This window comes from Halomonas sp. DP8Y7-1, assembly GCF_019801685.1.
GTDB classification, from domain to species: domain Bacteria; phylum Pseudomonadota; class Gammaproteobacteria; order Pseudomonadales; family Halomonadaceae; genus Halomonas; species Halomonas litopenaei_A.
In genome coordinates this window covers 401,022-505,217 of record NZ_JAHVIN010000014.1, presented here as the reverse complement: position 1 = coordinate 505,217, position 104,196 = coordinate 401,022, and the positions used below count along the sequence as shown (strand labels likewise).

General features: G+C 62.0%; 90 protein-coding genes, 2 tRNA genes and 1 other RNA gene (1 of these 93 cut by a window edge). 42 read left to right on the top strand and 51 right to left on the bottom strand.

The window, feature by feature from the left end; translation table 11 throughout:
* Positions 1-630: 630 nt before the first annotated feature.
* The 5 genes from KUV41_RS19165 to KUV41_RS19145 form a co-directional block, all read right to left on the bottom strand.
* Positions 631-3,501 (bottom strand): FAD-binding and (Fe-S)-binding domain-containing protein, encoded by a 2,871-nt coding sequence (locus tag KUV41_RS19165; protein ID WP_261396111.1) that lies wholly within the window; start codon positions 3,499-3,501, stop codon positions 631-633.
* A gap of 161 nt (positions 3,502-3,662) precedes the next feature.
* Entirely contained in the window at positions 3,663-5,756 is a 2,094-nt protein-coding gene (locus KUV41_RS19160) for a hypothetical protein (RefSeq protein WP_206942554.1), read from the bottom strand.
* A 149-nt stretch (positions 5,757-5,905) separates the two neighbouring features.
* Positions 5,906-6,562 (bottom strand): lactate utilization protein C, encoded by a 657-nt coding sequence (locus tag KUV41_RS19155; protein ID WP_222162123.1) that lies wholly within the window; start codon positions 6,560-6,562, stop codon positions 5,906-5,908.
* The gene (locus tag KUV41_RS19150; RefSeq protein WP_222487002.1) at positions 6,559-7,989 is read right to left on the bottom strand and encodes a LutB/LldF family L-lactate oxidation iron-sulfur protein; all 1,431 of its coding nucleotides are present in this window, start codon (positions 7,987-7,989) and stop codon (positions 6,559-6,561) included. The genes KUV41_RS19155 and KUV41_RS19150 overlap by 4 nt, the downstream gene beginning before the upstream one ends.
* A complete protein-coding gene (locus KUV41_RS19145; RefSeq protein ID WP_222238039.1) occupies positions 7,986-8,741 on the bottom strand; it encodes a (Fe-S)-binding protein in 756 nt (251 codons plus the stop codon). The genes KUV41_RS19150 and KUV41_RS19145 overlap by 4 nt, the downstream gene beginning before the upstream one ends.
* Positions 8,742-9,151: 410 nt before the next feature.
* On the opposite strand from KUV41_RS19145, the gene KUV41_RS19140 reads away from it, so the two are divergent.
* The 3 genes from KUV41_RS19140 to KUV41_RS19130 are packed head-to-tail and all read left to right on the top strand — an operon-like array spanning position 9,152 to position 13,235.
* Positions 9,152-9,928 carry a GntR family transcriptional regulator gene (locus tag KUV41_RS19140; RefSeq protein ID WP_206942550.1) on the top strand — a complete coding sequence of 259 codons (777 nt, stop codon included), beginning with the start codon at positions 9,152-9,154 and terminating at the stop codon, positions 9,926-9,928.
* A gap of 3 nt (positions 9,929-9,931) precedes the next feature.
* Positions 9,932-11,854 carry an ATP-binding protein gene (locus KUV41_RS19135; protein ID WP_224851885.1) on the top strand — a complete coding sequence of 641 codons (1,923 nt, stop codon included), beginning with the start codon at positions 9,932-9,934 and terminating at the stop codon, positions 11,852-11,854.
* Entirely contained in the window at positions 11,847-13,235 is a 1,389-nt protein-coding gene (locus KUV41_RS19130) for a sigma-54-dependent transcriptional regulator (RefSeq protein ID WP_206942549.1), read from the top strand. The genes KUV41_RS19135 and KUV41_RS19130 overlap by 8 nt, the downstream gene beginning before the upstream one ends.
* Here the strand turns inward: KUV41_RS19130 and KUV41_RS19125 are convergent.
* The 3 genes from KUV41_RS19125 to KUV41_RS19115 all read right to left on the bottom strand — a co-directional run bounded on the left by KUV41_RS19125 (position 13,199) and on the right by KUV41_RS19115 (position 16,049).
* Entirely contained in the window at positions 13,199-13,882 is a 684-nt protein-coding gene (locus KUV41_RS19125; protein ID WP_206942548.1) for a metal-dependent hydrolase, read from the bottom strand. The genes KUV41_RS19130 and KUV41_RS19125 overlap by 37 nt on opposite strands.
* Before the next feature lie 154 nt (positions 13,883-14,036).
* Positions 14,037-14,642 (bottom strand): gamma carbonic anhydrase family protein, encoded by a 606-nt coding sequence (locus tag KUV41_RS19120; protein WP_224851886.1) that lies wholly within the window; start codon positions 14,640-14,642, stop codon positions 14,037-14,039.
* Positions 14,643-14,708: 66 nt separating this feature from the next.
* A complete protein-coding gene (locus KUV41_RS19115) occupies positions 14,709-16,049 on the bottom strand; it encodes a sodium-dependent transporter (protein ID WP_222487001.1) in 1,341 nt (446 codons plus the stop codon).
* 109 nt (positions 16,050-16,158) lie between these two features.
* Here KUV41_RS19115 and prlC point away from each other — a divergent pair, with 109 nt between their 5' ends.
* From prlC to KUV41_RS19095, 4 genes are all read left to right on the top strand, one after another.
* Positions 16,159-18,207 carry an oligopeptidase A gene (prlC, locus tag KUV41_RS19110; protein ID WP_222162124.1) on the top strand — a complete coding sequence of 683 codons (2,049 nt, stop codon included), beginning with the start codon at positions 16,159-16,161 and terminating at the stop codon, positions 18,205-18,207.
* 60 nt (positions 18,208-18,267) lie between these two features.
* The gene (locus KUV41_RS19105) at positions 18,268-18,516 is read left to right on the top strand and encodes a YheV family putative zinc ribbon protein (protein ID WP_206942541.1); all 249 of its coding nucleotides are present in this window, start codon (positions 18,268-18,270) and stop codon (positions 18,514-18,516) included.
* 393 nt (positions 18,517-18,909) lie between these two features.
* Entirely contained in the window at positions 18,910-19,902 is a 993-nt protein-coding gene (locus KUV41_RS19100; protein WP_206942540.1) for a TAXI family TRAP transporter solute-binding subunit, read from the top strand.
* 72 nt (positions 19,903-19,974) lie between these two features.
* Positions 19,975-22,161 (top strand): TRAP transporter permease, encoded by a 2,187-nt coding sequence (locus KUV41_RS19095; RefSeq protein WP_206942539.1) that lies wholly within the window; start codon positions 19,975-19,977, stop codon positions 22,159-22,161.
* 210 nt (positions 22,162-22,371) lie between these two features.
* Here the strand turns inward: KUV41_RS19095 and metF are convergent, their stop codons facing one another.
* On the bottom strand, positions 22,372-23,217 hold the full coding sequence (gene metF / locus KUV41_RS19090) for a methylenetetrahydrofolate reductase [NAD(P)H] (RefSeq protein ID WP_206942538.1): 846 nt from the start codon (positions 23,215-23,217) through the stop codon (positions 22,372-22,374).
* Between the two features lie 260 nt (positions 23,218-23,477).
* Between metF and KUV41_RS19085 the strand changes: the two genes are divergently transcribed.
* Entirely contained in the window at positions 23,478-24,413 is a 936-nt protein-coding gene (locus tag KUV41_RS19085) for an AEC family transporter (RefSeq protein ID WP_222162125.1), read from the top strand.
* Here KUV41_RS19085 and KUV41_RS19080 read toward each other — a convergent pair.
* The gene (locus KUV41_RS19080) at positions 24,410-25,075 is read right to left on the bottom strand and encodes a glutathione S-transferase family protein (protein WP_222487000.1); all 666 of its coding nucleotides are present in this window, start codon (positions 25,073-25,075) and stop codon (positions 24,410-24,412) included. The two genes, KUV41_RS19085 and KUV41_RS19080, sit on opposite strands and share 4 nt — an antisense overlap.
* Positions 25,076-25,212: 137 nt before the next feature.
* Between KUV41_RS19080 and KUV41_RS19075 the strand changes: the two genes are divergently transcribed.
* Positions 25,213-25,797 carry a TetR/AcrR family transcriptional regulator gene (locus tag KUV41_RS19075; RefSeq protein WP_222238035.1) on the top strand — a complete coding sequence of 195 codons (585 nt, stop codon included), beginning with the start codon at positions 25,213-25,215 and terminating at the stop codon, positions 25,795-25,797.
* A 100-nt stretch (positions 25,798-25,897) separates the two neighbouring features.
* On the opposite strand, the gene KUV41_RS19070 is transcribed toward KUV41_RS19075, so the two are convergent.
* From KUV41_RS19070 to metK, 5 genes are all read right to left on the bottom strand, one after another.
* Complete coding sequence (locus KUV41_RS19070; protein WP_222162128.1) at positions 25,898-26,701, bottom strand: UDP-2,3-diacylglucosamine diphosphatase; 804 nt, start codon at positions 26,699-26,701, stop codon at positions 25,898-25,900.
* A gap of 89 nt (positions 26,702-26,790) precedes the next feature.
* Positions 26,791-28,788: an NAD-dependent DNA ligase LigB gene (gene ligB, locus KUV41_RS19065; RefSeq protein WP_222486999.1), complete on the bottom strand. Its 1,998-nt coding sequence runs from the start codon at positions 28,786-28,788 to the stop codon at positions 26,791-26,793.
* Positions 28,789-29,039: 251 nt separating this feature from the next.
* Complete coding sequence (locus KUV41_RS19600) at positions 29,040-29,162, bottom strand: hypothetical protein (protein ID WP_261315831.1); 123 nt, start codon at positions 29,160-29,162, stop codon at positions 29,040-29,042.
* Positions 29,159-29,380 (bottom strand): hypothetical protein, encoded by a 222-nt coding sequence (locus KUV41_RS19060; protein WP_206942530.1) that lies wholly within the window; start codon positions 29,378-29,380, stop codon positions 29,159-29,161. Before KUV41_RS19060 ends, KUV41_RS19600 begins: the two co-directional genes overlap by 4 nt.
* A gap of 593 nt (positions 29,381-29,973) precedes the next feature.
* Positions 29,974-31,194, bottom strand: coding sequence for a methionine adenosyltransferase (metK, locus tag KUV41_RS19055; protein ID WP_222238033.1), 1,221 nt, complete (start codon positions 31,192-31,194; stop codon positions 29,974-29,976).
* Positions 31,195-31,562: 368 nt separating this feature from the next.
* Between metK and tkt the strand changes: the two genes are divergently transcribed.
* Positions 31,563-33,554, top strand: coding sequence for a transketolase (tkt, locus tag KUV41_RS19050; protein ID WP_206942526.1), 1,992 nt, complete (start codon positions 31,563-31,565; stop codon positions 33,552-33,554).
* A gap of 236 nt (positions 33,555-33,790) precedes the next feature.
* Here the strand turns inward: tkt and KUV41_RS19045 are convergent, their stop codons facing one another.
* On the bottom strand, positions 33,791-34,843 hold the full coding sequence (locus KUV41_RS19045; RefSeq protein WP_206942525.1) for a class I fructose-bisphosphate aldolase: 1,053 nt from the start codon (positions 34,841-34,843) through the stop codon (positions 33,791-33,793).
* 177 nt (positions 34,844-35,020) lie between these two features.
* Between KUV41_RS19045 and KUV41_RS19040 the strand changes: the two genes are divergently transcribed.
* The 5 genes from KUV41_RS19040 (at position 35,021) to fba (ending at position 39,643) form a co-directional block, all read left to right on the top strand.
* Positions 35,021-35,410: a CidA/LrgA family protein gene (locus tag KUV41_RS19040; RefSeq protein ID WP_222486998.1), complete on the top strand. Its 390-nt coding sequence runs from the start codon at positions 35,021-35,023 to the stop codon at positions 35,408-35,410.
* A complete protein-coding gene (locus tag KUV41_RS19035; RefSeq protein ID WP_222486997.1) occupies positions 35,407-36,123 on the top strand; it encodes an LrgB family protein in 717 nt (238 codons plus the stop codon). Before KUV41_RS19040 ends, KUV41_RS19035 begins: the two co-directional genes overlap by 4 nt.
* Positions 36,124-36,237: 114 nt before the next feature.
* Complete coding sequence (locus tag KUV41_RS19030; protein WP_206942519.1) at positions 36,238-37,263, top strand: type I glyceraldehyde-3-phosphate dehydrogenase; 1,026 nt, start codon at positions 36,238-36,240, stop codon at positions 37,261-37,263.
* A gap of 70 nt (positions 37,264-37,333) precedes the next feature.
* Positions 37,334-38,512 (top strand): phosphoglycerate kinase, encoded by a 1,179-nt coding sequence (locus KUV41_RS19025; RefSeq protein ID WP_222486996.1) that lies wholly within the window; start codon positions 37,334-37,336, stop codon positions 38,510-38,512.
* A gap of 66 nt (positions 38,513-38,578) precedes the next feature.
* Positions 38,579-39,643, top strand: coding sequence for a class II fructose-bisphosphate aldolase (gene fba, locus KUV41_RS19020; protein WP_206942515.1), 1,065 nt, complete (start codon positions 38,579-38,581; stop codon positions 39,641-39,643).
* Between the two features lie 148 nt (positions 39,644-39,791).
* Here fba and KUV41_RS19015 read toward each other — a convergent pair whose 3' ends face one another.
* On the bottom strand, positions 39,792-40,877 hold the full coding sequence (locus KUV41_RS19015; RefSeq protein WP_222486995.1) for a hypothetical protein: 1,086 nt from the start codon (positions 40,875-40,877) through the stop codon (positions 39,792-39,794).
* Positions 40,878-41,489: 612 nt separating this feature from the next.
* The gene (locus KUV41_RS19010; RefSeq protein WP_222162134.1) at positions 41,490-41,771 is read right to left on the bottom strand and encodes a DUF4235 domain-containing protein; all 282 of its coding nucleotides are present in this window, start codon (positions 41,769-41,771) and stop codon (positions 41,490-41,492) included.
* A 282-nt stretch (positions 41,772-42,053) separates the two neighbouring features.
* Here KUV41_RS19010 and KUV41_RS19005 point away from each other — a divergent pair, with 282 nt between their 5' ends.
* From KUV41_RS19005 to KUV41_RS18965, 9 genes are all read left to right on the top strand, one after another.
* Positions 42,054-42,746, top strand: coding sequence for an HAD family hydrolase (locus tag KUV41_RS19005; protein WP_206942510.1), 693 nt, complete (start codon positions 42,054-42,056; stop codon positions 42,744-42,746).
* A gap of 380 nt (positions 42,747-43,126) precedes the next feature.
* Positions 43,127-44,173 carry a LacI family DNA-binding transcriptional regulator gene (locus KUV41_RS19000; RefSeq protein WP_222484444.1) on the top strand — a complete coding sequence of 349 codons (1,047 nt, stop codon included), beginning with the start codon at positions 43,127-43,129 and terminating at the stop codon, positions 44,171-44,173.
* On the top strand, positions 44,170-45,141 hold the full coding sequence (locus tag KUV41_RS18995) for a sugar kinase (protein ID WP_222486994.1): 972 nt from the start codon (positions 44,170-44,172) through the stop codon (positions 45,139-45,141). Before KUV41_RS19000 ends, KUV41_RS18995 begins: the two co-directional genes overlap by 4 nt.
* A 117-nt stretch (positions 45,142-45,258) precedes the next feature.
* A complete protein-coding gene (locus tag KUV41_RS18990; protein ID WP_222486993.1) occupies positions 45,259-46,239 on the top strand; it encodes a 2-hydroxyacid dehydrogenase in 981 nt (326 codons plus the stop codon).
* An 87-nt stretch (positions 46,240-46,326) separates the two neighbouring features.
* The gene (locus KUV41_RS18985; protein ID WP_222486992.1) at positions 46,327-47,340 is read left to right on the top strand and encodes a TRAP transporter substrate-binding protein; all 1,014 of its coding nucleotides are present in this window, start codon (positions 46,327-46,329) and stop codon (positions 47,338-47,340) included.
* A 57-nt stretch (positions 47,341-47,397) separates the two neighbouring features.
* Positions 47,398-48,003, top strand: a complete 606-nt coding sequence (locus KUV41_RS18980; RefSeq protein WP_206942505.1) for a TRAP transporter small permease — start codon at positions 47,398-47,400, stop codon at positions 48,001-48,003.
* Positions 48,000-49,307 (top strand): TRAP transporter large permease, encoded by a 1,308-nt coding sequence (locus tag KUV41_RS18975; protein WP_222486991.1) that lies wholly within the window; start codon positions 48,000-48,002, stop codon positions 49,305-49,307. The genes KUV41_RS18980 and KUV41_RS18975 overlap by 4 nt, the downstream gene beginning before the upstream one ends.
* 52 nt (positions 49,308-49,359) lie before the next feature.
* Positions 49,360-50,040 (top strand): HAD-IA family hydrolase, encoded by a 681-nt coding sequence (locus KUV41_RS18970; RefSeq protein WP_222486990.1) that lies wholly within the window; start codon positions 49,360-49,362, stop codon positions 50,038-50,040.
* Positions 50,041-50,249: 209 nt separating this feature from the next.
* The gene (locus KUV41_RS18965; protein ID WP_206942501.1) at positions 50,250-51,425 is read left to right on the top strand and encodes an acetyl-CoA C-acetyltransferase; all 1,176 of its coding nucleotides are present in this window, start codon (positions 50,250-50,252) and stop codon (positions 51,423-51,425) included.
* 88 nt (positions 51,426-51,513) lie between these two features.
* On the opposite strand, the gene KUV41_RS18960 is transcribed toward KUV41_RS18965, so the two are convergent.
* The 18 genes from KUV41_RS18960 to rlmE all read right to left on the bottom strand — a co-directional run bounded on the left by KUV41_RS18960 (position 51,514) and on the right by rlmE (position 70,489).
* Positions 51,514-53,013 carry a sodium:solute symporter gene (locus tag KUV41_RS18960; protein ID WP_222486989.1) on the bottom strand — a complete coding sequence of 500 codons (1,500 nt, stop codon included), beginning with the start codon at positions 53,011-53,013 and terminating at the stop codon, positions 51,514-51,516.
* Entirely contained in the window at positions 53,003-53,242 is a 240-nt protein-coding gene (locus tag KUV41_RS18955; protein WP_206942497.1) for a hypothetical protein, read from the bottom strand. The genes KUV41_RS18960 and KUV41_RS18955 overlap by 11 nt, the downstream gene beginning before the upstream one ends.
* A gap of 63 nt (positions 53,243-53,305) precedes the next feature.
* Complete coding sequence (locus KUV41_RS18950) at positions 53,306-54,514, bottom strand: MFS transporter (RefSeq protein WP_224851887.1); 1,209 nt, start codon at positions 54,512-54,514, stop codon at positions 53,306-53,308.
* Between the two features lie 101 nt (positions 54,515-54,615).
* On the bottom strand, positions 54,616-56,748 hold the full coding sequence (gene pnp, locus KUV41_RS18945) for a polyribonucleotide nucleotidyltransferase (protein WP_222484430.1): 2,133 nt from the start codon (positions 56,746-56,748) through the stop codon (positions 54,616-54,618).
* A 203-nt stretch (positions 56,749-56,951) separates the two neighbouring features.
* Positions 56,952-57,221, bottom strand: coding sequence for a 30S ribosomal protein S15 (rpsO, locus tag KUV41_RS18940; protein ID WP_206942494.1), 270 nt, complete (start codon positions 57,219-57,221; stop codon positions 56,952-56,954).
* A 90-nt stretch (positions 57,222-57,311) separates the two neighbouring features.
* Complete coding sequence (gene truB, locus KUV41_RS18935; RefSeq protein WP_222486988.1) at positions 57,312-58,274, bottom strand: tRNA pseudouridine(55) synthase TruB; 963 nt, start codon at positions 58,272-58,274, stop codon at positions 57,312-57,314.
* Positions 58,274-58,690 carry a 30S ribosome-binding factor RbfA gene (gene rbfA / locus KUV41_RS18930; protein ID WP_206942492.1) on the bottom strand — a complete coding sequence of 139 codons (417 nt, stop codon included), beginning with the start codon at positions 58,688-58,690 and terminating at the stop codon, positions 58,274-58,276. The genes truB and rbfA overlap by 1 nt, the downstream gene beginning before the upstream one ends.
* A gap of 21 nt (positions 58,691-58,711) precedes the next feature.
* Positions 58,712-61,249: a translation initiation factor IF-2 gene (infB, locus tag KUV41_RS18925; protein WP_206942491.1), complete on the bottom strand. Its 2,538-nt coding sequence runs from the start codon at positions 61,247-61,249 to the stop codon at positions 58,712-58,714.
* A gap of 27 nt (positions 61,250-61,276) precedes the next feature.
* A complete protein-coding gene (nusA, locus tag KUV41_RS18920; RefSeq protein WP_206942490.1) occupies positions 61,277-62,770 on the bottom strand; it encodes a transcription termination factor NusA in 1,494 nt (497 codons plus the stop codon).
* A gap of 87 nt (positions 62,771-62,857) precedes the next feature.
* Entirely contained in the window at positions 62,858-63,319 is a 462-nt protein-coding gene (rimP, locus tag KUV41_RS18915) for a ribosome maturation factor RimP (protein ID WP_206942489.1), read from the bottom strand.
* Between the two features lie 210 nt (positions 63,320-63,529).
* Positions 63,530-63,606, bottom strand: a tRNA-Met gene (locus KUV41_RS18910).
* Positions 63,607-63,737: 131 nt separating this feature from the next.
* Positions 63,738-63,824, bottom strand: a tRNA-Leu gene (locus tag KUV41_RS18905).
* 16 nt (positions 63,825-63,840) lie between these two features.
* Positions 63,841-64,275, bottom strand: coding sequence for a preprotein translocase subunit SecG (secG, locus tag KUV41_RS18900; RefSeq protein WP_206942488.1), 435 nt, complete (start codon positions 64,273-64,275; stop codon positions 63,841-63,843).
* Between the two features lie 4 nt (positions 64,276-64,279).
* Positions 64,280-65,026 (bottom strand): triose-phosphate isomerase, encoded by a 747-nt coding sequence (gene tpiA, locus KUV41_RS18895; RefSeq protein ID WP_206942486.1) that lies wholly within the window; start codon positions 65,024-65,026, stop codon positions 64,280-64,282.
* Positions 65,027-65,178: 152 nt separating this feature from the next.
* A complete protein-coding gene (glmM, locus tag KUV41_RS18890; protein WP_206942485.1) occupies positions 65,179-66,528 on the bottom strand; it encodes a phosphoglucosamine mutase in 1,350 nt (449 codons plus the stop codon).
* Complete coding sequence (folP, locus tag KUV41_RS18885; RefSeq protein WP_222162494.1) at positions 66,521-67,315, bottom strand: dihydropteroate synthase; 795 nt, start codon at positions 67,313-67,315, stop codon at positions 66,521-66,523. The genes glmM and folP overlap by 8 nt, the downstream gene beginning before the upstream one ends.
* Before the next feature lie 196 nt (positions 67,316-67,511).
* Positions 67,512-69,503, bottom strand: a complete 1,992-nt coding sequence (gene ftsH, locus KUV41_RS18880; protein ID WP_222162144.1) for an ATP-dependent zinc metalloprotease FtsH — start codon at positions 69,501-69,503, stop codon at positions 67,512-67,514.
* A gap of 317 nt (positions 69,504-69,820) precedes the next feature.
* Positions 69,821-70,489, bottom strand: coding sequence for a 23S rRNA (uridine(2552)-2'-O)-methyltransferase RlmE (rlmE, locus tag KUV41_RS18875; protein WP_206942483.1), 669 nt, complete (start codon positions 70,487-70,489; stop codon positions 69,821-69,823).
* Between the two features lie 327 nt (positions 70,490-70,816).
* On the opposite strand from rlmE, the gene yhbY reads away from it, so the two are divergent.
* Positions 70,817-71,143, top strand: a complete 327-nt coding sequence (gene yhbY, locus KUV41_RS18870; RefSeq protein ID WP_206942611.1) for a ribosome assembly RNA-binding protein YhbY — start codon at positions 70,817-70,819, stop codon at positions 71,141-71,143.
* A gap of 137 nt (positions 71,144-71,280) precedes the next feature.
* Here yhbY and greA read toward each other — a convergent pair whose 3' ends face one another.
* The 4 genes from greA to dapB form a co-directional block, all read right to left on the bottom strand.
* Complete coding sequence (greA, locus tag KUV41_RS18865) at positions 71,281-71,757, bottom strand: transcription elongation factor GreA (protein ID WP_206942482.1); 477 nt, start codon at positions 71,755-71,757, stop codon at positions 71,281-71,283.
* Positions 71,754-74,984: a carbamoyl-phosphate synthase large subunit gene (carB, locus tag KUV41_RS18860; RefSeq protein WP_222238022.1), complete on the bottom strand. Its 3,231-nt coding sequence runs from the start codon at positions 74,982-74,984 to the stop codon at positions 71,754-71,756. Before carB ends, greA begins: the two co-directional genes overlap by 4 nt.
* 51 nt (positions 74,985-75,035) lie before the next feature.
* Positions 75,036-76,181: a glutamine-hydrolyzing carbamoyl-phosphate synthase small subunit gene (gene carA / locus KUV41_RS18855; protein ID WP_222486987.1), complete on the bottom strand. Its 1,146-nt coding sequence runs from the start codon at positions 76,179-76,181 to the stop codon at positions 75,036-75,038.
* A gap of 381 nt (positions 76,182-76,562) precedes the next feature.
* Complete coding sequence (dapB, locus tag KUV41_RS18850; protein ID WP_206942468.1) at positions 76,563-77,381, bottom strand: 4-hydroxy-tetrahydrodipicolinate reductase; 819 nt, start codon at positions 77,379-77,381, stop codon at positions 76,563-76,565.
* A 99-nt stretch (positions 77,382-77,480) separates the two neighbouring features.
* Between dapB and KUV41_RS18845 the strand changes: the two genes are divergently transcribed.
* On the top strand, positions 77,481-78,587 hold the full coding sequence (locus tag KUV41_RS18845; protein WP_222486986.1) for an esterase-like activity of phytase family protein: 1,107 nt from the start codon (positions 77,481-77,483) through the stop codon (positions 78,585-78,587).
* On the opposite strand, the gene KUV41_RS18840 is transcribed toward KUV41_RS18845, so the two are convergent.
* The 3 genes from KUV41_RS18840 to KUV41_RS18830 form a co-directional block, all read right to left on the bottom strand.
* Positions 78,556-79,314, bottom strand: a complete 759-nt coding sequence (locus KUV41_RS18840; protein ID WP_222486985.1) for a class I SAM-dependent methyltransferase — start codon at positions 79,312-79,314, stop codon at positions 78,556-78,558. The two genes, KUV41_RS18845 and KUV41_RS18840, sit on opposite strands and share 32 nt — an antisense overlap.
* Positions 79,315-79,559: 245 nt before the next feature.
* Entirely contained in the window at positions 79,560-80,534 is a 975-nt protein-coding gene (locus KUV41_RS18835; RefSeq protein ID WP_261396108.1) for a DMT family transporter, read from the bottom strand.
* The gene (locus KUV41_RS18830) at positions 80,531-80,956 is read right to left on the bottom strand and encodes a MarR family winged helix-turn-helix transcriptional regulator (RefSeq protein WP_222486984.1); all 426 of its coding nucleotides are present in this window, start codon (positions 80,954-80,956) and stop codon (positions 80,531-80,533) included. The genes KUV41_RS18835 and KUV41_RS18830 overlap by 4 nt, the downstream gene beginning before the upstream one ends.
* Positions 80,957-81,306: 350 nt before the next feature.
* Between KUV41_RS18830 and corA the strand changes: the two genes are divergently transcribed.
* Positions 81,307-82,272: a magnesium/cobalt transporter CorA gene (gene corA, locus KUV41_RS18825; protein ID WP_222162150.1), complete on the top strand. Its 966-nt coding sequence runs from the start codon at positions 81,307-81,309 to the stop codon at positions 82,270-82,272.
* A 4-nt stretch (positions 82,273-82,276) separates the two neighbouring features.
* On the opposite strand, the gene KUV41_RS18820 is transcribed toward corA, so the two are convergent.
* The gene (locus KUV41_RS18820; protein WP_206942460.1) at positions 82,277-82,549 is read right to left on the bottom strand and encodes a DUF2218 domain-containing protein; all 273 of its coding nucleotides are present in this window, start codon (positions 82,547-82,549) and stop codon (positions 82,277-82,279) included.
* 184 nt (positions 82,550-82,733) lie between these two features.
* Between KUV41_RS18820 and KUV41_RS18815 the strand changes: the two genes are divergently transcribed.
* The 3 genes from KUV41_RS18815 to KUV41_RS18805 are packed head-to-tail and all read left to right on the top strand — an operon-like array spanning position 82,734 to position 85,646.
* Positions 82,734-83,846, top strand: coding sequence for an ABC transporter substrate-binding protein (locus tag KUV41_RS18815; protein ID WP_409995813.1), 1,113 nt, complete (start codon positions 82,734-82,736; stop codon positions 83,844-83,846).
* Entirely contained in the window at positions 83,836-84,903 is a 1,068-nt protein-coding gene (locus tag KUV41_RS18810; RefSeq protein ID WP_206942458.1) for a FecCD family ABC transporter permease, read from the top strand. Before KUV41_RS18815 ends, KUV41_RS18810 begins: the two co-directional genes overlap by 11 nt.
* Positions 84,897-85,646 (top strand): ABC transporter ATP-binding protein, encoded by a 750-nt coding sequence (locus KUV41_RS18805; RefSeq protein WP_222238014.1) that lies wholly within the window; start codon positions 84,897-84,899, stop codon positions 85,644-85,646. The genes KUV41_RS18810 and KUV41_RS18805 overlap by 7 nt, the downstream gene beginning before the upstream one ends.
* Positions 85,647-85,672: 26 nt before the next feature.
* Here KUV41_RS18805 and KUV41_RS18800 read toward each other — a convergent pair whose 3' ends face one another.
* The 4 genes from KUV41_RS18800 to grpE form a co-directional block, all read right to left on the bottom strand.
* Positions 85,673-86,584, bottom strand: a complete 912-nt coding sequence (locus tag KUV41_RS18800) for a DMT family transporter (protein WP_206942454.1) — start codon at positions 86,582-86,584, stop codon at positions 85,673-85,675.
* A 205-nt stretch (positions 86,585-86,789) separates the two neighbouring features.
* Positions 86,790-87,926 carry a molecular chaperone DnaJ gene (dnaJ, locus tag KUV41_RS18795; RefSeq protein WP_206942452.1) on the bottom strand — a complete coding sequence of 379 codons (1,137 nt, stop codon included), beginning with the start codon at positions 87,924-87,926 and terminating at the stop codon, positions 86,790-86,792.
* Between the two features lie 90 nt (positions 87,927-88,016).
* Positions 88,017-89,948 carry a molecular chaperone DnaK gene (gene dnaK, locus KUV41_RS18790; RefSeq protein ID WP_206942450.1) on the bottom strand — a complete coding sequence of 644 codons (1,932 nt, stop codon included), beginning with the start codon at positions 89,946-89,948 and terminating at the stop codon, positions 88,017-88,019.
* Positions 89,949-90,099: 151 nt separating this feature from the next.
* On the bottom strand, positions 90,100-90,744 hold the full coding sequence (grpE, locus tag KUV41_RS18785; protein ID WP_222486983.1) for a nucleotide exchange factor GrpE: 645 nt from the start codon (positions 90,742-90,744) through the stop codon (positions 90,100-90,102).
* 380 nt (positions 90,745-91,124) lie between these two features.
* On the opposite strand from grpE, the gene recN reads away from it, so the two are divergent.
* Complete coding sequence (gene recN / locus KUV41_RS18780; protein ID WP_222486982.1) at positions 91,125-92,798, top strand: DNA repair protein RecN; 1,674 nt, start codon at positions 91,125-91,127, stop codon at positions 92,796-92,798.
* Positions 92,799-92,907: 109 nt separating this feature from the next.
* On the opposite strand, the gene fur is transcribed toward recN, so the two are convergent.
* A complete protein-coding gene (fur, locus tag KUV41_RS18775) occupies positions 92,908-93,354 on the bottom strand; it encodes a ferric iron uptake transcriptional regulator (RefSeq protein WP_206942445.1) in 447 nt (148 codons plus the stop codon).
* A 33-nt stretch (positions 93,355-93,387) separates the two neighbouring features.
* On the opposite strand from fur, the gene KUV41_RS18770 reads away from it, so the two are divergent.
* Positions 93,388-93,882, top strand: a complete 495-nt coding sequence (locus KUV41_RS18770) for an outer membrane protein assembly factor BamE (protein ID WP_308126691.1) — start codon at positions 93,388-93,390, stop codon at positions 93,880-93,882.
* Positions 93,883-93,938: 56 nt separating this feature from the next.
* On the opposite strand, the gene KUV41_RS18765 is transcribed toward KUV41_RS18770, so the two are convergent.
* Entirely contained in the window at positions 93,939-94,262 is a 324-nt protein-coding gene (locus tag KUV41_RS18765; protein ID WP_222162153.1) for an RnfH family protein, read from the bottom strand.
* On the bottom strand, positions 94,252-94,686 hold the full coding sequence (locus tag KUV41_RS18760) for a type II toxin-antitoxin system RatA family toxin (RefSeq protein ID WP_206942443.1): 435 nt from the start codon (positions 94,684-94,686) through the stop codon (positions 94,252-94,254). The genes KUV41_RS18765 and KUV41_RS18760 overlap by 11 nt, the downstream gene beginning before the upstream one ends.
* Positions 94,687-94,934: 248 nt before the next feature.
* Here KUV41_RS18760 and smpB point away from each other — a divergent pair, with 248 nt between their 5' ends.
* From smpB to KUV41_RS18710, 10 genes are all read left to right on the top strand, one after another.
* Complete coding sequence (smpB, locus tag KUV41_RS18755) at positions 94,935-95,426, top strand: SsrA-binding protein SmpB (protein WP_206942442.1); 492 nt, start codon at positions 94,935-94,937, stop codon at positions 95,424-95,426.
* Positions 95,427-95,480: 54 nt separating this feature from the next.
* Positions 95,481-95,860: a transfer-messenger RNA gene (ssrA, locus tag KUV41_RS18750) on the top strand.
* Positions 95,861-96,175: 315 nt separating this feature from the next.
* On the top strand, positions 96,176-96,508 hold the full coding sequence (locus tag KUV41_RS18745; RefSeq protein ID WP_206942404.1) for a gamma-glutamylcyclotransferase: 333 nt from the start codon (positions 96,176-96,178) through the stop codon (positions 96,506-96,508).
* A gap of 195 nt (positions 96,509-96,703) precedes the next feature.
* Positions 96,704-97,378 (top strand): response regulator transcription factor, encoded by a 675-nt coding sequence (locus KUV41_RS18740; protein ID WP_206942402.1) that lies wholly within the window; start codon positions 96,704-96,706, stop codon positions 97,376-97,378.
* Positions 97,375-98,766: an ATP-binding protein gene (locus KUV41_RS18735; RefSeq protein WP_222486981.1), complete on the top strand. Its 1,392-nt coding sequence runs from the start codon at positions 97,375-97,377 to the stop codon at positions 98,764-98,766. The genes KUV41_RS18740 and KUV41_RS18735 overlap by 4 nt, the downstream gene beginning before the upstream one ends.
* Positions 98,767-99,013: 247 nt before the next feature.
* Positions 99,014-101,527 (top strand): EAL domain-containing protein, encoded by a 2,514-nt coding sequence (locus KUV41_RS18730; RefSeq protein ID WP_222486980.1) that lies wholly within the window; start codon positions 99,014-99,016, stop codon positions 101,525-101,527.
* Positions 101,528-101,620: 93 nt separating this feature from the next.
* Positions 101,621-102,067: a manganese-binding transcriptional regulator MntR gene (gene mntR / locus KUV41_RS18725; protein WP_206942395.1), complete on the top strand. Its 447-nt coding sequence runs from the start codon at positions 101,621-101,623 to the stop codon at positions 102,065-102,067.
* 197 nt (positions 102,068-102,264) lie between these two features.
* Positions 102,265-103,278 carry a metal ABC transporter solute-binding protein, Zn/Mn family gene (locus KUV41_RS18720; protein ID WP_222486979.1) on the top strand — a complete coding sequence of 338 codons (1,014 nt, stop codon included), beginning with the start codon at positions 102,265-102,267 and terminating at the stop codon, positions 103,276-103,278.
* A 54-nt stretch (positions 103,279-103,332) separates the two neighbouring features.
* Positions 103,333-104,139, top strand: coding sequence for a metal ABC transporter ATP-binding protein (locus KUV41_RS18715; protein ID WP_206942391.1), 807 nt, complete (start codon positions 103,333-103,335; stop codon positions 104,137-104,139).
* A protein-coding gene (locus tag KUV41_RS18710) for a metal ABC transporter permease (RefSeq protein ID WP_222486978.1) crosses the window boundary here: on the top strand, positions 104,136-104,196 show its 5' end (the start). It continues 1,088 nt past the right edge of the window; only the first 61 of its 1,149 coding nucleotides appear in the window; it begins with the start codon at positions 104,136-104,138; its stop codon lies off the right edge, out of view. The genes KUV41_RS18715 and KUV41_RS18710 overlap by 4 nt, the downstream gene beginning before the upstream one ends.

Below are 104,196 nucleotides of genomic sequence, written 5' to 3'. Positions count from 1 at the left end.
AACGTCTCGTTTGACGAGTCGCTTGCCTTGATATTTCAGTGACATTGTCACTGACTCATCGGCAAGCGCCCACATGAATTACCTGATCAATTTTTAAAGAGCGTGCTCTTGACTCTAGTGAGCTCAATGAGCGTCTCGCTATTGCCGAGCGCTTTGCTCAGCGCCCTGCGAGGAAGGCGTATTCTACAGAATCGAAGCGTTTCGTCAAGCGCTTTCTTTTGCGTCCTGCAAGCGATGCTCGTAGACTTCAAAAGAGAGCGAAACGTGCCTCAGCGCATCCAACGATGCCCTGTCGGCGACCCCGATCAAGTGGCGAGCATTTTACCGATTTCTCGTTGCTCGTCAAGCAGTGATTTTTTCGAGAAGCTTCAGAAAGCCTTTTCAAATCAACTACTTTTACCACTCTTCACCGCCTGTGACGTTTGCTCGTCGCCGGCAGCGGATGCGTACTTTACGGATCTCGAGGCAGCTTGGCAATAGCCTGAATCAAAAAAGTTCATCGCCCTGTCTCTTCTTTGTCACACACCCGGTCATACGCTCCTGCACACGCGCTCTATCTACACTCCGTTGGCGACTTCTATCGGGGCGCCAAGCCGCACCTCTACCCATAAAGGCGCGCGCAGAAGTGTGCTATGAGTTGACGCCCCTCGGCTGGCTGGCACGATCAAGCAGCTCCAGGATTGAGTGGTACGTCAGGCCTGAGTGCTCGGTCATCCCCATTTCACAGGTTCGCGAATTGGAGACACCAAATTCGCAGCCCACCACTTGCCCCGCAAGGTCCTGCAGGGACGATGCGGTCAGCTCTGGCACCCGTAAACCCTTGTCGCCCGCAAAACCACAGCAGCTGATGCCCTCTGGAACGACAACGTCCTTGGCACATGCACGAGCCAGCGCGATAAACGCCTCAGTCAGGCCTTTGCGATGACTGGAGCAGGTCACATGAACGGCGACCTTGCTTTCCACCGGGGCGATGTCCAGGCGAGGCAGCAGATAGTCATGGGCAAACGCGACCGGCTCCTGAATCTTCAAACGCGCATCAAGGTGCTGCTCCACCTGCTGACTGCAAGGGCTGGTATCAAAGAGGATCGGCACCCTGCCGTTATGGCTTGCTGCCAAGAGCTCTCGGTTCAACTCCCTCGCCTTATGGGTGGCCTCATTTGCCATTCCCTTCGAGGAAAAGGGCATGCCACAGCACAGATGACCCGGCATTTCAGGAATGATCACGTCATAGCCGGCCTTGTCCAGCAGCGCCAGCACCACTTCCATTACCGCCCGCGCGCTGCTGTCGCGCTTGTCTGCGCCGAAGACTCGCGTAGCACAGGAGGGAAAGTACACCACTGGGTCGCGCCCCTCGCCCACCTGGGCCACGGATGACAACACGCGAATGGGGGCGGCCGCGGGAATCGACGGAATCCACTGGGGAATCCTCTTGTTGCTGACCTGGTGCAAGCCCTGGCTTGCCGTCGCCATCAGCCTGTCGCCGATCACCGCCCTTGCGACGCTTGCCCCTCGCAGGCCACTTCGTGCGACTCGGGTCACACCGGAAAAATGCCGTCCGATGCGTCTCGCCAACTGCTGCTTGCCGACATGCCGCTCTTCACGCATGGCAAGCACCAGCTCGCCGGTATTGATGCCGACGGGACAGCGGGTACCACACATACCATCTGCCGCACAGGACGTATCGATGTCATAAAGTGCTGTCCGACCAAAAGCTTCCGACCGCTCCCTGTCTGCATCGGTGGGTTGCTCAAGGTTGGCCAGCCTGGCCCGCTCACGCGTCAACACGATGCGCTGGCGGGGTGTCAGCGTCAGTTCCCGGGAGGGACACACCGCTTCGCAGAAGCCACATTCGATGCAGCGATCGACGATGGCGTCAGCCTCGGGTAGAGGCTTCAAGTTCTCGAGGTGCAAGGTTGGGTTTCGGGTCAGCATGACCTCGGGATTCAAAAGATGGTCCGCATCGAACAGCGCCTTGATCTGCCACATCAGGTCATACGCTTCCTTGCCCCACTCCAATTCGACAAAGGGGGCCATGTTGCGCCCTGTGCCATGCTCCGCCTTCAGGGAGCCACCGAACTCAACCGCTACCAGCTGGGCGACGTCAGCCATCAAGGCCTGATAACGCTCTTTTTCGCCCGCGCGCTCGAAGCCCTGTGGAAAAACAAAATGCAGGTTGCCCTCAAGCGCGTGACCAAACAGCAGGGCATCGTCATAGCCATGCCGCTTGAACGCGGCGGTCAGCGCGGCAACGCCCTCCTCCAGCCGCTCGATCGGAAAGGCAACGTCTTCGATGATCACCGTCGTCCCCAGGTCGCGAACGGCACCCACCGCCGGGAACAACCCCTTGCGCACTTTCCAGTAGAGGGCGTAGCTGACGGGATCTTCAGTGAAGGTGACAGGCTCCAGCGTCATGATGCCCTCAAGGGCATGATTGACGTCATCGATACGCGCAGCCAAGGTGTCGCCATCCTGCTCACGAACATCCACCAGCAGCGCGGTGGCACCTGACGGCAGATCACGAAGGTGCTCGGGCATCCCTGGCTGTCGCTCCACCGCGCGGAGTCCGGCACGATCCATCAGCTCTACTGCTGCTACCCCCGTACCCTTGAGCGCGATGGTCGCACGACAGGCACTTCCCAGGTCGGGGAAGAAGATCATGGCCGCTGCACGACGGGGTGGTTCTGGCACGGTGTGATACGTAATGCGCGTGATACAACCGAGAGTCCCTTCAGACCCGATCATCAGGTGGGCCAGGATGTCGACGCCATCACGGTAATCCAGCAGACTGTTCAGCGCGTAGCCGGTGGTATTCTTGAGCCGGTACTTGTGGCGAATACGCCTTGCCAGTTCGACATCGGTACGCACGCCGGCGGCCAGCCGCTCCAACCCGTCCAGCAGCACCGCGTGACTCTTGCGGAACGCCTCGACACTGGCCGTATCAGCGGTATCGAGCACAGCACCATCCAGCAGCACCACGCGGATACTGTCGAGCGTCATATAGGTATTCTGAGCGGTGCCGCAACACATGCCGGATGCGTTATTCGCCGCGATACCGCCGATCATGCAGCTGGCAATGGACGCAGGGTCAGGGCCGATCTTGCGATCGAAGGGCGCCAGCAACTCGTTGGCCCTGGCACCAATGACAGCGGGCTGCAGGTCGATGCGAGCCCCATTGTCGAGCACCTCGGCACCCCGCCAACCACGGCCGAGCTGAATCAATACACCGTCGGTGATGGCTTGCCCGGACAATGACGTGCCGGCCGCGCGAAAGGTCATCGGCCAGTGCCCCTCGCGGCAGGCCTCAATCACAGAGCGCAGCTCCTGCTCGGTCTGCGGCCGCACCACCAGGCTTGGCACCAACCGATAAAAGCTGGCATCCGTCCCATAGGCCAGGCGTCGCAATGGGTCGGTGACCAGGCGCGCTTCCGGCAGATGCTGCTTCAATCGCTCGACCAGCGAGTCCATGGAGATGCTGGGGGGTGTGGTGGAAATGGCCGTCATGATGCTCTCCCTGTCCGATGGCTAGTATTGCAGCTGTTCAGATACAAAAACGCCACTCCTGAGAGTGGCGTTTGGCGCTTCGGGGTTAGTCAGCAGGCCTGTGTCGCGCAGAGGCGCAGCCCCGCCCTCCACAAGTAGGCCTGCTATCCTGGCACCGGTTATCAGGGCCTGACATCGACGCGAACAATGCCGCCATTGCCACCGTAGCCGGTGACCGAGACCTGGTACTCACCAGGCTCCAGCGTGGTCTCGATCAATGACCCGAGGTCGGTGCTGCCGCTGTCGTCATCCTGAAAGAAGACGCCATTACCCTCGAGCTCCAGCAGGGTATCCACGGCCTCCGACTGGGTCTCGACGCTGACCACACCAGCCTCCTCGACGACCAGGGTATAGGTCAGCTCGCCATTGACCTCAAGCTGGCCATACACCGTTTCGCCAGTGCGAATCTCACCACCGGTGCGGAAATCGCCGCTGAACGGCTGCTGTGTCAGCCTCAGTGAATAACTGCCGCTGCCACTGAAACTTTGCGCGTTCACCTGATACGTACCCGGCTCCAGTACGGCATGAATGCGCGAATTGGTGCCAGAACCGCCATCGTCGTCACTGGTGTCGACACTTCCTCCGCTCAAGCCCAGCAAGGCATCGAAAGCACTGGAGTTCAGTTCCAGCGTCACTTCAGCCGCCTCATCAAGCGTAAAGGTGTAGCCATTGCTGCCGCTGCTTCCCAGCATGCCTCGCACCGTCTCGCCTGACTGCAGTTCGCCGCTGTTTCGCAACTCACCGTCAAAGGCATTGACGCTGGACTCGAGCAGGAAGGTCCCGGCTGACGAACCCGAGTAGCTGCTGACTTCGACCCGGTAGCTGCCCGGCTCCAGCACGGTATCGATGCGGGAGTTGGTGCCACCACCGCCGTCATCATCGCTCAAGGCTACCCCGTTGCCCTCCAGATAGAGCTGGGTATCAAACGCCGAGGACGACACTCCGATCGATACTTCGGAGGCCTGTTCGATGGTCAGGGTGTAGGTATTGGGCTGCATACCACCCGCCATGCCCTGCACGGATTCGCCAGGCACGAGCTCGCCCTCGTTCTTCAACTCGCCATCAAACGGCGTCGTGTCGAGCTCAAGTGCATAGGCTCCGGACTCTCCGCCATAGCCAGTGACCACCACGCGGTAGTCGCCTGGCATGAGAACGCTTTCAAGCAGGGAATTGGTGCCGCTGCCAGTGTCATCGACATCGATATTGGTCTGGCCGCCGCGCACCTGCAGAACCGTATCGAAGTCATCTGAGCTGAGCGACAGAGTGACGTTGGTGGGCTCTGCAATAGAAAGCTCGTAGGTGTTGCTGGAAGAGGCGTCATCCAGCGTGCCGGTAATGCTGTCACCAGAACGCAGCGGACCGCTGTTGCGCTCGCCACGCGACAGGTCAGCCTGTTCCATCGTCAGACGATAGCCGCCGCCCACGCTGACGAAGTCATCTTCACAGGCAACATCCACCCGCTCCTTCACCGGCTGACCGGGCACCAGACGCACCTCATAATCGCCAGGCGTCAGGAAGGCCTCCAGCGTCTGCTGGTCATCGCCACAGCGGGCTGCCTTGTGGGATGCTTCGTTGCCTTCGAGTACCAGCGCGGCACTGGACGCGCCGGCCAGCGTCAGAGTGACCTGACGGGTGTCGTCCAGGCTGATGGGGTAACTGGCCGTCTCTTCGCCCAGAACGCCGACGACAGCCTCTCCATCCGTCAGCGACTCGGCGCCCTGTTGCTGGGAAGGTGTCAATGCGTAGGGGCCAAAGCCGGACATGTCGGTGCTGTTGACGACCACCAGCGAGCAACCTTCTGACGGCCCCAGCAGCAGCGATGCCGGCGCCTGCTCCGAGCTTTCCGCCCCGCCCTGCCAACGGCCACGTTCGTCATAGACCGAGAGCGTGGCGGCGAACGGCGAATCCAGCTGATATAGCTCACCCGCACCTTCGCTGCCGCAGACCCAGTGGCTTCCAAAGCGCGACCCGTTGTTGAGGTTGACGCCACTTTGCGATGTCAGCTCGCCTTCGATCGGTTCGCCGGCCGCACTTTCCGGTGCCTCGATAAAGCGGCCCTGGGCAGATGAGCTGGCCTGGCCATCATTCGCGGACTCTCCGTCCGCTCCTTCCTGACAGCCCGCCAGCAACACTGCCAGCGACAATCCGCCGACCAGCACCACTGGGGAAAAGGAAAGGAATATCGGGCGCTTTTCGCCCAGCGGTTGTTTCGACATGCCTGCCTCCATGTAACGGGTTGCACTCCGTGCACCGACAACTATGCGATATCGGAAGCACAACACTATAGCCAACTTATATGACAAACGTCAGGGTCATCCGCGCAGGCCGACTCGGTAGTGTCGTACTTTCTTCGCGTATCGGTGCGTCAACCGTCGCGCAGAATAACTACCAACTCGCGAGGGCCGTGCACCCCGTAGGCCAGGGTCTGCTCGATGTCCGCCGTCTTGCTGGGACCAGAAATCAACAGAGCGTTGGTCGGCATGCCACTCGCCCACCCTTGATGAGTGATGACATCGAACAGCGTATCCTCGATGGCGTCGACATCCAGCACCGCAATATGCAGAGGTGGCACGAGGCTCAGCAGGCGCGGCTCGTCCGCGTCGGGCCATAGCCACAGGCTGCCCGTCTCAGCAATCCCGCCACGGGTTGACGTCAGCCCCGCGTCGACATGCTGAAACAGCTCCTCCTGCCAGGCCTCGATGTCGCGATCGGCATCGATCAGCTCCACCTGGTGGCTTGCCAGGGCATCGCGCGCGGCCAGGGCCACCGGATGCTGTCGCCCCAGCGCCAGCCGGCGAATCTGCTTTTCTGCCAGCACACCTGCAAGCGCATCGGTCCAATCCGCCGTGTTGCAGCGGACCACCTCGCCATGCACCGAGGTAATCCAGCGAGTGAACCGCTCCGCCCGCTCTTCACGGGACCAGCCCCGTCCTGTCACGACAGCGAAGTCACTTTCCGGCGCCACCAGAGCGCTGCCTTGGCGATCTCGCAGGCGAGCCAGGATACTGTCTCTTGCACTCATGAATCCTGCTCCTTGCGGTGACGCTTGATCAGCGTATGAAGCGACGACTTTGCTGGTTTGGGAGCCGTGCGGTACTCCGTCCATGGCCCCAGGTGAGACGGTGCCAGCCCCCTGAAACTACCGGCGATCAGACTGGCGCCGCGCCAGGCATTGGGATGCGTCGCCAGCCACTGCCAGCTTTTCCATGCGGCCACTTCCTTGCGCGACCGTTTGACGCCGGCTCCCGGCACATTACCGACTCCGTCACCGACCGCTTCACGACGCAACCGCACCAGCAGGTCGGGAATGGGGATCTTGACCGGGCAGACCTCACCACAGGCACCGCACAAACTCGATGCCGACGGCAGGTCCTTGGTGGCTTCCAGCCCCATCAGGTGAGGCATGAGGATGGCGCCAATCGGCCCTGGGTAGGTGGTGCCATAGGTATGCCCACCGACCCGAGTGTAGACCGGGCAGTGGTTCATGCAGGCCCCACAGCGGATGCAGCGCAACGTATCCAGCAGCTCGTCATCTTGATAGATCCGCGAACGTCCGTTGTCCACCAACACAAGGTGCACTTCCTTGGGCCCATCGTGCTCACCCGCCTTGCGCGGTGAACTGATCATGTTGAAGTAGGTGGTGACATGCTGACCGGTCGCCGAGCGGGTCAGTAATGCGTACAGCGGGGCAACATCCGCGAGATGCTCCACCACCTTTTCGATACCTGTCACCGCAATATGCACGGGCGGCGCCGTCGTCGTCATACGGCCATTGCCTTCGTTTTCCACGAGACACAACGTGCCTGTCTCGGCGACCGCAAAATTGACCCCGGATACCCCGACATCTGCCGCCATGAATCGCTCGCGCAGCTGGGCACGTGCCGCGGCCGTCATGGCATCGACATCCCGGGTGCGTTCCGTCCCGGTGCGGTCATGCATGATGTCGGAGATTTCATCGGTATTCAGGTGAATCGCCGGCATGATGATGTGCGAGGGCGTCTGCTCGTTGAGCTGGACCAGGTACTCTCCCAAATCGGATTCCAGCGCCTCGATACCGGCCTGCTCGAGGTGAGCATTGAGGTGCATTTCCTCGGACACCATGGACTTGCCCTTGATCACCGAAGAGGCGCCATGCTGCTGGCAGATCTCCGTGATCATTGCGCAGGCCTGCTCGCCATTCTCTGCCCAATGCACGCGAATACCGTTGGCTTCGCAGTTCGCCTCCAACTGCTCCAGCAGGTCCGGCAGCTTGGATAGGGCACGCAGGCGAATATTGGCGCCAAGCTGGCGCAAGGTCTCCAGATCCCAATCTGAAAACGCCTCGCGCCGCTTGCCCATCAGTCCATCCATGGCCTTGCGGAAATTGGCACGGATCTGTGGGTTCTCCAGCGCCGCATGGGCCTGCTGATGAAACGCTTGAGGGGTGAACGTCTGTACCGGCTGGTTCATGAGGTCCTCCGCCACAGATAGGAAGCGATATGCTCACCCTTGAGCGAGCTGTCGCGATGAGCCAGGCGGCCACCGATGTTCATCAAGCAGCCGCAGTCCGAGGTGACGAAGTGATCCGCGCCTGCGGCCTCCAGCGCACGACTCTTGTCCTCGACCATGGCGCCGGACACCTCTGGGTGGCGCACCGCAAAGGTTCCACCAAATCCACAGCACTCGCTGGCTCGTTCCTGCTCTACCAACTCGACATGCCCCAGGCGCTGCAACAGAGCCGGCCCGGTGTCAGCCAGGCCCATTTCACGCCGCGCACTGCAAGAGGTATGCATCGCCACCTTTTCCGGGGCGCCCCTGTCGTCAAGCGTCAGGTGACAGACGTGCACCAGGAACTCGGTCAACTCGAAGACCCGGCTCGCCAACTCTCTAGCCTTCGCCTCGTCCTCGGTTCCCGCAAACAGGTCCGGGTAGTGCGTTCGCATCATGCCGCCACAGGAGCCGGACGGCACGATGATGGGCCAGGGCCCGGGAAACAGGTCGAGTTGAGCCCGCGCCACTTCACGAGCCTCACTGTGATACCCCGAGGTATAGGCCGGCTGACCGCAGCACGTCTGGTCCTGGGGGTAGATGACCTCGATGCCTTCTCGCTCCAGCAGTCGCAGGCTATCCAGCCCGGCCTCGGGATACAGCATGTCGATCAGGCAGGTCCCAAACAAGTAAACCTTGTCGGGTCGAGGAGGGTATAACTTGACGGCGGTCATGGTGGGGTCCTCAGGGTCAGGCACGGCAGGCGCTGTCGTTTATTGTTCCCCGCCCTAGCTTGACCCATGCTCCATAGCCAACAGAGAGCTGCCGAAAAGGCCTATCAAGTCAGGTACGGACGCTGGTGGCACAAGGCCTACCCCGCGAATTGGATAAATTGGTAAAACCAATTGACAACGCCGAATAAAGGCACAGTAGAGTCGCGCCACTACAGTGTCAAACCTGTTGCCGGCTTTTGCCCAGCAATCCCTCTATACTTTGGTATTACAGGAAATTAACGGCGCCACAAGCTATTGAATTGCTAGCAAGTATCCACAGACTGTATGACGTCTCATCATGCTCATTTTTTGGTAATACCAATTTCTAAGCGGTACACTCTGGACACATCTCACAGACCAGTGACGCCCACATGGCTTACCAACCCGTGCGCCAGCCACGCCTGGCCGACGTGATTACCGAACGACTCGAGGCGCTGATTCTTGAAGGCAGCCTGACACCAGGCCAGCGACTGCCTCCCGAGCGCGAGCTGGCTGAGCGCTTTGGCGTATCGCGTCCGTCTCTGCGAGAGGCCATCCAGAAACTGGCTGCCAGGGGGCTGCTGGTAAGTCGACAGGGTGGTGGCACCTACATCACGGAATCCTTGAACAGCGGCTACAGTGATCCGCTGCTGGAAATGTTGTCGCGACACGGTGAGTTCCACCTGGATCTTCTGGAATTCCGTGATGCCATGGAAGGCCTGTCCGCCTACTATGCGGCGCTGCGCTCCACACCCACGGACAAGGCACTGTTGATCCAACGCTTCGAGGAACTCGAGGTCGCCTTTCTCGGCGAGGACCCCAAGGGCGAAGCCAAGGCGGACGCTGCCTTTCACCTGGCGATCGCCGAATCCGCCCATAATGTCCTGCTGCTGCACACGATCCGCGGCATCTTCCACCTGCTGGAGCGCAGCATCGTGGACAACCTGGCCCACCTGTTCGAGAAGCCCGAGTCGCGCCCGCGGCTCATGACCCAGCACCGGGCGTTGCTCGACGCCATTCTCGAGGGCCGCGCAGAAGATGCCCAGGCACGCTCCCACGAACACCTGGTCTATGTCGAGGAAGGCCTGCTCGAGATGGAACGCGCCGAAACGCGGGCGCAGCGAGCGCTCAGACGGGCCCAGGTAATGCCTCCGAGACGGTCACTCTAGGCGATGATGAGCGGGCATAAGACACGCCACCGGCGTCCGCTGACCCTGGCCCTGCTGGCCGCGCTCATCCTCGGCCTGGCGCTGGTCATCTGGCAAAGTGCGGATATCGCCAGGGAGCGCGCCCTGACCACCCTGCAACGAGATGCGCAAACCGAATTGAGGCTATCGGCCACCGGCCTCACCGGCTACCTGTCCCGCCATGAATATCTGCCAGAACTTCTCGCCACGCGGGAGACGGTCAAGCGCTACCTGAGTGCACCCGACGACCAGAACGCCATGCCGCTCAACCGGTTGTTCAATCGCTTCAGAAGTACCACCGGGGTGTCGGACATTTACCTGCTCGATGCCGAAGGCACAACGCTGGCGGCCAGCAACTGGCACCGCGAAGATACCTTCATCGGCGAAAACTACCGCTTTCGCCCCTACTACCAGGATGCCATTGCCGGACACTACGGCCGCTTCCACGGCCTCGGCGTAGTCTCCATGGATCGTGGCTACTACTTTTCGGCCCCGGTCTGGCTGGATGACACCGCACCGGACGCGACCCCCGCCGGCGTCATGGTGGTCAAGATTCGCGTCGACGCGCTGGAAGCCAGCTGGCAAGGCCCAAACTCCAGCCTGCTGGTGGTCGATCAGAACGGTATCGTGTTCATGTCCAGCCAGCCGGAACTGAGACTGACGTCGCTCGATCCTCTCAGCCCCGAGCGCCTTGACCAGCTGCGCTCATCACGTCGCTACGCCGACGAGCCGCTGACCGCCAGCCACCTGTTCACCCACGACCAGCTGGACCAAGGGGCACGCCTGGTGGGCTTTACCCAAGGCCCGCTGGCCGACCAACGGTATCTGAGCGTTACCCGCGACTTTGCGACGCTTGGCTGGCAGATGCATATTCTCAAGCCCATGGGCCCGGTCAATGACGCTCAGTGGCAAGCCATGCTGATGGGCGGGGGGCTGTATGGCTTGCTGGCCTTGGCCTGCGGCGTTGGCTGGCAACGGCACCGACTTCGTCGCGAGCGCGAGGCCTTTGCTGAACGGGAACGCACCACCCTGGCCAAGGCCAGAGATGAACTGGAGCGCAACGTCGCCAGCCGCACCCAGGATCTGGTCGCCAGCAACCAGCGTCTGTCCGCGGAAATCGATGAGCGCCGGCGCACCGAAGCCACCCTGCGACAGACCCGCGACGAGCTGATCCAGGCGGCCAAGCTGGCCGTTCTCGGTCAGCTGGCTGCCGGTATCAATCATGAGCTGAACCAACCGCTGGCCGCGATTCGCGCCTACGCGGAGAATGCCCGAGGCTTTCTCGCCCGGGAACGTCTGGACACGGTCGACACCAATCTGGGCGAGATCATTGAACTCACTGGGCGCATGGCCGACATCAGCGCCCAGCTGCGCCAATTCTCGCGCAAGAGCGGGGAGCCACCGAGCCCAGTGTCCACCCGTGCCTGCATTGACTATGCGCTGCGGCTGTTCAAGACACGTCTGGACGAGCAGCATGTCGACGTCGTGTTCGACCTTCCCGACGAAGCGCCATGGGTGCTGGCTGACCTGGTCCGGCTGGAACAGGTGCTGGTCAACCTGATCGGCAATGCGCTGCAAGCCATGGCCCACGTCGCCGAGCCAAAGCTTGTCCTCGGTGTCGCGGCCACCGAGGACAGCATTACCATCAGAGTGGATGACAACGGCCCCGGCATTCCGGAACCACAACGACGCCAGGTCTTCGAACCCTTCTACACCACCAAGGCACCCGGTGCCGGACTTGGCTTGGGGCTGTCCATCTCTGCCCGAATCATTGATGATCTGGGGGGACGGCTGGCCGCCAGCGTCTCGCCACTCGGCGGTGCACGCTTTACCATCGACCTTCCGCGGGCCGCCAGCACACCGGCTCCCGGTTCCATGCCCTACCAAGAGAAGCCGCCCCATGTCTGACGCGCCCCCCGTGATGATCATCGATGACGAGGAGCACCTGAGGGTCACCCTTGGCCAGACCCTGGAGCTGGCGGGTTACCACCCCGAGCCCTTCGCCAGTGCCGAACAGGCCCTGGCCACGTTAAACAAGGACTTCTCTGGCGTGGTGATCAGCGACATTCGCATGCCTGGCATGGACGGGATGGCCCTGCTCAAGGAAATTCGCCAGCGTGATCCCGACCTTCCCGTGGTGCTGATTACCGGCCATGGCGACGTGTCCACCGCAGTGGAAGCCATGCGCGAGGGGGCCTGGGACTTTCTCGAAAAGCCCTTCCCCAGTGAACGCCTGAGTGAGGTGGTTCGGCGCGGCATCGACAAGCGCCGGTTGAGCCTGGAGAACCGGTATCTCAAGGCGGAGCTGGAGGCCCAGCAGACGGCTCCCGGCCCCCGCCTGGTCGGGCGCACGCCGGCCATCAAACGGCTATCGTCCATGGTGCAACGCATCAGCCAAGTGGAAGCCGATGTGCTGTTGTTCGGCGAGACAGGCGCCGGCAAGGACCTGGTGGCAAGGGCGATCCATGAACGCAGCGCCCGGGGCGGCAGGCCCTTCGTCGCCATCAACTGCGGCGCTGTGCCGGAAAGCACCATCGAGTCGGAGCTGTTCGGACACGAGAAAGGCGCCTTTACCGGCGCCGTGGAAAGGCGTATTGGCAAGTTCGAGCACGCCGAGGGGGGCACTGTCTTCCTCGATGAAATCGAATCGATGCCGCTGGCACTCCAGGTAAAGTTGCTGCGGGTGCTGCAGGAACGGCAGGTGGAGCGGCTTGGCAGCAACACGCCTGTGGCGCTGGATATCCGGGTCATTGCCGCGACCAAGATCGACCTGAGAGAAGCCGCCGAAGCAGGCGAATTCCGGGAAGACCTCTACTACCGCCTCAATGTCGTCACGCTGTCGATCCCGCCCCTGCGGGAGCGACGCGAAGACATTCCCCTGCTGTTTCAGCACTTCGCGGCGGTCGCGGCCAGCCGCAGCGGCATGGAAGCGCCTCCCCTGGACGCGCCTGGAGTCTCGGTGCTGCTGGCCCACGACTGGCCCGGCAACGCCCGCGAGCTGCGCAACCTGGCGGAGCGCTACGTGCTGCTCGGCAGTACTTGCGACTATCGCCTCGACGCCTTGATGGAAGGCGTCGGCAGTGACGGCGGCGAGCTTCCCCTGCCCCGCCAAGTCGAACTCTTCGAAAAGCAGCTGTTGAGTCAATCGCTGGCACGACATCATGGCCGGATCAACGACGTGTGTGAGCATCTGGGACTGCCGCGCAAGACGCTGTACGACAAGCTCAAGAAACATGAGCTCAAGCCGGATGACTATCGCCAGCGCGATGACACCAGTGCGACGCCCTGATCGAGCAATCCCTGCAAGACATCCCAGGAAGGCAGCCAAGGCGCAAGACTCAAGGTGACGCACAGCATCGCCACGGAATTGCCAGGGTCGCCCCAGTCGAACGGCTTGAAAGCGGTGCCGAAGGAACGTTTCAGGCGCGCCCCATCCAGGTCCACGCTGTACAGCTCGTCGAGCAACAGGTGGATGGCAAACCCCATGGTCAGCGCGGCCCCGTGGGCCCAGGCCATGGCATCAGGCGGGGCAAACAAGCGATGACTGATGGCACTCGTGGCCAACCCGCACATCGACGCTGCCAGCAGTGAATGCCACAGGCCACGATGAACCGTGAAGCGGGCGAATATCGCCCCCGCCAGATAGCGCACCGCCAGATAGATACCTCCGCAGACCAACAGCAGGGTGCCGTCGCTCAGCCGCTCCTGCAGCATCACCGCCCCGGCCACCACCGCAGGCACCGCCAGCAGGTTGAAGACCAACCGGATGGCCTTGGAACTGTCCGAGTCGATATCCGGCAAAATCCCACCCAGGGTGGTCAGCGCCAAAATCGGCAGGCTATCGAGCGCCGACCATAGCCCCGCCTGCCAGCCTCCATGGGCCAGCACCGCGCCGCCGGCGGCGGCCACGCTGAGGTGGGTGCGGAAGTTGGCCATGCCGGGAAGGCTCCTCGAAAAACATACAGCACTGGATAAATGACCAGATTATCGCCCGGCAGTTCAATAGAAACAATTGGTTGGAATGAACATGAGCATAAAAAAACGCTGCCTTGGCAGCGTTTTCTGATGTGCTCTCGTTGCGGCACCGACGTTAACCGGCTGCATTTTTCTCAAGATACTGATCCTTGAGCTTCACGTAGTTTCCGGCGGTATAGGGGAAGAAGGCCCGCTCACTGTCCTTCAAGGGGCGCAATGCCTTGGCCGGGTTGCCGGCATAGACGTATCCGCTTTCCAGCCGCTTGCCGGGCGGCACCACGGCGCCGGCGGCGATGATCACCTCATCCTCGACCACCGCCCCGTCCATCACGATGGCCCCCATGCCAACCAGGATCCGATTACCCAAGGTGCAGCCATGCAGCACGGCCTTGTGGCCGATGGTGACCTCATCACCGATGGTCAAGGGCCAGCCCCCCGCATTGAAATCGCTGGCATGGGTGATGTGCAGTACGCTGCCATCCTGCACGCTGGTGCGGGAGCCGATGCGGATGCGGTGCATGTCACCACGAATCACCGCCATCGGCCACACCGAGCAGTCATCTCCCAACACCACGTCACCCAGCACCATGCACTGGGGGTCGACGTAGACCCGCGCCCCCAGCACCGGCGCCTTGCCCTGCCAGGAGCGGATCACCGGAAAACCGGGAGCGGGCGACGACACGGGGGAGCCAGACGCTGCGTTGTCGTTACTATCGGTCATGCTCGGCACTCCTTATCAGCTATTCGAGAAGCGTGGCTGGTACAAGGGCAGCACGGTCAGCGGCGGCTACAGCAGGCTGCTGAACAGCACCACCAGCACCAGCGGAATCGAGACCCAGCGAACGACCGCGCGCCACACGCGAAAGCCGTTGGGACCAGCATCCAGCGCCCGCAGCGCCTCGCGCTCAGGCATTACCCACACGGCAAAGATGGCGATCAAGAGGCCGCCGAGGGGCAGGAAGATCTCGGGCGGGATGGTGCTGACCACGCCAAAGAAGTTCATGCTGCCAATCACGTGGACGTCACTCAAGGTAGAAAACGACAGCACACATAATAGCCCCACCAACCACACGCAGATGCCCACCGCCAATGCCGCCAGACGACGACTGAGACCCCATCCCACCAGGGTCGATACCATCGGTTCGGCCAGGTTGATCGACGACGTCCAGGTCGCCAGCAACAGCAACAGGAAGAACAACCCAAGCCAGAAGGCACCGCCAGGCAGATCCGCAAAGGCCACCGGCAGTGTGACAAAGACCAGGCCAGGGCCTTCGCCAGGATCCATGCCCTGGGTGAACACCACCGAGAAGATGGCGATACCGGCCAGCAGCGCGACCAGCACGTCCAGCACCGCCACTGCACCGGCGGCACCGGGCAGGCTTTGATGGTCAGGCATGTAAGCGCCGTAGGCCATCAAGGCACAGGCACCCACCGCCAGGGTGAAGAAGGCATGGCCCATGGCATGGACGAAGACCATCGGCGTCAGCGCCGAAAAATCCGGTGTGAACAGCCATGCCATGGCGGGACCAAAACCGTCCATGGTCACGGCGTGGCCAGCCAGCACGATCAACAACAGATACAGCGCAGGCATCAGCAGGTTGTTGAGGCGTTCGAGCCCCTTGGCCACTCCCGCGGCCACCACCACCATGGTCATGACCAAAAACAGGGTGTGGTTGAACGTCATGCGCAAGGGGTCTGCGAGAAAGGCGTCGAAGCCAGCGCCGATCTCCGGGCCACTCTTGCCGGCAAAGCCGCCGCTGAAGGCGTTGACCATGAAATCGATGGACCAGCCGGACACCACCGAGTAGAACGACAGAATACAGAAGACGGTAAAGGCCCCGAACAGACCAAGCCACTTCCAGTGAGTCGAGGTGCCACGCTGGCGTGCCAGCTCCGCCAACGACTGCATCGGGCTCCTGCGTCCGGCCCGGCCGATCATGATCTCGGCCATCATCACGGGAAGGCCCAGCACCACCACAAACCCCACATACAGCAAGAGGAAGGCAGCTCCCCCGTTTTCGCCGGTGATATAGGGGAAGCGCCATATGTTGCCGAGGCCCACGGCGGCCCCGGTCACGGCCAGGATAAAGGCGCGGCGCGAACTCCAGCGTTCCAGCGTCTGGTTCATGGTCTTTCGGTGTCCACATCGAGAAAAACGAAGGGCGCAAGACTAGCACATTGAAACAGGCGACAGTCGCCCGCATTTACTGAACCATTGTCGAATTCGAGAGGTGCACATGTCCCGCAACCCGCTGCTTGAACGCCACACCCTGCCGCCCTTCGGTGAGATTCGCCCTGAGCATGTCGCCCCGGCGGTCGACACCTTGCTTGAGGAGCTGCGCGACGGTGTCGAAGCACTGGTGGCTGAAGCCGAGCAAGCGACGCCCACCTGGGCCAGCCTGGCGGCGCCACTGGAGGAGTTGAGCGATCGCCTGGCACAGGCCTGGTCGCCGGTCTCCCACCTCAACTCGACCATGAGCACCCCTGAGCTGCGTGAGGCTCACGATGGCTGTCTCGAGAAGCTCTCCGCCTACAGCACCTGGATCAGCCAGCATGAAGGGCTGTTTCGTGCCTGGCAGGCGCTCAAGGATAGTCCAGACTTCGCGACCCTCAGTGACGCCCAGCAACGCGCCGTGAACAACGCACTGCGTGATTTTCGCCTGGCAGGCGTCGACCTGCCGGCCGACAAGAAGCAGCGCTCGGCGGAAATCCGCTCACGCCTCTCGAGCCTGTCCAGCACCTTCTCCAATCAGCTGCTGGATGCTACCCAGGCCTGGTCGCTGGACCTCGAGGACGACAGCCGTCTGGGGGGGCTGCCCCAGAGCGCCCTCGATACACTGGCAGCCAACGCTGAGTCCAAGGGCAAGAAGGGGTATCGCATCACCCTCGACTTCCCCAGTTTCTTCCCGGTGCTTTCCTATGCCGAGGACCGCGAACTGCGCCGCGAGGTATACACCGCCTTCGTTACTCGTGCCTCGGACCAGGGGCCCAATGCCGGCGAATATGACAACGCCCCGATCATGGAAGAAACCCTCGCACTGCGTCGCGAGATGGCCGAACTGATGGGGTTTGCGACCTACGCCGACTACTCACTGGCCACCAAGATGGCCGACAGCCCCAGCCAGGTCGTCGGCTTCCTCGACGACCTGGCCGAGCGCGCGCTGGACCAGGGCCAGCAGGAATTCAGCGAGCTGGATGCCTTCGCCAAGGACACCTTGGGTCTGGAGGCTCTGGCCCCCTGGGACATCGGCTTTGCCAGCGAGAAGCTGCGTGAAGCGCGCTACGCCATTTCCCAGGAGCAGCTGCGTCCCTACTTTCCGGCCCCCAAGGCGGTTCAAGGCCTGTTCAGCGTGGTGGAAAGGCTCTACGGCGTGCAGGTCGAGCGCGACAGCGACGCTCCCACCTATCACCCAGATGTGGGCTTCTACCGGCTGTATGAAAACGGCGCCCCCATCGCCGGCTTCTACCTCGACCTTTATGCTCGCGAGGGCAAGCGAGGCGGAGCCTGGATGGATGAATGCCGTGTCCGCCGTCGCCGCGACGGTGAGCTGCAGCTGCCGGTGGCCTACCTGACCTGCAATTTCACCCGCCCGGTCGGCGACAAGCCGGCACTGCTGACCCACGATGAGGTCACCACGCTGTTCCATGAATTCGGGCATGGTCTCCATCACATGCTGACCCGCCAGGACGTTGCCGATGTTTCCGGCATCAATGGGGTTGCCTGGGACGCCGTCGAGCTGCCTAGCCAATTCATGGAGAATTTCTGCTGGGAGCGTGAGGGGCTTGACCTGATCTCTGGACATGTCGAGACCGGCGAGCCGCTGCCTGACGAGCTGTTCGACAAGCTGATCGCAGCCAAGAATTTCCAGTCCGCCATGGGTCTGCTGCGCCAGGTAGAGCTGTCGCTGTTCGACTTCCGCCTGCATCTGGAACCAGCGGCGCCCAGCGCGGCGGAGATTCAGGCGCTGCTGGATGACGTGCGAGCGAAGGTATCGGTGGTCCCCAGAGTCGACTTCAACCGCTTCCAGAATAGCTTCGGTCACATCTTCGCCGGCGGATACGCGGCAGGTTACTACAGCTACAAGTGGGCAGAAGTGCTGTCCGCCGATGCCTGGAGTGCCTTCGAGGAAGCCGGCACCTTTGACGCCGAGACCGGTGCTCGCTTCCGCCGCGAAATCCTTGAGCAGGGTGGAGCCCGTGACGCCGCGGACCTGTTCAAGGCCTTCCGCGGTCGCGATCCCAGTATCGAACCGCTGCTACGCCACAGTGGTATTCGCGCCGCTTGATACCCGTGACCATCGACGCCTCCGCATCTTGCGGAGGCGTCGCCCTATACGGAGACAACGATGACCGTAAAGAAACGTTTCATCGCCGGCGTGGTCTGCCCACGCTGTGCTGAAATGGACCGCATCCGCGCCTGGGAGCAGAACGGCGTGCGCTACAGAGAATGCGTCAGCTGTGACTTCTTCGAGCAGCTGCCGATCGAAGACGACGTGCTCGAGGAGCTGGCGACACGGGTCAATCAGGAACACGACGCCCCAGCGGCAGAAGAGATTCAGCCAGTGCGCATTCTCGATCCCGGCAAGCGCCACTGACCCGGAAAGCGGTACTGACCCAGAAAGCGGAACTGAAAAGCACTGCAGGATACCCCGTCCCGACCCCTTGCCACCGTCCTGGTAGATCACTACGCCGCCAGGACGTGCCGTGCCTAGGCCAACATGCGGATTTCCGCACACCCACTTCGGCCATCCGTGCGAGATATCGGACATGAGGCGTCACAGCGTTTTCGACTATTGTCTAAATAAAAAATCATAAAAACTTGAATTTATTAGCCTTTTGTTAAAAAGGCACACCCCTTGCGATGTTTATTGCGTTGACCGACTGACGGCCAACTGCCATCTCATTTCGTCATCTCTGACTACGCTTGAGATCGCAGCACCGTCATCACGACCCATAATCACAACGTCCATCGCATTGGGAGACATTGCATGAGCACCTCCACTCGCCTCCTCACCGGCGTCCTCGCCACCACGTTTGCCGGCACCCTGCTGGTCTCCGCTGCTGCTCAGGCAGATCGCGAAGACTGGCCTGAGAGCTTCACCGTTGGCACCGCGAGCCAAGGCGGCACCTACTTCGTCTACGGCTCCGGCTGGGCCAACCTGGTCGCTGACCAGCTCGGTCTGTCCGGTGGCGGCGAAGTCACCGGCGGCCCGACACAGAACCTGGCCCTGGTACACGGTGGCGATGTCGCCTTCGGCCTGACCACCATGGGTCCGGCTTCCGACGCAGTGAACGGCAAGAGCCCGCTGGCCCCTGGCATCCAGATGGACAACGTCTGTGCCCTGTTCCCGATGTACGAGACTCCGTTCTCCATCACCGCCCTGTCCGACAGCGGCATCACCTCAATCTCCGAGATTCCCGACGGCGCCCGTATCGGCTTCGGCCCGGCAGCCTCCACCTCCGACACCTACTTCCCGGCCATTCTGGAAGAGCTGGGCGTCAACTTTGATCGCCGCAACGGAGGCTGGTCTGACCTTGGCGGCCAGCTGCAGGACGGCCTGCTCGACGTGATTGCCTTTGCCGCCGGCATTCCGATCCCTGCGGTCAGCCAGCTCGAAGTGCAGACGGACGTCAACATCATCGAATTCACCGAGGAAGAGCAGCAGCAGATCCTCGAGGCCTTCCCGGTCTCGGCCTTCCAGATCCCGGCCAGCACCTACACGACCCTCGAGGAAGATGCCCGTGCGGTGTCCATGTGGAACTTCGCCATCGCTGGCTGTGACCTGCCGGAAGACTTTGTCTACGAGGTCACCAAGGTAACCATGGAAAACAACGACAAGATGCTGGACGTGCACCGCAGTGCCGCCACCACCATCCCTGACAACATTCAGTACAACACCGTGCTGCCGTTCCACCCCGGCGCCGCGCGCTGGTACGAAGAAAACGGCTACGAGATCGATCCGTCTCTGGTCAAGCAGTAACGCTATTACCCGCCCGCAGCCAGGCTGCGGGCGGGGCACTGGCCGGTCGTTCGTTTCCCAAGGTATCGCTCCATGACTCACACCCCCGATTCTCCCCGCGACGAGCAGGCGACCGACACTCCGGTCGAACCCATCGTCGCCTCGGGCGTCGACGACGAAGCCGTCGAACCCAATCGTCGTCTGTTCGAAGGCGGCAAGTGGTGGCTATTCGGCATTCTGGCCGTGGCCTATACCGTCTTTCACCTGGTCTCCCTCAATATCTATCCCATCGAGACCTGGTCGTTCCGCATTATCCATATCGCCGGCGCCCTGATCCTCGGCTTTGGCCTGTATACCGGCTCCCGCTTCGTTGAGGAGGGCCAGGATGGCGCCCCCCGCTGGGCCAGCATTATTGCTCTGGTCCTGCTGGTGCCAGCCGCCTACGCATTGCTGCAGACGGTGCTGATGCAGCAGACCATGGCAGGCGGCGCCATGCGCATCGATCCTGCCATCGAAAACTGGCACTACGGCGCCCCCCTGATCATCGCCACCCTGGGGGCCATCGCGCTGTCATGGATTCCTCGCCAGGCGCGTCATCAGCTGTTGCTTGCTGACGTGGTGCTGATGGTCTGTGCCGCCGCCGTGGCAGGCTACCTGCTGGTGGTCTTCAACAGTCCGTTGCGCGCCTCGACCGGCACCTCATTTGCCCCCATGGGTATCAGCTGGGCCGCCATCGCCGGTTCGCTGCTGATCCTGGAGCTCACCCGCCGTGTCGCCGGCCTGGCGCTGGTCGTCATCTCGGCGATCTTCCTGGCCTACGTGTTCATGGGCCCCTGGCTGCCGGGCTTCCTCGGCTATCCCGGGCTGTCACTCGGACGTTTCTTCAGCCAGGTCTACACCGATGCTGGCATTCTGGGGCCGACGACCGCCGTGTCATCGACCTATATCATCCTGTTCATCATCTTTGCCGCCTTCCTGCAGGCGTCGAAGGTCGGCGACTACTTCGTCAACTTTGCCTTCGCCGGTGCCGGTCGTGCGCGCGGCGGCCCGGCCAAGGTCTCGATCTTTGCCTCTGGCCTGATGGGCATGATCAACGGCACCAGTGCCGGCAACGTGGTATCCACCGGCTCGCTTACGATTCCGCTGATGAAGAAGGTCGGCTACCCCGCACGAAGTGCCGGCGCCATCGAAGCCGCTGCTTCTACTGGCGGCCAGATCATGCCGCCGATCATGGGTGCAGGGGCCTTTATCATGGCCGAGATCACCGGGATTCCCTATACCGAGATCGCGGTCGCGGCGCTGATTCCTGCCATCCTGTACTTTGCCTCCGTCTACTTCATGGTTGACTTCGAGGCGGCCCGCAAGGGCATGCGTGGCATGCGCAAGGAAGAAATTCCCCAGTTCTCATCGCTGATCAAGCAGGTCTACCTGTTTGCTCCGATCATCATCTTGATCGTGGCCTTGTTCATGGGCTACTCGGTGATCCGTGCCGGCACCCTGGCCACCGCTTCCGCGGCTGTCGTCAGCTGGCTGTCGCCGCACAAGATGGGAATACGCTCCATCCTTCGCGCCTTGAGCCTGGCCGGCACCATGTCGATCCAGATCATCGCGGTGTGTGCCTGCGCCGGCCTCATCGTCGGGGTCATCGCGCTGACCGGTGTGGGTGCTCGCTTCTCCTCCCTGCTGCTTGGATTGGCCGGCGTCAGTCAGCTGCTGGCGCTGTTCTTTGCCATGTGCATCTCGATCCTGCTGGGCATGGGCATGCCCACCACGGCGGCCTATGCGGTGGCTGCATCGGTGGTCGCCCCCGGCCTGATCGATATCGGCATTCAGCCGCTGGTCGCCCACTTCTTCGTGTTCTACTTTGCCGTGGTGTCTGCCATCACGCCGCCCGTGGCCTTGGCTTCCTATGCCGCAGCAGGCATTTCCGGTGACAACGCCATGGGGACCTCGGTGGCCTCGTTCAAGATCGGCCTGGCGGCCTTCATCGTGCCGTTCATGTTCTTCTACAGCCCGGCCATGCTGATGGAAGGCGACTGGGCGCAGATCCTCAGGGTAGGTACCACTGCGACCATCGGTATCGTGCTGCTGGCAGCTACCGTGCAAGCCTGGTTCTTTGGTCCGGTCAAGGCCTGGCAACGCCTGGTGATGCTGGTGGGCGCCCTGTGCCTGATCTACGGCGGCATCGTCACCGACCTGGCGGGTCTTGCCATTGCCATCGGCCTGTTCTTCATGCAGCGCGCCAGCGGCGGTGGCGCCAGAAGTGCCACGACTGGCTGATACACGCGCAGTGCACCGATGTGACGTCAACTAACCCTCGCCCCGCCATCTGGCGGGGCGTTCTTTTGGCCACTCGCGACGGGCCATGAGGCCCACCAACGACGAAGGCCCCGCCAATGGCGAGGCCTTCGTTCTTGTTATCGTGGTGGCCCGCATCGGGCCAAGGGTCCAGCGTTGTTGTTATGTGAGCGCCGAAGGTCAACCCGACAGTCAATGACCGGCGAGATTATCAACGATCTTCAGTGTCGGCTCTGCCTGATTCAGGGTGTAGAAGTGCAGGCCGGGAGCGCCGCCATCCAGCAGCCGCTGTGCCAGGCGCGAGATCACCTCTTCACCAAAGGCCGCGATGGACGCGCTATCGTCACCGTAGGCTTCCAGCTGCTTGCGAATCCAGCGCGGAATTTCCGCCCCGCAGGCGTCAGAAAAACGCGCCAGCTTGGAGTAGTTGGTGATCGGCATGATGCCGGGAATGATCGGCGCTTCCACGCCCAGCTGGCGCGCTCGCTCGACGAAATGGAAATAGGCGTCCGCAGTGAAGAAGTACTGGGTAATCGCCAGGTTCGCTCCGGCGTTCATCTTGCGCGCAAAATTCTGGAGATCAGCCTCGAAGCTCGGGGCCTGAGGATGCGACTCGGGATAGGCGGCCACCGCGATCTCGAAGTGGTCCCCGGTTTCCTGCCGGATGAACTCTACCAGTTCATTGGCATAGCGCAGCTCACCGATCCCCCCCATACCCGAAGGCAGATCACCGCGTAGCGCCACCAGGCTATTGATGCCCTGGGCCTTGTAGTCTGTCAGCAGATCCCGCAGCTGGGCTTTCTCGCTGCCGATGCACGACAGGTGCGGCGCGGTGGTGATACCGCTCTCACGCACGGCATTGACGGTCGCGATGGTACGGTTCTGCGTCGAGCCGCCGGCGCCGTAGGTGACGGAGAAGAACCGCGGGTTACGCTCGGCCAGAAGATCCCTGTTGCGCATCAATTTCTCCCGCCCGGCATCGGTGTTCGGAGGGAAAAATTCAAAGCTGATGCCCAACGGGTGCTCTTGTGCGCTCATAGCCAGTGGTCCTTATCGCGAGTGGCGGATCACCGCCACAGGGTGCCCGATCATGTGATGTCCGCCATTGTGACGACTCCACCGCGTGACCACCAATGAAAGTTTCGCGAGTGAACTTCAATTTCTTTCATATAAAAAAAGAGAAATTGATAACCATAAATTCTAAAGACTCCTGTGGCTGGCGTCATCAATGGTCTACTGACACCCTCACTGCCAACGGGCATCATGTTGGCTTCGCCACTCACTCAAGGATGATGTTCATGGCTGTCGACCCCAGCTCACTGATGGGCCCACTATGGACGCTGCTCGCCTTCGTCGCATTAGGGGTACTGGCGGCCAGGATGTTGAGAGTGGATGCTCGCCCCGTGGCGACACTGCTGGTCTACCTGATCGCCCCGTTGACCTTCTTCAGAGCCCTGGTGCTGGGTGGGCCCACCCCCGCCTACCTGGCGCTGACAGCAGCCTTGTTCGTGATCGCAAGCCTGGTGGCAATGGGAGTCAACCTACTGGGCAAGCGTTGGCTTCCAGATGAAGAGGGATCGGTGCTTGCCTTCTCGGCGGGCACCGGCAATACCGGCTACTTCGGCCTGCCTGTCGCGCTGGTGCTGCTGCCGCCCTCGGGCGTCACGCTGTATCTGTTCTGCGCTCTCGGCGTCACCCTCTACGAGTTCACCGTGGGCTTTTACCTTAGTGCCAGGGGGCGCTTCTCAGTGCGCGACAGCCTGCTCAAGATTGTCCGACTGCCACTGGTCTACGCGTTTCTGGCAGCGCTGCTGGTGGAAGGCGTTGGCATTCACGTACCCGCCGAGGTCACCGATGCCATGGCGGTGTTTCCTGCCACCTACACCCTGCTCGGCATGATGATCATCGGTATGACGCTGGGCCGCGTATCGCCGCGCTCGCTGGACGGTCGTTTCATTGGCGCCTGTGTGGCAGTGCGCTACGCCCTCTGGCCAGTGCTGATGCTGATAGCCGTTGTGCTGCTGCAACTGACCATTGGGCTAACTAGGGATATGGCGCTGGCATTATTGCTGGTCGGCGTCGTGCCCATGGCCGCCAACGTGGTGGTGGTGGCCATGGAGTTGGGTATCGCCCCAGAAAAAGGCGCGCTGGCGGTGCTCATCACCACCCTGGCTGCTCCCCTGGTCATCCCGCTATATCTCAGTGCCATGCTGGCAATGGTGGGACTGAGCTAGCCCGAGGCCCTACCCGGAAAAACGGGTTCTACCAGAACCGCCTGGCCTGAGGGGCGCGCCCTTAGCCGTTCCACGTACGCGCGGACGCGGGGGACCGCCTCGACCAGGGGCCGAGCAGGCGGCGTGGCCACCATGTAATCCAGCATGGGGGCCGCCAGCGCATCCGCCAGAGTGAAGTCATTCCCCGCCAGATAGTCTCTTCCCTCCAGCCGTGCGTCGATAATCCCCAGCATCTTCTGCGCGTCCGGGGTGGCTTCACTCAGTTTGTCTGCACGCACCTGGCCATTGGCGCCCCTGGGGAACACCAGTTCCAGCAAGTAGCGTCTGACGATGGCCTGGTCCACCTGGGTGGCCAATGCACTGCACCACTGGTCCACCACGGCACGCTCCCAGATATCCGTTGGCAGCAGCGCTGGGCCCTCAAAGGCGGCGTCCAGATAACGACAGATGGCAACACTTTCATAGAGGCGCCGCTCGCCATGCAGCAAGACCGGAATCTTGTCGAAGGGGTTGAGTGCAAGCAGCTCGGGCGTGTGCAGCCCCACGGAGATACCATCGGCCTCAAGGCCAACGCTGTGCTCTATGCCCTTCTCATGACACACCAGCATCACGCTACGCACGAAGTTCGAGAACGACGGACCTACTATGTAGACACTTGCCATGCCAACCTCCCCTATCTATCAGACACGGAACCGCCGGCAGTCGCCGACGTCTGCTGTGTGAGTCGTACTCACTCGTCTTGCAGCATGGCCGCTGGCACCATATGTTCAACAACATATTTTGTCGCCGGATACCGCCCATGCCCTGGAGCAACGAACGCAAGCGCGAGACCCGCCATCGCATTCTCGATGCAGCGGCCCGCTGCTTTACCCAACGAGGCTACGATGCCGTCAGCATCGACGAGGTGATGGCCGACGCCGGCCTGACCCGGGGTGCCTTCTACGCCCACTTCGACAGCAAATCATCGCTCTACGCCAATGCCATTCGTCATGCGGCCAGACGTGGGGCCATTGAGCTCGAGCAGCTCGAAAGTCGAGAAGCGCGTATCGATGCCTATCTGAGTCAGTCCCTCGACAAGGACGAGGTGGCCTGTCCGCTGGCCTGTCTAGTCAGCGATGTAGCACAGCGCGACGAGCAGGTACGCTCCACCTACACCGCCCTGCTGGAAGGCTTTCTGGAGCGCTTTCTCGGGACCTCAGAGATGGACAGCGACGCGCGAAAACGCGCGCTCGGTCAGATGATTGCGATGATCGGCAGTCTGGCCATGGCACGCACGGTCAATGACCCACGACTGGCAGAGGAATTGCTGGAGGCCGGCAGAACGCTGGCAAAGGCCAGCGAGCTAACCGGCGGCCGCGGCGCCGCTGTCGGCCAAGAGGCCTGAACAACGAACGCTGAGTCAGGCCGGGCAAGCGAACGGGGGCCTCTCGATGGCGGGTAACAGCCCGCCCTTCTCGGCCCTTCTCAACCCTTCTCAACCCCTCTCAGGCCCCCGCCAGGGCACCCTCGGGGCAGGCACGTGGCATCGCGGGTTCGGCCTCGATCACACGCCCCTCCCAATCGATCAATGCCAAACTGCCATCGGGACGCTCAATGAGAGCCGTGCAGTGCTCTACCCAATCACCGTCATTGCAGTACAGCACGCCATTCTGGGCGCGAAAACCGGCCTTGTGGATATGCCCCCCCACATAGCCATCCAGACCTTCTCGGCTGGCCTGATGGATCGCGGCCTGCTCAAACTGCTGCACGTACCGCTGCGCGGCACCGATACGGCCTTTCACCGCGGCTGCCAGTGACCAGTACGGCAAGCCCAGCAGACTGCGCGCCTTGTTGCACCAACGGTTAAGCGAAAGCACGAACTGATGCATGCCATCACCCAAGGCCATCAACCATGGAGCCAGGCGTACGTGAGTATCAAACTCGTCACCGTGACTGACCAGCAGACGACGCCCGTCGGCGGTTTCGTGGATCGCACGACGCTCGATACGCACCCTATGCATGCGCAAGCCACAGAGTTGGCGCAGCGCAGCGTCATGATTTCCGGGAATATAGATGATCTCGCATCCGCCCTTGGCCAAGCGCAGGATGCGCCCTACCAGCCGCTGCTGTTCGGCAGGCAGCGCAGCGCGTCGATGCATGGCGATCAGATCGATGACATCTCCGACCAGATACAAGCGTTCGGGGCGAACTCGGCGCAGTAACCGCGACAGCAGCGCTGCCTGACAGTCGCGAGTGCCAAGGTGAAGATCGGAAACAAACAGGGTACGGGCGGTCAGTGACGTGGCCATGAGCATCCTCCTGTGACGCCCTAAAGCCTGTCTCTTCTTGGTGACAGCGGCGTGGCGTGGCCGTGACGATCCGATGACCGCAGGGCGCACTACTGCGCCAATGTGCCTGCCACGTCGGTAGCGCCATCATCCACCGGGTGGGACTCAGCGAATCCCGCCACGCCGCCCCCCGCCAGCTGCTGCGTCAACGCTTGCACCTCCGGGTGCATCACAAACCGGCGCCAGCGCGCCGCGCCCACGCTTCCAACCCCTTCACGAGCCAGCCAGTCCCGCTGCGTCATTGCGACCAGCCCGCTCCAGCTATCGCTCTCGTCCAGATCCCCCGTCGCGGGAGCCCCTAGCGCCCGAATCCAGCGGCTGAAGCTGCGATCAGGTGTACGGGAGAAAACGTCAAACAGACGCTGCGCGGTCACTGGCCCGATGCCATCGACCTGGGCCAGCTGCTGTGGCGTCAGCCGTTGCCAGGCGAGCAGGTCATCGATCAACCCCGCCTCCAGCAGTGCCCGCCAGGTACCCTCACCGACGCCATCCAGATCCAGCGCCGCCGCTTCGCTCAACCACTCCAGGCGAGCCAGAAACTGCTGGTAGCAGTCAGGCGTGGGATGCCAGCAGCTGAGAAAGTCATAGTCCGCCGGGTCTGGAAGCGTCAGTGGAGCACGCTGGGGGGCTCGCCAGGCAACGCTCTTCACCTGAGGAATGATCAAACCAGCAAGCTGAATGACGGCCTGGTCCCCAGGGCGCAGGTCCCACTGGCGCCAGCGCTCCAGGCTACCCAGACTGACCTGGCTCAGCGTGCGCCCGTCGATGGTCACCGGCACCAGCCGTGCCACCGGAGTGATCCTTCCACTACGCCCGATCCGGAAGTCGATGCCGGCGACCTCCGCCAGGGCTTCCCGTGGCGGATACTTCCATGCCAATGCCCAGGTTGGCGGCTGGTCCGTCCAGGATGCTGCGCCAGGGCGCCGGCCGCGTTTCACCACCACCCCATCGGTGGCGAACGGCAACGGCGTGTGATGCCAGCGATCGCGCCAGTCGGCAACCTGAGATGGCATGGACACCAGATAGCTGTACTGCGCTACCAGGCCTAGGCCCAGCGCCTCAAGGCCTGCGAGGCGATCTTCCATGTCGTCAGGCCCGGCTGGCCAACCCCAGATGAACACTCCGATACGCTGCCCCTGTTCCTGTGTCAGCGCATCACGCGCCAGCCATCCGGCGATCCGGTTGCGCGCACCGCTGCCACCCTGGGTCCGCTGTACGTGCTGGGACAGTCGCTCGAACAGCTCTCCCTGAAACACCAGGGTGCCGTCATTGGCCCATGCAGACCAGGCGTCAGGTAGGTGCTTGGGGATGGCGTCTATCATGGCAGCGTGGTGAGTCCAGCGACGCCCATCATGGCGGTTGCCACGGCTGACAAGACCCGCCAACTGACCGTCCCGATAGATCAACGTCATCGCGACGCCATCGACCTTGGGCTGTATCCAGATATCTCGTGTACAGCCGCTCGCCCTCGAGGTTGCCAACTCCACCGCGGCGGCAGTCGAGAGAGCGTCAACGGTACCGGCGTCAAACAACGGGTCGCGAGACAATGCCTGGTCCTCGCTGGCAACAGGTCTGGCGCTGGCAGTCGCCGGAGGCTCCGCGCATACTCTATCCAGCCACTGCTCCACCTGGCGGATATCCTCGGCCTTGCGCAAGCCTCCATGAGCCACCGGATGTGCCAGCTGCTGGTCAGACAGCGTCTCATCACCAGACAGCGTCTCGTCAACAGACAACGAGGCGCCTGCCTCTGCAGCGTCGGGAACGGCGAGCGGAAAGCAGACACCTAACTCCTGATAACGCTGCCAGGCCTGGTCGAACACATCGTCACTGACCGGTGAGCTACCATCTTGCCGATAGGCAAGCTCCCAGGCATCGAGCCGCTGCTTTCTCTCGGCAAGTTGCTCGCTGGCAATAGCGTGGGACCACGCGGGACATTCGTCCATGGCAGCCCCGGACAGCGGCCACCACAACAGCAGTAGTATCCATGGGAGCAGAGCGCGCCATCCAGAGATGACGGCGCTGATGACGCTGATATCCTTGCTGCGCATCACTGGCCCTCCGTGGCCACTAACACCAGACCTGCTGGCTCGCACGACAGCTATTGCAGACAGCTATTGCAGACAGCGACTACAAGCCGAGACAGGGCTTAGAGACCGGGATTCGAGACAGGCACTCGCTGGCCTTTGTCACCTGTGGCCTTTACCAGCAGGTCCTGAACGATCGCCCACTATTGCCCCACTATCGCCTCACCAACCGCCCCACCAACCGCCCCACCATCGCCCCCGCGCTACACGCAGACTCAGATGTCGCCGTGCTGGCGGCTCCGAAGGTGCCGGTCACTCCGCTTTACCGCCCACCACGTCAACCCCAGCAGCGGAGACGCAATGGCGATACCCAGCAATATCTGCTGTGCGATCGTCATAGCGAGGCCTCCCCGGCTGGCCGGTGGGTCGGCATGACAACATTGCCGGCAAGCCGCGACAGCCGCTGGGTCGCCAGCACGAATGCTGGAACACTCAAGGCAATCACGATGACGGCCGTGAGCAAGCCCTGCTGCTGCAACAACATCATCATGATGGCGGCGGCGGTCACCAGGAATGTCGCCAAGGCCGCCGCGACTTCAAGCGCCAGCTTGGTCAAGAACAACTCGCGGTACTGCAGATAGGCATCGCCTTCCAGGCAGCCGTCCTGAGGCTCGCGAGATGACCTTGCTGCACATGGCTCTGAACCTGTGTCTGACCATGACGTGACTGATGATGTCATTGTTGGGGGATAGCGCGTATCGACCCTCTGCTGCTCCTGGTATCGGCTCATTTGTTCGATTCCCCTGTCGTATCGCTGTGGGCAACCAGGCAGCACATTTGCCTGACGGGGCCTCTTGGATGGCGGTTCCTCTGTCCTGGAGGACGCTGGCACCTGGCCGGATACTGGTGAGTTTAGTCGGCGGCTGCGAAGGCTACTGTGGACATGCTTGCTAAGGAATAGAACCGGGACCAAATCACACTCTGCCCCCCATCTTGTCGTCACAAAAGGGGAGAAACGCTCACATGAATACGCAAGAAAGTAAGCATCTTCTTCGCAGTCAGTAGCTATTCACCCAACCCTGGAGATATCGCCCCTTGCCGATCGCTGGCAGAGCAAAAAAGACCCGCCCAGCTTGGCTGGGCGGGTCTTGGTATGACGGACACCAGGCGGGAGGCTAGCGTGTCGTCAATCTATCACCAGCGGGCACATTACAGCCCTGCTGCACTCCGCAGCGCATCGGCACGATCCACCTTCTCCCACGGGAAGGCGGTGAAGGTCTCGGTGTGAGTCTCGCCCTCGGTATCGGTCCAGCTATAGCTGGCCTCGAAGGGTTCACGGCCGAAGTGGCCGTAGGCCGCCGTCAGCTGATACATGGGGTGCAGCAGGTCGAGCATGCGGGTAATCGCATTGGGGCGGAGGTCGAAGTGTTCACGCACCAGCTCGACGATACGCTCATCGTCGATACGGCCTGTACCAAAGGTATTGATGGAAACAGAGGTCGGCTCTGCTACCCCGATCGCGTAGGACACCTGAATCTCACAGCGCTCTGCCAGCCCCGCTGCCACGATGTTCTTGGCCACATAGCGGCCTGCATAGGCGGCGCTGCGGTCGACCTTGGACGGGTCCTTGCCGGAGAAGGCGCCGCCACCATGGCGCGCCATGCCACCGTAGGTGTCCACAATGATCTTGCGCCCGGTCAGTCCACAGTCTCCTACCGGACCACCAATCACGAACTTGCCGGTCGGATTGATGTGGTAGCGGGTATTGTCCGACAGCCACTCCGCCGGCAGCACATGTTCGATGATCTCGCGCTGAACCATCTGACGCAGCTGTTCCTGATCGATCTCCGGATCATGCTGGGTCGATAACACTACCGCGTCGACGGCACAGGGCTTGCCCGTATCGTCGTAGCGCATGGTCAGCTGGCTCTTGGCATCTGGACGCAACCAGGGCAGCAAGCCCTGCTTGCGCAGCTCGGCCTGACGCTCGACCAGACGATGGCTGTAATGAATCGGCGCCGGCATGTACGACTCGGTCTCGTTGGTGGCGTAACCGAACATCAGGCCCTGATCGCCAGCCCCCTGATCCTCCGGCTTGTCGCGATCCACGCCTTGGGCGATCTCGACACTCTGCTTGCCGATCAGGTTCATCACCCCGCAGGTTTCCCCGTCGAAGCCTACGTCGGAGGAGGTGTAGCCAATATCCATGATCACCTTGCGCACCAGATCTTCGAGATCGACCCAAGCGGAGGTGGTGATCTCACCGGCCACGATGGCGACACCAGTCTTGACCAGCGTTTCGCAGGCCACGCGGGCATTCTTGTCCCGCGCGATGAGCGCATCGAGCACGGCATCGGAAATCTGGTCAGCAATCTTGTCCGGGTGTCCTTCGGACACGGACTCGGAGGTAAACAGGGAGTATTCGCTCATGGCGTCCTCGACCCTCTGTAGGATAATCGGCAGGCGGGCCTGGCAGGTGGAAACAGAAGCGTCCGCTGGAGCGGGCGCAATGTGCAGATTCCGCGCGGACCTGGCGGAGCAGAATTCTACACGCTCGACCGCTCTGTTCCTAGCGATCCGGCTGCCTGCGGGCCGCCGCTACGGCCAGGGTCAAGGCTGCGTGCATTTGATGGATCGCCCTTTTCCGGCGACAATATGTCCCCGACCGATCTGCGCCGCCCCTTCGCCCTCGCTGTCCGCGGGCTTGACTGGCGGCGCTCAGCCTTGACGCCGCTGCGCCGCCCACACCGGGCACGCCAACGTCAGATTGACACTTTGCCCCAGGCGAGGAGCCCTCAATGCCGTCCCGTTTCGAACTGGCCAACGCCATTCGCGCCCTTTCCATGGATGCTGTCCAGAAAGCCAACTCCGGCCACCCCGGAGCCCCGATGGGCATGGCCGATATCGCTGAGGTACTGTGGAACGACTATCTCGTCCACAACCCCGACGATCCCAAGTGGGCCGATCGCGACCGTTTCGTGTTGTCCAACGGCCACGGCTCCATGCTGCTCTACTCCCTGTTGCACCTGTCCGGCTATGACCTGGGCCTGGAAGAGCTGCAGAACTTCCGTCAACTGCACGCCAAGACCGCCGGCCATCCGGAATACGGCTACGCGCCAGGCGTCGAGACCACCACTGGACCGCTTGGTCAGGGGCTGGCCAACGCGGTGGGCATGGCCATGGCGGAGCGCACGCTCGCGGCGCAATTCAACCGTCCGGGTCATGAGGTCGTCGATCATCACACCTACTGCTTCCTGGGTGACGGCTGCCTGATGGAAGGCATCTCCCACGAGGTCGCGTCCCTCGCCGGAACTCACAAGCTGGGCAAGCTGGTCGCCTTCTACGACGACAACGGTATCTCCATCGACGGTGAGGTCGAAGGCTGGTTCACCGACGATACTGCCAAGCGCTTCGAGGCCTACGGCTGGCACGTGGTGCCCAATGTCGACGGCCACAAGCCCGAGGAAATCAAGGCGGCCATCGAGATGGCCCGCGCCCAGGATGATCGTCCCAGCCTGATCATCTGCAAGACCATCATCGGTTTCGGCTCCCCGAACAAGCAGGGCAAGGAAGAGTGTCACGGCGCTGCGTTGGGCGAGGAAGAAGTCGCCGCAGCCCGCAAGCAGCTTGACTGGCCCCATGCGCCGTTCCACATCCCCGAAGAGGTGTATCAGGGCTGGGATGCCTGCGAGCGCGGCAAGCAGCACCAGGCGGACTGGCAAGCACGCTTCGAACGCTACCAGGAGGCACACCCGGAACTGGCGCGTGAATTCCTGCGGCGTCAGAAGGGCGAGCTGCCTAGCGAACTGAACAGCGAAGCACTGGTTGAGGCGGCACAGCAAAAAGGCGACACCATCGCCTCACGCAAGGCGTCCCTTGGCTGTCTGAACGAGCTTGGCCCGCAGCTGCCAGAATTGCTTGGCGGCAGCGCCGACCTGGCACCGTCCAACCTGACCTTCTGGAAGGGCGCTGAAGCCATCACCCCGGAAGCCCCTGGCGGCAACTACCTGCACTACGGGGTGCGTGAGTTCGGTATGGGCGCCATCATGAACGGCATCGCGCTGCATGGTGGTTTCGTTCCCTACGGTGCCACCTTCCTGATCTTCATGGAATATATGCGCAATGCCGTGCGCATGGCGGCGCTGATGAACCAGCAGGCGATCTTCGTCTACACCCACGACTCCATTGGCCTGGGTGAAGACGGACCGACCCACCAGCCCATCGAGCAGCTGACCAGCCTGCGCACCACCCCCAACCTGTGCACCTGGCGTCCTGCGGATGCGGTCGAGACGGCAGCAGCCTGGGCCCATGCCATCAAGCGCAGCGCCGGCCCCACTGCGCTGGTCCTGTCACGCCAGAACCTGCCCCACCAGGACCGCAGCAAGAGCCAGCTGGCCAATATCCAGCGCGGCGGCTACGTGTTGAAGGACAGTGAAGGCACCCCTGAGCTGATCCTGATCGCCACCGGTTCCGAGCTGACCCTGGCCATGCAAGCCGCCGAGTCACTTGAGGCCGACGGCAAGCAGGTGCGCGTAGTGTCGATGCCGGCCACCGATGTGTTCGACAGCCAGGACGCTGACTACCGAGAGTCGGTCCTGCCGCGCAATGTGCGTGCACGCCTGGCCATCGAGGCGGGACACCGCGACTACTGGACCAAGTATGTGGGCTTGGACGGCGACGTCATCGGCATGTCCAGCTTCGGTGAATCGGCACCTGCCGGCGATCTGTTCAAGCACTTCGGCTTCACCGTGGACAACCTGGTGGCCCGCGCCAAGGCTTTGCTCGACTAGGCCATCAGCGCTTAGCTCAGCCAGTCCGGCTACAGGTTCCACACTCAGCGTGTGGCTGCTGACAGCGCGTACTGGTGGTGAGCGAAAAATGAAAGGGGCACGGCGAACGCCGTGCCCCTTTTTTGTCGAACCGCACCGAGCTGACTCACGGCAGCGAGAGAGACGGGCCTGAGTGGCTGAACAGGCACTCTGACCCGGTCCGCTCGATCCTGATATCAGGTTTGTCCCAGGCGCCGTCAGGCGATTGTCACGTCCGGGGCGAGATAGACGTCCTGAATCGCATTAAGCAGGGCAACGCCCTCGCGCATCGGCTTCTGAAACGCCTTGCGGCCGGATATCAGCCCCATGCCCCCGGCACGCTTGTTGATGACAGCGGTGCGCACGGCCTGGGTCAGGTCCCCCTCCCCGCTCGAAGCGCCCCCAGAGTTGATCAGCCCGGCACGCCCCATGTAGGCGTTGGCCACCTGATAACGGGCCAGGTCGATGGGGTGATCGCTGGTCAACTCGCTGTAGACCTTTTCATGGGTGTTACCAAAGCCGATCTTGCGGTAGCCGTCGTTGTTCTCAGGCAGCTTCTGTTTGACGATATCCGCCTTGAGCGTTGCCGCCAGGTGGACCGCCTGGCTGGTGAGGTCTGAGGCAACGTGATAATCCGTTCCCTCATGCTTGAAGCCCGGGTTACGCAGGTAGGCCCACAGCACGGTGACCATTCCCAGCTCGTGCGCACGCTCAAAGGCGGCACTGATCTCTTCGATCTGACGACGGCTTTCGGGTGAGCCAAAGTAGATCGTCGCACCGACCGCTACGCAGCCCATGTCAAAGGCCTGGTCGACCTCAGCGAACAGCGTCTGGTCGTACAGGGCGGGATAGGTCAGCGTCTCGTTATGGTTGAGCTTGAGCATCATCGGAATGCGATGAGCGTAGCGACGCGCGACCGACGACAGACCACCAAGGGTAGAGGCCACGGCATTGCAGCCCCCTTCAATGGCCAATTCGACAATGTTGGCGGGATCAAAGTAGATGGGGTTGGGCGCAAAGGATGCCCCGGCGGAGTGCTCGATCCCCTGATCCACTGGCAGGATACTCAGATATCCTGTACCGCCCAGCCGGCCGTGATCGAACAGCGTCTGCATGCCCCGCAGCACCGCCGGGGTCCTATCGGAGTCCATCATGACGCGGTCGACAAAGTCGGCACCGGGCAGGTGCAGCTGCTCCTTGGCAATTCCACGACACTCGTGCGTCAACAGATCCTCTGCCTCGGCGCCCAGCCAGCTGGCAATATCACTCATCATGCATCTCCCTGTCGTGCCCGAATCCGTCGGGCGGTCGGTAAAGGTCAACGTCAACAGGGTAGCGGAAGAGCATCACGAACGAGAGCCCCCAAAGCTGACCCGGGTGTCAGTTATCGGCACAATGGCTCATTTCCATTGGCCCCAGTCAGTGACATGACGCACTTGAGGAATGATATGGCGGCGCTCAATACATCGGTTCTACGAGGTTTCCTGTGGCTTTGCCTGTTCTGGCTGGCTGGCGACCTGGCAACAGGCATCGGACAGCTGCCACTATCCCCCGGCGTCGTGGGGTTGATGCTGATGACGGGCTTCCTGCTGGCGCGTGGCAGAATGCACGCCGACATTGCTGCGGCGGCACAACCTTTGATCATGCTGCTGGCGATGCTGATCATGCCCGGCGTGGTCGGCGTCTTCTGGGTCTTCGACCAGCTGGCCGGTTACTGGCTGGCGGTCGGCCTGGCGCTGACGCTGGGTACCCTGCTTAGCGTGGCCAGCACCTTGTGGCTGATGCAGCGTCTGCTTCCCCAAGACACGCCGCCTGCACCCTTCAGGAAAACCCCATGAGCCTGTCCATCACGGATTACCTGAGCATGCCCATGCTGGCAATCGTACTGTCGATTGGCGCTTATCTCGCGGGTATGGCCCTGTTCAAACGCCTGGGCTCGCCGGGATGGTGCCCCCCGGTATTGCTGGCTTCGCTGCTGCTTGCTGCCTTGCTGAAGGGGGGCTCCATCGACTACGCGGACTATCGCGAAGGAGCACAGTGGCTGATGCTACTACTGGGCCCCGCCACCGTCGCCTTGGCCGTGCCGCTCTATCAGCAGATGCACCACGTACGCGCGCTGTGGAAACCACTGCTGGTGTGCTTGCCCATCTCTACGGTGCTGGCCGCCTTCTATGCGCTGGCCATCGCCTGGTCGCTGGGGGCGCCACCGGAGCTTTTGGCCTCGCTGGCCCCCAAGTCAGTGACCGCCCCTATTGCCATGGGGGTGACAGAGCGCCTGGGAGGCTCCGTGTCGATCTTGATGGGGGGCCTGCTGATCACCGGCGTCGCGGCAACGGCCTGTGTCAGCTTGCTGGGCAAGGTGTTCAAGATCAGCGATCAGCGTCTGCTGGGCCTGGCGCTGGGTATCAACGGCCACGCCATCGGCACGGTGCGTGCCTTTGAACTGGGCCCCACCGCTGGCGCCTTTGCATCGCTCGGCATGACCTTGACCGGCGTACTGACGGCCTTGCTGATGCCATTGGCCTGGGAGCTGACAGGGCTTGCTGGCTGAAACGATTCACTGCCTCAGGGTACGCCACAAGCGGCCAGTAGCCGCGACGTGGGGGCCGATTTGAGATAGACTCTCGCGCCTGTGTCCATCCCACTCAGGAGAGTGTCGAGCCCCATGGCCCAGCGTATTGCCATCAATGGCTACGGTCGCATTGGCCAGTGCGTCCTGCGAGCCCTCATCGAGCGCAATGACCCTTCCCTGGAAGTGGTCGCCATCAATGAGCTATCGGGCCTCGATACCATTACCTACCTCACTCGCTACGATACGACCCATGGTCGCTTTCCTGGCAGTGTGGAAAGCCGCGATGGCCACCTGCTGATCAATGGGCACCCCATCCGCGTGCTGTCAGAGGCAGAGCCCGACCGACTGCCCTGGAAAGCGCTGGATATCGACCTGGTGCTGGAGTGCTCAGGCAGCTTCAAGGACCGCGCTACCGCCGAGCGACATCTGGCTGCCGGCGCCCGGCGTCTGCTGTTCTCACAGCCCGCAGAGAGCGATGTCGACGCCACCATCGTCACCGGCATCAATGACAGCGACCTGACTGCCTCCGCCAGGGTGATCTCGGCAGCATCGTGCACCACCAACTGTCTGGTGCCGATCCTGACCATTCTGGATGAAGCCTTGGGCATCGAGCATGGTGTCACGACCACCATTCACTCGGCCATGAACGACCAGCCAGTGATCGATGCCTACCACCAGACCGATCTGCGCCTGACTCGCTCGGCCATGCAGTCTATCGTGCCGGTGGATACCGGCCTGGCGCGGGGGATCAACCGCCTGATGCCGCACCTGGCAGAGCGCTTCGAGTGCCTGCATGTGCGGGTGCCGACCATCAATGTCTCGGCCATGGACCTGTCGATCTGTGTGCAGCGCGATACCTCGGCCCAGGCTGTCAATCGCCTGCTGCAGGAGGCCAGCAACTCCAGGCTTGCTGGCCTGTTGGGGTACACCGAGGAGCCCATGGCGTCCATCGACTTCAACCACGATCCGCGCTCCGGTATCGTAGACGCCACCCAGACGCGGGTGGCCGGTGGTCGCCTGCTGAAGCTGCTGTGCTGGTTCGACAATGAATGGGGCTTCGCCAACCGCATGCTCGACGTGGCCACGCGCCTGAACCAGTTGCCCCGAGCGTTACCATGATGCCTCTTCCCCTGGCCATTCTTTCCTACTCGATGTCTCTCTCAGACCGTTCAGACGAGGATCTGCCGACATGAACGTGCGCAAGATGACCGATCTCGACCTCAAGGGTCAGCGGGTGCTGATTCGTGAAGACCTCAACGTACCCGTCAAGCATGGTCAGGTGACCAGTGATGCCCGACTGCGCGCCAGTCTGCCGACGATCAAGGCCGCCCGGGATGCTGGCGCCAAGGTCCTGCTGATGAGCCACCTGGGGCGCCCCACCGAAGGTGAGCCCGCCGATGAGTTCACGCTTGCACCGGTGGCCGCCTACCTGGGCGACCTGTTGGACTGTCCGGTACGACTGGTCACCGACTATCTGGACCAGGCCCCGGAACTGGAAGACGGCGACGTCGTACTGCTCGAGAACGTGCGCTTTAACAAGGGTGAGAAAAAGGACGACGATGCCCTGGCCCAGCGCTATGCGTCACTCTGCGACGTGTTCGTGATGGATGCATTCGGCACCGCCCACCGCGCCCAGGCATCGACCCACGGCGTCGCACGCTTTGCTCCCACTGCCTGCGCCGGCCCGCTGCTCGCCGCCGAACTCGACGCCCTGGAGAAAGCCCTGGCCACGCCCAGACGGCCGATGACGGCCATTGTCGGTGGCTCCAAGGTTTCCACCAAGCTTGAGGTGCTCAACGCCCTGTCCGAGAAGTGCGATCAACTGATCGTTGGCGGAGGCATCGCCAATACCTTCATCGCAGCGGCGGGACACAACGTCGGCAAGTCGCTGTACGAAGCCGATCTGGTGGGCAAAGCCAAGGCCTTGATGGCCAAGGTCGAGATCCCGCTGCCTACCGATGTGGTCGTGGCGACCGAGTTTTCCGACTCGGCAGAGGCGGTCACCAAGCCAGTCGACCAGGTTGCGGACAATGAAATGATTCTGGACATTGGTCCAGAGAGCGCCGCGCGCCTGGGCGATATGCTGAAAAGCGCCGGCACGATCCTGTGGAACGGCCCTGTGGGCGTGTTCGAGATCGACCAATTCGGCGGTGGCACCGAGGCCCTGTCCCACGCGATTGCCCAGAGCGACGGTTTTTCCATCGCCGGCGGTGGTGACACCCTGGCCGCCATCGACAAGTACGGCATCGCCGACCAGGTGTCCTACATCTCTACCGGTGGCGGCGCTTTCCTTGAGTATGTCGAAGGCAAGGAACTGCCCGCGGTCGCTGCCCTGGAAGCAGCGGCACGTCAGGCCACTGGCGCCTAACCACCCGATTACGTCATGGGCGTGCCTGCGGCACGCCCCTTACCCCTAATAGATTCAGGTATCTCCATGGCACTCGTCAGCATGCGCCAACTGCTGGATCACGCCGCCGAACACGGCTACGGCGTCCCGGCCTTCAACGTCAACAACCTTGAGCAAGTCCGCGCCATCATGGAAGCGGCCGATGCCACCGACTCACCGGTCATCCTGCAGGCCTCCGCAGGGGCGCGTAAATACGCCGGCGCTCCCTTCCTGCGCCACCTGATCCTCGCCGCCGTTGAAGAGTTTCCGCATATCCCGGTGGTCATGCACCAGGATCACGGCACCAGCCCCGCGGTGTGCCAACGCTCCATCCAGCTCGGTTTCTCTTCGGTCATGATGGACGGCTCACTCGGCGAAGATGGCAAGACGCCTACCGACTACGCCTACAACGTCGACGTCACTCGCCGCACGGTCGATATGGCCCATGCCTGTGGCGTGTCCGTGGAAGGCGAGCTGGGTTGCCTGGGCAGCCTGGAAACCGGCATGGCCGGCGAAGAAGACGGTATCGGCGCGGAAGGCAAGCTCAGCCATGACCAACTGCTGACGGATCCGGAAGAAGCGGCTGACTTCGTCAAGTCCACCGGTGTCGATGCCCTGGCAATCGCCATCGGCACCAGCCACGGTGCCTACAAGTTCACTCGCCCGCCGACCGGCGACACGCTGTCGATCCAGCGCATCAAGGAAATCCACGAGCGTATTCCGGACACCCATCTGGTCATGCATGGCTCTTCCAGCGTGCCCCAGGAATGGCTCCAGGTCATCAACGCCCACGGCGGGGCGATTCCCGAGACCTACGGTGTACCGGTTGAGGAAATTGTCGAAGGCATCAAGCACGGTGTGCGCAAGGTCAACATCGATACCGACCTGCGTCTCGCCTCCACGGGTGCCGTGCGCCGCTTCCTGGCTGAAAACCCGGCAGAGTTCGATCCGCGCAAGTTCCTCAAGCTGACCGTGACGGCCATGAAAGATATCTGCATCGCCCGCTATGAGGCCTTCGGCACTGCCGGCAATGCCAGCAAGATCAAGCCGATCAGCCTGGACGACATGTTCGAGCGCTATGCCCGCGGAGAGCTGGACCCCAAGGTGAAGTAACACCACCGCGAGCAGCCCGCTGGATCGATACGCCCTCGCCTCCCAAGGTGGCGAGGGCGTTGTAGTATCGGCTGCGGGGCAGGCGCTGATTCATCAGAGCGCAGACGGTACCTCACTGATCCGCAGCCCACAGCCATCACCCTGTGGCTTAGTCGGTAGCGTCTTCCAGGCGCCGCCTCAACGGAATGTTGCTGTCCGCTCTGTGCGTGGCGAGTGACAGGTCTGCACGAATATCCGCAATGGCGTCCAACACCGGCTCCAGCGCTGTCAGCTGGCGCGGAGCACGCAGTCGGCGCTCCAGAGACCGATAGACCTCATCGGGATCCTCACCCGGTGCATGGCTGGCGGTGAAGGGCGCCAGGGACGGACCATTGGCGGCGACAGGCTCGAACAGACGCGCATAGGGGTCTTCTCCCGACCAGGACAGACACAGCAAGTGATCCCGTGTCACCTGCACATTGAGATCGGGCAGGCTTCGCGCCAGCCGCACCAGCGTATCGATCACATCGCCGGAGAGAAACGCCGCCAGTGCCTCGCTCTCTTCCGTACAGGCGACGAAGTAACGGGCGAAGTCGCCTTCTCCCCACACCTCACCTGTACTGCCATGATGCAGCGGGCGCCATTTCCCCTCTCGCAGGTTGCAAAGATCCACCGCCGCGACATGTTGCAGATCGCAGATCAGACCATTGCGATAGTAGGTGCGGCGGTCCTTGTCCGTACCCTCGTCATAGGCAAACCGGTAAACCCAGTACTCACCCGCAACACGGTCATCGATCGCCTTGCGACAATAGAGCAGCTCGCCATTGTCTGAGTATGTCCGCTGAAAATCGGTGATCTTGCCGCGCAGCGTCGCCAGCATGGCGCCAAGATCCACGTCCGGCTCGGCCAGGCGAAAATCCAGCTCTGCCGCGCGCTGCACCAGCTGACGCAGAAAGGCGGCGACATGTTCGGTGGCATGGAAGTCAAACCCAAGCAGAGCCACCCCGATCACCGCCAGGGGCAATAGCCACGGCCAGGAGAGCCCCCCCGCCAGCGTAATGACAAAGCCCAACGTCCCGAGCAACAAGCACAGCAAGCCTAGCGCCGTCATGCCGGCGGAGGGTCGCGGGTTCAGAGAGATTCCCCGGTCCCGGGCACGGTCCAGCACGTCGATCAGCGCCTCCCGAGACAAGGCCGCCTCGGCAGTGCGTTTTTCGCGGCGCACGAACCGGTATGCCTTCCAAAGCGGCGTCATCGTCGCGGCCCTCGTCTACTCATGTCTTTCTACTCATGTCGATAAATGATCTCGTCCACTCGGGGAAGCGCGCGGTGCCAGCCGTCTAGGTCATGACACGATCTTGACCCTGCGGCGGGTGGCGCATTTGTTCAGGGCAACTCGAAGGCACGCCCTTCTTGTCGGACGCTGGAGCTCTCCGCGAGTGAAACACATCTCATCATTTCCCCTGAGACATAGCTGTGCCCAAGCGATAGACATGGCGCACTACAGCGCAGTGACTAGCGAGGGCTCTCAGGAGGGGAGGCCATTGGCTGACAGGGGCATCGACCCGGGCAAGCGCTACTGAGACAGGAAAATAAGGGCTCACCCGGAACGTCTCCGCGGACAATGCGTTATCCGCCTCCCGGGAGACTTGGGGCTGGGGCTTGGGCTTGGGCTTGGGCTTGGGCTTGGGCTTGGGCTTGGGCTGGGACAGCCGCCATCGCCCAAGGCTTTTGCATGCGCGGCGCGAAAGCGGTGGAGCTGGTGGGCTAGGCCCAGAGGAAGGTCACGTCATGAGGGGCACCGCCAGGCATCATGGAGGTGTCTGGCGCCCTGAGCGCCAGACACACAACCACACCCGCGAAACGTCTACTTGCCGGGTCGAGGCAGACGGTGCCGCGAGCGCCGGCGCTGAGCGAGGGCCTTGTTGCCGGCGCTGCGCCCGACGACCCGCGCTACGCCCACTAGGACTCCCGTGGCAGCGCCCCATAGCAGCGCGTCCCGCCAGCGCACGTCGTCCCGCTCAGGATTATCCGGCGGCTCGGCATCCGCCACCTTGCGATACGTCTTCTCGGCTGCCTGTCTCGACATCAGGCTGGCCCCTACCGCGGCGACGGATCCGACAATGGACCACAGTGTTTCTTCCTTCACATTTACCTCCTTGAACGCTGACGATGCCCGCTTCACTGGCGGGCAAATCAAACGGGTACTCCTTCCCCGAATGTGAGATGTCGAACATCACGCCAAATCAGCATAGCCAAGACCGCCCCCTCCCCTCAAACCGGTCATTCATGCACCGCAATAGTGCACAATGCGCAGCGTGAGAAAACAGTGTTCAAAAATTATGGTTTTCGCCTACGAACACAGGCAGACTCCGCGGAAATCTGCAACACTGTTCGATAACGCTATTGCACGACTCGCGAGGTCGCTCCCATGCCCCGCCCTCTATGCCTTCTATTTGACTGTGACGGCACGCTGGTAGACAGCGAGCCACTACTGGCGGCAGAAATGGCCGTCAGCCTGACTGCAGCCGGCCTTCCCTTCAGGGCCGAAGATTACATGGGCGATTTTCGCGGGGCGCGGTTTCGCAATATCGTCGCGGCGCTCGAGGCTCAGCATGGCCGTGTCGACCCCGACCACCTCGAGTCTCTCGAAGCCAGCATGCGTGCCAACCTCAACCGCCGCCTGGCCACCGACCTGACGCCAATTGCCGGCGCCACCGAAGCGCTGGCGGCGTTATCCCGCTATTCCATGGGCGTGGTCTCGAATGGGCCTGAAAACAAGGTACGCACGTCCCTGGCCACCGTCGGCTTGACGGAGGTCTTTGGCAACCGGCTCTTCAGCGGCTACACCGCGAATTGCTGGAAGCCTGATCCCTGCCTGTATCTTCACGCGGCAAGCATCATGGGCTTCGCCGCCGAGGACTGCGTGGCCATCGACGATGCCATCGTTGGTGTCCAGGCGGCCCTAGCCGCCGGCATGACGGTGATACACCTCAATCGCTTTGCCGATGCAGAGGAGACCCCTGAGGGCGCCCACATGATCACCAGCATGTTTCAACTGCCCACCGTCATCGGCCGCCTCCAGCGCGACCGCAACCGCCACTCGATGATATCCAGCGGCTAAGAAAACACCGCATAAAGGCCTGCGACCACGATTCATTGGGTTGCGCGCTGCTCGAACTTCTCAGCTATACCGCATAGGCTTCGGATCTGCGCGGCGGTCGCCTTGGGCCGCTCGGCTGATGACTTCAGCGCTGCCCTAAGCTCGCTCACTTCTGCTTTTCATGGCCCGGCTTGCTGCCGGGCCTTTTCATTGATGCGCGTCACACCCGACCTTTGTCTAAGCCCTGACGCCTTGCCCGACGCCCGCCTTGACGCCTAAGCTTTGCACCATATGGGAACGTTCCCATTTTGACCCAGAGTGGCGTGACGCCGCCGCCATGGATACCTCTTGAACCCATATCTTTTTCGCGCCATCAACCCCGCCTGAGACTCTGCCAGAGCATGAACCAACGACAACACCGCGCCACGATTCTGGAAGTTGCCCGCGAAGCTGGGGTCTCCAAGACCAGTGTGTCCCGCTACTACAGCGGTGAGCGCGAGCGCCTGTCTACGGCCATGCAGGAGCGTATCGTGGCGGCGGCAACGGCCTTGGGCTATCAACCGAACCCCATGGCCAGAGGACTCAAAGGAGGTCCCTCAGGCTTGATCGGCATGCTGGTTGCCGATATCCACAATCCGTACTCAGTCGCCATCATGCACGGCGTGGAAAAGGCCTGCCGACAGGCCGGGCTGTCGCTCATGCTATGCAACAGCGACAACGACCTTGATCAGGAGCGCCAGCAGCTGGCGTTACTGTCCTCCTATCGTATCGAAGGGCTGGTGGTGAATGCGGCGGGCCGCCACAGCGATGCGCTCGCACAGCTGGCGGCGAGCGGAACTCCGATGGTGCTGCTGGACCGTTCGCTCAAGGGAGTCGATGTCGATGAGGTGGGCCTGGATAACGCCACCGCCATCGATATGGCCATCGACCATTTGGTCGAGCAGGGCTACACCCGCCTGCTGTTTGTGTCTGAGCCCCCAGCTCAGGCGAGCTCACGCCAGGCCCGCCTGGAGCGTTTTGAGACGCAATGTCGTGCACGCGCTGTTGATGCACAGACGCTGGCGCTCGAGCTGAAAGACCACCAGGCGCTGGACGCGGCGCTTGCCCGTCATGTGGATCACCCTCATCCGTCCTGCGCCGTTCTCTGTGCCAACGGCCAGGTCACCCTGGCCGTGGCACGACGGATGAAATACCTCGGCTACCCCCTGGGAGAGATCGGGTTGATGGGTATCGACGAGCTAGAGTGGTGCGACCTGACCGATCCCGGCATCACCACGCTGGAGCAGCCTACCGACCTGATCGGCCAGGCTGCTGTTGACTGTCTGAAGCAGCGCAGCAGCCATCAGGCGACAGCAGCGCGTCGCCACATGTTCGCCCCTACCCTTGTTCCGAGAGGATCGACCCAGCGGCCACTGGCCACCTCTTCATCACCCGAGATTTCATCATGAACCACGATACTCCCGACATTCTTTCCTTCGGCGAGGCCATGGCCCTGTTCGTTGCCGACGTGCCTGGCGATCTGGCCGACGTCGAACGCTTCTCACGCGGCTGCGCGGGGGCCGATACCAACGTCGCCATCGGCCTGTCGAGACTGGGGTTCAACGTCGGCTGGATGAGTCGTGTCGGCAACGACAGCTTTGGTCGCTATCTGCGCTCGACGCTGGAAAAAGAAGGTCTCGACTGCCGCTATCTGACCACCGACCCGGACCATGCCACCGGCCTGGTGTTCAAGGAACGCGCCGAGGGAGGCGCCGACCCGAAGGTCGAGTACCTGCGCAAGAACAGCGCCGCCAGCCAGATGTCGGTGGAGGACGCAGCCCAGATCGACATTCCATCGCTGCGGCACCTCCATGCAACCGGCATCACGCCCGCCGTATCGGCGAGTTGTCTGGCGCTATCGCGCCATCTATTGGGCCAGGCCCGCCAGCACGGGGTCAGCGTATCGTTCGACCCCAACCTCCGCCCCACCCTGTGGGCCAGCGAGCAGCAGATGCGCACGACCCTCAATGAGCTTGCCGCCCATGCCAACTGGGTCTTGCCTGGCCTTGCCGAAGGCAGGTTGTTGACCGGCCAAGACACGGCCCATGACATCGCAGGTTTCTACCTGGACCAGGGTGCCGAGGCGGTGGTGATCAAGCTGGGGCCTGAAGGCAGTTTCTACCGCGGCCGTCTCACAGGTCAGGATGAGGCTTTCACCGCACCCGGCGTGCCGGTCGCCAAGGTGGTGGATACGGTCGGTGCTGGCGACGGCTTCGCGGTAGGTTTCGTCAGCGCCATGCTGGACGGCCTGGACCCCCGTGAGGCGCTCAAGCGCGCCAACCTGATCGGTGCCGCGCAGGTGCAAGTCCTGGGCGACATGGAAGGCTTGCCGAGTCGTGCTCGGCTGGGCCAGCTGGAAGCCGCGCTGCCTGCCTGAGCCGTGGCGTTGCCGCCAGGGACATCCTCGCGGCAACACCCCCACTGGCAGCCACGATCCGACCGCTATCCGACCACGACAGTAACAACAACCGCGACAACGACAAGAGAGTCCCCCATGACCCGACGTATTCTGGTGTTTCGCGAGATCAGCGCCGATCAGCTCGACAGCCTTCGCGCTGACTTCGAGGTCGACTACCTGCCTCACGTGACCCATGCCGATGACCCTGAGTTCATGGAAGCCCTGTCACGGGCCCACGGACTGGTCGGCGCCAGCCTCAAGATCACTCCAGCCCTGCTCGATCAGGCCCCGCAGCTCGAGGCCATCGCCAGTATCTCGGTGGGCTATGACAATTACCCTGTCGAGGAGCTGACCCGTCGCGGCATCTTGCTGTGTAACACGCCGGATGTGCTGACCGAGACCACCGCCGACACCGGCTTCTTGTTGATCATGAGTACCGCCCGGCGCGCCATCGAGCTGGCCGAGCTGATCAAACAAGGCAAGTGGACAGAAAGCATCGGCAAATCTCACTTCGGCACCGACGTGCACGGCAAGACCTTAGGCATGGTCGGCATGGGGCGTATCGGTGCCGCCATCGCCCGTCGCGGTGCGCTGGGCTTCGGCATGAAGATTCTCTACGCCAAGGCCTCGCCCAAGCCGGCACTGGACGCAGAACTGGGTGCACAGCACCGAGAGCTCGATCAATTGCTAGAAGAAGCGGACATCGTCTGTGTCACGGTGCCACTGACCGCAGAAACGGAAAAGCTGATCGGCGCCGCCGAGTTCGCCCGCATGAAGGCCGGAGCGATCTTCGTCAACGTGGCCCGGGGCAAGGTGGTCGATGAAGCCGCCATGATTGCAGCGCTCAAGGACGGCACCCTGCATGCAGCCGGTCTCGACGTATTCGAGAAGGAACCCTTGCCCGCCGACTCCCCGTTGCCGCACATGGCCAACGTGGTGGCGCTACCCCACATTGGCTCCGCCACTCACGAAACCCGCACGGCCATGGCTCAGCGCGCTATCGACAATATTCGCCTGGCGCTCAGCGGCCAACGCCCACTGAGCCCGGTCAATGCAGACGAACTGAACGACGGATAGACGCCGGGCGACAGCTTCGGCAGGTCTCCCGTTTCACCGGCTCCACCTGTAACACCCCAAATGCATACCACAATAATTGAGGTAATCATGACACACGCCCTCGCCCCCTCCCGCCGCACTACCCTGACTCGCCTCGGCCAGAGCCTGTTGGCCGGCGCCACGCTGGTCGCAGGACTGAGTCTTACCGCCCCGGTTCACGCCTACGACCTGCGCTTTGGTCATGGCGGCACGGAAGACACCGCCTATCACCTGGGCGCCACCCGGTTCAAGGAACTGCTGGAAGAGCAGGACGTCGATCTTGGCGTCCAGATCATGGGAAATTCCGTGCTTGGCCACGAGACCGAGATGTTTGAGCAGCTGATGGCTGGCGCCCTGGATATGTCCATCGTCAACCCCGGCTTGATCACCGACTTCTCTGACACGGCCAATGTCTTCTCCATTCCCTTCCTGTATCGCGATCAGGAGCACTGGCAGACCGTCCTGGACGGCGACGTGGGCCGGGAAATCGCCGACCAGATCACCGCCGAAACCGGCGTGAAAGTGCTGGCGTTCTTTGGTGGCGGCAAGCGCCAGATCGTCTCCAGCCGGCCGCTGGACAGTCTCGATGATCTCGATGGCATGAAACTGCGCACCAATCCTACCAAGCCCCTCATCACCGCCTGGTCGGCGCTGGGGACAGACCCGACCGTCATGGCATGGAAAGAGATCTACACCGGTCTGCAACTGGGTGCCATTGATGGCCTGCTCAATGAAGCCGAGTGGATCCACCGCATGCGCTTCCACGAGGTAGCGCCCCATATCGGTCTGTCCGAGCATGACATCACCGTGCGCTTGCTGACCATGTCGGAACTGACCTGGGACCGGCTGGACGATGCCCAGCAGGAAGCGGTCATGGCAGCCGCCAGCCAGGCCGCCAGCTACGCCCGCGGCGTACAGCTCGAACAAGATGCCGAAGCACTCGAGCTGCTGGTGGAAGAAGGGGCCACCCTGCATGAGCTCGACCGCGAGCAGATGCAGCAGATCGTACGTGAACCGCTCGCCGAAGTGATTGACGAAATGGGGCTGAGCGAGCTCCACCAGATGATCGTCAACGCCGAGTAATGATCCTTCAAGCACCGGGGCCTGCCCCGGTGCCCACCGTCTCAAGAGGATGAAGCCATGAGGCTCTTCCTGGATCTTCTTGCGCGCATCAATCGCGCCCTGGAGAAACTGCTGCACTGGGTATTGCTGGCCCTGCTGTTCGGCTTTATCGCCCTGATCATCTATCAAATCGTCAGCCGCAACCTGCCTTTGCTGCCTCGCCTGTACTGGACAGAAGAGTTCAGCCGGTTTGCGTTCCAGTGGATGATCATGCTCGGCACCGCCATTGGCGTGCTGCATGCGGATCACTTCGTGCTGGAAGCCTTTCCGCGAGGTTCCCGCGCCGATCGACTGACCCGCTGGATACGCGATCTTGCCTGTCTTGCCGTCGGCACGATCTTCGTCGTGCACGGCCAGGAGTTCGCCCTCTCGGGTCTTCGTCGCAGCGCCACGGCCTCCGGCATGTCGATGATCTTCGTCTACGCCACCTTCATGGTCTGCGGCGTGTTCATCATGTTGTTCGCCATCGAACGTCTGGTCCGTGCCGCACTCGACGGCCTCGATAGCATGGAAGCTGCCATGAACACTCCGGATCCCGTACAGGAATCCATCGATGCGCAGCAAGGTCACCAGGTGACCTTGGAGACGCCCTCTCAGGACGCTAGTGACGGGAGGCCCTCATGATCTCCATGGATGCACTCTATATCCTGCCGTGGCTGCTGTTCGGCCTGCTTGGCGTACTGATTGTGGTGGGCGTGCCGATTGCCATGGCGCTGGTACTGACGGCGGTCGGCATGGTGATACTCGACCCCCGCCTGACCTACTGGGTCATGTTCCAGCGCATGTACAACGGCATGGACTCCTTCGTGTTGCTCGCCGTGCCGCTGTTTCTGCTGGCTGGCAATCTGATGAACGCTGCGCGTATCACGGATCGCCTGATCACCCTGTGCATGCGCCTGGTGGGTCATGTCAAAGGCGCCCTGGCCCACGTTAATGTCATGGTCAGCATGCTGTTTGCCGGCGTATCGGGTTCGTCTACGGCCGACAGCGCAGGCGTCGGCACCGTGCTGATTCCAGCCATGCAGCGAGAGGGCTACCCCACTCACTTTGCCGTTGCCGTGACGGCAGCATCATCGGTGATGGGCATCATCATTCCCCCGTCGATCAACATGATCGTCTGGGGAGCGCTGACCAACACCTCCATTGCGGGTCTGTTTCTCGGTGGTATCTTGCCAGGGGTGATGATCGGCATCGCACAGCTGCTGATGAACGTCGGCTATGTGCGACGCTACCAGGTGCCCGTGCGTCCCCGCGCCAGCTGGCGACAACTGGCCAGTTCCGGCAAGGACGGGCTGCTGGCTGCCGGCATACCGGTAGTCATCATTGGCGGCATCACGCTGGGTATCGTCACCCCGACAGAGGCCGCCGTGATCGCCGTGCTGTACGCCCTGGCCCTGGGCTTCATCGTCTATCGTGAGCTGAGCTTCCGCCAAGTACTGGATGCGTCCACCGACACGGTGCGGCTGTGCTCGCTGTCGCTCTTCAGCCTCGTCGGCGCGGCCATCTTCGGCTACCTGATCAGCTTCTACCAGATACCTCCCAAGCTGATGCAAGGCGTCAACATCACCGACCCGATCACCTTGCTCATCATCATGACGGTGGTCATGCTGGTCATCGGTACCTTCATGGACTCACTGCCGGCAATGGCCATCATGGCACCGATCTTCCAGCCCCTGGCCATGCAGGCGGGCGTTCATCCCGTGCAGTTCGGCGTCATCGCCGTCATGGCCCTCGGCCTAGGGCTGATCACTCCCCCCTATGGACTGTGCTTGATGATATCCGCCAAGATCGGGGGAATTCCCCTGCTCAAGGCGCTTGGCACGACCATGCTGTACCTGTCGATCATGCTGGCGGTCATTTTGCTGCTGATTGTCTTCCCCGACATCGTGCTGACCATACCCCGTCTGATTGCACCGGATTTTGTCTGACCATCCTGGTGGCGACCGTCGACGCGGTCGCCGCTCCATCTATGAGGAACCCATGTCCCAGACTCAGCCGCCCCTTTGCCTGCTGTTCGATTCCGACGGCACCCTGGTAGACAGCGAGCCGTTGCTGGCGCGTGCCATGGCCGACACCTTTCCGCCCTTTGGCCTGCCGTTTTCCGCAGAACAGTACATGGAGGAATTTCGCGGCGTCCGCTTTCTCGACATTGTGCAGGAGCTGGAAAGCCGTTTCGGCTCGCTGGCTGACGACCAGCGTCAGATCATGGAAGATCGCCTGCGCGCCAACATGGCCGAGCGCATGGAGCAGGAACTCGTGCCGATAGCGGGTATCCCGCAGGCGCTGGACGCCCTGGCCGACCACCCCAAGGCGGTAGCCTCCAACGGCCCTATCGCCAAGATTCGACTGGCCATGGCAACCACCGGACTGGCCCCGCACTTCGGCGATCACCTCTTCAGCGCTTACGAGCTGGGTGTATGGAAGCCGGACCCGGGACTCTACCTAGCCGCTGCAGAGGCCATGGGCGTATCCCCCGAGCACTGCGTCGTCATCGATGATGCCGCCGTCGGTGTCGAAGCGGGCCTCAAGGCAGGAATGCAGGTGATTCACATCAACCACTTCCCGGAAGAAGAAGACACCCCGGAAGGGGCGGTGGGTATTACCCATGCAGACCAGCTGGTCGACACCATCGAGCGCCTCGCCGCCAAGGCCACGATGTAAGTCACCGCGGGGCGGCTCCCCTCACCATACATCCGTATTGGCTTGATGAGAGGAGCCTTGCCTCTATGCGCGATTGGCCACAACGCCTCCAAAACCAGACCCGGTAGCTATACTAAAGTCCCCCGTAGAAACCCGGCATCCGGGGATTGCCGCGCTGCACAAGGCTCCCTATGCTGACGGGACAGCCCCTACAAGTCAGGAGACACTCCATGCAAGAAGTGGTGATCGTTGCTGCACGTCGTACCGCCGTTGGTTCCTTCGGAGGCTCGCTCGCCGGCATTCCCGCCAGCGACCTGGGAGCCGCCGTGATCAAGGACGTGATAGCGCAGACCGGCATCAAGCCGGAAGAGGTCGACGAAGTTCTGTTGGGGCAAGTACTCACCGCGGGAGTAGGCCAGAATCCAGCACGCCAAGCCTCGATCAAGGCAGGCCTGCCCGACGCCGTACCTGCCATGACCATCAACAAGGTCTGCGGTTCCGGCCTCAAGGCGCTGCACCTGGGTGCTCAGGCGATCATGCTGGGTGACGCCGAGGTGATCATCGCCGGTGGCCAGGAGAACATGTCTCTGGCACCCCACGTGCTGCCAAATTCGCGCACCGGCCAGCGCATGGGCGACTGGAAAGCGGTCGACTCCATGGTCAATGACGGCCTGTGGGATGCCTTCAACAACTACCACATGGGCATCACCGCCGAAAACCTGGCAGAAAAATACGGTATCACTCGCGAAGACATGGATGAGTTTGCCGCTGCCTCTCAGCAGAAGGCGGCCGCAGCCATAAAGGAAGGCCGCTTCAAGGGGCAGATCGTTCCTATCGAGATCCCGCAGCGCAAGGGTGACCCGGTCGTCTTTGACACCGACGAGAACCCGCGCGAGGTCACCGCGGAAAAGCTTGGTGGCATGCGCCCCGCCTTCAAGAAAGATGGCACCGTGACCGCTGGCAATGCGTCCTCCATCAACGATGGCGCCGCCGTCGTCATGCTCTGTTCCGCTGCCAAGGCAGAAGCACTCGGATTGACGCCGCTGGCCCGTATCAAGGCCTACGCCAACGCTGGTGTTGACCCCGCCATCATGGGCATCGGACCGGCACCGGCCACTCGCCGCTGTCTGGAAAAGGCCGGCTGGACCCATGAAGAGCTGGATCTTATCGAGTCCAATGAAGCCTTCGCCGCCCAGTCACTTTCCGTCAACAAGGAACTGGGCTGGGACACCTCCAAGATCAACGTCAACGGTGGCGCTATCGCTATCGGTCACCCGATCGGAGCCTCCGGCTGCCGTATCCTGGTCAGCCTGGTCCACGAGATGATCGCCCGTGACGCCAAGAAAGGCCTGGCCACCCTGTGTATCGGCGGTGGTCAGGGCGTGGCGCTCGCCATCGAGCGCTGATCGACAGGTCGACCACAGTGGAAGCACAGCAAAACCCCCGCCAACGGCGGGGGTTTTGCATGTCTGGGTAACACGACATCAGGCGTGATCACGCTTCTGCCCGCACGCCACGCGTCGTCCACCAGGGGGCCGCAAGGCGGAAGAAGCGGTCGACCACCGCCGGGTCGGTGGGCGAGGTCATCAGCGTCACGCCGACGAACACCGGCAGATTGATCATCATCCCCCAGAACCCAGCGTGGATACCCAGCGGATGCGGCCACAGCGTGATGCAGGTCACCGTCACGATAAACCCGGCGAGGATACCCGCGATGACCCCTGGCGCGTTCGCTCTGGGCCAGAAGAACATGCCAATAAATGCCGGTACCACCTGCGAGGCGAACCCCAGACCAATCAGCAGGATCATGACCAGGCTACCTGGCTCAGCAATGGCCAGAGGGGCAATGATCAGAGCCATCAGAGCGACCACCAGGCGCTTCGCCCATTGCCCCGCCCGCTCATCTGACCACCCGGCCCAGGGCGCGATCACATCGCGACTCAGGCTCAGTGCCACGGAATGGATAAAGGGCTCCGAAGACGACATGGAGGCCGCCAGAGTCCCGGCACCCAGCAGACCCACCAGCACCACAGGCAGATGCGTCATTGCATATTCGAGTACCACCGTGTCCGCTCGATCCAGACCAGGAAGGGCAAATACGCCGATAAAGCCCACCGTCACCAACGGCAGGATCACCAGGTAGTAGCTAGGCAGCCAGGTGGCAGCGAGACGCAGGGAACGCGCTGAAGTGGCACTCATCCACTGGGTCCATACCGGCGGCATGAAAGACAGCATGGATACGATGATCGATGTGGTCCAGAAGGCAAAACTCATGTCGCCTCCGGCGCCGGGCAGCGTCAGGTACTCGGGACGCTGTTCAAGGACCTGCTGATAGACATCGGCAAAGTGCCAGCCACCGGTAAAGACATGGGTGGCCCACAGGCCTACTATCCAGGCCACCACGAACATCAGCACCCCCTGAAACACATTGGTGCGGCCGATGGCACGCTGACCACGCAGGGTGAGATACACAGCAATGGCGCCAAGGACGACCACAACCCCCGCCCATACCGGTATCAGGCCGCCACTCATCACGTGCAAAATGTAAGCCGAGCCGACCGTCTGCAGCACCGCATAGGCCAATGACCCCACCGCCATCACCAGCGCAGCGAGAGCACCAAGCGCTCGACTCTGATAGCGATCGGCGATGGCGCTGGCTTGGGTAACGTGGCCAAAGTGGGCGCCAAAGGCCCATACCTTGGGCCCGAAGTACCACGCTACCAGCGCGAGATACCCCAGATAGACCACCACATAGAACACCGGAATGCCCTTGGCATAGGCCCAACCCGGTGCCCCCATGAAGGTGTAGGCACTGACGCTACCGGCGGCAATCAACAGATACAGTGTGACCGGCCCCATGCTGCGGCCTGCGACTCCCCATTCCTCCAGGGTTGACGCCGAGCGGGATCCGCGACGATGCCCACCCAGACCAATCACCATCGCCACCAGAACATAGCCCAATGTCAGACCAAGCGGCAGCCATTCAGTGCTCACCGTCATCCTCTCCTTTCTCTCGAAGCAAACGATTTCCCAGCAGCATCGCCAGCACGCAGCACAGCAAGATCACATAGCTCCAGGCCACGATAGCGGGGACGCCCAGCACCAACTCGGCCCGGTTGATCCATTCGATCACGGGCCACACACCGGCCAGCACGATCACCCCAAAGATCCCCAGCAACAGCCAGCCTCGCCAGGAGGACGGGCGCACGAAGGATGGAAGCATCAGCATTCCTCACGTTCGATACTTGATGAAAAGAAACACGCAAGATTAGGCCGTTGTACGCCCTCACCCGTGGGAGGATCGCTGACGGCCCACCACGCGTGAGGGTGTCGCCAGCACCAGCAAAGCGGCGAGGGAGAACAGGCCACCCGCTGCCAGGAGTACCGACGACAGTCCCCAGCTATCGACCACCCGCCCGCCGGACAGGGCGCCAAGACCAATCGATAGGTTGAAGACGAAGGCCATCATGGCGGTGGCCGCTTCCGGATTGGTCGCCGAGCGCAGTATCCAGGTTTGAAGGCTGACCGAAATGCCACCGAACACAAACCCCCACAGCATCAACAGCGCGCTTGCACCGGTCGCGGTGACGCCAAACCACGGAAAGCCCAGCGCCACCCCAGCCAGCACCAGAGGAATCAATAGCACCGTCAGATACGGCTGGCGGCCCGCCAGCCCACCGGCAATGAAATTGCCCATCAGACCGGCAGCACCGAACAGCAGCAACAGACGCGAGACATCACTCAATGGGATTCCCCCGAGTCGCTGCAAAATGGGGCTGATAAAGGTATAGGCGGCGAAGTGACCGACCACGATCAGGGCAGTTGCGAGTGCACCGATACACACGCCTGGCAGTTTCAGCTGTCCGCCCAGGCTTACCAGACGAACCGGTTTCTGCGCGGGCAAGGACGGCAGCAGCTGCCATAGACAGAGACACACCAGCAGGCTCAGCCCACCCAGGGCGGCAAAGGCAATACGCCAGTCAGTGACACCCCCAAGCCAGGTGCCCGCAGGAACGCCCAACACCGTCGCCGCTGCCACACCACTGAAAATGAATGACATCGCCCTCGGCACATGCTCCAGCGCGACCAGCCTGCCGGCCAAACCACCGGCAATGGCCCAGAAACCGCCGATACAGCAGCCGATGAGCACGCGAGTCGCCAACAGCCCTGCGAAGCTGTCCATCAGCGCGCCGAGCACGCTGGCGATGGTCATGACCAGCATGAGGCCTGTCAGCAGATAGCGTCGGTCCAGGCGCCCTACCGCGACCGGCAGCAAAGGCGCGGCAAAGGCGGCGACGACGCCAGGCACCGTAATCATCAGGCCTGCCTGCCCTTCACTGACATCCAGCGACGTAGCGAGCTGCGATAGCAACCCAATAGGCAGCTGTTCTGCCGTGACCAGCAGGAAGATACCTGCCATTACGCTGAACACGGCACACCAGTCTCGTCGCTGGGTGACGGTCGTCATGCCAGAGCCACTACCCTCATCACTCATGCTTGCCTCAAACCTCATCCCCTGCGCACTTGACGATCAGGGGCGTAACACAAAAACGCCCCCGCGGCGTCAGCAACGGGGGCGTCGATGGCTTGCCGTCATCAGACCTCGGCAGCGGCTTCCTCAGCTTCAAAAGCCGCCTTTTCTTCCTCGGTCATTTCCTTGATGGTCAGCTTGACGCGATTGCGGTTGTCGATGTCGAGCACCTTGACCACCACCTCATCACCTTCGTTCAGGTAATCACGCACGTCATTGACACGCTCTGGCACGATCTGGGAGATGTGCACCAGGCCGTCGGTGCCAGGCATGATGTTGACGAAGGCGCCGAAGTCGGCGATACGCACCACCTTGCCGCGGTACAGCTTGCCGATTTCCGCCTCGGCGGTGATCGCCAGCACGGTGTCGATGGCCTTCTTGGCCGCCTTCTTGTCCTCGGCGTAGATGCGAACAGTGCCGTCGTCGTCCAGGTCGATGGAGGCGCCGGTATCGTCGCAGATCTTGCGGATGGTGGCGCCGCCCTTGCCGATGACGTCGCGGATCTTGTCCGGGTCGATCTTGATGGTGGCCATGGAGGGCGCGTTGTCGGACACCTCGGCGCGGCTCTCGGCGATCACGGTGTTCATCTGCTCGAGGATGCTGATGCGCGCATCATGGGCCTGGTTCAGGGCCGTTTCCATGATCTGCTCGTCGATACCCTCGATCTTGATGTCCATCTGCAGGGCGGTGACACCCTCGGCGCTACCGGCCACCTTGAAGTCCATGTCGCCGAGGTGATCCTCGTCGCCGAGGATGTCGGTCAGCACGGCGTAGCCGTCGGCGTCCTTGACCAGGCCCATGGCGATACCCGCCACCGGCGCCTTGATCGGCACACCGGCGTCCATCAGTGCCAGCGAGGTGCCGCAGACGGAGGCCATGGAGCTGGAGCCGTTGGACTCGGTGATCTCGGAGACCACGCGAATGGTGTAGGGGAAGTCCTCTTCCGCCGGCAGCATGGCCTGGACACCACGACGGGCCAGACGACCGTGACCGATCTCGCGACGCTTGGGACCGCCCATGAAGCCAGCCTCGCCCACCGAGTAGGGGGGGAAGTTGTAGTGCAGCAGGAAGCGGTCCTTGCGCTCACCTTCCAGCGATTCGATCAGCTGGGAGTCACGCAGGGTGCCCAGGGTCGCGACGACCACCGCCTGGGTCTCGCCACGGGTGAAGATGGCGCTGCCGTGGGTCTTGGGCAGGGTACCGACCTCGATGGCCAGCGGACGCACGGTCTTGTGGTCGCGACCGTCGATACGCGGCTCGCCCTTGATCACGCGAGCACGCACCACGCGCTTCTCGAGACCGGCGAAGGCGCCTTCCACCTCGGAGGCGTCAAACTTGCCCTCTTCTTCACCGGCGAGTTGCGCGACGGCCTCGGCCTTGAGCGCGGACAGGGCATCCTGGCGCTGCATCTTGTCGGTGATGCGGTAGGCCTCGCCGACCTTGGCTTCGAAGCCCTGGGCGACGGCATCCTTGAGCGGCGTATTCTCGGCGGCAGGCTGCCACTCCCACTTGGCCTTGCCGGCCTCGGAGGTCAGCTCGTTGATCGCCTGGATGACGGTCTGCATCTCCTGGTGACCGAACAGCACGGCGCCCAGCATCTCGTCCTCGAGCAGCTCTTCTGCTTCGGACTCGACCATCAGCACGGCCTTTTCGGTCCCTGCGACCACCATGTTCAGCTCGGAGCCTTCAAGCTCTTCCACGGTGGGGTTGAGGAAGTAGCCGCGCTCTTCGTTGAAGGCCACGCGTGCAGCACCGATGGGGCCATTGAACGGCACACCGGAAATGGCCAGAGCGGCAGAGGTGCCGATCATCGCAGCGATATCCGGATCATGGTTGCGATCGGTGGACAACACGGTGCAGATCACCTGGACTTCGTTCATGAAGCCCTTGGGGAACAGCGGACGGATCGGACGATCGATCAGTCGAGAGGTAAGGGTTTCCTTCTCGGTGGGGCGTCCCTCACGCTTGAAGAAGCCGCCAGGAATCTTGCCGACCGCGTAGGTCTTTTCCTGGTAATGAACGGACAACGGGAAGAAAGGCTGGCTGGGGTTGGCTTCCTTTCTTGCCACCACGGTGCACAGCACCACGGTGTCGTCCATGGTGACCATCACGGCACCGGTGGCCTGGCGGGCGATACGCCCGGTTTCCAGAGTGACGGTGCTGCGACCGTACTGAAACGTCTTTTTGACCGGATTCACGGCGACTTCCTTTACTTTTCGATGTTTGGGTCGTTTTGACTCGCGCACTATTTTAGGGGGTCAGACCCGCGAGGGCCACCACAAAGGACAAAGGACCTGCCTGGCCTCCCCTACTGCGGCCAAAAACGACAAAGGGCAGCCCCGAAGGACTGCCCTTTGTGTGACGCCGCTTCCACAAGGAAGCCTTGTCATGTCAGCACTGCTTAGCGACGCAGGCCCAGACGCTGGATCAGAGACTGATAGCGCTCGAAATCCTTGCGCTTGAGGTAGTCCAGCAGCTTGCGGCGCTGGTTGACCATGCGGATCAGGCCACGACGGGAGTGGTGGTCCTGCTTGTTGGTCTTGAAGTGATCCTGCAGGCCGTTGATGTTGGCGCTCAGCAGGGCCACCTGAACCTCGGGGGAACCGGTATCGTTGTCACCACGGCCGTATTCGTTGACGATGTCGGCCTTCTGTTCGGCGGTAAGTGCCATCTGTCTCTCCAGTAAGCAATATGCCTGAATGATGAATGTCGGAGACCACGCATATTTGCAGTCTCCAGCTGCCACAACCCCTTGAGGAGGTCAGTCTTGCCCCGAGCCCGCGACGAACGAACTCAGCAGGCGCCGAGGCACGATGTCCCCGACTGGCTCCACCAGACCAAGCCCGATAAAGGACTCGCCCTGATAAAGTCGATACAGTGATCCTTCGCTGGCCGTCATCTGGGCCAACGCGTGCTGCTCCACCTCGCCCCGGGCGGTTCGCCCAAAGCGCATGGCCGCGACACCAGCCTCACTGAGGCGGTGTGCCGGCAGATGCTGAAGCAGGCTGTCGATCGGCGCTAGATGCGCTTCACGTGCGGCGGCGTCATCGGCCTCGAGCCTCTCGAAATCGAGCATGCCCTCGGCATCGAAAGGGCCTGTCTTGAGCCTTCTGAGCTGCGAAATATGTCCTTCGCATCCCAGCGCCTTGGCCATGTCCTCGGCCAGGGTACGCACATAAGTGCCTTTGCTGACCCGGACCTCCAACTCGAAGGCGGGTGCATTCCCGGCAAGGCTCGCTGAGAGTAGCCGGGCATCATACACCCTTATCCGTCGCGTTGCACGATCTACGCTTTTGCCCTCTCGGGCTAGTTCATACAGCTTGCGCCCCTGATGTTTCAGCGCAGAGTACATTGGTGGCAGCTGATCCTGCTCACCAATGAAGCTGTCGACCATGGAAGCAACATCCGCCTCGCACAGCGAGGGCACCACACCCTCGGCAATGACGTTGCCCTCGGCATCACCGGTGTCCGTGCTACGACCCAGTTCCACCCGGGTCCGGTACACCTTGTCAGCTTCAAGCAAATGGCTGGAAAACTTGGTGGCTTCGCCGAACAGTACCGGCAAGAGCCCCGTCGCCATGGGGTCCAGCGTGCCGGTGTGACCGGCCTTCTGCGCCTGGTACAGGCGCCTCGCCCGCTGCAATGCGAAATTGCTGGACATGCCCTTGGGCTTGTCCAGCAACAGTACGCCGTCGATCGGTAATCCTCGGCGACGACGAGCCATTAGTCCTTGGCCCCGTCTTCACCCTCGGAAGTGTCATCCTGATCATCGGCGTGGCGCGAACGATCGCTCGCTACCGCCTCCTCGATCAGGGATGACAGGTGCTGACCGCGAACCACGCTTTCATCGTAATGAAAGCGCAATTCCGGCACATGGCGCAGCTTGATACGACGCGCCACCTGGCTACGCAGGAAACCACCAGCGCGCTTGAGCACCTGAAGGTTTTCCTTGATCCGCTCGGGGTCTTGCTCCCCCAGCAGGGTGATATGCACGTCGGCATAGCCAAGATCACGGCTGACCTCGACGCCGCTGACGGTGACCATCCCCAGGCGCGGGTCCTTGACCTCGCGCTGGATCAGGACCGCCAGCTCCTTCTGGAGCTGGTCGGCCACTCGGTCGGTACGCTTGAATTCGCGCATGGATAACGACTCCCCGAACGCTTACAGCGTGCGCTCGACCTTGACCTGGTCAAAGACCTCGATCTTGTCGTTGACCTGGACATCGTTGTAGTTCTTCACGCCGATGCCACACTCCATGCCGTTGCGCACTTCCTGGACGTCGTCCTTGAAGCGGCGCAGCGACTCGAGCTCACCTTCGTAGATGACCACGTTGTCGCGCAGCACGCGGATCTTCTTGTTACGGAAGACCGTGCCTTCGACCACCATGCAGCCAGCCACCGCACCGATCTTCGGTGCACGGAAGACGTCACGGACCTCGGCCACACCGACGATCTCTTCCTTCCACTCAGGCTCGAGCATGCCGCTCATGGCCTGCTTGACCTCGTCGATCAGGTGGTAGATGACGCTGTAGTAGCGCAGCTCCAGACCTTCACGCTCGATGATCTCGCGGGCAGCCGCGTCGGCACGCACGTTGAAGCCGACCACGATGGCCTCACTGGCCAGGGCCAGGTTGGCATCGGTACCGGTGATACCGCCGACACCGGAGGACACCACGGAGACCTGCACCTCGTCGGTGGACAGCTCCTCGAGGGCGCCTTTGATGGCTTCCAACGAGCCCTGCACATCGGCCTTGAGCACGATGTTGACCTTGGCCGCCTCTTCCTGACCCATCTGCGAGAACATGTTCTCGAGCTTGGCCTTCTGCTGACGTGCCAGACGGATCTCGCGGTACTTGCCCTGACGGAAGTTGGCCACTTCACGGGCCTTCTTCTCGTCGGCGACAACCATGAAGTCATCACCGGCTTCCGGCGTGCCGTCGAGGCCCTGGATCTCCACCGGCATGGCGGGACCCACCGCATCGACCTGCTTGCCAAGCTCGTTGGTCAGCGCACGTACGCGACCATAGTGCAGGCCTGCCAGGACGATATCGCCCTTCTTCAGCGTACCGTTCTGGACCAGTACGGTAGCCACCGGACCACGTCCCTTGTCGAGCCGCGACTCGACCACCACGCCCTTGCCAGGCGCGCTCGGGACTGCCTTGAGCTCGAGCACTTCGGACACCAGGTGGACCGCTTCCAGCAGCGCCTCGATGCCTTCGCCGGTCTTGGCGGAGACGTGGACGAACTGGGTGTCACCACCCCATTCTTCCGAGATGACGCCGTGCTGGGACAGCTCGTTCTTGACCCGGTCGGGATCGGCTTCCGGCTTGTCGATCTTGTTGACCGCCACCACCATCGGCACTTCCGCTGCCTTGGAGTGCTCGACCGCTTCGATCGTCTGAGGCATCACGCCGTCGTCGGCAGCCACGACCAGGATGACAACGTCAGTGGCCTTGGCACCACGAGCACGCATGGCGGTGAACGCCGCGTGTCCAGGCGTATCCAGGAAGGTCACACCATCACTGTCGTCTTCGACGTGATAGGCACCGATGTGCTGGGTAATGCCCCCTGCCTCACCGGTAGCCACCTTGGCACGACGAATGTAGTCGAGCAGCGAGGTCTTGCCGTGGTCGACGTGACCCATGACCGTGACCACCGGAGAGCGAGTGATTTCCTCACCCTCGTAGGAGATGGCTTCGAGCACTTCGGTCTCGAGGGCATCATCCTTGACCAGCTTGGGCGTGTGACCCATTTCTTCCACCACGATCGCCGCGGTGTCCTGGTCAATGGTCTGGTTGATCGTCACCGCCGCGCCCATGGTGAACATGGCCTTGATGACTTCGTTGGCCTTGATCGACATCTTGTCGGCGAGGTCCGCCACCGAGATGGACTCGGGAATGGACACTTCACGGACGATCGGCTGGGTCGGCTTCTGGAAGCCATGCTTGCCGTTGCCCTGGCTGCCACCACGGCGGCTGCCACGACGCTCGGCACGCTTGACCTTCTTGCCGCCACCGCGGCGACGCTCTTCGCGATCGCTACGGTCGTCGTCGTCACGCTCGTTGCGACCCTTCTTGCCGCCCTTGCCCGCAGCCTTCTTGACGGCAGCGCGGCGCACATCACCACGGCCTTCCTTCGGCGGCGCCGGGGGCTCGTCTCCGGCAGGAGCGGAGGTATCGAGCTCGGGCACGGGGATATCGGGCACTGCGGCGGCCTGTTCAGCTTCACGCTGGGCCTTGGCCGCCTGCTCGGCTTCCTGAACCGCCTTCTCTTCGGCGCGCTGCTTGGCCGCTTCGGCTTCTTCAGCCTCACGACGCGCACGAGAATCGGCCATGTCACCGACCAGCTGACGCGGACCGTGGTCCTCGGCCGGGGCCGGAGTTTCTTCCGGGGTCTCTTCGCGCTTGACGTAGGTGCGCTTCTTGCGAACCTGCACCTCGATGGTCTTGCCGCGCTCGCTCGTCTTGATCTTGCTGCGCGTCTTGCGGGTCAGGGTGATGCGATTGCGCGCACCAGCACCGACGCCTGCACCACCACCGTGGCTCTTGGTCAGGAAGTCCAGCAGCTTGCGCTTGTCTTCCTCGGACACGGCATCGCCTTCCGACTTGTGCTCGAGTCCGGCTTCTTTCATCTGCTCCAGCAGACGGGGCACTTCGCGCCCCACCTTTGCTGCAAAATCCTTAACGGTCATCTCTGACATTACGACCCTCCTCAGCCCGTGACCCTGTTACTGTTCGCTCTCGAACCAAGGCGCACGGGCGGTCATGATCAATGCCGCGGCGCGCTCTTCGTCCACCTCTTCGATGTCCACCAGATCGTCGACGGACTGTTCGGCCAGATCTTCCATGGTCTTGATACCACGGCTAGCCAGAATGAAGGCCAGGTGGCGCTCCATACCGTCCATCTCAAGCAGATCATCCGCCGGCTGGGCTCCGTCCAGTTCCTCCTCGGAGGCAATGGCCAGGTTCAAGAGCTCGTCCTTGGCGCGAGCTCGAAGCTCCTCGATGAGGTCTTCGTCGAACTCTTCGATTTCCAGCATTTCCTCGACCGGCACGTAGGCCACCTCTTCCAGAGAGGTGAACCCTTCCTCGACCAGCAGCCGGGCGACATCATCGTCGATGTCCAGATGCTGAACGAAGTGCTCGACCAGGCTGTCGATTTCCTGATCGCGCTTGGCCTCGGCGTCGGCTTCGGTCATGACGTTGATACGCCACCCGGTCAGCTCCGACGCGAGACGCACGTTCTGACCACTACGGCCGATGGCCTGGGCCAGGTTGTCTTCCGCTACGGCGACGTCCATGGCATGGGCATCTTCATCCACCAGGATGGAGGCCACGTCCGCCGGCGCCATGGCGTTGATCACCAGCTGTGCAGGATTGTCATCCCACAGCACGATGTCGACGCGCTCATTCTGAAGCTCGGAGGACACCGCCTGTACCCGCGAACCGCGCATACCGACACAAGCACCTACCGGATCAATCCGACGATCATTGGTCTTGACCGCAATCTTGGCGCGAGAGCCAGGATCACGTGCTGCACCCTTGATCTCGATAAGCTGCTCGGCGATTTCCGGGACTTCGATCTTGAACAGCTCGATGATCATCTGCGGGTTGGTACGCGACAGAATCAGCTGCGCACCGCGCGCCTCGGCGTCGACCTTGACCAGCAGGGCACGCACACGCTCGTTCATGCGATAGCGCTCGCCGGGAATCATCTCACTGCGCGGCAGGAACGCTTCAGCGTTGTCGCCCAGGTCAATGATCAACCCGTCACGTGTCGTCTTCTTGACGATACCTGCCACCAGCTCGCCTTCGCGTTCGGCATAGATACGTACGACTTCGGCACGCTCAGCTTCGCGGACCTTCTGCACGATCACCTGCTTGGCGGTCTGTGCGGCGATACGACCGAAGGCGGCATTCTCGATGCGCTCTTCAACCACGTCACCCAGGCCCAGCGGCGGATCGCGCTTTTCGGCGAAGGTCAGCTTGATTTCGGCATCCGGGCCGTCGAAGTCGTCGTCCTCGACCACCACCCAGCGACGGAAGGTCTCGTACTCACCCGTCACGCGATCGATGTGCACGCGCACGCTGGCTTCCTCATCCTCGAAGCGCTTGCGCGAGGCACTTGCCAGCGCAGCTTCTACGGCCTCGAAGATGACCTCGCGGGGGACACCCTTTTCATTGGAGATCGCATCAACGACCGCCAGAATTTCTTTACTCATGCCTTAAAGCCTCGCCAAAAAACCGATCCTTGTTCTCTCTTGTCGTGCGTCAACTGTTGCGCATCAGCCGTGGCGCACCCGAGTACGTCAGTTATCGAACTGCGGTACCACCCGCGCCTGATCGATACCATCGATCGGGAAGCAATATTCCTCGCCGTCGATCTGAACCAGTACCTCATCGCCCTCGACGCCTGCCAGCAGTCCCTGAAACTTGCGCCGCCCTTCGAACGGGGAGCGCAACTTCAGCGCCACGTGATGGCCGGCGTAACGAGAGAACTGGTCGAGCGTGAACAGCGGACGATCCATGCCCGGCGAAGACACCTCGAGCCGGTATTCACCAGCGATCGGGTCTTCGACGTCCATGATGGCGCTGACCTGGCGACTAATATCGGCACAGTTGTCGACGCTGACACCATCGGCATGATCGATATAAATCACCAGACGGGAATGTTTTCCCTGGGACAGGTAATCGATACCCCAGAGTTCGAACCCCATGGCAGATACCACCGGTTCGATCAACGCATTGAGCGCAGCATCTTTGGTCGCCACGAATGAAAGCTCCTACAGCCGTTGCATCAGCACCTGGCCGGGAGTGAACAGGAAAGTCAGGTGGCTGATTGGCGTTCGCGCTGCCGGGCACACCCGGCAAGCTGCTAACAAAAAGCCCCTTCACAGGAAGGGGCTTTTCCAAGAAACCTGTCACCATCTGGCAGATGTTACGCATGCCCCTTGAGGATACCTGCATGCCTGCCAAGAAGATGGTAGCGGGGACCGGATTTGAACCGATGACCTTCGGGTTATGAGCCCGACGAGCTACCAGACTGCTCCACCCCGCATCAATCTAGGCCGGTGAGTATACTTCGCCATGACCAGGGCGTCAAGGCATCTCACCGAACCGCCAACCCTGAAAAGATCACTGGGCGTACCAGGAGAGCTTGTTTTCCCAACGGCGATGCCGTTTAGAAAATGGTGCCGAAGGCGGGACTTGAACCCGCACGACCATACGGTCACTACCCCCTCAAGATAGCGTGTCTACCAATTCCACCACTTCGGCTAGGGGAGTCCGGAGATCAGCTATCGCTGTCCTCCAGCACTGGCGCAGCATTATCCACATCAGCTGACTCACCGTCAAGCGTAGGCGCGGAATTTTCGGTGTTTTCCTCACCTTGCGCTGGTGCGCTGTTCTGAGTGGAGCTGTCGTCCAGTGTCGGCGTACCGTTTTGCTGCTCGATGACCTCGGCGTCAGGAATACCTGCCACTGGCGCAGCATTGCCTGCCTCGGAGGCGAAATAGGCCAGCGTCAGCGAGGTGGCAAAGAAGCATGCCGCCAGCGCGCCGGTGGCCTTGGACAGAAAACCGCCGCTACCACGGGAACCAAAGACGGTCTGAGAGGCACCGCCACCGAACGAAGCGCCGGCATCGGCACCCTTGCCCTGCTGCAGCAGGATAAGGACGACCAGGGCGATAGCGATCGCCACGTGGATCATGAGAATGGCAACTTGCATGGATTCAACCTGCTGACTGACAAATGGCTAGAAAATCGTCGACCTTCAGCGATGCTCCGCCGATCAGGCCGCCGTCGATGTCCGGTTGGGCCAGCAATTCCGCCGCATTATCGGGCTTCATGCTGCCGCCGTAGAGAACCTGCATGGACGCCGCCAGGGCGCCACCGTACTGCTCGAGTCGCGCTCGGATGGCCGCATGCACGTGCTGCGCCTGCTCGGGTGTCGCGGTACGCCCTGTGCCAATCGCCCACACCGGCTCGTAGGCCAGCACGAGACGGGCTCGCGCATCACTGTCGAGCACGTCCAATACCGCGCACAACTGTCCCAGCACCACCTCTTCGGTGCGACCCGCATCGCGCTCTTCGAGGGTCTCGCCAAGGCAAAGCACCGGCGTCAGGCCCTGATGGAGCGCCGCCTGGACCCGGGCCAGCACTGCGGCGTCATCTTCTCCGAACAGCGTGCGCCGCTCAGAATGGCCCACCAGCACCATCTGTGCACCAACATCACGCAGCATGGCGCCACTGACTTCACCGGTATAGGCGCCATCTGGCTTGTCGCTCAGCGTCTGACCAGCGACACGCACGGAGGATGGAAGCGCCTCTCGCGCCGCTCCGACATAGGGAAAAGGTACAGCCAGCGCTACGGTAACCGCCTCGGGCAGGTCGGCACGGGACAGCGCTTCGGCGAAGCTGTCGATCAGGCTACGCGAGCCGTTCATCTTCCAGTTGCCGGCAATCAGCGGTGCACGCATGGATCATCCTCTTTCAAGGTGGGCCGAAATGGTATAGGAGAGGCCCTGTCAAGACAACAATCATGACGGACACGCCGACCCAGTACCTGGGGCCAAGCAGCGGCCCCGATAGTGTCAGAACTGGCGTCAGCGTGCCGCCGCAAGGGGCAGGGTCAGCTCACCAGCCCACGCACATCATCGGCAAGGCGACGTGCCAGCCCCTCAACGTCCAGATGGGGGCGACCCTCGACCATGACGCGAATCAACGGCTCAGTGCCGGATGGACGCAGCAGCACTCGCCCTTCAGCGCCCAACTCCGCCTCTACGGCCTTGGTCGCAGCGTCCAGGCTAGGCTCTGCCATCACGGCCTTGGCATCAACACCCGCGGGCAATCGCACGTTGACCAGTGACTGGGGGGCTTTCTCGAAACCGTACAGCAACCGCGACAGCGGCTTCTCCTCGCGCACCATGTACGACAACACCTGCAGCGCCGAGACGATACCATCCCCCGTCGTCTGCACATGACGGCACACGATATGACCCGACGACTCGCCGCCAAGCAACCAGTTGTTGGCCGCCAGTCGCTCCATCACGTAACGGTCGCCGACCTTGGCCCGCTCGAACGGCACACCCATGCCTTCCAGCGCTGCCGCCAGCCCAAAGTTGCTCATCAGGGTGCCGACCACTCCCCCACCCAGTTCGCCTCGCTCGTGGCGGTCCTTGGCGATCAGGTAGAGCATGTCGTCGCCATCGATTTCATGACCATCGGCATCGACCATCAACACGCGGTCGCCATCCCCATCGAAGGCCACCCCCAGATCCGCCCCCTGCTGAATCACTGCGGCCCGCAACGCCGCGGGATGGGTCGAGCCGACCTCACGGTTGATATTCAGGCCATCTGGCTCGGCGCCTACCAGGGTCACCTTGGCACCCAACTCTTTGAATACCGCAGGAGCGATGTGGTACGTGGCCCCATGGGCGCAATCGAGGACGATCCGCAGCCCATGCAGGTTGACGCGATCCGGAATGGTCGACTTGCAGAACTCGATGTAGCGCCCGGCAGCGTCATCGACGCGACTTGCCTTGCCCAGCTCATCCGGCGGCACGGTGGTCAGCGTCTCTTCCAGGGCTTTTTCGATCCGTTCTTCGATCTCATCACCCAGCTTCGCGCCTTCGGCCGAGAAGAACTTGATGCCATTGTCCTGATAGGCGTTGTGGGACGCCGAAATCACGATGCCGGCATCCGCCCTGAAGGTACGCGTCAGGTAGGCAATACCGGGCGTCGGCATTGGCCCCAGCAACATGACGTCAACGCCAGCTGCCGACAACCCTGCCTCGAGGGCCGACTCGAACATGTAGCCGGAGATCCGCGTATCCTTGCCAATCAACACGCGCGCCCGCTGCCGGCGCGGCTCGAGCACGCGCCCAGTCGCCCATCCAAGCTTGAGCATGAAGTCAGGGGTGATGGGCGCCTGCCCGACGGTGCCGCGAATTCCGTCCGTGCCAAAGTAGCGTCTAGCCATGGTGTTCTCCTTCCTCGAGAACGGCCCAAGTCATGTTCACCGCGTCCACATGGGGCCCCACATCGTGAACGCGCAATATGCGAGCACCGCGCTCGACCGCCAGCGCCGACAAGGCCAGGCCTCCCGGCAGACGCTCTTCGACAGCGCGATCGAGCACCTTGCCGATCATGCTCTTGCGAGACATGCCGACCAGCAGCGGAAGCCCCAGGGCTTCCAGACGCTCCATGCGGTGCAATAGGCGAAGATTATGCTCTACCGTCTTGGCGAAACCAAAGCCCGGGTCCAGCAAGATACGTTCCCGACGCAGCCCAGCAGCCTCACATTCTGCGACACGGGATTCCAGGAAGCGCGCGACTTCTTCCTCGACCGGTTCCGCGTAGCTCGGTGCGTCCTGCATATCGCCCGGCTCACCCAGCATATGCATCAGCACTACTGGCAACCCCGTTCCGGTCGCCGCTGCCAGCGCACCTTCGCGCCGCAGGTTGCGCACGTCGTTGATCATGCCTGCGCCAGCCAGTGCGCTTTCACGCATTACCTCAGGCGTCGAGGTATCCACCGACACCAGGGCGTCCAGCTCGCGCACCAGCGCCTCAACCACGGGAACAACGCGATCCATTTCCTGCTGGGCGCTCACCGGAGCGGCCCCCGGTCGGGTCGACTCGCCACCCACGTCAATGATGGCGGCACCTTCCGCCAGCATCTGTTCAGCGTGACGCAGGGCATCATCGATCACCATGTGGCGCCCGCCGTCAGAGAAAGAATCAGGCGTCACGTTAAGAATGCCCATGACGCGGGGAAAGGTGAGATCGAGCCGATGACGGCCGCAGGGCAGCACGGCGGGATAACGAGATTCCATCGGTGAAAAAGTCCTGGCTGGAGACATGGTAAGACACGAGATGAGGGCCACTATCGCAGCATCGCGCGACAGCTGCCCCTGCAACGCCAGAGGCGCCCCGTGGGGCGCCTCTGTCAGGGGCAGAGCATCAGCTGCCGGCGGGGCCGCCGAGGGGGTCGGAGGGACGACGACCGGGACTGTCATCGTCTTCCTCGTCACCTTCTTCGCTGTCAGCACTGGGCTGATCATTGTCGGCAGTGGCAGCGGGATCGCCGGTCACCGGAGACCCACCACCGGAGCCAGGCTCATCCCAGTCCTTGGGTGGACGCGGATCACGACCTTCCATGATGTCCTTGAGCTGATCGGCATCGATGGTCTCGTACTGCATCAGCGCGTCGGCCATGGCATCCAGCTTGTCGCGATTGTCCTCGAGGATCTGTTGTGCCTGCTCGTAGCAGCCATCGATGATCTTGCGGACTTCCCGATCAAGGCGCGTGGTGGTGTCGCCGGACTTGAGCTTGCCGCCGCCCTGACCCGGGCCGCCGAGGAACTGATGCGACTCGTCCTCGTCGTACATGATCGGACCCATCTCTTCCGACAGACCCCACTTGGCCACCATGTTGTGGGCAAGCTCAGTGGCGCGCTTGATGTCGTTGGATGCCCCCGTCGTGACGCCATTCGGACCCAGCGTCATTTCCTCGGCGATACGGCCGCCGAACAATGAGCAGATCTGACTGATGATCTGCTGCCGCGACAGGCTGTAGCGATCCTGTTCCGGCAGGAACATCGTCACACCCAGCGCACGCCCACGAGGAATAATGGTGACCTTGTACACCGGATCATGCTCGGGCATGACCAGACCGATGATGGCATGGCCGGCCTCGTGGTAGGCGGTATTCAACTTTTCCTTTTCGGTCATGACCATGGAGCGGCGCTCGGCACCCATCATGATCTTGTCCTTGGCCAGCTCCAGCTCCTCCATACCCACCAGACGCTTGTTGCGGCGGGCCGAGAACAGGGCTGCCTCGTTGACCAGGTTGGCCAGGTCGGCACCGGAGAACCCGGGGGTACCACGAGCGATGAAGGTCGGCTTGACGTCATCAGCCAGCGGCACCTTGCGCAGGTGGACGTTGAGGATGTGCTCACGACCGCGAATATCGGGCAGCGGCACCACCACCTGACGGTCGAAGCGACCTGGGCGCAGCAGAGCCGGATCCAACACGTCGGGACGGTTGGTGGCAGCGATCACGATGATGCCTTCGTTGGCCTCGAAGCCGTCCATCTCGACCAGCAACTGGTTCAAAGTCTGCTCACGCTCATCGTTGCCGCCACCCATGCCGGCACCGCGCGAGCGACCTACGGCGTCAATCTCGTCGATGAAGATGATGCAGGGCGCCTGCTTCTTGGCCTGTTCGAACATGTCGCGAACACGGGAAGCACCGACACCCACGAACATCTCGACAAAGTCAGAGCCGGAGATCGAGAAGAACGGGACCTTGGCCTCACCAGCGATAGACTTCGCCAGCAGGGTCTTACCCGTACCAGGCGGGCCCACCATCAGCACACCACGGGGAATCGTCCCGCCCAGACGCTGGAACTTGGTGGGGTCGCGCAGGAAGTCGACCAGCTCCTCGACCTCTTCCTTGGCCTCATCGCAGCCAGCAACATCCGCAAAGGTCGTCTTGATCTGATCCTGGGACAGCAGCTTCGCCTTGGACTTGCCGAAGCTCATCGGGCCGCCTTTACCGGCGCCGCCACCCTGCATCTGACGCATGAAGAACATGAAGATGGCCAGGATCAGCAGGATCGGGAAGCTGGCAATCAGCAGCCGCGTCCATAAGCTCTGCTGTTCGGGCTTCTTGCCCACCACAGTCACGTTATTGGACAGCAGATCATCCATCAGCTTCGGATCTTCCGCCGAAGGGCGAATCGTCTGGAAGCTGGAGCCATCGTTGCGCTCACCGCTGATCGTGTAACCATCGATGGTCACACTGCGTACTTGTTCATTTTGCACCTGCTGGACGAACTGTGAGTAGTTCATCTGGTTCGGTGCATTCTCGACGCTGAAGTTGTTGAACACCGTCAGCAGCACCGCCGCGATGACCAACCACAGAATCAGGTTCTTCGCCATGTCGTTCAAGGGACCACCCTCAATTGCAAGAATCTGTCGGCCTATGGTGCCTAAGGGTTCGACACTACATGAGCCAGCCTTGTTCAGCCAGCCTGTTGCGACCGACCCAAGGTGTCACTGCGCTGATTTCAGCGAGCGCCACCAGCAGTATACCTCTGCCCCGCCATGAATTTGGCCTCATAGCGAGCACATCTGACATTATCGCAGCATTAGTCGAAAGCTATCGCAGCTGCCTTTCGTCGTCCCGAATCTCGCCGCCACTCGCTAAGACCGACGCCTGTGTCCGGAGCCTGCTACTGGAGCGAGGGCGTGGCAGCCGGCTGCCGCTACCCCTTGAACCCCTGGGCCAGCAAGTACACCTCCCGGGAGCGCGCCCGCGAGGCACCTGGCTTGCGCGTGACAACCTTGCGGAAGGCACCACGCAGCTCCTTCAGGTACTCGTCAAAGCCTTCGCCCTGGAACACTTTCGCCAGAAAGGTGCCCTCGGGACGCAGCGTCTGCCTTGCCAAGTCCAGCGCCAGCTCCACCAGGTACATGGCCTGCGGCTGATCGATCGCCGCCATACCACTCATATTGGGGGCCATATCCGACATCACAAGGTCTACCGGACGATCTTGCAGGCGCGCCAGCAACTCATCGAGCACACTGTCTTCGGTAAAATCTCCCTGAACGAAATCGACGCCCGCCAGGGCATCCATCTCCAGGATGTCCGAGGCGATGACAACGCCACTGTCCCCCACTCGCTCGGCCGCTATTTGACTCCAGCCGCCTGGAGCAGCGCCCAGGTCAATCACCGTCATACCGGGCTTGAGCAGCTTGTCCTTGTCATCCAGCTCAACCAGCTTGTAGCTCGCCCGGGAGCGATAGCCATCCTGCCAACTTTGCTGGACATACTGATCGTCGAAGTGCTCCTTCAGCCAGCTCGCACTCGTCTTGCTGGACGAGGGCTTCTTGCTGGAGGATTTCTTGCTGGAAGGGGGACGAGAGGCTGCCACTACACCACCTGAGAGAAGTTGCCGGGGACGATGTCCTGAAGCGGCTGACCGAGACCAATGGATGGGATGGTCTACAGGCTGCTCCGTTCGGAGTGCCGCTCACCTGGACAGAGAATGACCATGAAGCGCGGTATCGGTTCGGACGACGCCCGGGTCGAAGGCGTATCGATGGGGGTGTCCGGTAAGCGCCGACAGCGATTGAAAAAATGGATGCCGGGGGCGCCATCGACGACAATCGACAGGCGACATCGCTTTCACCGCACGGGGTTTACCCGTACCATGTGCGGTCACGCGCCCAACGGCCAATACGGAATGAAGCAAGATACCATGAGCTTGTCACAGGCACAAAAGAAAGCAATGCGCAGCATCGGCCACCACCTCGACCCGGTGGTCACGGCCTCGGAGAACGGCATTTCCGAGGGCCTGTTGGCCGAGCTCGAACGCGCCCTCAATGACCATGAACTGGTCAAGGTGAAGCTGGCGATTCCCGACCGCGACGACCGCACCGCCGTGCTGGACGAACTGGTCAACCAGAGCAAGTCCGAGCTGATCCAGAAGATCGGCAAGGTCGCCCTGCTGTATCGCAAGAACCCCAAGGCCAACCCGAAGCTGTCCAACATCACTCGCTTCGAGAACCACCACGGCCGCCACTGACAGCGCTAGCCACTGACGGCTACCAGGTCAGCCGCCAAGCGCGGAAGGCGACGGCTCAAGGCCAGCTTTAACACCAAACGACACCGCCCCGCCAGGTTGCCTGGCGGGGCGGTGTCGTTGGAGCGGGAGAGTTGCGCTTAGATGTGCTCGACGCCGGTAATCTCGTACTCGACTTCGCCGCCAGGAGTGCGCACCAGCACCACTTCACCTTCTTCCTTGCCGATCAAGGCGCGGGCAATGGGTGACGTGACGGAGATGCGACGCTCCTTGATGTCGGCCTCATCCTCACCAACGATGCGGTAGGTCACCTCTTCGTCGGTATCCAGGTTCAACAGCTCGACGGTCACGCCGAAGATCACCTTGCCCGTCTTCGGCAACTTAGTGACATCGATGACCTGGGCGTTGGACAGCTTGCCCTCGATCTCTTGAATACGGCCTTCGATGAAGCCCTGCTGCTCACGGGCAGCATGGTACTCGGCGTTTTCCTTGAGGTCGCCATGCTCGCGGGCTTCCGCGATGGCAGCGATCACTGTCGGGCGAGCCTCGCTCTTGAGCTGCTCGAGCTCTTCACGCAGGCGTTGCTCACCGGCGACGGTCATCGGGACCTTGTTCATGTATTCGCTCCTGCATGCAGTTCCTGTAGCCGCCGCACGGTAACGGCATTGCCGTACTCGAGCGCCAAGCAAACGGCACTGGCCCCTGCCAGCGTCGTGGCATAGGGAACCTTGTGGGCGAGTGCGGTGCGGCGGATCACCGAGGAGTCGTTGATGGCCTGGCGGCCCTCGGTGGTATTGACGATATAGGCGATCTCGTCGTTCTTGATGGAATCGACGATGTGCGGCCGGCCTTCGTAAACCTTACTGACGACCTCAACGGGCAGACCAGCCTGTTCAAGGGCTGCCGCCGTTCCTCGGGTCGCACAGAGTGTGAAGCCCAATGTTACCAGAGAACGTGCCACTTCGATAACACCCGCCTTGTCCGGCTCGCGTACCGACAGGAACGCCTTGCGATCACCGGTCAGCGGCGGGATCGCCTCGCCAGCACCCAGCTGAGCCTTGTAGAAGGCCTCGGCAAAGGTCTCGCCAGAGCCCATCACCTCGCCGGTGGACTTCATTTCCGGCGACAGGATCGGATCCACACCGGGGAACTTGTTGAACGGGAACACCGCTTCCTTGACGCTATAGAAATGCGGCACGATCTCCCGCTCGAACCCTTGCTCCTTGAGGCTGACGCCAGCCATGCAGCGGGCGGCAACCTGCGCCAGCGAGGTGCCGATGCACTTGGATACGAAGGGCACAGTGCGCGAGGCACGCGGGTTGACCTCGATGACGTAGATTTCGCCGTCCTGCCAGGCCAGCTGGACGTTCATCAGACCCTTCACGCCCAGCTCGACGGCCATGCGCTTGACCTGCTCGCGCATCTCGTCCTGCACGTCCGCCGGCAGCGAGTACGGCGGCAGCGCACAGGCGGAGTCGCCCGAGTGCACACCGGCCTGCTCCACGTGCTGCATGATGCCGCCGATCACGACCTGATCGCCGTCGGACACTGCATCGATATCCACCTCGACCGCCGCGCTGAGGAAATGGTCGAGCAATACCGGCGAGTCATTGGAGACCTTGACCGCATGGGTCATGTAGTTCTCGAGCTCGCTGGCGTCGTAGACGATCTCCATGGCCCGGCCGCCCAGCACGTAGCTCGGGCGCACCACCAGCGGGTAGCCGATTGCTTCGGCCTTGGAGAAGGCCTCATCGAAGCTTCTGGCGGTGGCATTGGGGGGCTGCTTCAGACCCAGCTTGTCGATCATCTGCTGGAAACGCTCGCGGTCCTCGGCACGGTCGATCGCATCCGGGGTAGTACCAATGATCGGCACACCAGCGGCCTCGAGGGCACGGGCAAGCTTCAGCGGGGTCTGGCCACCGAACTGGACGATCACGCCGACCGGCTTTTCCTTGTCGGCAATCTCGAGCACGTCCTCCAGAGTCACCGGCTCGAAGTACAGACGGTCAGAGGTATCGTAGTCGGTGGACACGGTCTCGGGGTTGCAGTTGACCATGATGGTCTCGTAGCCGTCATCGCGCATGGCGAAGGCGGCATGGACGCAGCAGTAGTCGAACTCGATACCCTGGCCGATACGGTTCGGACCTCCACCCAGCACCATGATCTTCTGGCGGTCGCTGACCTCGGCCTCGCACTCTTCTTCATAGGTCGAGTACATGTAGGCGGTGTCGGAGGCAAACTCGGCGGCACAGGTGTCTACCCGCTTGTACACCGGGCGGATACCGGCATCCTGGCGCGCCTTGCGCACATCGTCCTCGGACACGCCAAGCACCTTGGCCAGGCGCGCGTCACCGAAGCCCTTGCGCTTGAGACGATAGATCTCACGGGCATCCAGCGAGGACAGCGAGCGACTGGCCAGATCCTGCTCAATCTTGACGATATCTTCGAGCTGCACCAGGAACCAGGGGTCGATATTGGTCAGTTCAAAGACGTCTTCCACGCTCATGCCGGAACGCATGGCGTCGGCGATGTAGAAGATGCGCTCGGCACCGGCAGCCTGCAGCTCGCCCTTGATCAGCGCCATGTTGTCAGCGCTGAAGTCGGTCACGATGGGGTCGAGGCCATCATTACCGGTCTCCATGCCGCGCAGGGCCTTTTGCAGAGACTCCTGGAAGGTCCGGCCGATCGCCATGACCTCACCCACAGACTTCATCTGGGTGGTCAGGCGGTCATTGGCCTGGGGAAACTTCTCGAAGGTGAAACGCGGAATCTTGGTGACGACGTAATCAATGGACGGCTCGAACGAGGCCGGAGTGCGCCCGCCGGTAATATCGTTCTGCAGCTCATCCAGGGTGTAGCCCACCGCCAGCTTGGCAGCGATCTTGGCAATCGGGAAGCCGGTGGCCTTGGAGGCCAGCGCAGAGGAGCGCGATACACGCGGGTTCATCTCGATGACCACCATGCGCCCGGTCTCGGGGTCCACGCCAAACTGGACGTTGGAGCCACCGGTCTCGACGCCGATCTCGCGCAGCACCGCGAGAGAAGCGTCACGCATGATCTGATATTCCTTGTCCGTCAGCGTCTGCGCAGGCGCCACGGTAATGGAGTCACCCGTGTGGACTCCCATGGGGTCAAAGTTCTCGATGGCACAAACGATGATGCAGTTGTCGTTCTTGTCGCGAACGACCTCCATCTCGTATTCCTTCCACCCCAGCAGCGATTCGTCGATCAACAGCTCATGGGTCGGAGAGAGCTCAAAGCCACGATGGCAGATTTCCTTGAACTCTTCCTTGTTGTAGGCCACACCGCCGCCAGACCCCCCCATGGTGAAGGACGGCCGGATGATGGCCGGGAAGCCCAGTTCGCTCTGAATCTCCCAGGCCTCGTCCATGCTGTGAGCGATCTTGGCCTTGGGGCACTCCAGACCGATATTCTTCATCGCCTTGTCGAAGCGATCGCGATCCTCGGCCTTGTCGATGGTGTCGGCATTGGCCCCGATCATCTCAACGCCATACTTTTCCAGGACACCGTGACGATCCAGGTCCAGTGCGCAGTTCAGCGCGGTCTGGCCCCCCATGGTCGGCAGCACCGCATCGGGGCGTTCAGCCTCGATGATCTTTTCTACCGCCTGCCAGGTGATCGGCTCGATATAGGTAGCGTCGGCCATGGCGGGATCGGTCATGATCGTCGCCGGATTCGAGTTGACCAGGATGACGCGGAACCCTTCTTCACGCAGGGCCTTGCAGGCCTGGGCGCCGGAGTAGTCGAACTCGCAGGCCTGACCGATGACGATCGGGCCTGCGCCGATGATAAGGATGCTTTTCAGGTCTGTACGCTTGGGCATGGTGCTTCCCGCAAGAAAATTGGACGATGAACCGGAGTCTGGGTGAGCGCCTTAACGACGGCTTTGCATCATGTCGATGAAGCGGTCGAACAGCGGCGCCACATCGCGGGGGCCTGGGCTCGCCTCGGGGTGACCCTGGAAGCTGAAGGCCGGGCAATCGGTACGCTCGATACCTTGCAAGGTGCCGTCAAACAGGGAGCGGTGGGTCGCTCGCAGGGTGTCCGGAAGCGATGTCTCGTCGGCGGCAAAGCCGTGGTTCTGACTGGTGATCATCACATGCCCGGAATCGAGATCCTGCACCGGGTGGTTGGCACCGTGATGACCATGATTCATCTTGACCGTGGCTGCCCCACTGGCCAGCGCCAGCAGCTGGTGACCCAGACAGATACCAAAGACAGGCACCTGGGTGGTCAGAATCTCGCGGATTGCCTCAATGGCATAGTCACAGGGTTCGGGGTCGCCGGGGCCGTTGGACAGGAACACGCCATCGGGCTTCATCGCCAGCACCTCAGCCGCTGGCGTCTGCGCCGGCACCACCGTCAACTTGCACCCGCGGCTGGCCAGCATACGCAGAATGTTGAACTTGACCCCATAGTCGTAGGCCACCACGTGGAAGGGGCGCTCGCCGGCAGCAGCGTCAACGTAGCCTTCGCCCAGCTGCCATTCGCCTTCATTCCATTCGTACGCTTCGCTACAGGACACCACCTTCGCCAGATCCATGCCCTTGAGCCCCGGGAAGGCACGCGCGGCTTCCAGCGCGCGCGCTACGGCGTCATCGCCCTCGGCCTCGCTGCCCGCCAGGATGGCGCCATTCTGGGCCCCCTTGTCGCGCAGAATGCGCGTCAGGCGGCGCGTATCGATATCTGCGATACCGACGACATTCTGACTGGCGAGATAATCGGACAGGCTCTGGGTGGAGCGGAAGTTACTGGCAACCAACGGGAGGTCGCGGATGACGAGGCCCGCGGCGGCGATGCTGGAAGACTCGATGTCTTCGGGATTGATGCCGGTATTGCCAATATGAGGGTAGGTCAGCGTGACGATCTGTCGAGAGTAGGAAGGGTCGGTGAGAATTTCCTGATAGCCGGTCATGGCCGTATTGAACACCACTTCGCCACTGGTCTGCCCGTCTGCACCAATGGCCGTGCCGTGGAATACGCTGCCATCTTCCAGGGCCAATATTGCGGGTTTGTTCAACGCTACGTCCTCCCAAAGCTCGTCAAGGTATCCACGACCGCTGCCACCGCCCGTGACAGCCTGTCGCCAGGCCATTCGGCACCGACCCGGCCCGCCGCATGACAAGCACACGAGGGGCCGGGCCGTAAAAAAGCGGGACGAAACCCGGTGTTTGACCGGTTTCATCCCGCTTGTTGTCATTCGCTCGGAATGCACGGCCGCCACACTACGCCAGCAAGCGTCGTTAAATGCGCTTTCTGGGCGGCACTTTCATGCCCGGCTCGGCCAAAATTTTTGGAATGTTACAGCATTCAGAGGTATCTGACTACCCCCGTTCACGCATCACCCCCAATGCATCAACCCCCGGCAGCCTTTGCCACCGAACGTTGCGACCAGACAGACTTACTCAAGCCCCAGCACATCGTTCATGCCATAGCGTCCGGCATCGCGCCCGGCCACCCAGCGCGCAGCGCGCACAGCACCGCGGGCAAAGGTCATGCGGCTAGACGCCTTGTGGGTGATCTCGATGCGCTCACCTTCCGTCGCAAACATCACGGTGTGCTCACCGACGATATCCCCTGCACGCACGGTAGCGAAGCCAATCTCCTTGGCATCACGGGGGCCGCACTGGCCGACGCGCTCGAATACACCGTGCTCCTTGAGATCACGATCCAGAGCGGCGGCAACCACCTCGCCCATGCGCAGCGCCGTGCCGGAGGGGGCATCCACCTTGTGTCGATGATGGGACTCGATCACTTCGATGTCGTACCCTTCATCGCCAAGCGCCTTCGCCGCGGTTTCCAGCAACTTCAGCGTCAGATTCACACCGACACTCATGTTGGGCGCAAACACCATGGCGACCCGGTCGCGATAGCTGTCGAGCTCGGCCAGCTCGTCATCGGACAAGCCCGTGGTGCCAATCACGATCGCCTTGCCATGCTGGGCGCAGAACGCCAGGTTGGCCAGCGTCACCTTTGGCGCGGTGAAGTCGATCAAGACGTCAAAATCATCGACGATAGCGTCCAGGGAATCGACCGCAGTCACCTCCAGCCGACCGATACCCGCGAGCTCTCCCAGGTCTGCGTTCGTCAGCGAACTGCCCGGCTCAACGATACCACCGGCAAGAGAAGCCGCTTCATCCTGGGCGACGGCGTTGACCAGGGTGCGACCCATGCGACCGGCGACGCCGACAATAGCAATACGAGGGGCGGTTGAACTCATGCAAACTCCAGCGCTGACCAATGATAAAACTGCAAGAAACTTGGCGCAGTATACCAATGCCACACCACAATGCCTTGCCCACGCTTCAATGAGGCCTCCATGTTGCCCAAGCCCTTGCCCCCACTCTGCCTGGCCATCGGACTGATCATCCTGTCGTCGTGGCTCAGCGGCTGCACTACCCAGGTCGCCTCAGCCAACCTTCAGGGTGATGCCCCCGCGCCGGCGGCGCTCGAGTTCTGCGGCACCCTGGCGCTACCCGGCGAATGGCAGCCGCTTGATGATGTCTCGTCAGTGCCCCTGGGCGGGCTGTCCGCCATGGCCTGGGACAGCGATGAACAGCGCCTGTATCTGCTATCGGATCGTGGACGCCTGCACCAGGCGACCCCCGTATTTCGCGATGGCCGGCTGGTTGACCTCACGGCGCTATCGAGCCACCGACTGACGGACCGAGACGGTCGCCGGCTGGAAGGCAAGGCGGCAGACGCCGAGTCTCTGGTGCTGATGAATGACCGCGACAACGTTGCAGGCAATACGCAACTGCTGGTGGGCTTTGAACAGGACCACCGCGTCGAGGGCTTCACCACCACGGGGGTATCAAGCGGACGGATCATACGCTCGCTATTGACGGCCAGCGCTGCTGACAACCAGAGCCTGGAGGCGCTTGCCTGGGTGCCCGGCATCGGTCTGGTCGCGGGACTGGAAGCCCCACCGACCGACATGCCACAGCCTCCCTCCGACGACGTCTCAAGCCGCCATACGCTGCTGTTCAGCCTGCCCGGCGACGACACACCGGTCACCCGCTGGCACTACCCCTTGGCACCTGCACCTGGCAGCGCACTGACAGAGCTACTGACACTCGAAGACGCTGCCAGCACTCGCTCGCCGCGTCTGCTGGCCCTGGAGCGGGCGTTCTCCCCACCTCACCCCCTGACCATCACCCTGAGCCTGATCGAACTGCACCAACCCCCGACCGTCGACGTCACACGTCTTGCCAGCCTGTCTGCAGGAGACGGCTGGCGAATCGACAACATGGAAGGACTGGCAAGGCTGCCAGAAGGCAGCATCCTGATGGTCAGCGACGACAACTTCAGTGCACTTCAGCGCAATCTGCTGAGCTGCTTCCGCCTGCGGCAGGACCTCGCTGACACTCCCCTTCCAGCGGGACCACCAATGTCTAGCGACGGGCCACCAGCAGGTGATGATTGAAGCCCTCTGGCCCCCACAACCAAGCTGACTCGGCATCAGGAAATCGCAACGGCTCGCGCCGGACCTGCGAAAAGCCCACGCGCTGCAGCGTTTCGACCACGGTTCTGCCGGGAATGGCCACATGGTCCACCGGCAACCAGGCAGACCCCGAGCGCACCTGACCCGCCACGCGACTCCAGGGAGCCGGACGCTGCCCCGGCGCCACCCCAGGGTCATAGCGATAGCTGGTCAAGGCTTCCAGCCGCGCCATTCGCTTTGGATCGAACACATAGTCATGGGTGATATCCAGCCACACCAGCAGGCCGCCAGGCTTCAGCGCCTCGAAGAGATTGCGACACGCACGAGCCAACTGCTCTGGATCCTGAATGAAATGAAAGGCAAAGACGCTGACCAGGGTATCGAAGGGCGCCTCGGGCAGGGCTAGCGGCTGATAGGCATCCTCCACACGGAACGTCGTGCCGAGCCCACCATGGCGCTTTCTGGCCAGGGCTATCTGCGCGGGGCTGATATCGACGCCCACCACCTCACTCGCACCCTGACGACGCATATCTGCCGCCAGGTCGCCGTTGCCACACCCCACATCGAGCACCCGCTTGCCGACAACCCCTTCCTCCAGCCCCAGGTAGTGCAGCACCGACCCGGTAAAAATACAGTAGCGGGGATCTTGAGCCAGCTGGTCGTAGCGCTCGGCCAAGGCGTCGGAAAAACCGTCGCCAGATGACGCCATGGCTGGCCCACCCGCATCAGCCACGGAAGAAGAGGGTGCAAATGACTCTGAGTCAGTGGCTGGGCCTTGCTCTGGCTGTCGGTTTGTAAAGGAAGAAGAACAGATACCTGACATGACGAGCTCCATGGCCATAAACGCCGATGAGCCACCTTTACCGCCCGCCAGAGATAACGTCACGTCACATTTAGCTACAAACGCATACGAAAGCGAGATTTGCGCATTACCGCACAACTAACGAAGTGTACTTACCCCATTCGACATCCCGGCTCAGCATCCGTCCTGGGCACTGTGTGGCGCCGTTGGCGCATGTCCCGCCGCAACAGCAGCACAATGGCGGCAACGACCAGCACACTCCCAGGCAACCACAACCAGGACATGCGCGTCGGCATCTGCACGAATAGCAGCCACATCGAGACAAAAGGTACGAGATAGCCATAGGCAGTGACCCCTGCTGGGGTCAGCGTGGCCGTAGCATACTGCTGCAGCCAGAACGTCATGCCACTGGAGAACAGACCGAGATACACCAAGATCCCGAGATCTCTGGAGGTCATCTGTAGCAAAGCGGTCGAATCCCCGGCCGCGACACCCAGCAAGCCGATCAGCAGCGCCCCCAGCACCAGGCTCCACAGCGTTCGCACCCCCGCATGGGGCGACAGCCAACCTCTGGCCAATCCCAGTTTCGACAGCACCGGATACAGCGCAGAAGCGATGCAGCCCAGGAAGAAGACCAGCTCCCCCGTACCTAGGCGCATATTGGCAAAGGACCCCCCTGCCTCGGCCCACGCCAGCGCGATGGCGCCTGCCGCCCCCAGCAACAGCAGCCCCAGCAGCGATAGCGCAGGATCCTCAACGCCCACCAGTCGCCCAAGGCAGTACGCCAGCAGCGGTACGCTCACGAACAAGGTGGCCATGGACAGGGCACTGGTCAGGTGCGCCACCCAGAACATGGCGCCGAAGAAACCTGCCAGACACAGCCCCATCAGCCCATACAGCAGCAGCCCGGGACGACTGGGGCAAAGGCCTGGCGCCCGCCACACCAGCGGCAACACCGCAGCCGCTGCAATCACGAAGCGTAACGATGTCAGCGCAAGCGGCGGCAGTCCTTGACTGAGCAGACCGACGGCAGGGAATGACAGCCCCACCAGCAATGCCCACAACACCATGCCAAGATGGGCAGGCAAGGCGCCAGCCCTCCAGGAAGACCGGGCTAGCGAGCTCATTGGCGCTCCTCCAATGTCAGCAACAGTTGACGCAGCCCATTGGCCAGGGCCTCTGCTTGCTCATCAGCGAGCCCTGAGCGCATCTGTGCCAGCGACTCCAGGTAGGCGTCGAGCAGGCCGGGGATCATGGCTCTACCCGCCTCGCTCAGCCTCACCAGCACGCTTCGGCGATCGCTGGGATGCGTCACCCGCTCCACCAACCCCCGCTCCACCAGGCGGTCGAGGCGATGTGTCATCGCCCCTGAGGTCAGCACCACAGCCTCGCACAGCTCATTGGGTGTCAAACCGTCAGGAGCATCCCGTCGATACAGAGTGGCGAGCAGGTCGAACTCACCCTCTTTCAGGCCGTGCTCGCGAAACACCGCATTCACTCGACGATCCACGTGCTTCAGCACTCGGTAAAGACGCGTAAAAATCCCCATATCCGCGGGATCCTGGGCAGGTAGCGCGCGTTGCCACTCGTCCTGAAGACGGTCTATGGCATCTTTTTCGCCCGCAACACCAATGTTGGCCGAACCTGCCGCTGGACCGATGCCTCTGTTGCCACCTGATGGCCCTGTCTTTGTCTCAGCCTCTGTCATGACCGCTCTCCCTCGCCGCTCGAACAGCTATCTTTATACAAAGTATCTTTACATAAAGATAGATAGTCCGAGCCGTTTTGCCAAGGGACCGTCACCACGTTGCTGTGCCTCGCACTGCAAAGACGGATGACCAGCGACAGCACCAGCTACCTTTTCAGCAACGACATCTCGATCGCACGGGGGAGGTAGCCATGATCATCAACTGCGTAGCCTATGAAGAGGGGCGTCGGCTCTGCGACATTGATGCCAGTGAGGTGGCCGTCCACCTTGCCCACCCCCATCGCTTCGTGTGGGTCGCCCTGCATGATCCGGACGCAGACGAACTGGCCACCTTCCAGGAGGTATTCGGGCTTCACGAACTGGCGGTGGAAGATGCCCTGGCAGGCCACCAGCGCCCCAAGGTGGAAGAGTATGGAGATGCCTTGTTCGTGGTGACCCAGATGATGTCGGCGCTACAGGAGGAGATCCAGTTCGGCCAGCTGGCCATCTTCGCGGGACCTGGCTATGTGCTGTCGGTGCGCCAGCACCACCATCGCGGTTTTACCGATGTCAGGCACCGGTGCGAGCGAGAGCCAGAACTCCTCAAACAGGGGCCGGCCTTCGTGCTGTACGCGTTGATGGATGTGGTGGTCGACCGCTATTTTCCGATTCTCGAGAGCCTGGAGGCAGAGCTTGAAAGCATCGAGGAACAGATGTTCGTCAAAGGCAACGCAAGAACCAGCCTGAAACGTCTCTATCAGCTCAAGCGCAGCATCATGTGCGTCAAGCATGCGGTGAACCCGCTGGCCGAAGCCAGTGCCCATCTATTTGGCGGACGCGTGCCCGCGCTCTGCAAAGGCACCCAGGATTACTTTCGTGACGTCTACGACCACTTGCATCGCATTGAGGCTGCCGTCGACACCATCCGCGAGACGATCACCACCGCCATTCAGGTCAACCTGGCCATGATTGCCATCGACGAAGGAGAGGTGCAGAAACGCCTGGCTTCCTGGGCGGCCATTTTCGCCGTGGCGACCATTCTTGCGGGCGTCTGGGGAATGAACTTCACGCATATGCCAGAACTGGACTGGCGCATGGGCTATCCCATGGCACTGGGGGCCATGGGACTATGCTGCGGCGCGCTTTATCGTCACTTTCGACGAGCCGGCTGGCTATGACACCTTACTGCCAGTGAATGCTCAGCGTCTCCTTGCTGGCCATACGCTCCAGGTGGCTGGCCACCACACCCTGCAAGCGTGCAAGCTGCTCCGCGTCCTGCGCCTCAAGGTCCACCTTGAGCTGCGTCTCTGACGCGCTCATCAGGCACTCGCCACCAGGGAAGACCACTCGCCCCGACGCCGCATCCACCTCGAGCTTGTGCGCCCAGTGCTTGCACAGCCGATTGATCAAGCGCTGCCCGGATGACGTCTCGACGATAGCCTGGGAATCCACCATACTGTTCACCGTTTTTACGAATACGAATACGTCGCAGTAGAATAGCGCCGACTCACGCGCCACGTCAGGCAACGCAGCGTTGCCTTTTCTGCGACGGAAGACACCTGGATCGCCCCCAAGCCATGTATGCAGGGCACTCGGCCGTCCTTCACCACCTGAGAACCCAGTCTCGATGAAACCTTTCATGATGTTTGGCCTAGCGGCCCTGTCCCCGTTCGCGGCTGCGGCCGCCATGGCCGATACCACTACCGTCACGGATGTGGCCGGACGCCAGGTCACCCTCGAGACCCCGGTTGAGCGAGTCATTCTTGGCGAAGGCCGCCAGATCTATCTGCTGGGCGCACTTCAGCCCGACGCTCCCTTTGCAGGCGTGGTGGGATGGCGTGAAGACTTCTCCCAGGCCGACCCGGACAGCTACTCCCGCTACGCCGAGAAGTTTCCCGAGTTGCTGGAGCTGCCGACGTTCGGCGGCTTCAAGGACGGCACCTTTGACGTCGAGCAGGCCGCCTCGCTGTCTCCCGACGTGGTCCTGATGAACCTGGAAGCTCGCGCCGCTACGGAAGACGCAGGCTACGATGACAAGCTGGCAGAGCTCGACATTCCGATTGTCTACGTGGACTTCCGCGAGGATCCGCTGGCGCATACGATCCCCTCCATGCGCCTGATGGGCGAGCTGCTCGGCAAGCAGCAACAGGCCGAGGCCTTCATCGACTTCTCGGAAGAACAGCTGGCCAAAGTGACCGATGTGATCGCGGAAGCGAATCCCGAGCGGCCCAGCGTGTTCATCGATCGCGCCGGTGGCTACTCGGATGACTGCTGCATGAGCTTCGGGCCCGGCAACTTCGGTGAATACGTCGAACTGGCGGGGGGCAGCAACATCGCCGACGGCATCATCCCCACCACCTTCGGCACCCTCAACCCGGAGCAGATCATTGCCGCCAATCCTGACCACGTGGTGGTCACCGGTGGCAACTGGGATGCCTATGTGCCTGGCGGCAACTGGGTTGGCATGGGCCCTGGCGCTGACATGGACGCGGCTCGCACCAAGCTGGAACGGCTGACGCAGCGCACTGCAATGACCGGCATCACTGCCGTGGAGCAGGGTCAGTTCCACGCCATCTGGCACCAGTTCTACAACAGTCCCTACTACTTTGTGGCAGTACAGCAACTGGCCAAGTGGCTCCACCCCGAACTGTTCGAGGACCTGGACCCCGAGGCGACCTTCCAGGAGCTGCACGAGCGCTTCCTGCCCACCGACTACGAGCCCGGCTACTGGATCACTCTGGATGAGCAATGACAGTACGGCGGTCGTCGATCACAGCGGTCGCGACGCCTATCGTTCACTGGTCCTGCGCCGCCAGATCATTCTGGCGGCGCTGGTGGCAGCCCTGGCACTCAGCCTATGTATCGACCTGGCACTGGGGCCAGCCCGCTTCACGCTCGCCGAGGTGGTCGCGGCTCTGCTGACGCCTGACCAGGTCGAGGCACAGGCGCGGGTCATCGTCTGGGAAATACGCATGCCTGTCGCGCTGATGGCCCTGGTCGTCGGTGCCAGCCTGTCCATTGCCGGCGCCCAGATGCAGACCATCCTCAGCAATCCTCTGGCCAGCCCCTTCACCCTGGGTATCTCTGCCGGTGCCAGCTTTGGCGCGGCCCTGGCGCTGGCCTTCGGCGTTGCCATCATCCCGGCAGCACTGGACTACGTCATCCCCATCAACGCCTTTGTCATGGCCATGCTCACGGCGTTCCTCATTCATGCGCTTAGCCTCAAGCGTGGCGTCACTATCGAGACCATCGTGCTGCTAGGCATCGCCATGGTCTTCATCTTCAATTCCCTGATGGCGCTGATTCAGTTCTTTGCCAGCCAGCAAGCGGTATCTGCCGTCGTCTTCTGGACCATGGGCAGCCTGACCAAGGCAACCTGGCCCAAGCTATGGATCGCCCTCGGCGTCTTGCTGCTGGTGGTGCCGCTGCTGGCCCGTCACGGCTGGGCGCTGACGGCGATGCGTCTGGGCGACACCAAGGCGGAAAGCATGGGGCTGAAGCCTCGGCGGCTGCGCCTCGAAGTGCTGGTGCTGGTCTCCCTGCTGGCAGCGGTCTCCGTCGCCTTTGTCGGTACCATCGGCTTTATCGGTCTGGTCGGGCCCCACATCGCCCGCCTGCTGGTCGGTGAGGATCAACGCTTCTTCCTGCCGGGCTCCGCCTTGTGTGGCGCCCTGATCCTGTCCATTGGCTCAGTGCTGTCCAAGGTGATCCTGCCAGGCACGGTCATACCCATCGGTATCATCACCTCGTTGGTGGGAATCCCCTTCTTCCTGTTTCTCGTGCTCAACCATAAGAAGGCCTCATGGTAAGCCTACGTCTTGATCGTCTTTCGGCGCGCTACGGTCGGCGCCAGATTCTTGCCGAGATCACTACCCCGACCTTCCATGGCGGCCAGGTCGTGGCGCTGCTGGGCCCTAACGCCGCTGGCAAGTCGACCCTGTTTCGTCGCGTCTTCGGCGTACTTAAGGGATCCGGACAGGCCATTCTGGAAGGCGCGCGGCAAGATCGCCCGATGGCCTACATGACCCAGGACAACGGCGCCAGCGCAGTGCTGACCGTCTATGAAGCGGTGTTGCTGGCTCGCATGCAAGGGCGCGGCATGAAGGTGCAGCCACAGGACCTGACCCAGGTCGAACGAGCCCTGGCGGAGCTCGGCATCGCCGACCTGAGTGAGCGGGATATCGGGGATTTGAGCGGTGGCCAACGCCAGATGGTCAATGCGGCACAAGCCTTGGTGCAGGAACCCGAGGTACTGCTGCTGGATGAACCCACCTCTGCGCTGGACTTGCACCGTCAGGTCGGGCTTCTGACCATCCTGCGGCGTCTGGCCAGTGAGCGCGAGATGCTCATTCTCGTGGCCATTCACGACCTGGGACAGGCACTACGCTTCACCGACCAGGCCATGCTGCTGGAACAGGGCCGTCTGGTGGCATGTGGTGCCACCAAAGACGTTGTCACCAGCGAGCTGCTGGAGCGGGTCTACCGCGTCAGAGCCAGGGTTGAGCCCTGCTCCATGGGGGTACCGCAACTGATTGTCGAAGACGCTATCTAGGGAAGCGCTAGATTCGCCCGGCTAGCCTACTTCAACGTGTCAGGGCGCCTGCGGCGAAAGCCTAGGCGGCGCCCTTCCATCGCGGCCAGAGCCGCCCCGCCCAGCATCAGAGGCAGCGCCAGCAGAAAGCCCGACGATAGCGGCTGGCCAAATAGCCAGACGTCTGCCAATACGGGCCAGATCAGCGCAATGTATTCAAAAGGCGCCAGTCGCGACACTTCCGCGAAACGCAGCGCCAGGGTCATGCAGATATGAGCCGCGCCACCGAACAGTCCCGACAGGATCAATAGCGTCAGCGTTTCCGTCGGCAGCGCCACCCAACCCAATGGCCACGTCGCCAGTCCCGCCAGGGTGCACGCCAGCACGAAATAGAACGCGATGGCACCAGCGCCTTCAGTGCGCGAGATACGTCGCACCGTCACCAGCGCAGCAGCCGTCAACGACGCCCCCAACACGCCTAACGCATAACCGGATAGCTGGCCGGCCTTGTGGCTGTCACCGATATCCGGGACAACCAGCACGGCGACCCCAGCGACAGCCAGCATCAGCGCCAAGGCCCGCGGAAGGGTGAAGCGTTCCCCCAGCATCACGACACCGCCGATGGCCATCAGCACGGGGGCGAGCTGTGCCAACAGGGTTGCCTCTGCCACCGGCAATCTGGCCAAGGCAGCGAAGGTGGCAAACATCGACGCAGCGCCAAGACTGGAACGCAGCAGGTGGCCACCAGGGCGGCGAGTGGCCAGTCCTTTAGGAAATTCGTGACGCCAGGCCAGGAACACCACGATAGGCAGTAGCGCGAAGGCGGAGCGGAAGAACACCACCTGTCCCAGCGGCACGTCGTCACTCACCCATTTCACGCAAATCAGCATCGCCGCAAACAGCAGGCCGGAGCCAATCCGCAGCACGATGCCCGCAAGCGGCCGGTCCTGATTACCCATGGCTTATGCCTTGGTTAATGCGCAGGCTTATGCCCTGTTTTAAGCGCTGGTTTAAGCCCTGATTCAGGCCCTGGCTCATGTCCTGATCCATGTGTCCCCACGTCCTTTTGTGCCTGTCTGACAAACGCCAACCCCCAGCGCATGGCGCCGGGGGTTGGCGGGTCACATCAGCCCGGGTAGTCCCGGGTCGCTGGCCAGCAGCGACTTACAGCTTCATATCTTCAAAGAACTTCTTCACACCGTCGAAGAAGCTCGACTTCTTCGGCGAATGCTGGGCATTGCTGCCACCGAGGCTGTCCTGGAAGCTGCGGAGCAGGTCTTTCTGCTCTTCGCTGAGGTTAACCGGTGTTTCCACCACCACGCGGCACAACAGGTCACCCGCGGGGCCTCCGCGAACTGGCTTGACGCCCTTGCCACGCAACCGGAACAGCTTGCCTGTCTGGGTTTCTGCCGGAATCTTCAGCTTGACGCGCCCATCCAGAGTGGGCACTTCCAGCTCTCCACCAAGGGCCGCATCAACAAAGTTGATCGGCACTTCACACTGCAGGTGACGGCCATCCCGTTCGAAGATATGGTGCGGCTTGATCGCCACCTGCACGTACAGATCGCCAGGCGGGCCTCCGTTGACCCCAGCCTCGCCCTCACCGTTGAGGCGAATGCGATCACCGGAATCGACGCCAGCCGGAATCTTGACCGACAGGGTGCGGGTCTCGCGCACGCGCCCTTCGCCATGGCACTTGTGGCACGGCACCTTGATGTGCTGGCCGCTGCCATGACAGGTCGGACACGTCTGCTGCACGGCAAAGAAGCCCTGCTGCATGCGTACCTGACCATGACCGTGACAGGTGGGGCAGGTCTCCTTGGTGGAGCCGGGCTCCGCACCATCACCGTCACAGCGCTCACACTCGACGTGACGAGGCACGCGAATGTCCACACTGGTACCGGCCACGGCACTTTCGAGGTCGAGCTCCAGGTTGTAGCGCAGATCGCTGCCGCGCTGCGGGGCGTTGGGGTTGCGACGACCGCCGCCACCGCCAAAGATGTCACCGAAGACATCCCCGAAGATATCGCTGAAGCCGCCAGCCCCGGCGCCGCCGAAGCCACCACCGCCCTGACCGTCGACGCCGGCATGGCCGAACTGGTCATAGGCCGCGCGCTTCTCGCTGTCGGTCAGGACCTCGTAGGCCTCGGACACTTCACGGAATTTCTCCGCCGAGGTGTCATCGTCCGGGTTGCGGTCCGGGTGGTACTTCTGTGCCAGCCGCCGATAGGCCTTCTTGATGTCCTTCTGATCGGCACCGCGCTCGACACCCAGTACCTCGTAGTAGTCTCGCTTGGACATGGGTCTGTCCGCCTCCGTAGCGATCCTCAGCAACACCAACGCGGGAGGCAGGCTCCCGCGCTGGTGTCATCCGAGGTTCAGATGTCGTGGTTACTGCTTTTTCTGGTCGTCGTTGACTTCTTCATACTCGGCGTCGACCACGTCATCTTCCTTCTTGGCGCCAGCGCCTGCCTCGGCGTCGCCCGCCTGCTGGCCGGCATCTGCCTGCTCGGCGTACATCTTCTGCGCCAGGTTGCCGGAGGCCTCGGTCAAGGCATCAAGCTTGGCCTGGATGGCGTCCTTGTCATCGCCTTGCAGGGCTTCTTCGAGTTCCTTGATGGCGCTCTCGATAGCCTGCTTCTCTTCCTCGGACGCCTTGTCACCGGCTTCCTCGAGGGTCTTGCGCGAGGCGTGGATCATGCCATCGGCCTGGTTGCGCAGTGCGACCAGTTCTTCGAACTTCTTGTCCTCATCGGCATGGGCCTCCGCATCGCGGACCATCTGCTCGATCTCGTCATCGGACAGGCCGCTGGAGGCCTTGATGACGATGGACTGCTCCTTGCCGGTCGCCTTGTCCTTGGCGGACACATTGAGGATACCGTTGGCATCCAGGTCGAAGGCGACTTCGATCTGCGGTACGCCACGCGGTGCCGGCGGAATATCGGACAGGTCGAAGCGGCCGAGTGACTTGTTGCCGCTGGACTGCTTGCGCTCACCCTGCAGCACGTGAATGGTCACGGCTGTCTGGTTGTCATCGGCAGTCGAGAACACCTGGGTCTTCTTGGTCGGAATGGTGGTGTTCTTCTCGATCAGCGCCGTCATCACGCCACCCAGGGTCTCGATGCCCAGGGTCAGCGGCGTCACGTCGAGCAGCAGCACGTCCTTGACGTCACCGCCAAGCACGCCACCCTGAATCGCAGCACCCACGGCCACGGCCTCGTCCGGGTTGACGTCCTTGCGAGCGTCCTTGCCGAAGAACTCGGCCACCTTGGACTGCACCATCGGCATGCGGGTCTGGCCACCGACCAGGATCACGTCGTCGATCTCGGAGGCAGACAGGCCAGCGTCCGACAGAGCGGTCTTGCACGGTGCCAGCGAACGGCTGACCAGCTCTTCCACCAGTGACTCGAGCTTGGCGCGGGTCACCTTGACGTTGAGGTGCTTCGGGCCAGTGTTGTCAGCGGTGATGTAAGGCAGGTTGACGTCTGTCTGCTGCGCGCTGGACAGCTCGATCTTGGCCTTCTCGGCAGCTTCCTTCAGGCGTTGCATCGCCAGGTTGTCCCCGGACAGGTCGATACCACTGTCGGCCTTGAACTGATCGACCAGGTAGTTGATCAGCTTGAGGTCAAAGTCCTCACCACCCAGGAAGGTATCGCCGTTGGTGGCGAGCACTTCGAACTGGGTTTCGCCGTCGACGTCAGCCACTTCGATGATGGAGATATCGAAGGTACCGCCACCCAGGTCATAGACCGCGATGGTCTTGTCACCGCGCGACTTGTCCATGCCATAGGCCAGGGCGGCAGCGGTCGGCTCGTTGATGATGCGCTTGACTTCCAGACCGGCAATGCGGCCGGCGTCCTTGGTAGCCTGACGCTGGCTGTCATTGAAGTAAGCCGGCACGGTAATGACCGCCTCGGTCACGGCTTCGCCAAGATAGTCCTCAGCGGTCTTCTTCATCTTCTTCAGCACTTCAGCGCTGACCTGGGGCGGCGCAAGCTTCTTGCCCTTCACCTCGACCCAGGCGTCACCGTTGTCGGCTTCGGCGATGGTGTACGGCACCATCTTGATGTCCTTCTGGACAACGTCGTCCTTGAAACGACGGCCAATCAGACGCTTGATCGCGTACAGGGTGTTTTCCGGGTTGGTCACCGCCTGACGCTTGGCCGCCTGCCCCACCAGAGTCTCGCCATCATCGGTGTAGGCGATGATGGACGGAGTGGTGCGTGCGCCTTCTGCGTTTTCGATTACCTTGGCGCTGTCGCCGTCGAGCACGGCCACACAAGAGTTAGTGGTACCAAGGTCAATGCCGATGATGCGTCCCATAGGAAATCCTCGAATTCGTGTATTGCGTAACTAAAGTTCGTGTTGCGGCGTTAACCGCGGGGTTGCCGACTATCTGGGGGGCGTTATCGCCGTTTTCAAGTCCCCATCCGCTTTCCGGCGCGACAACCCTTAACGTTTTCGGGCGTCCGGCTTAGCCGCCGGCCTGGCTGACGACCACCATGGCCGGTCGCACCAGTCTGCCGTTGAGCACATACCCCTTTTGCATCACGTCCATGACGGTGTTGGGCTCAAGTTCGGGGTTGGGCACCATGGCCATGGCCTCGTGGAACTGCGGATCAAACGGCTCGCCATGGGGTTCGACGATGTCGACACCAAACTTGCCCAGCACGTCGAGCTGCATCTTGAGGGTCATGGAAACCCCTTCGCGATGCGCTTCAGAGGCATCTTCGCCCATGGCCTCAAGGGCTTTCTCGAGGCTATCTACCACCGGCAGAAGGTCCTTGATGAACTTCTCCAGCGCGAACTTGCGGGCCTTTTCAGCCTCGGCTTCTGCACGGCGGCGAACGTTCTGCGCCTCTGCCGCTGCGCGCAGCGCCTGATCCTTGGCATCGGCCACGCTCTGCTCGAGCTCCTCGACCCGTGCGGCCAGCACCTCAGCCTCAGGATTGTCACTGCCTTCCACGGCGTCGCCCTGGGCGTCATCCTCAGCCAAGTCGATGATGTCATCCAACTCGCCTTCGATCGCTTCGGCAGTCTCTGCAGACTGCTGCGGATCGCCTTCCTGTTCCTGGCGTGCGAGTTCGTCATCCAGCGGGGTCTGGGGATCTTTGGCCATGTGCAGCCTCCTGAAGCATTCCAACAATCGCGGTGGCACCGCCTGTAAAGTGATTGACCGCAAGGAAGCGTGACATCGCCTGCTTCCCTCGGCCGCAAACTGCAGGGATATATGGGGCTGGCCAGGACAATCTCAAGGGCCCCGAAGGCTGATCTGACTCACACGAACAGCCATTTGCCGATGACGGCGCCGACATCGGCACGTCGGCGTGCATTGTCGGCGTGCCTCAACTACTGTATAAAACACCAAGTCATGGATAGATAACCAGTACCCGTCTACCGCCCTCCCGGCACGGATGCGTCCATCCTTCCATCCTCACCGGGATCAAGCATTGAGCACCTACCGCTACCTGCTCCAGATAGCGTCACCCGGAGGCCCGCATGCTGACCGAACTCTCGATCCAGGATTTTGCCATCGTCGACCACCTCGAGCTTGAGCTTGACGGTGGCATGACCGCTATTACCGGGGAAACCGGTGCAGGCAAGTCCATCCTGCTCGGCGCCCTCGGGCTCTGCCTGGGTGAGCGTGGCGACGCGGGCAGCGTCCGTCACGGACAATCTCGCGCCGACCTGAGCGCACGCTTCGATATCAGCGGCCTACCCAATGCACGCACCTGGCTGGAGAGCCGAGAGCTGTCTGCCGATGACTGCCTGCTGCGTCGGGTCGTGACCAAGAGCGGTCGCTCCAAGGCCTGGATCAATGGTCAGCCGGCTACCATCGCCGACTTGAAGTCTCTGGGCGAAACCTTGATCGAGATCCATGGCCAGCATGCCCATCAGGCGCTGCTGGCAGAGGACACCCACCTCAGGCTGCTGGATGACCTGGCCGGCCACCGCGAGTCGGTGGCACGCCTGGCCGAGCTCTACCGTGAGTGGCAGGCCACCCGCCGCCAGCTCAAGCGCCTGGCCGACGACAGCGACGACATTCGTGCGCGTCGGCAGCTGTTGCGCTACCAGGTGGAAGAGCTCGACCAGCTGGGCCTGGGCGAGGATGAGCTGGACAGCCTGGAACAGGAACAGGAACTGCTCGCCCACGCTGAAACGCGCTTGGCAGAGACCCAGTTTGCACTGGATTGCTGTGACAATGACGAGGGTGGCGCACTGCCGTTGCTGCACCAGGCCACCCAGCGCCTTGCGGCCTTGCCGGGCAGCAACCAGGGGGCACTGGCTAACGCTCTGGCGCTGTTGGGGGATGCCAGCATCCAACTGGAAGAGGCCGGAAGAGAGCTTCACCAGGTCATGGCAAGTGTCGAACTCGACCCTGAGCGCCTGGCATGGGTCGAGCAACGACTGGCTGAAACCCACCGAATCGCCCGCAAGCACCATGTGTTGCCAGAGGAGATCGTCTCCCTGCATCAGCGCCTGTCCACCGAGCTGGAAGGCCTTGAGGGTGGCGACGAGGACCTGGAGGCCCTGACCGAAAAGGCCGATGCCCTCAAGGCAGAGTGGCGACAGTTGGCGGAAAAGGTCAGCGGTGAACGCCACAAGGCGGCGAAGCGCTTTGGCAAGGAGGTTCAGCAGCAGTTGGCCTTCCTGGCCATGGGCAAGGCGCGCTTCGAGGTAGAAGTCAGCCAGCGAGATGCCGCCGCCCCCGAAGGCATGGACCGGGTGCGCTTCTTGATTGCAGCCAACCCCGGCCAGCCACCCAGGCCCCTGGCCAAGGTCGCCTCTGGGGGTGAGCTGTCACGCATCAGCCTGGCGATTCAGGTCATCGCGGCACAGCACTCGACCATTCCTTGCCTGGTGTTCGATGAAGTGGATGTCGGGGTATCAGGCGCCACGGCCGAGATCGTGGGGCAGCTACTCAAGCGTCTTGGCGAAGGTGGCCAGGTATTGACGGTCACACACCTGCCACAGGTCGCCGCACAGGCGCACCACCATCTGCATATCGAGAAGAAGGCCCGTAAGGACAGCACCTCGACGCATATGGCGCTGCTGGACGAGGCCGGACGAGTTGGCGAGCTGGCTCGCATGCTGGGAGGGGTCAAGCTATCCGATCAGACGCTCGCCCATGCCCGCGAGATGCTCGACGCCAGCCAGCGCGCCCACCATTGACCGACGGACACACTGCACACATCCGTCGACAAAAAACAGGCAGACACAACAAAGCCTCCACCCTGGGGCGGAGGCTTGTACACCTAAGCTCAGGCAAGGAGCGCCAATCTTAACGCTTGGCGATACCTTCCTGACGAGTGGCCTTGGAGCCTTTCGGTCTGACGTAGAGGACCAGCGCATGGTCCACGAGCTCAAAACCGTGCTCTTCCGCAATTTCTTGCTGGCGACGCTCGATGGTTTCATCGAAGAACTCGATGATTTCGCCACTTTCCAGGCACACCATGTGGTCATGATGCTCTTCCTGAGAGAGCTCAAAGACCGCATGGCCACCGTCGAAATTGTGTCGTATTACCAGGCCCGCTGACTCGAACTGAGTCAGCACACGATATACCGTGGCCAGGCCTACATCTTCGCCAGCTTCGAGCAACGTCTTGTACACGTCCTCGGCACTCAGGTGGTGCTGATCGGTGGCAGATTCGAGGATCTGCAGGATCTTAACGCGCGGCAGGGTGACTTTCAGTCCGGCCTTGCGCAATTCATGGTTCTTGTCGGCCATGGTTGCTCTTCGCAGTATCAGGTAGGGTCGGGTATGATCGACCGACCCCACGATAGTGAAGAACAGGCGCAAATGCAAAAGCTGACCGGAATTGTCACCCTTTCACTGGCCCTGGCACTGACCAGTGGCTGCACCTATTTCAGCGTGTACAAGCGCGACCTGGCCCAGGGCAACCTGGTGACCAACAATATGGTCGAACAGCTGCGCCCAGGCATGTCACGCCAGGAGGTCATCAACCTGATGGGCTCTCCGCTGCTGGAGGCGCCGTTTAACGCCGAGCAGTGGGACTATGTCTATCGACTGGATGAAGCCTACGGAGATGTGATGCAACGACGCGTCACGCTGACCTTTGCTGGCAACAACTTGGTCAACATCGAGCGCGATGGCGACTTCAGCATGGACCCGGACGTCGCCGGCAAGCATAGCTACGGTGTCGGACCGACCAGCGGCGGGGCCGATGACAACCCCGACGGCGAGGCCAACATCGAACCTATCTACAACCGCACCGTCGATCCCGAGCGGGAGTAAGCCCTCGAAAGGATCGGCTGCAGCCCCGACGCACAGGCCCGCGACCGCTGATCATCTCAGCGGTCGCGGGCTGCGCGCTGCGCGCGGGCCTGTTTTGGATCAATCTTCAGCGGGCGATAGACTTCGACACGGTCTCCGTTACGCAGCACGTGCTGCGACGGGTCACGCAGCGTCTTGCCAAAGATGCCAAGGCTGGCATCGGTGAAGGTGTCTGCAGGCAATTCAGGAAACAGCGCCGGCAGATGTGCCGCCGCCACGGCTTGAGTGGCCGTCGTCCCAACCGGAAGTCGCAGCGCCACCAGCCTCTGCTTGTGCGGCAAGGCAAAGGCGACCTCGACCGTGATGCGCTCCTGTGCCGTCGCGGGAGCGTCAGCGTCCATACAGCTCATCAGCACGACGAGTGAAGGCATCTACCTGCTGGCCGGCAATCTGCTGAAAGACCTTGCCGAACGCCATGCCCAACAGCCGACTGGAAAACTCGAAGTCCATTTCCAGGCTGACCTTGCACACGTTGTCGCCCATAGCAGTGAACTTCCAGCGCCCGCTCATGCGCTTGAACGGCCCTTTTACCAACGACAGCTCAATCCGCTCCGGCTCGTGAAGGTCATTACGGGTCACAATGGTCTGCTCGATCCCGGCCCTGCCCAGGGTCATCTCCCCCACCAGGTGTGAAGGCTCTTCCTCCACCAGGCGGGCACGGCGACATCCCGGCAGGAACTCAGGATAGCTTTCGAAATCGTTCACCAGATCGAACATCTGCTTGGGAGTGTGCCGCACCATGGCGGATCGATTGACGGTTGGCATTGACCTCTCCGCTGACTTCCAGAAGCCCAGGGCGTATCATGAGCGGTTGTTTCGGCCTTGAATGGTATCACGCTTCCACCGCCGGACTGGACTCCCTCTTCGAGGAGCAATACCGAGGAGTCATCCAGCCACCAGGCTCGACGGTGCCGTCGTCGCCTTGCTGCAGCGGCAGGAATGGACAGATGCATCAGAGGCCACCCCGGTGACGATAACGTCCTCGGGACCGACTCAGAGATCAAAGAGGTTCCATGGCCAGCAAGAAGGGAAAGGACAAGGGTCCTGGCAACAACACCATCGCCCAGAACAAGAAGGCACGCTTCGAGTACCACATCGATGAGACCTTCGAGGCCGGCCTGGCGCTGGCGGGGTGGGAAGTCAAAAGCCTGCGCGCCGGCAAGGCCCAGCTCACCGACACTTACATCCTGGTCAAGAATGGTGAGGCATGGCTATTGGGCAGCCATATCATGCCACTGAACACGGCCAGCACCCACGAAGTGGCAGACCCCACACGAACACGGAAGCTACTGCTGCACCGCAAGGAGATCGCCAAGATCTTTTCGCGCACCCAGGACAAGGGCCACACCTGCGTCCCACTCAAGCTGTACTGGAAAGGCAGCCGGGTGAAATGCGAGCTTGCGCTGGTAACGGGCAAGAAGCTGCATGACAAGCGCGCTACCGAGAAAGACCGGGACTGGCAGCGGCAGAAAGGTCGCGTAATGAGGGAACAAAATCGCGCCTGAAGCGTCAGATCTGGCACTTCCCGCAGTATCTTTGGTACACTGGCGGGGCGTTACGGGGGCGACATGGTTTCGACGCCGATGACAACCCCTGAGGTGCATGCCGAGAGCGTGATGTATCTCGTAAATCCAACATCACGATTAAATAGTCGCAAACGACGAAAACTACGCTCAGGGCGCGCTGGCAGCTTAAAACCTGTTAGCTTCTTGTCCTACCCGGCGGCGACGCGCTCATCCGTTGCCAATGGGCTATGAGCCAAGATAGGTGAGATCGCGGTTGGCGCTGTCCTCTCGTCAATCGCTAAACATACGAGGAATCGCGTTTCAGGATCCTGCCCGTCGGAGCCTGAGGCGTTAAACAAAATGACGGAACTAAGCATGTAGAGCCAATGGGCGAGTGTCGGCGGACGCGGGTTCGATTCCCGCCGCCTCCACCAACACCAGAAAAATGCCACCCTTAGCGGTGGCATTTTTCGTTTAACAGCGCACCCCAGGTCGAGTGTCGGCGCTTTCTACACACCCCGGGTTCGATTCCCGACGCCTCCACCAACACCGACAAAAGAACTTCCCCCAGGGGGGGACTGCAGGCATCAGAGACAGGCCGCGGGAGAATGTCGGCACGTACACGCCCCTTCCCATGCCCTGAGTTCGTCTGCCAGCGCTTCTGCCAGGCATTACACAGGGCCCCGCTTGTGTGGCAATGCCAAGATCTGCAAAATCTCGCTTTATTTCCCATCATCAGGAGCCTACCGATGGACCGCCTTTTTATTTACGGCACACTGGGCCCAGGGCGCCCCAACGAACATGTGATGCAGCGGATTGGCGGGCAATGGGTGGCTGGCACTACCCGTGGACGGCTGCTGGAGGCCGGCTGGGGAGCCGCCATGGGCTCTCCCGGCATGGTGCCGGACGCACAAGGTGAGCTGATCAGCGGTCATGTCTTCGAATCAGACAATTTGCAGCACCACTGGCAAGAGCTCGATGAGTTCGAGGGACCTGAGTACCAACGCGTACTGGTCACCGTCACTCAGCAAGACGGCAGCCAGGTTGACGCTTACATCTACGCACTTCGCGACCACGACTAGGTCATCCCGAAGCCTGCCTCTTTAGACCTCTACACCATTGACGGATAGCGAGCGCTCCCCAATGGAGCTCGCGTGGAAAGATTTGCAATGAGACACCTGTCCCCAGGTCAATAGATGGCCAAAACTTAAGACTGCCTTAAGGCCACCTCCGTCATACTGACGACGTTGGCAACGTGCCGGGCGAGGATCTGGGGTATGCGAGCATTATTGGTGGAAGACGACCCGTTGCTGGGTGACGGCATCAAGGTCGCGCTGGAGCGTGAGGGCTACGCCGTGGACTGGTTTACCCAGGGCTCTCAGGCGCTCCGGGCCATGGCGTGCGAACCCTTTTCGGTCATGGTTCTGGACCTGGGTCTACCGGACTGCGATGGGGTCGATCTACTGCGTCGCCTGCGCCTTACCAGCTCTCTGCCCGTTCTTATCTTGACCGCTCGAGATGCCATCGAGGACCGCATTCAAGGACTGGACGCCGGTGCCGATGACTACGTGCTCAAGCCATTTGACCTGCAGGAGCTGCTGGCCCGCCTGCGTGTCATCACGCGGCGCGCCGCCGGGCGCGCCAGCTCGACCGTCGACATTGGTTGCCTGTCCATCGATGAAGCTCGACACCTTGTGGACTGGCAGGGACACCAGGTCACCCTGAGCCGACGCGAATTTGCCCTGCTGTCTGAACTTGCCAGGCACCCTGGCCAGGTGCTGTCGCGGCCCCGGCTGGAAGGACTGCTGTATGGCTGGGGCGAGGAGCTCGAATCCAATGCACTTGAAGTGCATGTCCACCACCTTCGCAAGAAGCTTCACAAGGAAATGATCACCACAGTGCGCGGCATCGGATACCGCCTCAACACCGATTTCCTGGCGCCTTCCCCATGATGTCGATTCGTCGCTACCTGTTCAGAACCCTGGCGCTGACGCTGACCCTGGTGACCATTCTTTCGGTCATCGCCGCCTGGCTGATCTCGCAGAACGAGCTGGAAGAAATTCTTGATGCGCAGCTGGCCATCACCGGTCGCGGGTTGATGAGCATGCTCCCCGCCGAACCTGAGGCGGAAGATTACGAGCGCCTGGCACAGTGGATGGATCAACGTAAAGCAAGCACCAGGCTCTACGCCGAAAGCGGTGCGGTACGCAGCCTCGACCAGGCTGACGGACAGACCTTTCACCATGAAGAACGCAAGGTCGGCTTTGGCCTGTGGAACGATGCCGGCAAGCCCCTGCTGATCGGCCCAGGCTGGCATGATGCCAAGGCTCAGATGACCGCGCCCGTCGAGCAAGGCTTCCGCTGGCGATCGCTGGAGGCATCGCGTTGGCGAGTGTTCGCCCTGCACGATGACTCCCGCGGGCTATGGTTGCAGATCGGCATCGAGCGGGAGTTTCTCTCCGACATCATCGAGAGAATTGCCCTTAACCAGCTGTGGCCGATGGTGCTGCTGATGCCACTCTGCCTCTTGCTGGTGCTGCGCCATATTCGTCGCGGCCTGACGCCAATCCGTCGCTTGTCCGAGCAAGTCGAGCACCGTGACTCCGGCGACCTGGGCGAAATTCTGCTCGACGTACCCGATGAATTGAGAGGCCTGAGGGGCGCCCTGAATGACTTCCTGAAACGCCTGAAGGCCGCCCTGGAGAAGGAGCGACGGTTCACCGCCGATGCGGCGCACGAGCTACGCACCCCGTTGGCCGCCATGAAGATCCACCTGGACAATGCCATCGCTGGCGAGAGCAACGCCCTGCCCAAGGCACGTCAGGGCGTCGAGCGCCTGCAGCGCGTGGTCGAGCAGCTACTGGTGCTCGCCAGAGTCGATCGACACTCGAGTGCAGCACATGAGCAGGTGGATCTCCGCGCCCTGCTGCAGGACCTGGCCGCGGAGCTCTGGCCGCTGGCCCAAACCCGGAATCAAATCATCGAGCTGGTCGATCTGCCCCACGTCTTCGTTGCCGGTAACGCCACCGAGATCGGCATCATGGTGCGCAACCTGATGGACAATGCGTTGCGCTATTCTCGCGACAACAGCACCGTTCATGTGACCCTGGAATCGGCGTCCTCCGGCCCGATACTGTGCATTCTCGATAGTGGTCCAGGCATCGCCGAGAGCCACCTCAATCGCGTGAGCGAACGCTTCCACAGAGCCAGCGACTCATCGGTGACCGGCAGTGGTCTTGGGCTCTCCATCGTCACCGCCATGGCACGTCAACAGGGCGTGAGCCTGTCACTCTCCAATCGGTCCCAGGGCGGCTTGTGCGCTCGCCTGGCGTGGTCTTAGGTCAGCACAAGGGCGCACCATGGCGCCCCCGTCCCAACGGACAACACCGCACTATTAGACGGCGAAGTATGTAAGGCATTCCTCCCTTCTTAAGCGGCACACAGCGCCCGTTTTCTACAAAAATGTGCACGATCCCCGCCTCTCCTGGCACGTCCTTCGCTCAACAAGTCTTTGCCCTACGCGCCAGGCCATGCTAATCAATGAGGGTGTGTTCGAAGGCTTTCCCACAAGAGACCGCCTCTACCTCATGCCTCCCCTTTTCATCAGCTACCCACAGGTAGCCCAGGCCATCCAGGGTGAACATATTCCCTGGCTCGTGGTGCTGTCTTGCCTGGTGGCGCTGGTGTCGGTCTACTCTGCCATGGCCGTGGCAGAAAGGGTCAATGCCTCCCGCTGGAAGCACCGCCGTCAGATCTGGTGGCTTGCCGGGGGCACCATGATGGGACTTGGCATCTGGAGCATGCACTTCACCGGCATGCTGGCCTATCGCCTGCCCTTTCCTGCCCATCATAGCCTGGGCCTGACCCTGGTCTCTCTGCTGCCCGCTATAGCAGCAGGGCTCATTGCGGTTGCTGCCATGGCACGCAAGGGACTTTCCACCGCTCACAAGGTGGTCGCAGGCTGCATTCTCAGCGCGGGAATTGCCACCATGCATTACACCGGCATGGCGGCCATGCAGCTACCTGCGAGCATGCGCTTTTCGCCGACTCCGCTGATCTTGTCTCTGCTGATTTCTCTGCCGTTCGGCATCGCCAGTATTCATTGCTTTCACGCCGCGAGAGACCTACCCCGCTTTCATGGCATTCGTCTCGGCAGCCTCATCGCGGCAACCTTGGCATCGCTGGCCATTTGCAGCATGCACTACTCGGCCATGATGGCCGTGCACTTCTTGCCCGAACCAGGCTGGGAGGCGATTCCCCACAGTGCTGGCCATGACGCTATTGTGGCGATCGCCGTTATCGTGCTTGCCTCATTGTTCGCATTGACGGCGCTGGCGTCGGTGCTGGTCGATCGCAAACTCCAGGACAGCGCCGCCCGCATGCAGGTGTCCCGGCGTCAGCTGGTGGATGTCATCGAGTCGATGCACGATGGCGTCGTGCTGCTCGACCAGCGCGCACGTATGGTGATGTGCAACCACGCCTTCGAGACGTTGACCGGGGTGCCGCACACCGATCTCCAGGGCCACTCGCTGCTGCGCCTCAATACCCTGCTGCGTTTCGATCACTATCGCGGCAACATTCTGCGTTCGCTGAAAGAGAACGGCGCCTGGATCGGCGATGTGGAGGTTCGTCATCGTGCCGGCCATCGCTTTCCCGCACGCCTGAGCATCAACCGCGTGCGCGCCGAAGAAGACAGCGCAGGCCACTTCGTGGCGACCCTGAGTGATACCACGGCGCACCACAATGCCCAGCAGCGCATCCGCTATCAGGCCTATCACGATGCCCTGACGACACTGCCCAACCGCAGTTCGCTGCAAGAACGCATCCATGCGCTGCAGCTGGCCAGTGATGTCAGCGGGCGCCATATCATGCTGCTGCTTGTCGATATCGATAACTTCAAGGGCATCAACGACGCCCTGGGGCAGGCCACCGGCGATCGCCTGCTCAAGGCCCTGGCCGCCAGATTGAAGCCCTGGGCCAGACAACCGAGCGATATGGCACGCCTTTCCAGCAACGAATTCGCCCTGCTCTATGACGGACTGTCAGTGACGCCAGAGAGTGCCATGGACCAAGCTCGCAGCAAGGCCCGGCAGGTGCTGGAAAGCCTCAACGGCGACTACTCCCTCGCCGGAGAGCGTCACAGTTGCCACGTCAGCGGGGGCTTCCTGCTGTTTCGCGGGGGAGAGCTTGGCGTCGGCGAGCTGCTCAAGCGGGCAGGACTGGCGCTTCTTGAAAGCAAGTGCGAAGGGGTACAGCGCCCCTGTGCCTTTGAAGCCTGCATGGTTGAACGACTGGACGCCCGCCTCAGGCTGGAGCGACAGCTCAAGACCGCCGTCGAGGAAGATCAGCTACGACTTCACATGCAGCCACAGGTGGATGATCTGGGCAACATCCTCGGCGCCGAGATGCTGCTGCGCTGGGAACACCCCGAACGCGGCCTGATCTCCCCCAGCACCTTCATCAGCCTGGCGGAGGAAACCGGCCAGATTGTCGACCTGGGCAACTGGGTGCTGCACCAGACCTGCCAGCTGCTGGCCGAGTGGCAGCAGCATGAGCACCGACGACATTGGACTCTGTCGGTCAATGTCAGCGCGCGAGAGTTCCAACGCGCTGATTTTGTCTCCGGGGTCAAGACAGCCTTGGCCAAGACCGGAGCCCCCGCCCGCCAGCTCACCCTGGAGCTCACCGAATCGCTGATGCTGGGAGAGGCCTATCCGGTGATCGATACTCTGGGCCAGCTGCGTGATCTCGGAGTGCGCTTCGCCATCGATGACTTCGGCACCGGATACTCTTCTCTGGCGTATCTCAAGCGGCTTCCCCTGGATACGCTCAAGATCGACGTTGCGTTTGTTCGCGACCTGACCGAAGACCCTACCGCAGCCCCCATCGCCCAGACCATTATCGCCCTCGCCCAGACCCTCAAGCTGGGCGTCATTGCGGAAGGCGTCGAGACCATTGCACAACAGGAGCGACTGCTGGAGCTTGGCTGTCGCTCCTTTCAGGGCTACCTTTACTCGGCCCCGCTTCCGCTCAAGCAGTTCCTGGCACTCGCGACACGCCCCTGCTTGCCGATGACCGAACCCGCGCCAAGTCAACAATAGGGCAGCCTAACTGGCATCACGACAGCGCCAAACTTGCAATACTGTCACCAATTGGCAAGATGGACACCTTGACCCGAGGCGATACCATCCCCCATGAACGACCCCCTCAACCACGACGAACGCGCATCGCTGATCTCTCCTGAAAGCCACGTCGAGGGGTTTCGCAAGGCAAGGGATGCTCGCCGCACCGAGCTCATCGAAGACTATGTCGAGTTGATCTCGGATCTGATCACCGACGGCGGTGAAGCGCGTCAGACGGATATCGCCCGTCGCCTGGGCGTGGCCCAGCCCACGGTGGCCAAGATGCTCAAGCGCCTCGACGAGGAAGGCCTGATCATCAAGCGGCCCTATCGCGGCATCTTCCTCACCGAGAAGGGGCAGGCCCTGGCGGATGCCAGTCGCGAACGCCACCAGATCGTCGAAGCGGTGCTGATCAAACTCGGCATCACTCCCGAAACCGCCAGGGTCGACGCCGAAGGCATTGAACATCACGTCAGCGCAGAAACGCTGGCGGCCTTCGAGCGCTTCCTCGAGCCCTGACAGTCTTCAACGCTGCCAAACCCTGCGCCCACGCCTGGCGTCGGCCCAAATATAGTCAACGTCCATTGATGCGATTGAGGCGCGCCTCTTGACGATTGCCCTGTATCTCGCCAAAACTTAGCCTTGTCTATAAATGATAGCCAAATGGCACGTTGGCGCGATACTCGCGCTTGCCCATCATCAAGGGAGTCCTGTTCATGCGTCGTTCGGCCCTTCTGCTTCCGCTGCTGACGGCTACCAGCCTGTCGAGTATCGGCCTTGCCCATGCTCAGGATGACACCGCTGGGGAGGTATCGCCCCTCGCCACCGTCGTGACCATCGGGATGCTCAGTGATCTGGTCGAGCAGGTGGGCGGAGACTGTGTTGCGGTCAACACCATGATGGGTCCGGGCATCGATCCACATCTCTACCAGGCGAGCGCCCGGGACGTGCACGATCTCGATGAGGCTGAGCTGATTCTTTACAGCGGCTTTTCGCTGGAGGGTCAGCTGGGCAAGGTCTTCGAGCGATTCTCGCGCATCAAGCCCACCGCTGCCGTCAGTGAGCAGGCGATTACCGACGATCAGGTTATCCACACCCAGGACGCCTACGGCGTGGACCCCCACCTGTGGATGGATGCGGCGCTCTGGGCCCAGAACATCCCGACCATTGCCGCCCTGCTCAGCGAGCAGCGCCCTGACTGCGCTGCGGCGATCGATGCGCGTGCAGAGGCCTACCAGGCATCGCTGCTCGCGCTCGATGAGTGGATCCAGGCCAGTATCGACAGTATCCCAGCCGATCAACGCATCCTGCTGACCGCCCACGATGCGTTTGGCTATTACGGCCGCGCCTATGGCATCGAGGTTGCCGGCATTCAGGGGCTTTCCACCGCCACCGAGACCGGTGTCGCCGATATTCGGCGCATGGCAGACAAGGTCGTGGCCCAGGGGGTACCCGCCATGTTTGTGGAGAGCACCATCAACCCACGTACGGTGCAGGCGGTCATCGATGCGGCTGCCGACCAGGGCCACCGTATCGCTATCGGCGGGCAGCTTTACTCTGATGCCATGGGCGACGAGAACACCCCGGAAGGGACCTATATCGGCATGCTGAAGAGTAATACCGAGCAGATTGTCGCGGCACTCGGTGGACACACCGTTGCCTGGCCAGACCGCCTCACCGACTGGACCGAGCGAGTGGCACAAGCCACCCAGATGCCCAGCGAACCTTAAGTATGTAGCGCGCGTCGCCCTGCCAGACGGGGCGACGGCGACAGGAGCGACCCCATGAGCCAGCAGCTGCACGAACCGAACCTTGCCCTGCACGTAGAGGACCTGACCGTCAGCTACCACGGCAAGCCCGTATTGTGGGACATCGACTTTGACGTGCCGCCCGGCGTAATGGCCGCCATTGTCGGGCCCAACGGCGCCGGCAAGAGCACGCTGATCAAGAGCATCCTCGGCCTGGTCCCGAGCATCGCTGGCCACGTCACCCTGCACGGCCATCCCTACCGCCAGGCCCGGCGCCGCGTCGGGTATGTGCCGCAGCGCTCGACGGTGGACTGGGACTTTCCCACCACGGCGCTGGACGTCGTCACCATGGGACTTTACGGACGCCTGGGATGGCTCAGGCGTCCGGGGCGACGCGAGCGACGTGAGGCCATGGCGGCGCTCGAGATGGTGGGCATGGAACGCTTTGCCGAGCGCCAGATCAGCCAGCTCTCCGGCGGCCAGCAGCAGCGGGTGTTCCTTGCCCGTGCCCTGGTGCAGAACGCCGATGTCTATTTCCTTGATGAGCCCATGGCCGGCGTCGACGCGACCACGGAGCGCGCCATCGTCGATATCCTCAGGCGCCTGCGCGATCAGGGAAAGACGGTCATCGTGGTGCATCACGATCTGCAGACGGTTCGCAGCTACTTCGACTGGATGCTGATGCTCAATGTCCGCGTGATCGCCCAAGGTCCGGTGGATGAGGTCTACACCGCCGACAACCTGCGGCGTGCCTATGGGGGCCAGATTGCCCTGCTTGACGATGTCACCAGTGCCATCCCCGGCCCACGCGCCCCGGCCAATTCTGAGGAGGTGCCGGGATGAGCCTGGCCAGCCTCCTCGGTGACTACACTCTGCAGAATGTGGTGCTCGGTGCTGCCA

Bases quoted from the DNA above. Each gene is read 5' to 3' on its own strand.
- KUV41_RS19000 (WP_222484444.1), top strand. From the start codon at position 43,127: ATGAACCAACGACAACACCGCGCCACGATTCTGGAAGTTGCCCGCGAA.
- KUV41_RS19165 (WP_261396111.1), bottom strand. From the start codon at position 3,501: ATGACGGCCATTTCCACCACACCCCCCAGCATCTCCATGGACTCGCTG.
- greA (WP_206942482.1), bottom strand. From the start codon at position 71,757: ATGAACAAGGTCCCGATGACCGTCGCCGGTGAGCAACGCCTGCGTGAA.
- KUV41_RS19125 (WP_206942548.1), bottom strand. From the start codon at position 13,882: ATGGCCAACTTCCGCACCCACCTCAGCGTGGCCGCCGCCGGCGGCGCG.
- KUV41_RS19015 (WP_222486995.1), bottom strand. From the start codon at position 40,877: ATGACGCCGCTTTGGAAGGCATACCGGTTCGTGCGCCGCGAAAAACGC.
- KUV41_RS18805 (WP_222238014.1), top strand. From the start codon at position 84,897: ATGGTAAGCCTACGTCTTGATCGTCTTTCGGCGCGCTACGGTCGGCGC.
- KUV41_RS19135 (WP_224851885.1), top strand. From the start codon at position 9,932: ATGATGAGCGGGCATAAGACACGCCACCGGCGTCCGCTGACCCTGGCC.
- infB (WP_206942491.1), bottom strand. From the start codon at position 61,249: ATGTCAGAGATGACCGTTAAGGATTTTGCAGCAAAGGTGGGGCGCGAA.
- KUV41_RS18985 (WP_222486992.1), top strand. From the start codon at position 46,327: ATGACACACGCCCTCGCCCCCTCCCGCCGCACTACCCTGACTCGCCTC.
- rpsO (WP_206942494.1), bottom strand. From the start codon at position 57,221: ATGGCACTTACCGCCGAACAGAAGGCCGACATCGTCAACGAATACGGC.
- metF (WP_206942538.1), bottom strand. From the start codon at position 23,217: ATGAGCGCACAAGAGCACCCGTTGGGCATCAGCTTTGAATTTTTCCCT.
- KUV41_RS19070 (WP_222162128.1), bottom strand. From the start codon at position 26,701: ATGGCCACGTCACTGACCGCCCGTACCCTGTTTGTTTCCGATCTTCAC.
- KUV41_RS18740 (WP_206942402.1), top strand. From the start codon at position 96,704: ATGCGAGCATTATTGGTGGAAGACGACCCGTTGCTGGGTGACGGCATC.
- dnaK (WP_206942450.1), bottom strand. From the start codon at position 89,948: ATGGGACGCATCATCGGCATTGACCTTGGTACCACTAACTCTTGTGTG.
- dapB (WP_206942468.1), bottom strand. From the start codon at position 77,381: ATGAGTTCAACCGCCCCTCGTATTGCTATTGTCGGCGTCGCCGGTCGC.
- KUV41_RS18735 (WP_222486981.1), top strand. From the start codon at position 97,375: ATGATGTCGATTCGTCGCTACCTGTTCAGAACCCTGGCGCTGACGCTG.
- KUV41_RS19005 (WP_206942510.1), top strand. From the start codon at position 42,054: ATGCCCCGCCCTCTATGCCTTCTATTTGACTGTGACGGCACGCTGGTA.
- KUV41_RS18810 (WP_206942458.1), top strand. From the start codon at position 83,836: ATGAGCAATGACAGTACGGCGGTCGTCGATCACAGCGGTCGCGACGCC.
- KUV41_RS18845 (WP_222486986.1), top strand. From the start codon at position 77,481: ATGTTGCCCAAGCCCTTGCCCCCACTCTGCCTGGCCATCGGACTGATC.
- carB (WP_222238022.1), bottom strand. From the start codon at position 74,984: ATGCCCAAGCGTACAGACCTGAAAAGCATCCTTATCATCGGCGCAGGC.
- KUV41_RS18970 (WP_222486990.1), top strand. From the start codon at position 49,360: ATGTCCCAGACTCAGCCGCCCCTTTGCCTGCTGTTCGATTCCGACGGC.
- KUV41_RS18975 (WP_222486991.1), top strand. From the start codon at position 48,000: ATGATCTCCATGGATGCACTCTATATCCTGCCGTGGCTGCTGTTCGGC.
- metK (WP_222238033.1), bottom strand. From the start codon at position 31,194: ATGAGCGAATACTCCCTGTTTACCTCCGAGTCCGTGTCCGAAGGACAC.
- KUV41_RS19155 (WP_222162123.1), bottom strand. From the start codon at position 6,562: ATGAGTGCAAGAGACAGTATCCTGGCTCGCCTGCGAGATCGCCAAGGC.
- KUV41_RS19145 (WP_222238039.1), bottom strand. From the start codon at position 8,741: ATGACCGCCGTCAAGTTATACCCTCCTCGACCCGACAAGGTTTACTTG.
- KUV41_RS18955 (WP_206942497.1), bottom strand. From the start codon at position 53,242: ATGCTTCCATCCTTCGTGCGCCCGTCCTCCTGGCGAGGCTGGCTGTTG.
- KUV41_RS19045 (WP_206942525.1), bottom strand. From the start codon at position 34,843: ATGAGTGATATTGCCAGCTGGCTGGGCGCCGAGGCAGAGGATCTGTTG.
- tkt (WP_206942526.1), top strand. From the start codon at position 31,563: ATGCCGTCCCGTTTCGAACTGGCCAACGCCATTCGCGCCCTTTCCATG.
- KUV41_RS19150 (WP_222487002.1), bottom strand. From the start codon at position 7,989: ATGAACCAGCCGGTACAGACGTTCACCCCTCAAGCGTTTCATCAGCAG.
- KUV41_RS18840 (WP_222486985.1), bottom strand. From the start codon at position 79,314: ATGGCGTCATCTGGCGACGGTTTTTCCGACGCCTTGGCCGAGCGCTAC.
- KUV41_RS18815 (WP_409995813.1), top strand. From the start codon at position 82,734: ATGATGTTTGGCCTAGCGGCCCTGTCCCCGTTCGCGGCTGCGGCCGCC.
- KUV41_RS19075 (WP_222238035.1), top strand. From the start codon at position 25,213: ATGCCCTGGAGCAACGAACGCAAGCGCGAGACCCGCCATCGCATTCTC.
- truB (WP_222486988.1), bottom strand. From the start codon at position 58,274: ATGGCTCGTCGTCGCCGAGGATTACCGATCGACGGCGTACTGTTGCTG.
- KUV41_RS18800 (WP_206942454.1), bottom strand. From the start codon at position 86,584: ATGGGTAATCAGGACCGGCCGCTTGCGGGCATCGTGCTGCGGATTGGC.
- KUV41_RS19160 (WP_206942554.1), bottom strand. From the start codon at position 5,756: ATGTCGAAACAACCGCTGGGCGAAAAGCGCCCGATATTCCTTTCCTTT.
- KUV41_RS19130 (WP_206942549.1), top strand. From the start codon at position 11,847: ATGTCTGACGCGCCCCCCGTGATGATCATCGATGACGAGGAGCACCTG.
- prlC (WP_222162124.1), top strand. From the start codon at position 16,159: ATGTCCCGCAACCCGCTGCTTGAACGCCACACCCTGCCGCCCTTCGGT.
- secG (WP_206942488.1), bottom strand. From the start codon at position 64,275: ATGCAAGTTGCCATTCTCATGATCCACGTGGCGATCGCTATCGCCCTG.
- KUV41_RS19120 (WP_224851886.1), bottom strand. From the start codon at position 14,642: ATGACCGATAGTAACGACAACGCAGCGTCTGGCTCCCCCGTGTCGTCG.
- KUV41_RS18715 (WP_206942391.1), top strand. From the start codon at position 103,333: ATGAGCCAGCAGCTGCACGAACCGAACCTTGCCCTGCACGTAGAGGAC.
- KUV41_RS19040 (WP_222486998.1), top strand. From the start codon at position 35,021: ATGGCGGCGCTCAATACATCGGTTCTACGAGGTTTCCTGTGGCTTTGC.
- KUV41_RS18995 (WP_222486994.1), top strand. From the start codon at position 44,170: ATGAACCACGATACTCCCGACATTCTTTCCTTCGGCGAGGCCATGGCC.
- KUV41_RS18965 (WP_206942501.1), top strand. From the start codon at position 50,250: ATGCAAGAAGTGGTGATCGTTGCTGCACGTCGTACCGCCGTTGGTTCC.
- KUV41_RS18760 (WP_206942443.1), bottom strand. From the start codon at position 94,686: ATGCCAACCGTCAATCGATCCGCCATGGTGCGGCACACTCCCAAGCAG.
- KUV41_RS18980 (WP_206942505.1), top strand. From the start codon at position 47,398: ATGAGGCTCTTCCTGGATCTTCTTGCGCGCATCAATCGCGCCCTGGAG.
- glmM (WP_206942485.1), bottom strand. From the start codon at position 66,528: ATGGCTAGACGCTACTTTGGCACGGACGGAATTCGCGGCACCGTCGGG.
- rbfA (WP_206942492.1), bottom strand. From the start codon at position 58,690: ATGCGCGAATTCAAGCGTACCGACCGAGTGGCCGACCAGCTCCAGAAG.
- KUV41_RS18745 (WP_206942404.1), top strand. From the start codon at position 96,176: ATGGACCGCCTTTTTATTTACGGCACACTGGGCCCAGGGCGCCCCAAC.
- recN (WP_222486982.1), top strand. From the start codon at position 91,125: ATGCTGACCGAACTCTCGATCCAGGATTTTGCCATCGTCGACCACCTC.
- KUV41_RS18770 (WP_308126691.1), top strand. From the start codon at position 93,388: ATGATCGACCGACCCCACGATAGTGAAGAACAGGCGCAAATGCAAAAG.
- KUV41_RS18835 (WP_261396108.1), bottom strand. From the start codon at position 80,534: ATGAGCTCGCTAGCCCGGTCTTCCTGGAGGGCTGGCGCCTTGCCTGCC.
- grpE (WP_222486983.1), bottom strand. From the start codon at position 90,744: ATGGCCAAAGATCCCCAGACCCCGCTGGATGACGAACTCGCACGCCAG.
- KUV41_RS18830 (WP_222486984.1), bottom strand. From the start codon at position 80,956: ATGGGGATTTTTACGCGTCTTTACCGAGTGCTGAAGCACGTGGATCGT.
- KUV41_RS18990 (WP_222486993.1), top strand. From the start codon at position 45,259: ATGACCCGACGTATTCTGGTGTTTCGCGAGATCAGCGCCGATCAGCTC.
- KUV41_RS19095 (WP_206942539.1), top strand. From the start codon at position 19,975: ATGACTCACACCCCCGATTCTCCCCGCGACGAGCAGGCGACCGACACT.
- corA (WP_222162150.1), top strand. From the start codon at position 81,307: ATGATCATCAACTGCGTAGCCTATGAAGAGGGGCGTCGGCTCTGCGAC.
- yhbY (WP_206942611.1), top strand. From the start codon at position 70,817: ATGAGCTTGTCACAGGCACAAAAGAAAGCAATGCGCAGCATCGGCCAC.
- KUV41_RS19025 (WP_222486996.1), top strand. From the start codon at position 37,334: ATGAACGTGCGCAAGATGACCGATCTCGACCTCAAGGGTCAGCGGGTG.
- KUV41_RS18765 (WP_222162153.1), bottom strand. From the start codon at position 94,262: ATGGACGCTGACGCTCCCGCGACGGCACAGGAGCGCATCACGGTCGAG.
- tpiA (WP_206942486.1), bottom strand. From the start codon at position 65,026: ATGCGTGCACCGCTGATTGCCGGCAACTGGAAGATGAACGGCTCGCGT.
- KUV41_RS18950 (WP_224851887.1), bottom strand. From the start codon at position 54,514: ATGAGTGATGAGGGTAGTGGCTCTGGCATGACGACCGTCACCCAGCGA.
- fba (WP_206942515.1), top strand. From the start codon at position 38,579: ATGGCACTCGTCAGCATGCGCCAACTGCTGGATCACGCCGCCGAACAC.
- smpB (WP_206942442.1), top strand. From the start codon at position 94,935: ATGGCCAGCAAGAAGGGAAAGGACAAGGGTCCTGGCAACAACACCATC.
- KUV41_RS19030 (WP_206942519.1), top strand. From the start codon at position 36,238: ATGGCCCAGCGTATTGCCATCAATGGCTACGGTCGCATTGGCCAGTGC.
- KUV41_RS19035 (WP_222486997.1), top strand. From the start codon at position 35,407: ATGAGCCTGTCCATCACGGATTACCTGAGCATGCCCATGCTGGCAATC.
- KUV41_RS19105 (WP_206942541.1), top strand. From the start codon at position 18,268: ATGACCGTAAAGAAACGTTTCATCGCCGGCGTGGTCTGCCCACGCTGT.
- KUV41_RS19140 (WP_206942550.1), top strand. From the start codon at position 9,152: ATGGCTTACCAACCCGTGCGCCAGCCACGCCTGGCCGACGTGATTACC.
- KUV41_RS19080 (WP_222487000.1), bottom strand. From the start codon at position 25,075: ATGGCAAGTGTCTACATAGTAGGTCCGTCGTTCTCGAACTTCGTGCGT.
- KUV41_RS19085 (WP_222162125.1), top strand. From the start codon at position 23,478: ATGGCTGTCGACCCCAGCTCACTGATGGGCCCACTATGGACGCTGCTC.
- dnaJ (WP_206942452.1), bottom strand. From the start codon at position 87,926: ATGTCCAAGCGAGACTACTACGAGGTACTGGGTGTCGAGCGCGGTGCC.
- KUV41_RS18730 (WP_222486980.1), top strand. From the start codon at position 99,014: ATGCCTCCCCTTTTCATCAGCTACCCACAGGTAGCCCAGGCCATCCAG.
- mntR (WP_206942395.1), top strand. From the start codon at position 101,621: ATGAACGACCCCCTCAACCACGACGAACGCGCATCGCTGATCTCTCCT.
- KUV41_RS19115 (WP_222487001.1), bottom strand. From the start codon at position 16,049: ATGAACCAGACGCTGGAACGCTGGAGTTCGCGCCGCGCCTTTATCCTG.
- fur (WP_206942445.1), bottom strand. From the start codon at position 93,354: ATGGCCGACAAGAACCATGAATTGCGCAAGGCCGGACTGAAAGTCACC.
- KUV41_RS18820 (WP_206942460.1), bottom strand. From the start codon at position 82,549: ATGGTGGATTCCCAGGCTATCGTCGAGACGTCATCCGGGCAGCGCTTG.
- nusA (WP_206942490.1), bottom strand. From the start codon at position 62,770: ATGAGTAAAGAAATTCTGGCGGTCGTTGATGCGATCTCCAATGAAAAG.
- KUV41_RS19600 (WP_261315831.1), bottom strand. From the start codon at position 29,162: ATGACGATCGCACAGCAGATATTGCTGGGTATCGCCATTGCGTCTCCG.
- KUV41_RS18720 (WP_222486979.1), top strand. From the start codon at position 102,265: ATGCGTCGTTCGGCCCTTCTGCTTCCGCTGCTGACGGCTACCAGCCTG.
- ligB (WP_222486999.1), bottom strand. From the start codon at position 28,788: ATGCGCAGCAAGGATATCAGCGTCATCAGCGCCGTCATCTCTGGATGG.
- folP (WP_222162494.1), bottom strand. From the start codon at position 67,315: ATGGGCATTCTTAACGTGACGCCTGATTCTTTCTCTGACGGCGGGCGC.
- KUV41_RS19100 (WP_206942540.1), top strand. From the start codon at position 18,910: ATGAGCACCTCCACTCGCCTCCTCACCGGCGTCCTCGCCACCACGTTT.